The sequence below is a fragment of the Candidatus Palauibacter sp. genome, assembly GCF_965222475.1.
Taxonomy (GTDB): domain Bacteria; phylum Gemmatimonadota; class Gemmatimonadetes; order Palauibacterales; family Palauibacteraceae; genus Palauibacter.
Genome location: NZ_CBDCUB010000001.1, coordinates 173015 through 288357 on the forward strand (window position 1 = coordinate 173015; position 115343 = coordinate 288357).

The 115343-nt window shown below is 66.9% G+C and carries 95 protein-coding genes and 5 pseudogenes (2 of these 100 running past the window's edge); 57 read left to right on the forward strand and 43 right to left on the reverse strand.

Going from position 1 to position 115343, the window contains the following annotated elements:
* A protein-coding gene (locus ACOQPP_RS00745) for an NFACT RNA binding domain-containing protein (protein ID WP_420635643.1) crosses the window boundary here: on the reverse strand, window positions 1-921 show its 5' portion. 771 nt of this gene lie to the left of the window's left edge; only the first 921 of its 1692 coding nucleotides appear in the window; the start codon lies at window positions 919-921; its stop codon lies off the left edge, out of view.
* A 60-nt stretch (window positions 922-981) separates the two neighbouring features.
* On the opposite strand from ACOQPP_RS00745, the gene ACOQPP_RS00750 reads away from it, so the two are divergent.
* Together ACOQPP_RS00750 and ACOQPP_RS00755 are read left to right on the forward strand one after the other, a co-directional pair.
* Window positions 982-1575 (forward strand): HD domain-containing protein, encoded by a 594-nt coding sequence (locus ACOQPP_RS00750; RefSeq protein ID WP_420635644.1) that lies wholly within the window; start codon window positions 982-984, stop codon window positions 1573-1575.
* Window positions 1576-1807: 232 nt separating this feature from the next.
* On the forward strand, window positions 1808-2287 hold the full coding sequence (locus ACOQPP_RS00755) for a LytR C-terminal domain-containing protein (RefSeq protein WP_419164325.1): 480 nt from the start codon (window positions 1808-1810) through the stop codon (window positions 2285-2287).
* 25 nt (window positions 2288-2312) lie between these two features.
* On the opposite strand, the gene rlmN is transcribed toward ACOQPP_RS00755, so the two are convergent.
* Window positions 2313-3323 carry a 23S rRNA (adenine(2503)-C(2))-methyltransferase RlmN gene (gene rlmN / locus ACOQPP_RS00760; RefSeq protein ID WP_420635645.1) on the reverse strand — a complete coding sequence of 337 codons (1011 nt, stop codon included), beginning with the start codon at window positions 3321-3323 and terminating at the stop codon, window positions 2313-2315.
* An 82-nt stretch (window positions 3324-3405) separates the two neighbouring features.
* Between rlmN and aspS the strand changes: the two genes are divergently transcribed.
* Genes aspS through meaB form a run of 6 tightly spaced genes read left to right on the forward strand, consistent with a single transcriptional unit; the run spans window position 3406 to window position 11579 of the window.
* Entirely contained in the window at window positions 3406-5280 is a 1875-nt protein-coding gene (aspS, locus tag ACOQPP_RS00765) for an aspartate--tRNA ligase (RefSeq protein ID WP_420635646.1), read from the forward strand.
* Window positions 5277-6317, forward strand: coding sequence for a PhoH family protein (locus tag ACOQPP_RS00770; RefSeq protein WP_419164328.1), 1041 nt, complete (start codon window positions 5277-5279; stop codon window positions 6315-6317). The genes aspS and ACOQPP_RS00770 overlap by 4 nt, the downstream gene beginning before the upstream one ends.
* A complete protein-coding gene (locus ACOQPP_RS00775; RefSeq protein WP_420635647.1) occupies window positions 6314-8755 on the forward strand; it encodes an HD family phosphohydrolase in 2442 nt (813 codons plus the stop codon). Before ACOQPP_RS00770 ends, ACOQPP_RS00775 begins: the two co-directional genes overlap by 4 nt.
* A complete protein-coding gene (gene ybeY, locus ACOQPP_RS00780; protein WP_419164330.1) occupies window positions 8752-9201 on the forward strand; it encodes an rRNA maturation RNase YbeY in 450 nt (149 codons plus the stop codon). The genes ACOQPP_RS00775 and ybeY overlap by 4 nt, the downstream gene beginning before the upstream one ends.
* A gap of 45 nt (window positions 9202-9246) precedes the next feature.
* A complete protein-coding gene (gene mgtE, locus ACOQPP_RS00785; protein ID WP_419164331.1) occupies window positions 9247-10608 on the forward strand; it encodes a magnesium transporter in 1362 nt (453 codons plus the stop codon).
* The gene (gene meaB, locus ACOQPP_RS00790; protein ID WP_419164332.1) at window positions 10605-11579 is read left to right on the forward strand and encodes a methylmalonyl Co-A mutase-associated GTPase MeaB; all 975 of its coding nucleotides are present in this window, start codon (window positions 10605-10607) and stop codon (window positions 11577-11579) included. The genes mgtE and meaB overlap by 4 nt, the downstream gene beginning before the upstream one ends.
* Here meaB and ACOQPP_RS00795 read toward each other — a convergent pair.
* Window positions 11566-12396 carry a transporter gene (locus tag ACOQPP_RS00795; protein ID WP_420635648.1) on the reverse strand — a complete coding sequence of 277 codons (831 nt, stop codon included), beginning with the start codon at window positions 12394-12396 and terminating at the stop codon, window positions 11566-11568. The genes meaB and ACOQPP_RS00795 overlap by 14 nt on opposite strands.
* A gap of 233 nt (window positions 12397-12629) precedes the next feature.
* On the opposite strand from ACOQPP_RS00795, the gene ACOQPP_RS00800 reads away from it, so the two are divergent.
* From ACOQPP_RS00800 to ACOQPP_RS00815, 4 genes are all read left to right on the forward strand, one after another.
* On the forward strand, window positions 12630-14321 hold the full coding sequence (locus ACOQPP_RS00800) for an acyl-CoA mutase large subunit family protein (protein WP_420635649.1): 1692 nt from the start codon (window positions 12630-12632) through the stop codon (window positions 14319-14321).
* A gap of 1 nt (window position 14322) precedes the next feature.
* Window positions 14323-15270: a TM2 domain-containing protein gene (locus ACOQPP_RS00805; protein ID WP_420635650.1), complete on the forward strand. Its 948-nt coding sequence runs from the start codon at window positions 14323-14325 to the stop codon at window positions 15268-15270.
* Window positions 15271-15361: 91 nt separating this feature from the next.
* Complete coding sequence (locus ACOQPP_RS00810; RefSeq protein ID WP_420635651.1) at window positions 15362-15997, forward strand: porin family protein; 636 nt, start codon at window positions 15362-15364, stop codon at window positions 15995-15997.
* Between the two features lie 920 nt (window positions 15998-16917).
* A protein-coding gene (locus ACOQPP_RS00815) for an IS630 family transposase (protein WP_419165592.1) occupies window positions 16918-18053 on the forward strand; the annotation gives its coding sequence in 2 pieces (ribosomal slippage) (window positions 16918-17350 and window positions 17350-18053; 1137 coding nt in all).
* Between the two features lie 520 nt (window positions 18054-18573).
* Here the strand turns inward: ACOQPP_RS00815 and ACOQPP_RS00820 are convergent.
* Entirely contained in the window at window positions 18574-19845 is a 1272-nt protein-coding gene (locus ACOQPP_RS00820) for a hypothetical protein (RefSeq protein ID WP_420635652.1), read from the reverse strand.
* A gap of 203 nt (window positions 19846-20048) precedes the next feature.
* Here ACOQPP_RS00820 and ACOQPP_RS00825 point away from each other — a divergent pair, with 203 nt between their 5' ends.
* Window positions 20049-21776 carry an IS1634 family transposase gene (locus ACOQPP_RS00825; protein ID WP_419164016.1) on the forward strand — a complete coding sequence of 576 codons (1728 nt, stop codon included), beginning with the start codon at window positions 20049-20051 and terminating at the stop codon, window positions 21774-21776.
* Between the two features lie 34 nt (window positions 21777-21810).
* Here ACOQPP_RS00825 and ACOQPP_RS00830 read toward each other — a convergent pair whose 3' ends face one another.
* The 4 genes from ACOQPP_RS00830 to ACOQPP_RS00845 all read right to left on the reverse strand — a co-directional run bounded on the left by ACOQPP_RS00830 (window position 21811) and on the right by ACOQPP_RS00845 (window position 27289).
* Complete coding sequence (locus ACOQPP_RS00830; RefSeq protein WP_420635653.1) at window positions 21811-22953, reverse strand: hypothetical protein; 1143 nt, start codon at window positions 22951-22953, stop codon at window positions 21811-21813.
* Window positions 22954-23102: 149 nt separating this feature from the next.
* A complete protein-coding gene (locus ACOQPP_RS00835; RefSeq protein WP_420635654.1) occupies window positions 23103-26156 on the reverse strand; it encodes an amidohydrolase family protein in 3054 nt (1017 codons plus the stop codon).
* Window positions 26157-26552: 396 nt separating this feature from the next.
* Window positions 26553-26915 (reverse strand): hypothetical protein, encoded by a 363-nt coding sequence (locus ACOQPP_RS00840; RefSeq protein WP_419164341.1) that lies wholly within the window; start codon window positions 26913-26915, stop codon window positions 26553-26555.
* Window positions 26916-26935: 20 nt separating this feature from the next.
* Window positions 26936-27289, reverse strand: a complete 354-nt coding sequence (locus ACOQPP_RS00845) for a DUF5674 family protein (RefSeq protein ID WP_419164342.1) — start codon at window positions 27287-27289, stop codon at window positions 26936-26938.
* 156 nt (window positions 27290-27445) lie between these two features.
* Between ACOQPP_RS00845 and ACOQPP_RS00850 the strand changes: the two genes are divergently transcribed.
* Complete coding sequence (locus ACOQPP_RS00850; RefSeq protein ID WP_420635655.1) at window positions 27446-27694, forward strand: carbonic anhydrase family protein; 249 nt, start codon at window positions 27446-27448, stop codon at window positions 27692-27694.
* The gene (locus ACOQPP_RS00855) at window positions 27630-27818 is read left to right on the forward strand and encodes a carbonic anhydrase family protein (RefSeq protein WP_420635656.1); all 189 of its coding nucleotides are present in this window, start codon (window positions 27630-27632) and stop codon (window positions 27816-27818) included. The genes ACOQPP_RS00850 and ACOQPP_RS00855 overlap by 65 nt, the downstream gene beginning before the upstream one ends.
* A 427-nt stretch (window positions 27819-28245) precedes the next feature.
* Here ACOQPP_RS00855 and ggt read toward each other — a convergent pair whose 3' ends face one another.
* From ggt to ACOQPP_RS00870, 3 genes are all read right to left on the reverse strand, one after another.
* Window positions 28246-30123 carry a gamma-glutamyltransferase gene (gene ggt, locus ACOQPP_RS00860; RefSeq protein ID WP_420635657.1) on the reverse strand — a complete coding sequence of 626 codons (1878 nt, stop codon included), beginning with the start codon at window positions 30121-30123 and terminating at the stop codon, window positions 28246-28248.
* Between the two features lie 49 nt (window positions 30124-30172).
* A complete protein-coding gene (locus ACOQPP_RS00865; RefSeq protein WP_419164345.1) occupies window positions 30173-30328 on the reverse strand; it encodes a type II toxin-antitoxin system HicA family toxin in 156 nt (51 codons plus the stop codon).
* Window positions 30329-30404: 76 nt separating this feature from the next.
* Complete coding sequence (locus ACOQPP_RS00870) at window positions 30405-30614, reverse strand: type II toxin-antitoxin system HicB family antitoxin (RefSeq protein ID WP_419164346.1); 210 nt, start codon at window positions 30612-30614, stop codon at window positions 30405-30407.
* A 194-nt stretch (window positions 30615-30808) separates the two neighbouring features.
* Here ACOQPP_RS00870 and ACOQPP_RS00875 point away from each other — a divergent pair, with 194 nt between their 5' ends.
* Window positions 30809-31036 carry a hypothetical protein gene (locus ACOQPP_RS00875; RefSeq protein ID WP_419164347.1) on the forward strand — a complete coding sequence of 76 codons (228 nt, stop codon included), beginning with the start codon at window positions 30809-30811 and terminating at the stop codon, window positions 31034-31036.
* A 453-nt stretch (window positions 31037-31489) separates the two neighbouring features.
* Here the strand turns inward: ACOQPP_RS00875 and ACOQPP_RS00880 are convergent, their stop codons facing one another.
* A complete protein-coding gene (locus ACOQPP_RS00880) occupies window positions 31490-32311 on the reverse strand; it encodes a hypothetical protein (RefSeq protein ID WP_419164348.1) in 822 nt (273 codons plus the stop codon).
* Between the two features lie 177 nt (window positions 32312-32488).
* Between ACOQPP_RS00880 and ACOQPP_RS00885 the strand changes: the two genes are divergently transcribed.
* The 9 genes from ACOQPP_RS00885 (at window position 32489) to ACOQPP_RS00925 (ending at window position 43502) form a co-directional block, all read left to right on the forward strand.
* The gene (locus ACOQPP_RS00885; RefSeq protein ID WP_420635658.1) at window positions 32489-33622 is read left to right on the forward strand and encodes an ATP-binding protein; all 1134 of its coding nucleotides are present in this window, start codon (window positions 32489-32491) and stop codon (window positions 33620-33622) included.
* Between the two features lie 161 nt (window positions 33623-33783).
* Window positions 33784-33981 carry a hypothetical protein gene (locus ACOQPP_RS00890; protein ID WP_420635659.1) on the forward strand — a complete coding sequence of 66 codons (198 nt, stop codon included), beginning with the start codon at window positions 33784-33786 and terminating at the stop codon, window positions 33979-33981.
* 288 nt (window positions 33982-34269) lie between these two features.
* Window positions 34270-34443, forward strand: a complete 174-nt coding sequence (locus ACOQPP_RS00895) for a hypothetical protein (protein ID WP_419164350.1) — start codon at window positions 34270-34272, stop codon at window positions 34441-34443.
* Window positions 34444-34726: 283 nt separating this feature from the next.
* Window positions 34727-37801 carry a leucine-rich repeat protein gene (locus ACOQPP_RS00900; RefSeq protein ID WP_420635660.1) on the forward strand — a complete coding sequence of 1025 codons (3075 nt, stop codon included), beginning with the start codon at window positions 34727-34729 and terminating at the stop codon, window positions 37799-37801.
* Window positions 37801-38985 carry an InlB B-repeat-containing protein gene (locus ACOQPP_RS00905; protein ID WP_419164352.1) on the forward strand — a complete coding sequence of 395 codons (1185 nt, stop codon included), beginning with the start codon at window positions 37801-37803 and terminating at the stop codon, window positions 38983-38985. Before ACOQPP_RS00900 ends, ACOQPP_RS00905 begins: the two co-directional genes overlap by 1 nt.
* 163 nt (window positions 38986-39148) lie before the next feature.
* Entirely contained in the window at window positions 39149-39442 is a 294-nt protein-coding gene (locus ACOQPP_RS00910) for a hypothetical protein (protein ID WP_419164353.1), read from the forward strand.
* Between the two features lie 352 nt (window positions 39443-39794).
* Entirely contained in the window at window positions 39795-41465 is a 1671-nt protein-coding gene (locus tag ACOQPP_RS00915; protein WP_420635661.1) for an AMP-binding protein, read from the forward strand.
* A 53-nt stretch (window positions 41466-41518) separates the two neighbouring features.
* On the forward strand, window positions 41519-42829 hold the full coding sequence (locus ACOQPP_RS00920; protein ID WP_420635662.1) for a toxin-antitoxin system YwqK family antitoxin: 1311 nt from the start codon (window positions 41519-41521) through the stop codon (window positions 42827-42829).
* 253 nt (window positions 42830-43082) lie between these two features.
* On the forward strand, window positions 43083-43502 hold the full coding sequence (locus tag ACOQPP_RS00925) for a hypothetical protein (protein ID WP_419164356.1): 420 nt from the start codon (window positions 43083-43085) through the stop codon (window positions 43500-43502).
* Window positions 43503-43541: 39 nt separating this feature from the next.
* Here the strand turns inward: ACOQPP_RS00925 and ACOQPP_RS00930 are convergent, their stop codons facing one another.
* Complete coding sequence (locus ACOQPP_RS00930; protein ID WP_420635663.1) at window positions 43542-45986, reverse strand: Ig-like domain-containing protein; 2445 nt, start codon at window positions 45984-45986, stop codon at window positions 43542-43544.
* Between the two features lie 306 nt (window positions 45987-46292).
* Between ACOQPP_RS00930 and ACOQPP_RS00935 the strand changes: the two genes are divergently transcribed.
* Entirely contained in the window at window positions 46293-47048 is a 756-nt protein-coding gene (locus tag ACOQPP_RS00935; RefSeq protein ID WP_420635664.1) for a porin family protein, read from the forward strand.
* Window positions 47049-47421: 373 nt separating this feature from the next.
* Here the strand turns inward: ACOQPP_RS00935 and ACOQPP_RS00940 are convergent, their stop codons facing one another.
* The 4 genes from ACOQPP_RS00940 to ACOQPP_RS00955 form a co-directional block, all read right to left on the reverse strand.
* Window positions 47422-48111, reverse strand: coding sequence for an FAD-dependent monooxygenase (locus tag ACOQPP_RS00940; RefSeq protein ID WP_420635665.1), 690 nt, complete (start codon window positions 48109-48111; stop codon window positions 47422-47424).
* 260 nt (window positions 48112-48371) lie between these two features.
* Window positions 48372-48518, reverse strand: coding sequence for a hypothetical protein (locus tag ACOQPP_RS00945; RefSeq protein WP_419164360.1), 147 nt, complete (start codon window positions 48516-48518; stop codon window positions 48372-48374).
* Entirely contained in the window at window positions 48515-48802 is a 288-nt protein-coding gene (locus ACOQPP_RS00950; protein ID WP_420635666.1) for a HigA family addiction module antitoxin, read from the reverse strand. Before ACOQPP_RS00950 ends, ACOQPP_RS00945 begins: the two co-directional genes overlap by 4 nt.
* Before the next feature lie 14 nt (window positions 48803-48816).
* Window positions 48817-49098 (reverse strand): type II toxin-antitoxin system RelE/ParE family toxin, encoded by a 282-nt coding sequence (locus ACOQPP_RS00955; protein WP_420635667.1) that lies wholly within the window; start codon window positions 49096-49098, stop codon window positions 48817-48819.
* An 83-nt stretch (window positions 49099-49181) separates the two neighbouring features.
* On the opposite strand from ACOQPP_RS00955, the gene ACOQPP_RS00960 reads away from it, so the two are divergent.
* Both ACOQPP_RS00960 and ACOQPP_RS00965 read left to right on the forward strand, forming a co-directional pair.
* On the forward strand, window positions 49182-49925 hold the full coding sequence (locus ACOQPP_RS00960; RefSeq protein ID WP_420635668.1) for an ImmA/IrrE family metallo-endopeptidase: 744 nt from the start codon (window positions 49182-49184) through the stop codon (window positions 49923-49925).
* A gap of 319 nt (window positions 49926-50244) precedes the next feature.
* Entirely contained in the window at window positions 50245-51465 is a 1221-nt protein-coding gene (locus tag ACOQPP_RS00965; RefSeq protein WP_420635669.1) for a hypothetical protein, read from the forward strand.
* On the opposite strand, the gene ACOQPP_RS00970 is transcribed toward ACOQPP_RS00965, so the two are convergent.
* Window positions 51404-51856: a hypothetical protein gene (locus ACOQPP_RS00970; protein WP_420635670.1), complete on the reverse strand. Its 453-nt coding sequence runs from the start codon at window positions 51854-51856 to the stop codon at window positions 51404-51406. The two genes, ACOQPP_RS00965 and ACOQPP_RS00970, sit on opposite strands and share 62 nt — an antisense overlap.
* A gap of 543 nt (window positions 51857-52399) precedes the next feature.
* Here ACOQPP_RS00970 and ACOQPP_RS00975 point away from each other — a divergent pair.
* Entirely contained in the window at window positions 52400-52870 is a 471-nt protein-coding gene (locus ACOQPP_RS00975) for a hypothetical protein (protein WP_419164363.1), read from the forward strand.
* Between the two features lie 62 nt (window positions 52871-52932).
* A complete protein-coding gene (locus tag ACOQPP_RS00980) occupies window positions 52933-53157 on the forward strand; it encodes a hypothetical protein (protein WP_419164364.1) in 225 nt (74 codons plus the stop codon).
* Here the strand turns inward: ACOQPP_RS00980 and ACOQPP_RS00985 are convergent.
* A complete protein-coding gene (locus ACOQPP_RS00985) occupies window positions 53154-54233 on the reverse strand; it encodes an IS630 family transposase (RefSeq protein ID WP_420635671.1) in 1080 nt (359 codons plus the stop codon). The two genes, ACOQPP_RS00980 and ACOQPP_RS00985, sit on opposite strands and share 4 nt — an antisense overlap.
* A 116-nt stretch (window positions 54234-54349) precedes the next feature.
* Between ACOQPP_RS00985 and ACOQPP_RS00990 the strand changes: the two are divergent.
* Together ACOQPP_RS00990 and ACOQPP_RS00995 are read left to right on the forward strand one after the other, a co-directional pair.
* A pseudogene (locus ACOQPP_RS00990) lies at window positions 54350-54499 on the forward strand (type II toxin-antitoxin system HicA family toxin); the annotation flags it as partial.
* Window positions 54496-54839, forward strand: a pseudogene (locus ACOQPP_RS00995) (type II toxin-antitoxin system HicB family antitoxin). The pseudogenes ACOQPP_RS00990 and ACOQPP_RS00995, both read left to right, overlap by 4 nt.
* A 668-nt stretch (window positions 54840-55507) precedes the next feature.
* Here the strand turns inward: ACOQPP_RS00995 and ACOQPP_RS01000 are convergent.
* Window positions 55508-56056, reverse strand: a complete 549-nt coding sequence (locus ACOQPP_RS01000) for a hypothetical protein (protein ID WP_420635672.1) — start codon at window positions 56054-56056, stop codon at window positions 55508-55510.
* 784 nt (window positions 56057-56840) lie between these two features.
* On the opposite strand from ACOQPP_RS01000, the gene ACOQPP_RS01005 reads away from it, so the two are divergent.
* Window positions 56841-59048, forward strand: a complete 2208-nt coding sequence (locus tag ACOQPP_RS01005) for a hypothetical protein (protein ID WP_420635673.1) — start codon at window positions 56841-56843, stop codon at window positions 59046-59048.
* A 15-nt stretch (window positions 59049-59063) separates the two neighbouring features.
* Here the strand turns inward: ACOQPP_RS01005 and ACOQPP_RS01010 are convergent, their stop codons facing one another.
* Window positions 59064-60062: an ATP-binding protein gene (locus ACOQPP_RS01010; RefSeq protein WP_420635674.1), complete on the reverse strand. Its 999-nt coding sequence runs from the start codon at window positions 60060-60062 to the stop codon at window positions 59064-59066.
* Window positions 60063-60499: 437 nt separating this feature from the next.
* Between ACOQPP_RS01010 and ACOQPP_RS01015 the strand changes: the two genes are divergently transcribed.
* Together ACOQPP_RS01015 and ACOQPP_RS01020 are read left to right on the forward strand one after the other, a co-directional pair.
* Complete coding sequence (locus ACOQPP_RS01015) at window positions 60500-61291, forward strand: DUF488 family protein (RefSeq protein WP_420635675.1); 792 nt, start codon at window positions 60500-60502, stop codon at window positions 61289-61291.
* 223 nt (window positions 61292-61514) lie between these two features.
* A complete protein-coding gene (locus ACOQPP_RS01020) occupies window positions 61515-65723 on the forward strand; it encodes a DEAD/DEAH box helicase (protein ID WP_420635676.1) in 4209 nt (1402 codons plus the stop codon).
* 90 nt (window positions 65724-65813) lie between these two features.
* Here the strand turns inward: ACOQPP_RS01020 and ACOQPP_RS01025 are convergent, their stop codons facing one another.
* The 4 genes and pseudogenes from ACOQPP_RS01025 to ACOQPP_RS01040 all read right to left on the reverse strand — a co-directional run bounded on the left by ACOQPP_RS01025 (window position 65814) and on the right by ACOQPP_RS01040 (window position 67625).
* Window positions 65814-66194, reverse strand: coding sequence for a nucleotidyltransferase domain-containing protein (locus tag ACOQPP_RS01025; protein WP_420635677.1), 381 nt, complete (start codon window positions 66192-66194; stop codon window positions 65814-65816).
* Window positions 66187-66612, reverse strand: a complete 426-nt coding sequence (locus ACOQPP_RS01030) for a nucleotidyltransferase substrate binding protein (RefSeq protein ID WP_420635678.1) — start codon at window positions 66610-66612, stop codon at window positions 66187-66189. Before ACOQPP_RS01030 ends, ACOQPP_RS01025 begins: the two co-directional genes overlap by 8 nt.
* 518 nt (window positions 66613-67130) lie before the next feature.
* Window positions 67131-67388, reverse strand: a complete 258-nt coding sequence (locus ACOQPP_RS01035) for a BrnA antitoxin family protein (protein ID WP_419164373.1) — start codon at window positions 67386-67388, stop codon at window positions 67131-67133.
* Window positions 67351-67625, reverse strand: a pseudogene (locus ACOQPP_RS01040) (BrnT family toxin). The gene ACOQPP_RS01035 and the pseudogene ACOQPP_RS01040 overlap by 38 nt, the downstream one beginning before the upstream one ends.
* Window positions 67626-67762: 137 nt before the next feature.
* Between ACOQPP_RS01040 and ACOQPP_RS01045 the strand changes: the two are divergent.
* Window positions 67763-68008 carry a hypothetical protein gene (locus ACOQPP_RS01045; RefSeq protein WP_420635679.1) on the forward strand — a complete coding sequence of 82 codons (246 nt, stop codon included), beginning with the start codon at window positions 67763-67765 and terminating at the stop codon, window positions 68006-68008.
* Window positions 68009-68045: 37 nt separating this feature from the next.
* On the opposite strand, the gene ACOQPP_RS01050 is transcribed toward ACOQPP_RS01045, so the two are convergent.
* Window positions 68046-68789: an FG-GAP repeat domain-containing protein gene (locus ACOQPP_RS01050; protein ID WP_420635680.1), complete on the reverse strand. Its 744-nt coding sequence runs from the start codon at window positions 68787-68789 to the stop codon at window positions 68046-68048.
* A 763-nt stretch (window positions 68790-69552) separates the two neighbouring features.
* Here ACOQPP_RS01050 and ACOQPP_RS01055 point away from each other — a divergent pair.
* Complete coding sequence (locus tag ACOQPP_RS01055) at window positions 69553-69969, forward strand: hypothetical protein (protein ID WP_419164377.1); 417 nt, start codon at window positions 69553-69555, stop codon at window positions 69967-69969.
* A gap of 272 nt (window positions 69970-70241) precedes the next feature.
* Window positions 70242-70571 carry a hypothetical protein gene (locus ACOQPP_RS01060; RefSeq protein ID WP_420634294.1) on the forward strand — a complete coding sequence of 110 codons (330 nt, stop codon included), beginning with the start codon at window positions 70242-70244 and terminating at the stop codon, window positions 70569-70571.
* Between the two features lie 7 nt (window positions 70572-70578).
* Here the strand turns inward: ACOQPP_RS01060 and ACOQPP_RS01065 are convergent, their stop codons facing one another.
* Window positions 70579-71184 (reverse strand): ATP-binding protein, encoded by a 606-nt coding sequence (locus ACOQPP_RS01065; RefSeq protein WP_419164378.1) that lies wholly within the window; start codon window positions 71182-71184, stop codon window positions 70579-70581.
* 5 nt (window positions 71185-71189) lie between these two features.
* Window positions 71190-71393 (reverse strand): hypothetical protein, encoded by a 204-nt coding sequence (locus ACOQPP_RS01070; protein WP_420635681.1) that lies wholly within the window; start codon window positions 71391-71393, stop codon window positions 71190-71192.
* A 4-nt stretch (window positions 71394-71397) separates the two neighbouring features.
* Here ACOQPP_RS01070 and ACOQPP_RS01075 point away from each other — a divergent pair, with 4 nt between their 5' ends.
* From ACOQPP_RS01075 to ACOQPP_RS01100, 6 genes are all read left to right on the forward strand, one after another.
* Entirely contained in the window at window positions 71398-71778 is a 381-nt protein-coding gene (locus tag ACOQPP_RS01075) for a DUF4143 domain-containing protein (protein WP_419164380.1), read from the forward strand.
* Between the two features lie 360 nt (window positions 71779-72138).
* The gene (locus ACOQPP_RS01080) at window positions 72139-72576 is read left to right on the forward strand and encodes a hypothetical protein (RefSeq protein WP_420635682.1); all 438 of its coding nucleotides are present in this window, start codon (window positions 72139-72141) and stop codon (window positions 72574-72576) included.
* Between the two features lie 583 nt (window positions 72577-73159).
* Window positions 73160-73447 (forward strand): transposase, encoded by a 288-nt coding sequence (locus tag ACOQPP_RS01085; protein ID WP_420635683.1) that lies wholly within the window; start codon window positions 73160-73162, stop codon window positions 73445-73447.
* 20 nt (window positions 73448-73467) lie between these two features.
* A complete protein-coding gene (locus tag ACOQPP_RS01090) occupies window positions 73468-74037 on the forward strand; it encodes an IS3 family transposase (protein WP_420635684.1) in 570 nt (189 codons plus the stop codon).
* 262 nt (window positions 74038-74299) lie between these two features.
* Window positions 74300-75355, forward strand: coding sequence for an IS110 family transposase (locus ACOQPP_RS01095; protein WP_420635685.1), 1056 nt, complete (start codon window positions 74300-74302; stop codon window positions 75353-75355).
* Window positions 75356-75410: 55 nt separating this feature from the next.
* Window positions 75411-75656, forward strand: coding sequence for an integrase core domain-containing protein (locus ACOQPP_RS01100; protein ID WP_420635686.1), 246 nt, complete (start codon window positions 75411-75413; stop codon window positions 75654-75656).
* Between the two features lie 450 nt (window positions 75657-76106).
* Here the strand turns inward: ACOQPP_RS01100 and ACOQPP_RS01105 are convergent, their stop codons facing one another.
* Window positions 76107-76949: an HTH domain-containing protein gene (locus ACOQPP_RS01105; protein ID WP_420635687.1), complete on the reverse strand. Its 843-nt coding sequence runs from the start codon at window positions 76947-76949 to the stop codon at window positions 76107-76109.
* A 298-nt stretch (window positions 76950-77247) separates the two neighbouring features.
* On the opposite strand from ACOQPP_RS01105, the pseudogene ACOQPP_RS01110 reads away from it, so the two are divergent.
* From ACOQPP_RS01110 to ACOQPP_RS01155, 10 genes and pseudogenes are all read left to right on the forward strand, one after another.
* Window positions 77248-79377 (forward strand): annotated as a pseudogene (locus ACOQPP_RS01110) (type I restriction-modification system subunit M); the annotation flags it as partial.
* Between the two features lie 472 nt (window positions 79378-79849).
* Complete coding sequence (locus tag ACOQPP_RS01115) at window positions 79850-80107, forward strand: hypothetical protein (protein ID WP_420635688.1); 258 nt, start codon at window positions 79850-79852, stop codon at window positions 80105-80107.
* Window positions 80076-80348, forward strand: a complete 273-nt coding sequence (locus ACOQPP_RS01120) for a hypothetical protein (protein WP_420635689.1) — start codon at window positions 80076-80078, stop codon at window positions 80346-80348. Before ACOQPP_RS01115 ends, ACOQPP_RS01120 begins: the two co-directional genes overlap by 32 nt.
* 41 nt (window positions 80349-80389) lie before the next feature.
* Complete coding sequence (locus ACOQPP_RS01125; protein ID WP_420635690.1) at window positions 80390-81760, forward strand: restriction endonuclease subunit S; 1371 nt, start codon at window positions 80390-80392, stop codon at window positions 81758-81760.
* A complete protein-coding gene (locus ACOQPP_RS01130; protein WP_420635691.1) occupies window positions 81757-81984 on the forward strand; it encodes a DUF433 domain-containing protein in 228 nt (75 codons plus the stop codon). The genes ACOQPP_RS01125 and ACOQPP_RS01130 overlap by 4 nt, the downstream gene beginning before the upstream one ends.
* Before the next feature lie 146 nt (window positions 81985-82130).
* Window positions 82131-82835 (forward strand): hypothetical protein, encoded by a 705-nt coding sequence (locus tag ACOQPP_RS01135; RefSeq protein WP_420635692.1) that lies wholly within the window; start codon window positions 82131-82133, stop codon window positions 82833-82835.
* Between the two features lie 669 nt (window positions 82836-83504).
* Complete coding sequence (locus ACOQPP_RS01140) at window positions 83505-83939, forward strand: hypothetical protein (protein ID WP_420635693.1); 435 nt, start codon at window positions 83505-83507, stop codon at window positions 83937-83939.
* Between the two features lie 118 nt (window positions 83940-84057).
* The gene (locus ACOQPP_RS01145) at window positions 84058-85590 is read left to right on the forward strand and encodes an AAA family ATPase (protein ID WP_420635694.1); all 1533 of its coding nucleotides are present in this window, start codon (window positions 84058-84060) and stop codon (window positions 85588-85590) included.
* Window positions 85587-88601 carry a type I restriction endonuclease subunit R gene (locus tag ACOQPP_RS01150; protein ID WP_420635695.1) on the forward strand — a complete coding sequence of 1005 codons (3015 nt, stop codon included), beginning with the start codon at window positions 85587-85589 and terminating at the stop codon, window positions 88599-88601. Before ACOQPP_RS01145 ends, ACOQPP_RS01150 begins: the two co-directional genes overlap by 4 nt.
* An 88-nt stretch (window positions 88602-88689) precedes the next feature.
* Window positions 88690-90126, forward strand: coding sequence for an ATP-binding protein (locus ACOQPP_RS01155; RefSeq protein WP_420635696.1), 1437 nt, complete (start codon window positions 88690-88692; stop codon window positions 90124-90126).
* 32 nt (window positions 90127-90158) lie between these two features.
* Here ACOQPP_RS01155 and ACOQPP_RS01160 read toward each other — a convergent pair whose 3' ends face one another.
* The 9 genes and pseudogenes from ACOQPP_RS01160 to ACOQPP_RS01200 all read right to left on the reverse strand — a co-directional run bounded on the left by ACOQPP_RS01160 (window position 90159) and on the right by ACOQPP_RS01200 (window position 103987).
* On the reverse strand, window positions 90159-90356 hold the full coding sequence (locus ACOQPP_RS01160) for a hypothetical protein (protein ID WP_420635697.1): 198 nt from the start codon (window positions 90354-90356) through the stop codon (window positions 90159-90161).
* A gap of 100 nt (window positions 90357-90456) precedes the next feature.
* Window positions 90457-91626: a hypothetical protein gene (locus ACOQPP_RS01165; RefSeq protein WP_420635698.1), complete on the reverse strand. Its 1170-nt coding sequence runs from the start codon at window positions 91624-91626 to the stop codon at window positions 90457-90459.
* 190 nt (window positions 91627-91816) lie between these two features.
* A complete protein-coding gene (locus ACOQPP_RS01170) occupies window positions 91817-95071 on the reverse strand; it encodes a helicase-related protein (RefSeq protein WP_420635699.1) in 3255 nt (1084 codons plus the stop codon).
* Window positions 95068-96978 (reverse strand): phospholipase D family protein, encoded by a 1911-nt coding sequence (locus ACOQPP_RS01175; RefSeq protein WP_420635700.1) that lies wholly within the window; start codon window positions 96976-96978, stop codon window positions 95068-95070. Before ACOQPP_RS01175 ends, ACOQPP_RS01170 begins: the two co-directional genes overlap by 4 nt.
* Window positions 96962-98215, reverse strand: a complete 1254-nt coding sequence (locus ACOQPP_RS01180; RefSeq protein ID WP_420635701.1) for a DUF6361 family protein — start codon at window positions 98213-98215, stop codon at window positions 96962-96964. Before ACOQPP_RS01180 ends, ACOQPP_RS01175 begins: the two co-directional genes overlap by 17 nt.
* Before the next feature lie 91 nt (window positions 98216-98306).
* The gene (locus ACOQPP_RS01185) at window positions 98307-99182 is read right to left on the reverse strand and encodes a hypothetical protein (RefSeq protein WP_420635702.1); all 876 of its coding nucleotides are present in this window, start codon (window positions 99180-99182) and stop codon (window positions 98307-98309) included.
* 74 nt (window positions 99183-99256) lie between these two features.
* The gene (locus ACOQPP_RS01190) at window positions 99257-100990 is read right to left on the reverse strand and encodes a restriction endonuclease (protein WP_420635703.1); all 1734 of its coding nucleotides are present in this window, start codon (window positions 100988-100990) and stop codon (window positions 99257-99259) included.
* Window positions 100991-101295: 305 nt separating this feature from the next.
* A complete protein-coding gene (locus tag ACOQPP_RS01195) occupies window positions 101296-103365 on the reverse strand; it encodes a molybdopterin cofactor-binding domain-containing protein (protein WP_420635704.1) in 2070 nt (689 codons plus the stop codon).
* Window positions 103366-103506: 141 nt separating this feature from the next.
* Window positions 103507-103987: pseudogene (locus tag ACOQPP_RS01200) on the reverse strand ((2Fe-2S)-binding protein).
* A gap of 185 nt (window positions 103988-104172) precedes the next feature.
* Between ACOQPP_RS01200 and ACOQPP_RS01205 the strand changes: the two are divergent.
* Complete coding sequence (locus tag ACOQPP_RS01205) at window positions 104173-105207, forward strand: carboxypeptidase regulatory-like domain-containing protein (RefSeq protein WP_420635705.1); 1035 nt, start codon at window positions 104173-104175, stop codon at window positions 105205-105207.
* Between the two features lie 51 nt (window positions 105208-105258).
* On the opposite strand, the gene ACOQPP_RS01210 is transcribed toward ACOQPP_RS01205, so the two are convergent.
* Together ACOQPP_RS01210 and ACOQPP_RS01215 are read right to left on the reverse strand one after the other, a co-directional pair.
* A complete protein-coding gene (locus tag ACOQPP_RS01210; RefSeq protein WP_420635706.1) occupies window positions 105259-108300 on the reverse strand; it encodes a restriction endonuclease in 3042 nt (1013 codons plus the stop codon).
* Window positions 108301-108313: 13 nt separating this feature from the next.
* The gene (locus ACOQPP_RS01215) at window positions 108314-109612 is read right to left on the reverse strand and encodes an AAA family ATPase (RefSeq protein ID WP_420635707.1); all 1299 of its coding nucleotides are present in this window, start codon (window positions 109610-109612) and stop codon (window positions 108314-108316) included.
* Window positions 109613-109860: 248 nt separating this feature from the next.
* Between ACOQPP_RS01215 and ACOQPP_RS01220 the strand changes: the two genes are divergently transcribed.
* Window positions 109861-110688: an FG-GAP repeat domain-containing protein gene (locus ACOQPP_RS01220; protein WP_420635708.1), complete on the forward strand. Its 828-nt coding sequence runs from the start codon at window positions 109861-109863 to the stop codon at window positions 110686-110688.
* 214 nt (window positions 110689-110902) lie between these two features.
* Here the strand turns inward: ACOQPP_RS01220 and ACOQPP_RS01225 are convergent, their stop codons facing one another.
* Window positions 110903-111229, reverse strand: a complete 327-nt coding sequence (locus ACOQPP_RS01225; RefSeq protein WP_420635709.1) for a hypothetical protein — start codon at window positions 111227-111229, stop codon at window positions 110903-110905.
* A 373-nt stretch (window positions 111230-111602) separates the two neighbouring features.
* Between ACOQPP_RS01225 and ACOQPP_RS01230 the strand changes: the two genes are divergently transcribed.
* On the forward strand, window positions 111603-112181 hold the full coding sequence (locus ACOQPP_RS01230; RefSeq protein WP_420635710.1) for a plasmid pRiA4b ORF-3 family protein: 579 nt from the start codon (window positions 111603-111605) through the stop codon (window positions 112179-112181).
* 206 nt (window positions 112182-112387) lie between these two features.
* Here ACOQPP_RS01230 and ACOQPP_RS01235 read toward each other — a convergent pair whose 3' ends face one another.
* Both ACOQPP_RS01235 and ACOQPP_RS01240 read right to left on the reverse strand, forming a co-directional pair.
* Window positions 112388-113224: a tetratricopeptide repeat protein gene (locus ACOQPP_RS01235; RefSeq protein ID WP_420635711.1), complete on the reverse strand. Its 837-nt coding sequence runs from the start codon at window positions 113222-113224 to the stop codon at window positions 112388-112390.
* Between the two features lie 20 nt (window positions 113225-113244).
* Window positions 113245-115343, reverse strand: partial view of a TonB-dependent receptor gene (locus ACOQPP_RS01240; RefSeq protein WP_420635712.1) — the 3' portion only. 16 nt of this gene lie beyond the right edge of the window; 2099 of the gene's 2115 nt are visible here — the last part of the coding sequence; its start codon lies beyond the right edge, outside the window — the gene reads right to left on this strand; its stop codon occupies window positions 113245-113247.

Consider the following 115343-nt stretch of genomic DNA (forward strand, 5'->3'; position numbering starts at 1 on the left):
TTGCCGTTCGAGCGCGGCCACGCGGCGCTGGAGCCGCTTTCGCCGGGCGCCGAGGCGCTTCCGCAGCTGCGCGGCTTCGTCTTCGCCGCCGTCATCGGCGTCGCTCCCGGGGAGGGCGTCGAGGAGCGAGGCCGGCCCGCCGGCCTGGGCGACGAGGCGCGCGGTCTCCTCGAGCCGCCCGGACTCGAGCCGCCCGGACTCGGCGGAGCCGCCGGCCGCGAGCGGGTGGAGGTCGAGGTATCGCGCGTACGTCTCCGCCGGATCCTCGCCGGACAGGATCGAGTCGACGTTGAGCGCGCTCGTCCAGGCCCAGGTTTGCAGCACGGCCCGGCGGCGGGCGGCATCGTCGCCGGTCAGGACGGCGGTCCATTCCGCCTGGGAGGGCGGAGCCGCGACGCCCCGGCGCGCGGATGTCGGGGGCACATAGCGCGCCCCCCGGCGCAGGAGCCGTCCGCCGGCATCGCGCGACAGCAACGCCGTCTCGATCCGCCACGGCGAGGTGTACCCGCCATCGGACTCCGACTCGGACTCGCCGTTCTCGACTCGGCGGCAGTGCACGGCGTTCCAGCGGCGGGTCCGGAGTTCGATCGCGAGGAGTTCCCACGCGCGCCCGGTCCGGTCCCCGAACGTCAGAAGCAGCGCCCGCTCGTCGGCCGGCGCACGCGCGTCGATGAGCGACAGGCGTCCCACGCGGAGCGTCTTGCCGCCCACCCCGGAGTCCGGCGCGTCATCGTCGAGTCCCAGCACGTACCCGTGTAGTGGATGAAGCATGGCGACGAGCCTCGACCCGTCCTCGAACGCCAGTTCCACGGCGCGGCGCGCCGGCGCCATGCGGAGACCGGCGATGCGGGAGCCCTCCCAGCGATCGAGGATCGCGCGGGCCAGGGCTCGGGCGAGGAGTGAGTCGTAAAGGACGGGCATTGCGTCTATATTCGGGGTCCCGCGCGATCCCGACAAACTTCACCCCGTGACGAGACGCCGTTGCCCAGGCTCCATCCGATCATCCACGCGGCCGGCGCCGAAGGACGCCACCCCGACTGGGCCGTCATGAGTCCGGCGCGCCGCCGTCACACCGAGCGCGTGGGCCAACTCCTGTGGGAGTGGAGCGGAACCCTCGGCCACGACAGGATGAGACGGATCCGCTGGCGCGCGGCGGGACTCCTCCACGACGCTCTCAAGGACGAATCCCCGGAGACCCTGGGCCCCGAGGTTGAGGACGCGGGGGCGTGGTCCGGATCGCTCCTCCACGGTCCGGCGTGCGCGAACCGCCTGCGGGCGGCGGGAGTGGAAGACGCGTCGCTGCTGAGGGCGATCGCCTTTCACACGACGGGGCACGCCGATTTCCGGGCGCTGGGACGGGCGTTGTACATGGCCGACTACCTGGAGCCCGGCCGCACGGGCCTCGCCCGGGAGCGCGCGGACTGGCGCCGACGCATGCCGTCCGACGGGTGCGCCGTGCTCGGCGAGGTCGCGACCGCGAAGATCGGGAACCTCCTCCGCCGCGGGATCCCGATCTCCCCCGTGACCGCCGGTTTCTGGCGGGCCGTCACGGCGCCTCCGGCCACGATCCGCTGACCGGGGGGCTGGGCCCACCGCCCCTCCGGGCTTGCGTCGGCGCCCCGATTTGCACAAATCATCCGATGGAGGATGCAGGAGTACGGGGAGGGGCGGTCGAGCGCTGTCGGCGGTGGTGGGGCGGACGACGGGAGGCGACAAGGTGCGTTCGAGGAGGCGGTCCAGGCAGCAGGTTCGCAGGGTACCCCGGGGGCGTGAGCCCTACCGAAGGAGACGAGGCCCCTTCCAGCGGGTGGTCTCCGCGGTCCGGGGACTGATCACGACGGCCGCGCTGGTCGGCGCCGGCGCGCTCATCGGTCTCTTCTGGGAGGAGTGGCAGGTCGTGCGCCTCGCGGAGCCCGCGGCGGCCGGTCCCGCGCCGAGCGCTTCGAGCCCGCAGAGCGACGCGCCCGAGAGTCCGTCACCCCAACTCAGCGTCGCGAACCGGATCAAGGTCGAGGTCCTGAACGGGGTGGGTGAGCCGGGTCTCGCGCGCCGCTTCGCCGACGAGTTGCGGGCACTCGGCTTCGACGTCGTCGCGACGGACAACGCGGACCACTTCGAACACCAGGTCACCTACGTTCTGGACCGATCGGGCCGACTGGGCGCCGCGCGGGAGGTGGCGAACGGCGTCCATTCGGACTCCGTCGCCGTGGTGCTCGACCCCGACCTCTTCCTGGACGCGACCGTCGTGGTGGGACACGACTGGCAGGAGGTCCTCCGCCGCAACTGAACGCGGGGGCGCCGACCCTCGGCGCTCAGCCCTCCGTGGACAGCCGCAGCTGCCCGCAGGCGGCCGCGATGTCGCGTCCCCGCGGCCGCCGCACCGCGTTCCCCACCCCCCGAGCCGTGAGCCCGGCCGAGAAACGTTCGATCGCCGCCGGTGGACTCGGACCCCACTCCGGACGCGCGGGGATCGGGTTGAACGGGATGAGGTTCACGAAGCAGATGAGGCCGTGCGCGAGGTCCGCGAGCGCGTCCGCCAGCGCCGGCGCGTCGTTGACCCCGCGGATGAGCGTGTACTCCAGGCTGATGCGCCGGTTCTTGTAGCCCTGATACGTGCGCAGCGCCTCGAACAGCTCCGGAAGCGGGTATCGCTTCTCGATCGGCATCAGCTCAAGCCGCAGTTCGCGCGCCGGCGCGTGCAGCGACACCGCGAGTTCGAACGGCTCCGGACGCCGCGCGAGTTCGAGGATCCCCGGGACGAGCCCCACCGTGGACACCGTGATCCGCCGGGCGCCGAGCCCGAAGCCCCCGTGCAGCGCCGCCAGCGAGCCGATCACCCCGTCGAGGTTCGCCAGCGGTTCTCCCATCCCCATGTACACGACGTTGGAGATGGGCCGCCCCAGTTCCTCCCGCGCCACGCGCAGCGAATCCCGGTACTGGGCCACGATCTCCGCCGCGCGCAACTGGCGACGGAAGCCGAAGTACCCGGTGGCGCAGAACCGGCAGGCGAGCGCACACCCGGCCTGTGAGGAGAGACAGAGCGTGAGCCGCTCCCGGGTGGGGATGAGCACGGACTCGACCCGCTCCCCGTCCCCGAGCCGCCACAGGTGTTTGATCGTCCCGTCCTTCGAGCGCGCCACGTAGTCCGGTTCGAGCGGCGTGAGGGAGAACGCCTCCGCCAGCGCCGGGCGCAGGGGCGCCGGGAGGTTCGTCATCTCCTCGAACGAACGCGCGGCCCGCTTCCACACCCATTCCTCGACCTGCCGGGCGCGGTAGGCGGGCTCTCCCCGCTCCGCGAAGAAACCGACGAGCCGCTGCCGCACTCCCTCTCCCCGCTCGGCGAGCAGTTCGGGACGTGGGCCGCCGCTGCTTGCTGGCGTGTTCGAAAACCGGCTATCTTCCAGTGTGTTCCGCACTTCTTCCGACCGTTCCCCGTTCCCGCGAGTTCCCCTGTCCAAACTAACGCAACCGACCGAGAGGCGTGAGCCGGCCTCGCTGAACACAGCCTGGCGCGACGCCGGCTGCGGGCAGGTCGAGGCCTCGTGGGTCGAGCGGGAAGTCCGGGTCATCGGCTGGGTGCACCGCCGGCGCGACCTGGGCGGGCTCTTCTTCGTAGACCTTCGCGACCGCACCGGCCTCCTCCAGCTCTCCTTCGGCCCGGAGTGGACGGCCGCGGACGCCCTCGAACTCGTCACCGCGCTGAACCCCGAGGACGTCGTCCAGGCGACGGGTGTCGTGGCACCGCGTCCCGAGGCGAACCCCGCCATGCTCACGGGCGAGATCGAGCTTCGGGTCACGAGCCTCAAGCGGATCTCCGTCGCCGACCCGCTCCCGATCCTCGTCTACCAGCCGCCGGACGAGGAACTCCCGTCGGAGGAACTCCGCCTCCGCCACCGGGTGCTCGACCTGCGGCGCCCGGAGATGCAGCGCAACCTCCGGCTCCGGCACGCGGTGACGAACGCGGTCCGCGCCTCGCTCGACGAGCAGGGGTTCGTCGAGATCGAGACCCCGCTCCTCACGCGGCAGACGCCGGAGGGGGCGCGCGACTATCTCGTCCCCAGCCGGGTGCACCGGGGCCGGTTCTTCGCCCTCCCGCAGTCGCCGCAGCTGTACAAGCAGCTCCTCGTGTGCGGCGGCTTCGACCGCTACTTCCAGATCGCCAGGTGCCTGCGCGACGAGGACCTGCGCGCGGACCGGCAGCCCGAGTTCACGCAGATCGACATCGAGATGGCGTTCGTCGAACAGGACGACGTGTTCCGCGCGGCCGAACGCATGTTCCAGCGCGTGTGGCGCGACGGGCTCGAGGAGGACCTCCCGGCGCCCTTCCCGCGCCTCCCGCACGCGGAAGCGATGGAACGGTTCGGCACCGACAAGCCGGACCTCCGCATCCCGTGGGAGGTCCGGGACTTCACCGGCACGCTCACGGGCATCGGGTTCGGCATCTTCGACGGCGCCGTCCGCGCCGGAGGCCGCGTGCGAGGGCTCGTCCTCCCGGGCGGTGCCGCGCTCTCCCGCTCGCGCATCGCCCACTACGACAAGCTCGCCCGCGAGGCCGGCGCCAGGGGAGCGCTGTGGCTCAAGCGCTCCGCGGACGGCTGGTCGGGCCCGCCCGCGAAGGTCGTGGGAGAGGAGGTCGGGGCCAGGCTCGAAGCTGAATTCGGGGTGGGGGAGGGCGATCTCGTCTTCCTCGTCGCGGGTCCGGACGCGGAGAGTTCGCCCGCCCTCGACCGGCTGCGGCGCGCCGCGGCGCGCGAACTCGACGCTGTCGACGAGAGCCGCGAAGCGTGGCTCTGGATCACGGAGTTCCCGCTCTATGAGGAGGACGCCGAGACCGGTCTTCCGGTGCCGGCCCAGCATGCCTTCACGATGCCGGCGGACCCCGATATCGAGCGTCTGAGGGAGGATCCACTCTCCGTCGTCGCGCGCGCGTACGATCTCGTCTACAGCGGGATCGAGCTCGGGAGCGGCAGCATCCGCTGCCACCTCCCCGAGGTTCAGCGCGTCATCCTGGAGGCGACGGGGCTCACGCCGGAGGAGGTCGAGGCGCGCTTCGGTTTCCTCCTCGAGGCCTTCCGGTTCGGCGTCCCGCCGCATGGCGGGGTCGCGGTCGGCATGGACCGCCTGGTGGCCGAGATGGTCGGGTGCGCGTCGATCCGGGACGTGATCGCGTTCCCGAAGACCGCGGCGGCGCGCGGGCTCCTCGAGCGCTCGCCGTCGACCGTGACCCCGGCGGAACTGGAGGAACTCGGCATCTCCGTGAGCGGGAGGAGCGAGGCGTGACGGTAGCAACGGAACGACGCCTTTCCATCGAGGGGGCCGACCAGCAACTCCTGGCCGGCGTGAACGACTCGAACCTCACCACGCTCGCGCGGCACTGCGACATCCGCGTCGTCCTCCGCCACGACCACATGATCCTTTCCGGACCCCGGGCGGACGTCGACCGCGCGTCGCCCACGGCGCAGCGCATGATCCGCTACGCCCGGCTGCGGCGCCCCTTTGACGCCGTTGACGTGGAGCGCTTCCTCGAACAGCCGGACGGGGGCGGCCCCGCCGCCGGGGGGGCCGGCGGATCCGGGCGCTCCCGGGAGGGAGGGCGCGGCGACGGACGCAAGGGAGGGCGCAACGAGCGCAGGGGCGGACGCGGCGAAGGGCGGCAGGCGGAGGTGGCGCTGGCCGGGGCGCGGCGGGCGATCCGGCCCAAGTCGCCCGGGCAGGAACGGTATCTGGCCGCGATCCGCGAGCGCGACATCGTCGTCGGCATCGGTCCCGCGGGCACGGGCAAGACGTACCTCGCCGTGGCCGCGGGGGTCGAGGCGCTGAACCGGAAGCGGGTGCGCCGGATCATCCTCACCCGCCCCGCGGTCGAGGCCGGCGAGGCGCTGGGTTTCCTGCCGGGCGACATCCGCGAGAAGGTCGACCCCTACCTGCGCCCGCTGTACGACGCGCTCGAGGACATGATGCCGCCGGACCGCGTGCGCCGCTCGATCGAGGACGGCGTGATCGAGGTGGCGCCGCTCGCCTACATGCGCGGCCGGACGCTCTCCGACGCCTTCCTCATCCTCGACGAGGCGCAGAACGCGACCACCGCCCAGATGAAGATGTTCCTCACCCGGCTCGGGCTGAACTCGAAGACGGTGATCACGGGGGACAAGACGCAGATCGACCTCCCGCGGCCCGAGGACTCCGGCCTGCTCGAGATCGAGGAAGTCTTGCGCGACGTGGAGGGAATCGACTTCGTTTACTTTGACGATGCGGACGTCGTACGGCACCGCCTCGTGAAGGAGATCATCCGCGCGTACCGGGAGTCCGAGCGTTGAGTCTGTACCGCCGGGTCCGCGACTATCTGCGTCCCGCCAACCGGCCCCCGGCCGGCGGGCCGAAGGACGCGTGGGTCCACCACGGGTTCCGGGCGGGCGTCGTCCTCCTCATCGCGCTCGCCGTCCCCTGGCTCTTCCCGCGCACCTCCCTGCCCGAATACGACGGCATCGTCCCGGGGAGCGTCGCCCGGCAGACGCTGAACGCGGCGTTCGACTTCAACATCCCGAAGGATGCGGACCGGCTCCGCGAGCAACAGGACGAGGCCGAAGCCGTCATCACGCCCACCCTCCGCTTCGAACCGGCGCGCGCCGACAGCAGCATCGAACGCGTGAGCGGATTCTTCGCGCGGCTCGACACGGTAATCGCCGCGGCCGAAGCGCAGGCCGCCGAGGAGGATCGGGGGCCCGCGAGCACGGCGTCGCTCGTCCGGGCCGGCGTCGAGGCGCCGGTGCGGGAGATGGGCATCAACGTCTCGGTCGAGCAGGCCGTCGACTCCCTCATCATCGATCACCTCCTCGATGGGGAAGCCCGCGGGCAACTGCGCGCGGAACTGGAGGCTGCTTTCGAGGGACTGCGGGTCGGCGCGATCCGGGAGAGTGACCTCGCGGACATCAGTTCGGTCAACGTCGTCGTGCGCGAGGCGACGGAAGGCGAGGACCGGGTGCGGGCGGTCAACGAACTCGTCCGGCTCGGCGATTTCTCGCGGGAGGCCCGGGAAGAGATCGGTGATCGCCTGCCGCCTGCGGGCGCGATGCTCTTCCAGCAGCTGATCCTCCAGGCGCAGCCGACGCTGCGGATCGATCGGGACGCGACGCGCCAGACGCGCGAACTGGCCCGGGCGGCGATCCCCCAGTTCGAGGGCTTCGTGCTCGAGGGGGAACGCATCATCACCGAGAACACGAGGGTCTCCGAGGAGGAGCACCGCCGCCTGCTCGCCTACGAGCGGGAACTCATCGAGCGCGGCCAGGCCGGGACGGGGACGGGGTTCCTCCATGCGCTCGGCATGGTCCTCCTCGTCATGAGCATGCTCGGGATCCTCGTCTTCGCCACATATCGCTTCCGCCGCGACATCTACGAGAACATGCGCAGCTTCTCGGTGCTGCTCGGGCTCATCGTGGTCGTGATGTCGGCGGCCGGCGTCGTCGCCGCCACGGAGAGTTCACCGGCGCTCGTGCCGGTGGCGCTGGCCGGACTCCTCGCGGCGGCGCTGTTCGACAGCCTGCTGGGTCTGATCGTCGTCTCCACGATCACCGGGATCCTCATGGGCCAGCCGCATTTCGCGGGACTCGCCGCGCCCATGGTGACGGTGGCCGGGGGGGTGACGGCGGCCTTCGCGGTGACCGGCATCCGCACTCGCTCGCAGAGTTGGGTGCTGATCGCCCTCATCGCGGTGGCGTACCTCGGAGCGGGGATCCTCCTCAACTTCACCGGCCACTATTCGCTCAACGACCTCTGGACGACGGCGGCGTTCGGGGCGCTCAACGCGACCCTGTGCACCGGGCTCGGCATCGGCGTGGGCCTGCCGCTGCTCGAGGTCTTCACGGGACGCACGACGGAGCAGTCGCTGCTGGAGCTGTCCGACATGAACCGGCCGCTCCTCAGGCGGCTCGCGCGCGAGGCTCCCGGTACCTATTCCCATTCGATCAACCTCGCCAACCTCGTCGAGGCGGCGTGCGAGGCGATCGGCGCGGACTCGCTCCTGGGCCGGGTCGGGGTCTACTACCACGACATCGGGAAGCTGGAGCGGCCGCAGTACTTCATCGAGAACCAGCCGAGGGGACTGAACCCGCACGACCGGCTCAGCCCGTGGCAGAGCGCCGAGATCCTGCGCGACCATGTGCGCTCCGGGCTCCGGATGGCGGACGAGGCCCGGCTGCCCGAGGTCGTCAAGAACTTCATCCGCGAACACCACGGCACGCAGACGATCCGCTATTTCCTGGAGAAGGCGCGCGCACAGGCGCGCTCGCAGGAGGGCTCGGCGGACATCGACCCGAACGATTTCGCCTACCCCGGACCGAAGCCACGGACGAGAGAGACCGGCGTCGCGATGCTGGGGGACGCGGTGGAAGCGGCGTCCCGCGTCCTCGCGAACCCGAGTCCCGAGCGGATTCGAACCCTCATCGATAACCTCTTCGAGGAGCGCATCGATCACGGCGAACTCGACGATTGCCAGCTGACCTACCGGGATCTGCGCATCGTGAAGCGGGAGTTCGCCCACGTCCTGACGGGGCTCTACCACCACCGTATCGACTACCCCAAGCCGACGGTTCCCGAAGCCGCCGCGCCTGAGCCGCCCGAGCCGCCGCCCGAGCCGCCGCCCGAGCCTGTGGTTGCCGAGGGGGACGAAGGACAGCCGTCGCTCGACCTCGAGCAGGCGGCCCAGGGCGACACGGGCCCCGTCCCGTCCCTCGATCCGCCCCTCGATCCGGTCGATTGACGGAGCCCTCGCGGCCCACGATCCACATCAATCCCCTCGACGGTTGGGCGGGGAGCGCCCCCTCGGACGCCGCCGTTGAAGCCGCCGCGCGGGCGGCGCTCGCGACGGGCCCCGCGGAGGGCGCCGAACTCTCGATCGCCTTCGTGTCGGCGGAGTCGATCCGGGCGCTGAACCGCGACTACCACGGCGCGGACGGCGTCACCGATGTGCTCGCGTTCGGGCTCGGCGCGGATCCGTGGCTCGGCGACGTCTACGTCTGTCCCGAGGTCGCGGACGCCTCGGCCCGGGAAATGGGTCTCGACCCCGCCGAGGAGATCCTGCGACTCGTCATCCACGGCGTCCTCCATCTGCTCGGGCACGACCACCCGGACGGCGAGGCCCGCTACGGGTCACCGATGTTCCGGCTTCAGGAACGGCTGCTGGCCGAGGTTCGCGGCCGCGCGTAGCATTCTCACGGTTTTTCGCCCCTCACCGCCGTCGCGCGAGCGAGCATGTCCGAGAACCCGGAAGAGCAGCGTCACCTCCTGATCGAGGAGGTCCGGAGTCGCCTGGAATCGGGCGAGGGGGACGCGCTCATCGCGTTCGTGGAGCCGCTCCACCCCAGCGATCTGGCGGACGTGCTCGAGCACCTGGAGGAGGACGAGCGCATCGCCCTCCTCCAACTCATCCCGGCTTCGCTCGCCTCGGACGCCCTGGCCGAGATGGAGGAAGAGGAACGCCCCGGCGAACTCCTCGCGAGCATGGAGCCGGAGCGGATCGCCGAACTCGTCGAGGAACTCGCGGACGACGACGCGGCCGACCTCATCGGCGAACTCGATCCGGAGGAGCGGGACCGCGTCCTCGAGTCGGTTCCGGACGAGGAAGAGCAGGAGATCCGCGAACTTCTCGAGTATCCCGAGGAGTCCGCCGGCGGGATCATGACGCGCGATCTGTGCGCGGTGCACTCCGAGGCGACGGCGGCGGAGGCGATCGAGGAGCTGAGGGCACAGGCGGAGGAGAGCGAGGACCTCTACACCGTCTTCGTCGTGGACCGGCGCCGGCGGCTGCACGGCGTCGTCAACCTCCGGGACCTCGTGCTCGCCGCTCCGCGGACGCCACTCGCCGACCTGCTCGAGGAGCCCGCGGTCGTCGTCTCCGTGGACGTCGACCAGGAGGAGGTGGGGAGGCTCCTCTCCCGCTACAACCTGACCGCGATCGGAGTTGTCGACGCGGACGGACGGCTGGTCGGGCAGATCACCTTCGATGACGTTATCGACGTCGTGGAGGCGGAGGTCACCGAGGACATCCTGCGCTTCGCCGCCGTGTCGGACGAGGAGCAGTTGCGCGGCACGACGGCAGGCGCGATCCGGAGCCGGCTGCCCTGGCTGGCGGTGAACGCCGTGACGCTCTCGTTCGCCGCCCTCGTGGTGTGGCTCTACGAGGACACGATCGCACAACTCGCCATCCTGGCGGCGGTCATGCCGGTGATCGCGGGTCTGGGCGGGAACGCGGGGACGCAGGCGCTGGCGGTCACGATCCGCCGCATCGCCCTCGCCGACGAGTTGCCCGGCGAGCGCTGGTCCGCGGTCTCCAAGGAACTGATCGTGGGGCTGGTGAACGGCCTCGCGATCGGGCTGCTGGTTGCCGCTGCCTCCTTCCTGCTTCCGAACACGGAGCCGCTGTTCGGGCTCGTGGTGATGATCGCGATGTGGGGGAATCTCGCCGTGGCGTCGGCGCTGGGTGCCTTCTTCCCGATCGTGCTGGAGCGGCTGGGCGCGGACCCGGCCGTGGCTTCGTCGATCTTCGTCACCACCTTTACGGATCTGTTCGGCTTCGTGCTGCTCCTCGGGCTGGCGACAAAGTTCCTGATATGAGTTCCGGGTTCGATCCGGGGGCGCTCGCCGACCGCATCGCGGGCGGCGAGCCGTTCGCGCTGGCCCGGGGGATCTCGCACGTCGAGAACGAGAGTGTCGGATTCGAGGCGCTGCTCGAGCGGCTGGACGGGCGCACCGGCCGCGCGCGGCGCATCGGCATCACGGGGCCGCCCGGCGCCGGCAAGTCGACGCTCACCGCCGCGCTCACCCGGCGCTACCTCGACCGGTCGCTGACGGTGGGGATCGTCGCCGTCGACCCGACGAGTCCGTTCACCGGCGGCGCCCTCCTCGGCGACCGCATCCGCATGGGCGAGCTGTCGACGGAACCCGGCGTGTTCATCCGCTCGATGGCGAGCCGCGGATCGCTCGGCGGCCTTGCCACGGCGACGCGCGAAGCCGCGGATCTCATGGATGCCGCCGGCTACGACCGCGTGATTCTGGAGACGCTCGGCGTGGGCCAGGCCGAACTGGACATCGCCGTCTCCGCCGATACGACCGCCGTCGTCCTCGTCCCGGAGTCGGGGGATGGGGTGCAGGCGATGAAGGCCGGGCTCATGGAGGTGGCGGACCTCTTCGTCATCAACAAATCCGACCGCCCCGGCGCCGACCGCCTCGAGAAGGAAATCGCCATCATCATGTCCATCCGCTTCGCGAACCGCGCACCGGAATCCGGGGCAGGGGCCGGGGCCGACTGGCGGATGCCCATCATCCAGACGGTCGCCTCGGAAGCCCGGGGCGTCGAGGAACTCGCCGATCGCCTGGATCGGCATTTCGACTGGCTGACCTCGACCGGGAAGCTCGAGTCACGCCGCCGGGCCGCGCGCCTCCGCCGCGCCCGCGACGCCCTCCTCCGCCGCTCCCGGCGCGACGCCGAGCGGATCTGGCGCGCAGCCCCCGCCGAGACGATGGATTCCGGGGCGTCCCCCTACGCCCTTGCCCGCCGCCTGTACGAAGACTTCAGGGAATCCTGAGCGCGAACCCGGTCCCCGCGAAGAAGTCAGTGGCGGCTTCGTTCAATCCCGCGCCCAGCCGGATGTCCCACTGGATGTCGTCCGCCAAGCTCCAGGTGAAGCCGCCGTTGGCGTAGTGTTCGGTCCGGGTCCCCTGCGGCGCGACATGAAAGAACGCGTACCACTCGGCGTAGACCCCCGTGCGCGCGCCCACGACCAGCCCCATCACCAGCGACTGGGCCCATTCCGCGTAGCCCTCGCCCCGCGCGGTTACGGCCCGGTTCACCTGCGTGCTGCCCGCGAGCGAGACCTCCCCGGTGAGGTCCCACGCGTAGATGAGGTTCACCCCCGGCGACAGCCGGTTACGGGAGAACGCCTCGCTCCCCGTGGGAAGGGTCATCTGCGGGATGACCGCGATCGCCGGACGGCGACCCACCTGTCTGGCCAGGACCAGTTTAATCCCCAGATCGAGATCTTCCGTCCCGCTGTCGTCGACACGCAGGTCATCGGTGCGGGTGCGCTGCGACACGGGGCTCGCCGCGAACCGGAGTTCCAGTCCGTGGGCGACCCCCACACGGAGCAGGGGCTCCCCGAAAAAATGCGTCCACACGGTGCCGTCGCCGCCGTCCCGGTCGCCGCGCAACTCGTCATACGCGAGGGTGTACCCGAACTCGACCTGGATGACGCCAGGCCCCACCGTCTCTGCCGCCTCCGTGAAGTCGGGGCGGTCGGCGACCAGCGGACCCCGCTGCGCGTACCCCGCGTCCGCGGCGAGAAAGAGTCCGCCAAACCCGCCAACCAGTACGATCCCCAGCCTCTCTCGCATGTCGCGCCTCATGTCGCTCGCATCGTCTCTCCCCGAGGGCTTTGGTTACTGTCCCCAGCGCCGGGACGTTCCTGCGGGAACGTCGGCGGAGGCCGGGCCCCACGCGAGGGACTCCCGGTCCGCAGCGGTCTGCAAAGCCGAGGCCGAGGCGTACCTACTCGGCATGCCCGTTTCCCCCTAACTTGCGAACTGACGACATGGGGAAGGCCGAGGAGGCTGAAGGTCATAAGGATACAGGACGGGGGATGAGCAAGCACGGCGCGCTGAGCGATCAGCTCGAACTTTGGGAGGCGGTCTACCGGCAGAGTCCGCTGCGGGACGACACCATCTTCCGCAGCATCTCCGGGCGGGAGATCAAGCCCCTCTACACGCCGCTGGACGTGCTGGACGGCGGCGGGGGCGCCGACGGCGCCGACGGGGCGCGGGGCTACCTGGAGCGGCTGGGGGCGCCGGGCGAGTTCCCGTTCACGCGGGGTCCGTATCATTCGATGTATCGGACGAAGCTGTGGACGATGCGGCTGTTCTCGGGTTTCGCCACCGCGCACGAGACGAACGAGCGCTACAAGTACCTCCTCGAGCGCGGGCAGACCGGGCTCTCCGTGGCGTTCGACTTTCCCACCCTCATGGGATACGACTCCGATGATCGCCGGTCCGAGGGAGAGGTGGGGAAGTGCGGCGTCGCGATCTCGAGCCTCGCCGACATGGAGACGCTGTTCGACGGCATCCCGCTCGACAAGGTGTCCGTGTCGATGACGATCAACGGCCCGGCCCTCATGCTGTACGCGTTCCTGCTCGTGACGGCGGAGAAGCAGGGGGTGCCGCTGGACCGGGTCCGCGGCACGATCCAGAACGACATCCTCAAGGAGTACCAGGCGCAGCACGCGTGGATCTTCCCTCCGGAGCCGGCGCTCAAGATCATCGCCGACATCTTCGAGTGGTCGGCGGACGAGGCGCCGCGCTTCAACACGATCTCCATCTCCGGCTATCACATCCGGGAGGCGGGGGCCACCGCCTCCCAGGAACTCGCCTACACGCTCAAGAACGGCTTCACGTACGTGGAGCGGGGGATCGAGCGCGGGCTGGACGTGGACAGCTTCGCGCCGCGGCTCTCCTTCTTCTGGGACGTGCACAACGACTTCTTCGAGGAGATCGCGAAGTTCAGGGCCGGCCGGCGGATCTGGGCGCGGCACATGCGGGACGTGTACGGAGCCCGGAACCCCCGGAGTCTCCGGCTGCGGACTCACGCGCAGACCGCCGGCGTGTCGCTCACCGCGCAGCAGCCGCAGAACAACATCGTGCGCGTCGCGTACCAGGCGATGGCGGCCGTGCTCGGCGGCACCCAGTCGCTGCACACGAACGCGATGGACGAGACGCTCGCGCTCCCCACGGAGGAAGCGGCGAAGATCGCCCTCCGCACGCAGCAGATCCTCGCCTACGAGACCGGCGTCCCCCATACGATCGATCCGCTCGCGGGCTCCTACTACCTGGAGTCGCTCACCGACGAACTCGAAGCGGAGGCGGAGGAGATCTTCCGCGAGATCGACGACATCGGCGGCGTCGTGTACGGGATCGAGTCCGGCTATTTCCAGGCACAGATCGCGGCGTCGGCGCGCCGGTTCCAGGATGAGGTGGAGCAGGGGACCCAGACGATCGTCGGGGTGAACCGGTTCCAGGACGCGGAGGAGCCTCCGCTTGAGATTCTGAGGATCGGGGAGGAGGCGGCGGCCATCCAGGAGGCGCGGCTGGCGGAGCTTCGGGGGCGTCGGGATTCGGAGGATGTCCACCGCCGCCTCGAAGCACTGGGAATGGCCGCGCGCGCGGACGACAACCTGCTGCCGCCGCTGCTGGACGCGGTGCGGGCCTACGCCACGCTGGGCGAGATCCGGATCGTACTCGAGAAGGTGTACGGCCGCTTCAAGGAGCCGGTGGCCTTCTAGAATGCACTGGCTGCACGCCGGTCCCCCGCGGGTCGAGGGCCGCGGGGATCTCGATTTCTCGCGCGCCGTGCTCGAGAAGCTGTACAGCTATCCCCTCAAGCGGCGGTCCATCGCGTACCTGCTCTGGCTCGTGGCGGGGTTCTTCGGGGGACACCGCCTCTACCTCGACCGCACGGGGACGGGCCTCCTCATGTTCTTCACGGGCGGAGGCGCGGTCGTGTGGTGGCTGGTGGACATCTTCCTCATCCACCGCATGGTGCGGAAGTTCAACGAGGACCAGGCGCGACGGAAGGCGGAGGGACTGGCCCCGCGCCAGCTCGCCTTCATGCCGGCCAAGGGAGAGACGCTTCCGCCCGAGCCGTTCTGGGCCGCCAAACGCGGGACCCGAGTCCGCCTGTTCGCCGACTCCTTCGTGATGATGCTGGCCGGGGGGTCGATGGGCGCGTTTGCGAGCGGGACGGGGGTCTACGAACCGATCATCGCGGCCCTCGCGCTCATCGCGATCACGCTGCTGGGGACCCGGTGGGACGTGCTCTCCGATCTGCCGGTCCTGCGGGGGTTCGATCGCTGGGCCCACCGGCTGCGACTCTTCTACTACACGAACGATCCCGGCGGGGCGCTGTCGCTCGCCTTCCGCCAGGTGCTCGCGGTCTTCGCGATCTTCCGCCAGCGACGGCGGACCGAGGCCAAGCTCTACCTGCAGCTGGGCGCGTGGTTCACGATCATCTTCACGACCTTCGACATCATCGAGGCGCTGGGGATCGGCGGCGGCGGCTTCAACCCGGGCTCCCTGATGCTGGACTTCGTCCAGACGTTCTTCGCCACCTACGCCTTCGCCGCCCCGATCGGGGCGATCCTCAACAAGCACATCCTCCTGCAGCGCAGCGACCGGGTGATCTGGGTGCTGAGCGGGATCGCCGTGGTGTTCATCCTCATCGGCGTCTTCTGACCAGCGGTGACGATTCTTCGGTCGGGAGCGTCATGAGGCTGAAGATGCAGAGCTGCTCACGGATCATTCACGCCTGGACGAGAGGACTCCGATGATGCGCAGAATCGTCGTGTCGCTCCTGCCGCTGCTTGTCGCCGCTCCACTGATGGGACAAACCATGGTGGGGATCAGAGCGGGGTTGAGCCGGTCTACGGTTTCGCACGAGGCTTTCCCGGACCTGGGCCTGGACACCCACCGCACGGGGTTCACCGCAGGGGTCGATGTGGGTCTTCCCGTCTCGAATGCGCTTGAGGTTCGTGTCGGAGGGGCGTACGTGCAAAAGGGTCTCAGCGTGGAGGAAAGCATCGGGCGGGTCGGTCTCGAGATGGACTATCTTCAATTGTCGGCCCTGGCGAGAGTGGGGACGTCGCGAGAGGGACCGCTATCGCTCGGCGTGCTGCTGGGCCCGTGGACGGCCTTTCACCTTTCCTGCGATGCGAGCGTCAGTCTCGACATCCCGGAATTCGGCTCGATAAATGAATCGGGATCGTGCGGGGACGGAGCGAAGTCGATGGATTTCGGGATCGCGGCCGGCGGCGGCGCGGAACTGGCGGTTTCGGAAAGCCTCAGGCTGGCCCTCGATGTGGTGTACTCGATTGCCCTCTCGGACTTCGCCGAGGGCGGGGGCGCGGGCAAGCACCGGAACCTGGCGGTTCAGGCCGGGGTCGTGATTCCGTTCGGAGGCTGAGGACGCCGGGCAGCCGGCAGCCCCGGGGTGACGGCACGAGAACCCTCGGGGGCGTCAGCGGATCCTGGCGCCCGATGGGACGACCCGGGTGCGGCATCGGGATGTCGTGGCGGTACGGTGGCTCGTCTTTGACCGGTCGGGCGCGATGATCGCGGAAGTGAAGTGAAGGCGCCCGACGATGTGCTCGTGCACCATGTGGGTCCCGAACACGTCTGGGGCGTTCGGGAAGATCCCCTCCGTATCCCTTGGGTCTACCGCTACCGGCTCCGGCGGGGGCGTGAACGGCAGGCCGTGAGGCTCGTGTGCGACCAGGACTACGATTCCAGGCTTCGATCCAACTCGGCGGCTTGGGCCCATCCATGGACCGATCAAGAGAGGTACGAAGGTCGAGCGACAAGGAGCGCGCCAACTGCACTGGATACTCGGCGTATTCGTCCGCGTGGGCTGCCGCAGTAATGAGCTGGCATGCGGCCCGCACGCTCACGACGAAGTTGAAGCCCCATCGAACGTTTGCGTCCTCTATGGGCTGACTGGGCCTCTCGAGTACCATAGTCATGGTCTCATAGAAGCCCTCCGCTTCCGGAGCGGCGATTCCGACAGCAGCGGCCAGGCTCTTCGCCAACGCGGGCAGCTTATCTGGCGCCGTTGCATTTGTAACGCGCCAAATGTGCCCCACAAGGGTTGGGTGTCGGCTCACACTCGGTCTGTAATCCCGGGGATTCCTAATCCGATTGAGCGTCGATTCGGTACCTGACAGCAAGTCCTCGAACGACTCCAGCCCATCGCTGCCCGATCGCAGACGATCGTAGAGGGCGTTCACTCTCCGATGATCCTGCGCATGACTAGTGTCATGTCACACGTGATATGTCGTAAGGATCGTGATAGACTTCTTGCCGGTTCACGATGGCTGGGAGGCTGGCATGAAACGGTATTCGGTGGAGTTGGAAGCGGGGGAGCGCGAGGCGTTGGCGGCGATGACACGCAAGGGTTCGCATCGTTCGCGGAAGGTGATCAACGCGCTGGTTCTGCTCAATTGCGACGAGGGCGAGTTCAACGAGCGGCGCACGACCGGCGGGGCGATCGCCGGGGTGTTGCGGATCAGCGCGCGCAGGGTGGACCGGGTCAAGAAGCGGTTTGTGGAGGACGGTCTGGATGCGGCGCTTGGGGGCCGGCAGGGTCGTCGCGCGAAATACCTTCGCAAGGCGGACGGCGAATTCGAGGCGCGGCTGGTCGCGCTCAGTTGCGGCGATCCGCCCGAGGGGCGCGCGCAGTGGTCGCTGCGCCTGTTGGCGGACCGCGCGGTGGAACTTGGCTATATCGACAGCGTCTCGCACGAGACGGTGCGGCGGGTGCTAAAAAAAACGCCCTCAAACCGTGGCGGCGCGTCGGCTGGGTGATCCCGCCGCGGCGCAATGCCGACTTCGCGGCGGGCATGGAGCGGGTGCTCGACGTCTACCGGCGTCCGTACGATGCGAACTTCCCGGTGGTGTGCATGGACGAGACGCCGCGCCAGCTGATCGGCGAGACGCGCACGCCCGTCCCGCCGGCACCGGGGCGGGCGGCCCGCGAAGACTACGAGTACCGGCGCCTCGGCACCTGCAACGTGTTCATGGCCACCGAACCACTGGCCGGCCGACGCCAGACCAAGGTGACCGAGCGCAGGACCAAAACCGACTGGGCCCGCTTCCTGCGCGACATCGCCGCGCAGTACCCCGACGCCACCCGAATCACGCTGGTGATGGACAACCTCAACACGCACCGCCCCGGCGCGCTCTACGAAACCTTCGAACCCGCCGAGGCCAAGGCGCTTTGGGATCGCTTCGAGTTCGTCCATACTCCCAAGCACGGCAGTTGGCTGAATGTCGCCGAGGTCGAACTCAACGTCATGATCCGCCAATGCCTCAATCGCCGCATCGACTCCATCGACACCCTACGCGCCGAAGTCGCCGCCTGGCAGGCGGCCAGAGACCGAATCCAAGCCAAGGTCAACTGGCAATTCACCACGGACGACGCACGTGTCAAGCTCAAGCGCCTCTATCCGACGTTTGATGTGTGACGTGACACTAGTCCGCAGGACCCTAACCAGCGTGCGATCCAGTTCGAAGACCAATCGTCTCAAGTCTGCCACCTGGACTTCGCCCGCGCTGAGCGCCACCCGCGTCGACCACGTAAGATCATCGATCGTGGCCGTAACGGATGTTGATGCCCGAACAGGGAACCAATCCGGCAGCACGACTGGCGACGACGTGCTATCCAACTCCAGTTCCCGGCGCGCGATCAATACCACGTCCAGCCAGCCCTCCGCCCGAATCCGTTCCGCAAAATCCGGACGAACTAACTGGGTTTTTGCGCTCTCAAGCACTCGTAGGAGGTCATGCGCGACTGCGTTCGGGTCGACGACCCCCCCGATTCGAACGACGACAGGGCAGAGCGGCAGGTCGGCGCTTAGCTCGAGCAGTCCTTGTGCGAACTCGTCGCGGTCCCCTCCGGAGGCGACCCAGTAGAAGCAGAGCTCACCGCGCCGCGTGTCAGAGCGCTTGGCCACCTCCGCCAGGACATGCCGGGGGCGCATCCCCCTACGCCAGTGCCGGGCGAACCGATGCCGCGAGTCGGCCCAGGGTCCGCACCTTCACAGAGACTTCCGCGTCCGTATACGACAGGAAATTCGCCTGAGTCGCGGTACGCAACATCTCGTTGGTCTCCGGCAGCATGCCGGGAGCGGGAATCTTCTCCATGAGATCGGGCAAGTCGTCGCGCCGAATGGCGAATCTCCCCGAGTCAGCCTGAGCGATCTGTCGGACAAGCCAGTAAGCCGTGTACAGCCAGCGGTTGTGGCGGTAGCTGTTCTCGCCCATCGCCGCCTTCGCAGTTTCACGGAAGAAGTCGTAGTGGCGGCCGAGGCTCACCTGCTCAGGGCCCAGCTTCTCGGCCTGGAATTGTGCGAAGTCTCCATCGTCGAGGGTGATCCCTCTGGCCGGACGCTTCTGCTCGATCAGCCAATCCACCAATGCGCAGAGGACATTCACGGTCAAAAAGGGATGGCCGGCCGTCTCCGTGTGGAGGGCGTCGACGAAGCCGGTGTCGACGCTGATCTGATCCCTCAGCACCTTATCCACGAGTTGGGAAAACTCCCCGGTCTTCAGATGGTGCTCGAACAAGGGGAATGGATCCTGCTTCACGTAGGGCGCGAGTTGATTCTGGTCCATTAAGATAAAATGTGCGCCCGGCTGCTGACCCAGCAGCACCAGCAGGTTGTCGCGCGCGAACTCGACCATCTGATTGAGGAGCGGCTGGGCCACCGTATAGCGAATCGCGGGCTCCGACTCCGCGACCGAGCGAAGATGGCCGAACAGAGTCTCATATTCATCGATGACCAACACCGTACGATCCGCCCGATCCACGGATAGCGGCGCGCAGTCGCGGACGACCGATTCAACGAAAGTCGCTTTCGGCTGAGTTCTGGTTTCTATTGCCTCACGCACCCCATCGTAGAAGACCCGTCCATTGGTCGTCTGCTCCGTTCCGCACGTCTGCGGAACGATCACCGATCCTCCTGGCGTGGTGTCCAGGTCGAAGCAGGCCGTCGTTTTGCCGCTACGCCGCACGCTGCACCACAGCCGAACGCCATTCTTGCGGTCGAATCGAGCTAGGACGTTGCGGACGCTGGTGCGCCGGACGTGGTAGAACGGCGATTTCCCCGGTGTATGGAGCGGAAACTCGCTCGCAACATTGTAGGTGATCGATCTCGCCCCCTCGATCTTGCTGCGAAGCTTGTAGATGCGTCTAGCAAGCAGTTCCGTGGCGCGCTCGGCCAATTCGGAGCGATCCGAATCACCGAGGTCAATCACGATGCCATCGAACCGATCGCTGGTTCGGACGCGGTGGGCAACATCCGGCTTTAGACCGAACTTCCGCGTGAATCGGGGCCGCTGCAGGCCGTAACTCGTTAACGGGGAACCGCATACGCGGCTTCATGCGCGGTTCTCGGTACCCATGTAGCGTAAGATGCATAGCGTTGCCACGATGTGTTGTATGCGTTATGTTTATGTCCATGTACGTCGAGCGCGTCCCCAACCGGAACTCCCCGCCCGCCGTCCTTCTGCGCGAGTCCTACCGCGAGGGCGGCAAGGTCAGGAAGCGCACGCTGGCCAACCTCTCGAAGTGGCCCGACGAACTCGTCGAGGGGCTCCGCATCCTCCTGAAGGGGGGCGTCGCGCTTCCCTCGATGGACGACGCGTTCGAGATCCTTCGCTCCCGGCCCCACGGCCACGTCGCCGCCGTCCTGGGCACCCTTCGCGCCCTGGGGCTCGAGAAGCTGCTGGACCGCCGTCCGTCCCGGGAGCGGGCGCTCGCCGTCGCCATGATCGTCGCCCGCGTCCTCGACCCCCGCTCGAAGCTGGCCACCGCGCGCTCGCTTGGCGGGGAGACCATGAGCCACACGCTGGGCGGGGAGCTCGGCGTCGGGGACGCGGACGCGGACGAGCTGTACCGGGCCATGGACTGGCTGCTGAGGCGCCGGGACCGCATCGAGCGGCATCTGGCGGGGAGACGCCTGGCGGACGGCTCGCTGGTGCTGTGCGACGTGACCTCGACCTACTTCGAGGGCCGCAAGTGTCCGCTCGCCAGGCGGGGCTACTCCCGCGACGGCAAACGCGGCAAGCTCCAGATCGTGTTCGCGCTGCTGTGCGACGGAGAGGGGTGTCCGGTGGCCGTCGAGGTGTTCGAGGGCAACACCGCCGATCCGGGTGTCGTCGGCGCGCAGGTGGCGAAGCTGCGCGAGCGCTTCTCCCTGTCCCGGATCGTCTTGGTCGGCGACCGGGGGCTCATCACCGGCGCCCGCATCCGGGAGGAGCTGCGGCCCGCGGGGCTGGGGTGGATCACCGCCCTGCGCGCCGACGCGATCCGCAAGCTCGCCGGCGGCGGCGACCTCCAGCTGTCGCTCTTCGACGAGCGGAACCTCGCCGAGATCGAGTCGCCCGACTATCCCGGGGAGCGGCTGGTCGCGTGCCGCAACCCGCTCCTGGCCGCCGAGCGCGCCCGCAAGCGCGAGGAACTCCTCGAGGCCACCGAACGCGAGCTGGAGAAGGTCGCCGCGGCCACGCGGCGCGAGCGGAGCCCGCTCACCGACCCCGAGAAGATCGCCGTGCGCGCCGACCGCGCCCTGCGATCCCGCAAGGTCGGCAAGCACTTCGACACCGAGGTCGCCGGGGACGGCCGCTTCGCGTACGCGCGCAACGAGGAGCGCATCGCCGCCGAGGCGGCCCTGGACGGCATCTACGTCATCCGCACCAACGTGCCCGCCGACGAACTGCCGGCCGGGGACGTGGTCCGCTCCTACAAGAGCCTCAGCCGCGTGGAGCGCGCCTTCCGAAGCTTCAAGAGCGTCGACCTCAAGGTCCGTCCCGTCCACCACCGCCTCGAGGGGCGCGTGCGGGCCCACGTCTTCCTCTGCATGCTCGCCTATTACGTCGAGTGGCACATGAGACGCGCCCTCGCCCCGCTGCTCTTCGACGACGACGACCCCGACGCCGCCGAGGCCCAACGCGCCTCGCCCGTCGCGCCCGCGAGACCCTCGCCCGCCGCGCGCGCCAAGGCCGCCCGCAAGCGCACTCCCGAGGGGCTGCCCGTCCACAGCTTCCGGACACTCCTGGCCGACCTCGCCACCCTCACCAAAAACCGCGTCCGACCCGTCGCGCCCGGAGCCCCGGCCGCCGACATCCTCGCCCGTCCCACCCCCCTTCAGGCCGAGGCCTTCCGGCTCCTCGGCGTCAAACCGTGACCCGTACCCAGTAGCACCCACCCCCGAAATCGAGTCATGTGACCACGTCGCAACAACTTGCCGCGTTCCGGGCTGCGGAAGTTCGGTTTAGAGGCGCCATCACGACGGCGAAGCGGCGAGCGGCGGCATCGTCTAGGTCGCGTTCTGAGACGAAGGCTTCAGCGAGGTGAGCACGGGCGTAGATCACCCGGTCAGATCCCCACGCAGAGGGTGAACGCACACCGACGTCCAAGCGTCTGTGCTCCCATGAGAACTGACCAAAGAGTGGGAGTGGAAAATAGGTTTCGCGCGGCCGGGACATCAGGGAATCAAGACAATCAAAGAGCGGCAACGCCGCCGTTCCGAGGCCGACCTTCAAGGAACCTTCGGGTAGCTGAGTGACGATGTCTTCGATCGCGTCGGTAGAAAGAAAGGCGAGTTGGTACGCCCAGCGGTTGGGAAATCTCGCCAGGAGGGTTGCACCGTCGATATCTCCGAGGCGGAGGGAAGCGTATCCTCGCAGAATACCCCTGATGCTGGCCGACAGGAGGGAGCGAAGCGACGATGTCTCCTCGCGAGTGTGGCTGTAGCTCGCTCGTTGTAGGTAGTAGTCGAGAGGCAGGTCGAGCAGGCTGGCCAACCCCCCGATGGACTTTTGCGTCAAGATGTCTTGGGTCAGGCCCCGTTGCTGGCCGTACTTGTACCCTTGGGTGAAGATGGCTCGCGTGTGTTCCTCCAGTTGCCGCTGGATGGAATGAGCGGCTTCGCCGGCCAACTCCGACTGAAGTAGTGGAAGGTAGCAGTTGAAGTGGTGGCTTAGGGATTGGGTGTATGAGGTTGCCCACTGAAAGATGTGTTTCTCGCCGAGCGTTCTCAGTGCGCCCTTGAAGTTGCTATCCGTAGCGTCGATTTGGAAATAGAGGTCTTCCGCCACGGCGGGCCGTTCTCTCACCATGGCATCGGTGAGCCCGGCGTCGTTGGCGGGCTGAACGCCCGTTCTCTCGTCAAAGAGTTGCTGGAGTTCGAGGTGACGCTTCGGCTGAAATCTATCGATCCGTGCCTGGAGATCGACCCGCCATTCTTCCAACACCGGTCGGCTCATATTGCGGATGAGGTCGGTGAGGGCGCGTTGCGGCTCCGCGCCGTGCCCAAGGGCCAGCTCGGCGTCGATTCGGCCAAGGGTTTCGTAGATGCTCACTTATCTTCGGCTATTTCATGGAGTGCGGTTAGGTACGGGAAGAAACGTGCGACCTGACGCGACTCCGCGCGCGGCCTCGGCCCAGCTGTGTCTGGCACCGATATCACGGGCCGGTCTCAATCCGGTCTCAACGGAGCGCGTGCGCAGGCTCAGGGCACCAGAACCCTCGGCGGCGTCAGCAGATCCTCGAGCCGGAAGACCTCGCCGTCCTTGATCACGATTCTCGCGCGGCGGAGGTCCTCGATGTTCTCCAGCGGGTTGCCTTCGACGATGAGGATGTCGGCGAGCGCCCCGCCGGTGAGAGTTCCGATTTCTCCTTCCATAGCGAGGGCTTCGGCGGCGACGGAGGTCGCGGTCCGCAGGGCTTCGACCTCGGTGAGGCCGCCCCAGACGTAGTTCTCGACCTCGGCGATGAGGGCGGCGCCGAAGGGGATGATGGGGGAGTCGGTGCCGGCCACGACGCGGCCTCCGCCCCGGACGACGCGGGTCACGGTTCGGCCGGCGTCGGCGAGCATGTCGTCGATGCCGCTGGCTCGGCCTCGCGCGGCGGCGCGGGTGGCCATGGCCTCGGCCATTCCCTCGGGGAAGACGGCCTCGAAGCGCGGGTCGGTCGTCCAGGATGGATCCTCTCCGACGGACTTCCACCAGCCGCCCATGAGAGCCATGGTCGGGGTGATCGTCATGCCCGAGGCGGTGAGGAGCTGGATCACGTCGTCGTAGGTGCGGTACATCGCCGTCACCTTGGGCGAGTAGCCGCGGCGGCTCGTGCCGGAGATGTGTTCGACGTGGTCCGCCCCGTGCGCGACGGCGGGGTAGATCTCGTGGCTCGAAACGGGGATGCCGATGGAATGGGCGAAGTCGATGATCCGGCGCTGGATGAGGTCCGGCAGGCGGACGTAGGTCTTGATGAGGGAATAGCGCAGGTGCTCGGCGCGGTCGAGTTCCAGCTCGAGATTCCCGTTGGGGCCCAGCGATCCGGCGCCCGAGTAGTAGATCCGGTTGCCGTCCATCGTCCGGCCCGTGGCGAACTCGCGGGGTCCGATGCGGCGGCCGGAGTCGATGGACTCGCGGCGCTCCGCGATCTCGTAGGGGTCGGAGGTCGGGTCGCGGATCGTCGTGACGCCGTAGGCGAGGAAGGTGCGGCCGAGCGCCTCGCCCATCCCGTAGCCCATGTGCGAGTGCATGTCGACGAGGCCGGGGAGGACGGTGTGCTCGCCGGCGTCCACGACCTCGCCACCATTGGCCGCCCCCGCCTCGTGGGTGGCGTCGCTGTGGGGGACGACGGAGGAGATGCGGTTGCCCTCGACGATGAGGTCGACGTCCTCGGCCACGTCGTCGGAGACCCCGTCCCAGGCGCGGGCCGCGTGGACGACGACCGAGCCCTCCCGCGCGGGGCGCCGCCACTCGATCTGCACCGAAATCTCCTCGGAGCGTCCGTCGTCGAGGTGGTAGCGGCGGAGGCCGCGGGTCGTCTGATAGATGATCGAGCGGGAGTCGCCCGTCCAGGAGATCGCGTCCGTGTGGTGGTTGTTGAGCCGCAGCGGCGGGCCGCTCGGGGCCCCGTCCGCGTCTACTTCGACCAGCCACAGCACGCCTTCGCTGGCGTACGCCATGCGCCGTCCGTCCGGCGACCACACCGGGCCGTCCAGCACCCGCACGCCCATGTTCCTGTGCTCGGTGGCCGTGACCCGGCGCGTCTCGCCCCCGTCGAGCGGCTGGAGGAGGATCTCGTTTCGCCCCTCCCGGAAGCGCGTCGAGTACTGGGAGAGGACGGACATGGCGACCGTCGTCCCGTCCGGGGAGAACGAAGGGCGGCTGGGGGCGAAGAGGTCGTCGCGGATCGTCGTGACGTCGCCCGTGGCGAGATCCACCATCTGCACGGCGCTCGACAGACCCATGACGGAGGTGAAGACGAGCCGGTCGCCGGCGGGGGAGAACACCGGCGCGATCTCGCCGCCCGGGGCGGTGGTGGCCCGGCGCTCGGCGCCCGTGTCCATGTCGCGTATCCAGATGTCGAGCGAGCCCGCCCGGTCGGAGGCGTAGGCGAGCCTCGAGCCGTCGCGCGACCACGAGGGCAGCACGTCGACGAAGGGATCGTCCGTCAGTCGGCGCGGCGTCGCGTCACCGGCGCTGCCGGACGCGCCGGATTCCAGGTCGAGCAGCCACAGGTCGCCCAGCGCGGTGAAGGCGACGTGTCGACCGTCGGGGGAGACGGCCGGAGCGACGATCCCGAGCACGGGTTCCGGCCCGGCCTCGTCGAACGAACGCGGCGTCCGCTCGTAGTCCGGTCGCGTGAACTCGAAGGTGGCCTCGAAGGGGATGTCGGAACTCCCGCTCCCGTCCACCGCCGCCATCCGGATCACGCCGTCCGAGGTGTAGACTACCTCATCTCCCGACACCCAGTGGGGACGGAAGGGGAAGACATCGGCGTTGTCCGCGCTGAGGCGCCGCGGCGGGGAGTTCGGGCCCGACTCGAGCGCCGCCACGTACAGTCCCGTCTCCCCGCGGCCCACGGCGGCGTAGGCGATGTGCCCTCCATCGGGGCTCCAGGCAGGGGAGACCGCGCCCGGGATCGCGGCAACGACCTGCCCCGAGCCATCGGTTCCCCTGACGACGATGGCTCCACCGTCCCGGCTCGAGGCGTAGGCGAGCGCGTCGCCATCGTGCGACCACTGCGGAGTGAACTCGTGGCTCGGGGCGTCCGTCACCTGGCTCGTGACGCCGCGGCCGAGATCCAGCGTCCAGATGTCGTAGTTCCCCGACCGGTCCGAGGCGAAGACGATCGATCCGCCATCGGGGGAGTAGGCCGGTTCCCGTTCGTCGTACGGACCGAAGGTGTGCTGCACCGGGTCCGAGCCGTCGGGCCGGATCGACCAGATGTGCCAGCGCCCGTCCCGGAAGGACTGGAAGACGATGCGGCTCCCGTCCGGGGCCCACTGCGGCTGCCGAGCGTCGTAGTACATGTCCGTGATCGCGCGTGCCTCGCCGCCCCCGGCGTCCATCACCCACAGCGTGCCCTGGAGGTCGAGCACCATCCGGCTTCCGTCGGGGGAGACGGTCGCGGCCATGTTCGTGCCCTCGGACACGGTGACGCGAACGTCACGATCCTGGGCATGCGCCGCTGCGGGCAGGAGTAACAGCGCCGCCAGCGGGGTGAGCGCGCTGAACGAACGACGGCGGCGGGGCACCGGTACGTGCGACATGGGGGTCATCTCCGTTCTCTGGGCGTGGAGGGTAATGCGCCACGTCCGTTACCCCTCGGCAAGACCAACGCGAGCGTGAAGCGGAGGGTGCGGTGGTGGGCTGAGTCCGTGCGAACTTACTGGAGCACCGAAAAGATGAATTCCAGAACAAAGACGAAGAGCAGGAACTCCTGGAGGCCCCGTAACAACCTGGCAGCATCCACACGGGGCCAGGCTTCGCTCAACGTCGGCCCGCTCGACGAGAACCTGTCGATTTGCCTCATGTCACCTTGTCGCCGGGCGCTTCCGCAACCTTGGCATCCACGACGCCGATGCCCGTTCGGTCAGCGCAGTTCAAGCGGAATGTCCGCAGAGCCAGGTCCCGAGGCAAGGACATCCCCCTTGGGGGATGGGTTGCTATGTGGCGTCCGAGAGACGCCGATAGTGGCGCATGCGCGCGGCGTAGGCGAAGCCGAAGAAGTATCTGCGCAGGCCGTCCGCCGAGCCGGGCGGGACGTCGGGATCGAAGAAAAGGCGGCAGAACTCCTCGCGGGCCCGCAGGACCTCTTGGCAGCGGTGGCCGTGCCAGCGGTGATCCGCGGCCGTCAGGTCGAACAGTTCCAGCGCCCGCGCGAGGGCGCCCTCGAAGCGGCCCGTTCGCCCGCTCTCGTGGGCCCGAATGGCGCGCTCCACCTCGCTGCCCACGTTTCCGAGTTGTTCGACCAGATCGAGCTTGGCCCAGCCGCCCTCTGCGGCCCGCCTGTGCAGGGGGCTTCCCATTACGCGCGCTTCCCCGGCGGCTATTCGGCGATGACGAGGGACTCGACCAGGGCGCGAATGCGCTCGCGCGTCCGCTCGTCGTCGACGCCGCGGGAGCGGTTCCCCAGCCCGGGCCGAATGTTGATCAGCGAATCGAACTCGATCCAGCCCGGTCCCTCTTCATCCAGATACAGGTTGATTCCCCAGAGGTCCTGCTGACGGGAGCCGTGCTCGAGGAGGAGCGCCTCATCGTCCGCGTGCAGGTCTCCCCCAACCGCCATGATGCCCCGTGATACGTCGACCACCCCCTTGATCCAGTCGCCGAACTGGGCCTCGGCCATGGCCGTGAGGTCGGCGCGGGAGATGGATTGCGAGATGATTCGTCCCGCCGTCAAGGCGTCGCCTCCTGGAAAAGTGGTAAGCGGAGCAGGTGTGAGCGGTGGAGAAGGCAACGTAATCGCCGTCCCCTCGACCCGCACCGCGGGCTCTTGACGGGCTGACCGGGGCGGGCTCGACCCGTCCTTCGCGGTCTGCGACACCGGCCGGCGCGGATGCCGGCGGCCTCGACATCGAGTGGCAGGCCACGGAAGCAGAGGTCGTGGACACCGGCCTCGCTCGTGCAGTTCCACTTCCACCTGCCGAGCGAACACACGGTCGACGGGGCCGCCTCCCCGATGGAGGTGCACTTCGTGCATGCGGCCGAGGAGGGAGACCTCGCCGTGAATCGGCGTCTTCATGCAGGCAGGCGATGCCGACCCGACGATCCAGAGCCTCTGGGAGGCGATTCCCGGCCCGGATGAGTCGCCCGCCGCGGTCGGCGCGCTCGATCCGGGCACGCTGCTTCCCGGGGGACGCGGCTACTTCCGGTACCAGGGCTCGCTCACCACGCCGCCCTGTTCGTCTTCGCGGCACTGTATCCGATGAACGCGCGCCCCGTGCAGCCCCTAACGGGCGAGACCTCGCGCTGCACCCGTGAGGTGACCCGCGAGAGTGGCGTCGTCTAGCTGCGCGTAACAAGGACATTGGTGACCGGTGGCCTCCACGAGGCGCGGGAAGGGGGTACGCCGCTCCGTTGTCGGCCATGAGCTGGCCGATCTTCGCCCCATGGCCGGATCGTCCTCATGACGAGCGCGACCCGAGGTCTGCCTGTGGGTGGTTGCTGGAAGTCCCTGTGAAGCCTTATGCCAATTGAAAATCAGACTTTCAATTGGCATAGGACGACACAGAGGCACCGACACCCCCATGATTGATCGAGATCTCGCGCCGTTGCTCAGGCGGGCCGTGGCGACCAGACCCGTTGTGACGCGCACGGGGCCGAGGCAGCGTGAGGCAACCATCCTGAAATCCAGAGCTAGCGACCGAGTGTTCTCCCGCCGCGGCGGGGGTCGGACCAGCCCGTCCAGGATCCGTCGGGCAGCGCCATGATCAGCTGCACGTCGCCGGACATGCCGCCGGTGAAGTAGGCGTCGGGCGGGCCCGGGTCGCGCTCGCGGACGGTGTGGCCCAGCGCCTCCAGCGCGCCCGCGGTGGCTGGCCCGAGTCCCCCGTATTCGTGGAAGACGAGGTCGGGGAGGTGCTGGTGGTGCACCCGCGGGGCGTGGACCGCCTGCACGACGTTCATTCCGTGGTCGACGACGTTGAAGATGGACTGCAGCACGGTGGTGATGATCGTGGCGCCGCCGGGGGTTCCGGTGACGAGGAAGAGGCCGCCGTCCGGGTCCTCGACGATCGTGGGGCTCATGGCCGACAGCATGCGCTTGCCGGGGCCGATCGCGTTCCGCTCGCCCTGAACGAGGCCGAACTGGTTCGGGGTGCCCGGCTTGGCGGCGAAGTCGTCCATCGTGTTGTTGAGGAAGAAGCCCGCGCCCTCCACGACGACCTTGCCGCCGTACCACGAGTTGATGCTGGTCGTGACCGCGACCGCGTTCCCCTCGCCGTCGACGACCGAGTAGTGGGTCGTGTGACTCTCGTCGAGGAAGGCGTCGATCCCGGGCGCGACCTCGGCGGAGGGTGTCGCCCGCTCCGTGGAGATCGTGGCCGCGCGGCTGTCCGCGTACGCCTCCGAGAGGAACTCCTCGACGGGAAGCTCCACGAAGTCCGGATCGGCGAGGTACTCATTGCGGTCGGCGTAGGCGCGCCGGAAGGACTCGGCCATCACATGGATCGTCTCGGGACTGTTCCACCCCATCGCGCCGAGGTCCCACCGCTCCAGGATGTTGGCGATGGCGGCCATCGCGAGGCCGCCCGAAGACGGCGGCGGCATCGAATGCACCGTGTGGCCGCGGTAGTCGAAGGCCACCGGTTCGCGCCACACCGTTTGGTAGCCGTCGAGATCTTCCAGCGTGATGATACCGCCGCCGCGCTCCATCTCCGCCGCGATCAAGGCGGCGGTCTCCCCACGGTAGAAGTCGTCGGGTCCCTGGTCGCGGAGGCGCGTGAGGACGCCGGCAAGCTCCGGCTGGGAGAAGGTGTCGCCGATGGCGGGGACGGCGTCCGCGGGGAGGAAGATGCGCGCGCTCCGGGGGAAGGCGCGGATCCCCTCCTGAGCCGCGTCGAGCGTCGAGACCAGGCGCGTGGTGACCTGGAAGCCGTTCGCGAGATCGACGGCGGGCTGCACGACGTCGGTCCACTCGAGCGTGCCGAAGCGCTGGTGCGCCTCCCACAGCCCCGACACCGTCCCGGGCACGCCCGCCGCCAGGTGGCCCCGCACTGAGAGGTCGGTCACGTTCCCGTCCTCGTCGAGATACATGTTGCGGGTGGCCGCCAAGGGCGCCTTCTCACGGTGGTCCTGCGCGAAGACGGTGCCGTCGGCGAGGCGGATCATCATGAACCCGCCGCCTCCCAGGTTGCCGGCCTCCGGGTTCACGACGGCGAGCGCCAAGCCGGTGGCGACGGCCGCGTCGACCGCGTTGCCACCGGCCGCGAGGATCTCCACGCCGACGCGCGACGCGTATGCGTCGGTCGAGGCGACCATGCCCTCGGTGGCCGAGACGGGGGCGTCTTCGGCGGCGAAGGGCCACCCTTCGGGGAAGGCACCACCCGCCTCGACGAAGGCGCTGGCCGTGGTGCTCGCGCCGCCGCCCGCCGCTCCGCCTTCGGTGCTGTCGGACTGGCAGCCGCCGACCCCGAGGACCAGGAGCGCGAGGGCTGCACCGAACGAGAGCAGGGCCCCGCCACGGAAAGCCGGCCAGCCTGGCCGTCCGGTATCGACTCTGCGTGCATCTTGCATCTTGAAGTGACCCCCCAGGAGTTGGACGCCCGCCCTCCGGCTCTCCCGATCAGCGGTATTCGACGAACTCGTCAACCGGCATGCCGACATCGCGGGCGATGCGACGAAGCAGGATAGGTGACACGTCGCGGCCTCCGTGGACCGGTACGGTGGTCGCGCGGCCATCGGGATGCCGAAACCGCTTGTGAGACCCGCGTTGCCGCACTTCCTTTGAAGCCGAGCGTGGTGAGGATCGCGATGACTTGACGCGGTTTGAGGACGGGGACCGGCGGCACCCGACGCTAGGTCACGACTACGGTCTGAGTACCGACATACTCGCCCGCGAACGCAGGCGGTCCCTCATCCAGAAGCAGAGCGATCACTTCCTTGAGGTTGCCGTTCAACTCCTCAAGCGTCTCGCCCTGGCTATGCGCCCCCGGGAAGCCGGGAACGTAGCCGACGTAAAGGCCCGTATCCGGGCAGCGCTCCACGACGGCAGTATAGGTTTTCATCGACCGAAACCCCTGTCCTTAATGGTACATGCCATTCTAGCCGCCCCCGCGCGCGGCGGCCAACGCACGGGGCGAGTGATGCCTTCCCCGATCAGGTTTCCGATCTGAGCCGGTCGCCCATTTCGAGAGTGTGAATCATGACGCCAAGAACACTTCGCACCGTCGCTGGGACGGCTCGGAAGGACGTCGGGCAATTGAGTCGAGGCGGCCACGCCGGGCGCCGAGTCGAGTCGGAGGCGGCGTTTGTCGAACTGGACGCGCTCAACTGGCTGCCCGAATGGGTCGGCCTGAACCAGGCGGATCCCGAAGAGTTCGAGCGCCGGATTCGAGAGGCGACCCGGGGACGGCGCTGGGTCGTCGCGGGCTCGTATGAGAAGTTCTCCCGGCGGATCCTTTGGCCGCGCCTCGATACCGTCGTGTGACTCGATCTGCCGCTGCGGCTCCTCGTCTGGCGCCTGCTTCGCCGCTCGTGGCACCGCTGGCGATCCCGGGAACTGGTCTGGGGAACGAACCAGGAGCGGTTCTGGTCCGAGCTCAGGATCTGGCGGAAGAATGATTCGCTGCTCGGCTGGACGATCACGCAGCATGCTCGGAAGCGACGCAATATGATCGCGTCCCTTCCCGATCCACGCTGGGCTCACATTCGGTTCGTGCGCCTCACCTCCCCCCGCGGGGTCGCGGCCTTCGCCGCGTCCGTGGAGCGCATACCCCGGGCCCTGGATCACGGCAACCAGAAGGAACACCATGACGGCGGGCTGAAGCTCGGGGCAACGCGCTCCCCGAAGTGTTCGTGTATTTTTCGTCGCACTGGACCGGGATCGCGGAGAAGCATGGGAACTCGGCCAGGCAGGGGCCGCTGACCCTGGCCGGTCGGCTCAGCGTCGCCAGCCCCCGGGGTCCGGAAGGCCACGGCTGAAGAGCGCCTCGAGGCCCGGCTCCGGCGATATGGCATCTGTCGCTACCCTGCCCCCGGCCAGGGCGGCGGGCGGCAGCTCGCGCAGGAAGCCCCGCACCTGCCCGGTCCGCGGGTTGCGCAGAATAACCATGGGCCGGTCCGTGTCTCCGTCCAGAGTGGCGCTGCCGCCCGGCCCGGAGAGCATAACGGACGCAAGCCGGCGCTCCCAGCCCGCCTGCACGGGCAGCGCGAAGGCGAAGGATCGCCCGTCCCCGTCGGAGACCTCCGGCATGTCGAAGCTCAGTGCGAACAGCACCTCACCGTCGCTGGTCCGACCGGATATCTCGAACTCGCCGCCGCCGGGCTCCGGCAGCGCCGGTGGAGCCTCAACCACGAACGCGGGTTCGAGGAAGAGCCGCCCGGCCGCGTCGGTGCCCCCCCACAAGAGGAGCGAGCGGGAAACGCCGCCATCCACAGAGGAGGAGGCCTCCGCCTCGGAAAAACGGTGCCCGCTGATCCAGCGGGGATTGCAGTAGGACATCAGGTCGCGATACGTCGGCGGAACGAGGCTGCCGCCGTCCCGGAAATCGTACCCCCAGCTCCCGATCGATCCATCCACCTTAGCCTCGGCGTCGTCGGGGGAGGCGGTGCGAGCCGAGTCGTAGCGGGCCATGGCGCGCTCGAAGCGAATCGCGTCGACATCCGCAGCCGCGTCCGAGATCAGTTCGGCATGCGACCGCGCGTCGGCGCAGCCAGCAAGGAGCGTCAGACTTACCCAGGGTACAACCAGGTGATGTCGCATCAACTTCACTCCCGGCAATGTGCCCATGTTGTCACGTTGCCGTGACCTACGAGTCCCCAGAGCGGGGGGGGTTCGCCCAGCGCAGCTCCGGGAAGGGCGAACAGTCCAGTCGAGCTTGCTTCCGCATTTGCCGGATGGTACGACTAAATGTAAAATAGGCTTATGGTTCAGCGTCCCATGTGGCTGGAGAGAATCCGGCGAGCGTGGGCCGAAAGGCCCTTGGTGTGGCTGTCCGGGGTGCGACGGGTCGGGAAGACGACCCTCGCCCGGATGGTGCCGGATGCCGTCTACCTGAACTGCGATCTTCCTTCCACCGTCCGGAGACTCGACGACCCCGAACTCTTCCTCGGCGGGCTCACACCGGGAACTGTCCTCGTCGTGGACGAGGCACACCGTCTGCCGGATCCCAGCCTTCTCCTCAAGATCGCGGCCGACGAGGACCCAACGCTCAAGATCCTGGCCACGGGATCGTCCACGCTCGCGGCCACCGGGAAGTTCCGGGATTCGCTGGCCGGCCGGAAGCTGGCGGTCCACCTGTGCCCGGTGCTGTGGGAGGAGTGCGCCGAACCGTTCGCGCGCGCGGATTTCGATCACCGGCTGCTCCACGGCGGGCTGCCGGAACCGCTGCTGGCGGAGACGAAGTCGGCGCGGTTGTGCGCGGAGTGGATCGACAGCTTCTACGCCCGGGACATCCTGGAACTGTTCCGCGTTCGCAACCGCCAGGGGTTCCTGGCGCTGTTTCGACTTCTGCTGAGGTGGAGCGGGGGACAGGTCGACTACAGTCGTCTCTCCCGCCTCACGGAGCTGAGCCGACCGACCGTCAAGACGTACGTCGAAGCGCTGCGGATTGCGCACGCCGTCCATCTCCTCCGTCCCTTCCGCGGCGGAGGCGGCGGCGAGATCGTGAGCCGCCCCAAGTGCTACGCCTTCGACACCGGCTTCGTCACGTTCGAGCGTGGCTGGAGCAGGATCAGGGAGGAGGACCGGGGCGTGCTGTGGGAGCACCTCGTCCTGGACTCTCTCCGGTTCCGCTATCTGGACGACGACATCTTCTACTGGCGCGACAAGTCGGGCAGGGAAGTCGACTTCGTGGTGCGCCGCGAGGACGGTCGCCTGGATGCGTTCGAATGCAAGATCAACGCGGACCACGTCACGCGAACCGCCATCGCGGCCCTGAGACGGCGTTATCCCCTGGGCCGCAACTACGTGGTCGTCCCGGTGGCCAGGGAACCCTACCTCATCCGCCGCGGCGGCTCGGAGTTCACCGTGTGCGGAACCCGTGACCTTCCCGCGAGCCGGACGACAGCCTGAGGAGATGTATTTCCTGGCCGGACTGTCATGGGCTCCCGGGGCCTGGGAGTACAGGATTTCTGCGGCCGCACTCGTCCTCCAATCGGATTCTTCACTCAGAATAGGCGGGGAAGTGTCGGCAGCGCGCAGGTTCTTTCAGGGGCCGCAGGCTGGAAGGGTTGTTGGGTTTGGGGGCCACGGTATACCGAACCGACACGATGCCCAACGAGGAGACGGGCATCGGCCTGGCGCCGCTGTTGATCGCCGCCGGCGACCTGTCGATCACGCGCAGTCTCCGCCTCAGGTTGGAGTACCGAGGCGTGTACGGGATCTTCCCGTCGATGCTTGCGGGGATATCGCTCGGTTCGAGGTCTCGCTAAGCCGCCTCCGCGTTGACGATCTTCCCGGCCTGGCAGGAGCCGCCGAAGGCGATCGCGTCGACGCAGGCGGCGCGAGTCGTCGATCCTCTGCTGCCCTCATCGTCTCACGCTCATCGACGCGGTAACCGGCCAACAGGGATCCCGGCCGGTCCGCCCTGCGGGCCCTCTCCGCCCGTACCGCTTCCATAGTGTCGCAGCCGTACCACACAATACGACTCGTTATCATATATTATACGTCACTATCCATACACTCTTGCTTCTTTCGCTCCATCAATCGGCGCTGCACATTTGAAGTGCATCGATGGGGAGTGCGAGCTGATCTGGCGGCGCTCGTTCCGCACCGCGGCCGAGGCGCGGCGGGAGGTGTTCGGCTTCATCGAAGGCTTCTACATCACGCGCGAGCTTCACCCGGCCCTCGGCTACGAGTCGCCGGCCAACTACGAGAGGAACCATGCAGCCTGAGGCGCACCGGAGGTGTCCGCCCGGAACCTCTCCCGAGCGCCTGAGAGGGACTGAAGGGAACAGCACCGGAGATGATCATCCACAGAAATCAACCGTCCGTGAAAGCGGGACAGCTCCAATGAGCCAGAGAGACTTTACCGGAAGCAAGAGGCAGGAAATCATACCCGGCTCCTGCACTCGGTCACGGGGGTTCGCACGCCTCTCGGCCTCCACGGCGGTGGGACTGGTCGTAACGGCCTTGTTCACATCCGCATGTCGAGACGGGACAACCGACCCCGAGAGGGTGAACAACTCGCCAGTCGCAACCGGGACGATCCCCGCCCAGACCGTGGACGTGGGAGAAACCGCCACGGTGGACCTGTCCGACTACCTGAATGACCCGGATGGAGATGCGCTGACCTATTCGGCTCAGACCTCCGACGCCGGCGTGGCCACCGCCTCGGTGTCGGGGAGCAACGCGGTCGTGACCGGGGTAGCGAAGGGCGAGGCGGCCATCGCGGTGACGGCGACGGATCCGACTGGCCTCTCGGCACGGCAGAGCTTCAGGGTCGAGGTGCCGAACCGCGCGCCGGAAGCCGTGGGGAACATTGCGGACCTGGAACTGCTTGGTGGAGACACGGTCACGATCGATGTCTCCGGACACTTCGCCGATCCCGATGGCGACGCCCTGACCTTCGAGGCAATCACTTCGGACGAAGACGTGGCGACCGCTTCCGTTCAAGGCGCAACCGTCACCGTCGTCGCCGTTTCCGACGGCACCGCGTCGCTGACCGTCACGGCGAGCGACCCCGGGGGCCTCTCCGTGGAACAGGGCTTTTCCGCCACCGTGGATCGTCCGGGTGACCCGATGGTAGAGTTCCTGACGGGTCCGGTGACCGTCCTCGAGGGCGAGAGGGTCGTCGTGGAACTGGAAGCGCGCCCGGCACCCGAATCGGCACTCGAAGTGGGCTACACGATCGGCGGAGACGACGACCCGCGGACCGACGACGCGGACGAAACGGACCACGACGCCGGGACCGGCGGTACGATTCGATTCGAGGCCGGATCAGGGCGTGCAACGCTCGAGATCACGGTCCGGGATGACGGCGAAGTCGACCCGACGCGCGAGGTCCTCGGAGTTTCGCTCGATACGCCGGCAGAAGGGGCGGGCTACCGGTTGGGTTCCTCCACTGTCGCGTTGGCGACCATCGAAGAGGGCGTGTGCGACCGAACGCCGCGGGTCCGGGATGAGCTGATGGCCATCACGGCGGTAGACCGGTGCCACGCGATGGCAGGCTCTCATCTGGCGGCGATAGCTGCGCTCGACCTGCGGGGGCCCGCGCCGCAGGGCTCGAACGTGGCGTCGGATCTCCGCGGGGCGGAAGGAGCGCGGAGCCGCGGCTGCAGCCCTCGGGAGAGGTCCGCCCTACGTGGACAGAGCAGCGGGCTCCCGGTGCCGGAGCTTACGGAATGTTCGCCGGTAGCCCAAACGCGCATGGCGCCAGCGCCTCCGCCCTCGAGCGCGAGCACGGGCACCGGAGAGGCCCTCACCGAACTGCGCGCCGGGGACTTCCTGGAGCTGACCGAACTGAAAGAGCTGTGGCTGCCCGACAACCATCTGACCGAACTCCCGGCGGGCATCTTCTCCGGGCTGACCGAGTTGCGAGTCCTCATCATGGACCGCAACCGGCTGAAGAAACTCCCCGGCGGGCTCTTGTCGGGACTACCGCGGCTGGAAGTCTTCGCGGTCGCCGACAACGAACTGACCCGGCTCCCGCCCGATCTGTTCTCCGGGCTTTCCCGGCTGGAGCGTGTGTGGCTGTACCGGAACGAGCTGCACGAACTGCCAGCGGGGCTGTTCGCGGATCTCGACAACCTGGAAGAACTTCACCTTGGGGATAACCGCCTGGACGCGTTGCCGGCAGGGATCTTCGCCGGGCCGGGCCGACTCAGGATTCTCACTCTGTACAGAAACCGGCTGGCGGAATTGGACGCAGCGGTGTTTTCCGAACTCGGCGACCTGGAGCAACTGTATCTCTCGGACAACCGACTGACCGAGCTGCCCTCCGGCGTGTTCTCGAACCTCGGCGGCCTGGAGATATTGCCGCTCCACGAGAACCGGTTGACCGGGCTGCCGCCCGACGTGTTCGCGAACCTCGGCAGTCTCGAAGTCTTGTACCTGGACGACAACCGGCTTCAAGGACTGCCGAACGGCCTGTTCGACGGCCTTCCGGGTCTTGTGACACTGCGCCTCGGCGGCAACCGGATCGCCGAGATCGAGAGCGGCACTTTCGCCGGCCTTTCCGGACTCCAATGGTTGCACCTGCATCAAAACCGCCTTGTCCTCCTCGAGCCCGGCGTGTTCTCGGGGCTCTCCGGATTGCAGGGTCTGGCGCTGGAAGAGAACCGGATCCGGGATCTCGGGCCGGGAGTGTTCGACGGGCTATCGCGTCTCCAAATACTCATCCTGAGAGACAACCAGTTGGGCGCGCTGGAAAGCGGTGTCTTCACCGGCCTTCCCGCGCTGGTTGAGCTGTGGATCTACAGAAACCAGATCACGGAGCTGTCGGAAGACGTGCTCGTGGACCTTCCGCTCCTGAGGAAACTGATCATGTGGGACAACCGACTGACCGAATTACCGCCGGGAGTGTTCTCGGGGCTCACGAGGCTGGAGGAGTTGTCCCTTGCCGAAAACCAGCTCGCCAAGCTGCCGGAGGGGATTTTTTCCGGCCTCGCGGCGTTGAAATCCCTGTCTGTGGCGCACAACCATCTTGCCGAGCTGTCCGACGGAGTATTCGCGGGACTTTCGGAGCTGGGCTACCTCAATCTGGGCTTTAATCCGGGCACGCCCTTCCCCCTCGATGTCCGGTTGGAAAGGACGGATACGCCGGATCTCGCGGCCCCCGGGCCGGCCAGGGTGGTACTGTCCCTGGCGGAGGCGGCGCCCTTCCCCATGACGATCCCGCTGGCCGTGGAGGGAGGAACGCTGTCCACCGACAAGGCGACGATCGAACGAGGGCGAGCCACGAGCGAGGAGTTCACGGTGACCATGAACTCGGGCAGCCAGACCGGCACCGCAGTCGTCATGGGGCCGGCACCCCTGATTCTGGAGCCGATGATCGGAGTGCATCTGGTTGCGGCCGACACGCTGGTCCTCTTCACGACCTCGGGCGATGCCTCGGACGGGGAGCCCGACATGGCGGCGCGATTGGAAGAACCGGCGCCGGGGACGGGAGGATTGGCGCCGGTGAATGCTGGTCGCGGTCTTGCTGGGGGCCAAGCCGCGCTCGAAGGCCAATCGTTGTGGGATGGCCGATGGCATCCGAACCGGGCTTGGGATTCGCCGAACGTGACCCACATGAAACAGCGAACGGAGTGATGGGGATCCCAATCGAGTCGCTTGACATCAACCGGCGGGTCCGCGCTGGAGCCGCCCTGTTTGTGGTCAGCGCCATCGCGTGCGTTGATGGCCCGTCCGAACCGGCCCCGATCGAATTCGGCGTCCGCTCGGTAAGCATCAAATCAGTGCCGACGAACGGAGGGACGATTTCCGGCGGTGGGTTGTGGCAGTTGGCGGCGGGACAGATGGTCACCACCACGCTGATTGCGATCCCCAACCCCGGCTACGACTTCGACCGTTGGGCCGAAAACGGAACGACGCTCTCCACCGATTCGGTGTACCAGATGGAGATCACCGGAGAACACGAAGTCTCGGCCCATTTCTCGGTCAACCGGGAATACGGCAAGTGGGGCCCGGGGAACACCTACACAAACTATGGCTTTCCGGGCTACGGGTACGAAAGCCTGGCGTGGACCTTCGTGCCAGTGGCCGATCCGCCCGAGAGCCTCCGTCAAAAGAGCCTCCTGCACTACTACGCGTACACCTTCGCGCTCCATAACTCCTCGCCGGAGGTCGGATTCGGGTACGCGGGATTCCAGTCGGACGGTCACCTCCGGATCCGCGGCCGAAGGCGTTGGGGGAAGGTCGTCAACTTCTCGATCTGGGGTTCGGACGCGGCCCGGACAGACGGGCTCGTGAATCCGCGCAACGCGGAGTGCGAATGCCATCAGATCATGATCCGGTACGAGTGGGTGGAGGGGCGAGCCTACAGGTTCGAACTACGGGCGGGGCCGAGCGGGACGGGCGTCCGGGGGAAGTGGTGGGGACTGTGGGTGACGGACACGGCCACCGACTCCGTCACATTCATCGGCGAACAGCGCCTGCCCACCGCGATAGGGGGCCGGGAATCCACGATGTGGTCCCCGCGTACTTCCGCATTCGGCGAGGACCTGCACTTTTGGCGGTCCCGTAACGGTGCCGAGAGCTTCGTGTGCAGCGACTTCGAGTCATCGTCGCTGGCAGTCGTGGACGTCACGGCGGGCCCGGAGCGGACCCGGCCCATTCAGGTGTCAAGCTCGACCAGCAGCGGCGAGAGCGACATGGGCGAGAACGGTCACCGGACGACCCTCTGCCATGTGACCATCCACACTGCGGACAACGGAGACGTGCAGCACAACATCGGGTTCTGGCCGGAACCTCCGGAGCGGGTGATCGGACGTTGACCAATCCCGCCCCCCTGCCGGGGAGGTCGATCACGCGCAGTCTCCCCTTCAGGTTGGAGTACCGACGCGTTTACGGGATCCTCCCGTCGTTGTTCATCGATGGGGCCTTCCCCGTCCCACTGAGGCGCCAAACTTCCTGGGAGAAGCAATCGAGGTCCCGCTCTTGGAGGTCGACAAGAAGTTCTGGTTAGACGAGCACTTCGAGGGCGAGACACTCCTAAACGAGACGATCACCCTGCACCTGCTCCAGAGTGGCGGCAAGGCAGCGGTCTGGTACGGCCTCCGGACCGAAGTGGGAAGCGGCAACGCCACCAAGCGGGTCGCGCTCTCCGATCCAGACAATGACGGCCGGATGCACGTCGAGATCCCGCTCGGTTACAAGAATGGTCTGGAGGACCCGCCCCGGCCGGGCTTCCGCGGCCGCCTGCTGCTGACGGCGACACCGTGGAATACGTGACCCCGCGACCCGAGTCATCAGCGCCTTAAAGACTAACAAGGCGGATCCATGGTCGCGGCTGCGGCGGGGACGCCTGGGGAAGCATCCACCCCCGAGGAAGAGACAGACATGACCATGGACGCCACTCGAGGAACGCCAAGTCGTTGACGGAGATGCCACGCGGGACGTCAGGCGCGTGCGGACGACGCAAGCGGACGATGGCAGGCCGCGTTCGCGGATGTCCCGTCCCACGAATTCCGCCTCTTCCTGCGGAGACGGAAAATCGTCGTACCTGACCTCTCGGGTGTAGGCCTGCTGCGCATCGTGAACCGCGAGGACGCTCGTCTCCGCAATCGACCGTAGACTGGCAGGCATGAATTCGGCCCGGCTAACCATCGATCGTTCGTCGTCTCCCGCGCAGCTCACGTACGGGGAGCGGTTCAACGCGGCGGCGTGGTACGTGGACCGGCACCTGGCCGAGGGGCGGGGCGACAACGTCGCGATTGAGCAGGCCGGCGCGCGCGTCACCTACGGCGAACTCGCGCGGCGGGTGGGGCAGGCGGGGAACGCGCTGCTCGGGCTCGGGCTGGGGCCGGGCGACCGCGTGCTGATGGTCGTGAAGGACTGTCCGGAGTTCTTCCACTTCTTCTGGGGGGCGGTGAAGGCGGGGATCGTGCCCGTGCCCGTGAGCTACCTCATGCGGGCGCGAGACCTCGCGTTCATCATCGGCGACTCCGGGTGCCGGGCCGTCGTCTACTCGCCGGAGTTCGCGGCGGAGGTCGTGCCGGGTCTGGCGACGGCGCGCACCGGCGCCTGCGGGCTCGCGCTTGAGGCGGAGAGCGGCGTACTCGACGACGTGGCCGCAGCCTCTCCGGAGTTGGAGGCGGCGCCGGCCCGGCCGGAGGACATCGCGTTCTGGCTCTACTCCTCGGGCACGACGGGGCGTCCCAAGGGGGTGCCGCACCGCCACCGGGACATGCCGGCCACCTGCGAACACTACGCGGTCGGAATCCTCGGGCTGGGCGAGGGCGACCGCTGCTACTCCGCGGCGAAGCTCTTCTTCGCGTACGGGCTCGGGAACGCGATGACGTTCCCGCTGTGGGTGGGAGGCACCGCGATCCTCGACGCGCGGCGGCCGACGCCCGAGACCACGTTCGAGACGATCGAGACGCTGCGTCCGACCGCGTACTTCGGCGTGCCGACGCTGTACGCGGCCCAGCTCCAGGCGCTGGACCTGGCGCGGGCGGCGGGTGGCGGCGCCGTGGACGACGGCGCCGCCGGGGGAGGGTCGGCCCGCAGCGGCATGGCGGGGCGGGGCGCTCCAGATCTGAGTTCGCTGCGGCTGTGCGTCTCGGCGGGCGAGGCGCTGCCACCCGACCTGTTCCGCCGCTGGAAGGCGGCGACGGGGCTCGAGATCCTGGACGGGATCGGCTCCACCGAGGCGCTCCACATCTTCATCTCGAACGCACCGGGAGAGGTGAAGCCCGGGAGCACGGGCCGGGTCGTCCCCGGCTACGAGGCGCGGATCCTGAACGAGGACGGGGTAGAGGCGGGCCCGGGCGAGGCGGGACAACTCAAGATCCGCGGAGACTCGACGACGCCCGGCTACTGGAACCGTCCCGAATTGGAGGGACGCTCGATCGTGGACGGCTGGCTCCGGACGGGCGATCAGTATGTGTGCGACGCGGAGGGCTGGTTCCACTACCAGGGCCGCGCCGACGACATGATCAAGGTGGGGGGGATCTGGTGCTCCCCGTTCGACATCGAGGCCCGCCTCATGCAGCACCGCGCGGTGCTGGAAGCGGCCGTCGTGGGCCGCGAGGATGACCACGGTCTGGTGAAGCCGGAGGCGCACGTGGTGCTCACCGAGCCACTGAAGGAGACGGTGGGCGCCGAACCGGCCGCGGACGCGCTCACGGCGGAACTTGTTGCGCATTGCCAGGAGGGTCTCCCGCGTTACATGTACCCGCGCTGGATCCGGTTCGTGGCGGAACTGCCGAAGACGGCGACGGGGAAGATCCAGCGGTTCAGACTCCGGAGGTGAGGATCCGAATCCAGGCGGTGCCCAGGCTGGTTCCAACGAACGTTGTGCGGCTGGTGACAGTGGCGCTGCTGGCGCTCGCGGCGCCGGGTGTCCACGCGCAGGTCCTGCATGACACGGTCGGGATCCAGTTGCGGGGCATGGCTCGGCTCGTCGAGTCCGGCGCCGGTACGTGCAACGTTTCGGAGGAGCGCGAGACGGCGGTTTCGTACGCGGAGAAACGGCCGAACCACGGCCAGCCCGTCGACGTGTGGCAGTTGGACTTCTTGTTGTACAACGGGTCGGAGGGATGGCTCGATCACCTGGTGGCGGACTACCGGATCGCGTCAGAGGATCCGCCCTGTACCGACTGGAGTTGGCCCGAGGCCGGACGTCATCCGGGCCTGAACGCGTGGGGGAATGTCGCCGGACTCATCCAGCGAACGGGAAAGGGCGAGTTGGTCGCCCCGGGTGAGACGTTGACCGACACGAAGTACATCTTCGTCTTCCACGAGCACCAGCCGCGGTTCGAGACCGGAAGCGTGGACTTCAACTTCGTGGACGACGACGCCCCACCCGCGCCCTCTTCCGTCGACCGCAGGGAGGTTTGCCCGCGGGGATCCAGCGCATACCCGTGCTGGATGGAATTGGCCAATCCGCCGGGATGCTACATGTGGGTCCAGAGGCACACCAATCCGACCGTGACCTGGAGCGGGGAGTGTTCCAACGGGTACGCTCAGGGGAGGGGATCGGCCCGCTACACCTATCGACCCGGAGCCCAACCCTACCGGCCGGACCACACGGCTCAGGGGCTCCTGATCGACGGGAAACGGTACGGACGCTGGGTCACCCGGTTTGATTCGGGGCTTTCGATGGAAGGCCCGTATTTCGATGGCCGGGAGCACGGCTACTGGACACGTCGTCGCAGCAGAGGAGGAGAGCACGAAGGGCTCATGCAGCACGGGAAGGAGCGCGGCGACTGGATGGAATGGGCGGAAAACGGGACCATCGCGAGAGGACCCTGGTACAACGACGACGAGGGCCCGCTTCGCCTCACGATGCCGCATGGCTACTGGATATACTGGCTCCCGGACGGGACCACCCACGAAGGGTCTATCGTGCGGCGTATTGCGGAAGGAAACTGGCTTCGCTGGGAGTCGAACGGACGCGTCAGCCAGTCCTCCTACGTTGCCAACGAACTCCATGGCCTGACGATCTACTGCCGGCCGCGGGGAACGACGATCAACGGCGTACAGATCTATCGGCGCGGCGAGCTCAAATCAGACTATGGTTCCCTCGCCGCCATCCCCGATCCGGAACTGGCGAGAAGAGTCGTGTTCGAGTGTGCCCACCTGTTGGGGCTGACGCGCCCCGCACTGCACGGTTGAGGTCCCGGAGGATCATGGCGGGCGTCAGGGCTACGCCGTATTCGGGCGGCGGGCCTCCCACGAATTCGCCCCATTCTCCAGCCAGCCCTCCGCCGTCGGCCGCTTGACGCAAATGGATTGTACGGTGCCGGCCCAACCCCGGCGGAGGTGGTGACTTGCCTCGGGGATCGGTCGTCTGCATGGAGAGGCTATTCGGCGCACGAAACTCGGTGACCGGCAACACCCGGATCACATGCTCGAAGAGGGAGACCCCATGTCCGGAGGTCGTCGTGCCACGCTCACCGTCATCCTCGTCATCGCCCCGCTCGTCAGCGCATGCTCCATGCTCTTCATGCGACGACCGCCCGGGGCCGAGGGGCCGGTGGCGCGTGGCGACTGCACCCGCAGCGTTGCCGCTCCCGTCATCGATGGCCTCGTCGGATTCGGCCACCTCGGACAGGCTGCGGGAATCTGGGGGGATTCGCGTGATGCGTTCGACACGGAGGAGGCCTACGACGAGCACCGCATCGGTTCCGCCATTATCGCGGGCGCGTTCGCCGTCTCCGGGATCCACGGTTTCGAGTGGAGTGGAGAGTGTCGGCGACGCACCACTCTGAGCGAGCAGGCGGTTCGCGACCATCTCCGTGTTCTGGCGGCACGGCAGCTGGGCGACCAGCAGAAACAACCTTGGTGAACCCCTGCGGAGCCATCTCCTCCGGCGGGGATGCTGCACTCAGCGACGCCATTCCGACGTGGCGGGGAGGCCCCGGCTGATGAGCACTTCGAGTCCCGGCTCTCCAGACAGGGTGGCCGCGAGATCCGGCCGGCCAAGTGCTGCGGCCGACACGTCCAGGATGCCCCGAATGCGCCCGGTGCGTTGATCGCGCAGGATGGCCATCGGCCGATTCGTGCCTCGGTCCAGTGTGGCGATGCCGCCAGGACCCGTCAGCGTCACGCTGGCGAGGTTCCCCGCCCAGTTGGCCTGCGCCGGTATCGCGAAGGCGAATGACGAACTCCCGTCGCCATCGGCCACGTCGGGCATGGCGAAGCTGAACGAGAAGAGCACGTCGCCGTCTGCCGTACGGGCGGTAACCCGGTGTTCGCCGGGAGACTCGGGGAGTGAAGGCGGCGCCTCGACCACGAACGCCGGATCGAGATACGGCTCGCCGTCGGCGTTCACTCCGCCCCAGACGAACAGGGCGTCCCCGGACGCCCCGGTCCGGCGCTCTTCGTCGTAGATCCGGAAGCGCAGCGCGTTGGTGAAGTGGTAGTCGCTGGCCCAGTCGAATTCGCAGTAGGACATGAAGTCGAGGGCCAGTCGTGATACCACCGCGTTGATGCGGAAATCGTATCCCCACGCTCCGATGATACCGTCCGGGTGGGGATACGACGGGTCAGTGCCGCCTGCACCCCCGCACGGCGCGTGATAGAGGCTGAAGTTGTGGCCGAATTCGTGTGCGATCGTCGAAGCGATCGGTTCCGCAATGCTCGATCGACCGGAGATGTACCCCCGCCCGGCCCCGCCGTCGATGTCGTCGATCATGCCCAGGTAGTAGCCGGCTCCACCCTCGATCGTGCGGATCGCTTCCGTCTTCTGGAGCAACTCGCGACTTTTTGTGTTGCTGGTCCTGACGGGTGCGTGTGCGGTGACCGCAAGCTCGGATATCGGCAGCATCATGCGCGTATCCCCCAGCAGCTCATGGCCCTCCGGGTCGGCCGCCATGGCATGCACGATGTCCACGATTGTCGTGTCGGTACTGCCGGTCCAGAGGAACGGGATCAAGGTGATGTCCATCGGCGGCACCTCCCGCACGTCGATCGTCATGCGGCCGGCGGCCGGGATCCGATTCGTCCGCAGGATGCCGGACGCCAGCGTGCGGTCCGGATCGACCTCGATCACGACTTCCAGACCGGGCTGCACCGCGGATCCAGGCACCTCGAGGTTGCCCGACAACGACAGGTTCCGTTGCTGCAACTCGGTGGGAATCGGCCTGGATCCCGCCGGAATGTCCCCGACATACACTTCCCGGCCGTCGATGAAGAAGCGGGCTCGAATCGGCGGGATGACCGCGGTCGTCCGGCTTGTGGCGAGCACGAAGACGCGCAGCAGCGCTCTCCTGCCCGCGACCAGCGGAACCGGGTACGCATGCGATTGCACGGCCTGCGTCAGAGACGCCATCGGTTCAACCGCGTCCGCACACGATGCGATCCGACGCTTGGGGACCGTCTCGAGCCAGGCCTGGAAGCCGGGATCGGCGGGCGCGCACACCCCGGTGCCGCCGGCCAGCAGCGCCCGCACCTGGCGAAGGTTCTCGAAGGTGGATGGAAGCGGACCGGACATCCCGGCGTTGTGCGTCACGGCCAGGTGCGTGAGGTTCGCCAGCTCACCGATCTCCGGCGGCACCGGACCGGACAGCTCGTTGGATTCGAGGGAGAGTCCCCGAAGATGCGTGAGACGGCCCAGTTCGGGCGGTATAGAACCGGTCAGATTGTTTCCCGAGAGCGTGAGAAAACGCAGTTCGGGCAGGTTCGCGAGTTCCCTCGGGATGGTTCCGGTCAGTTCATTGTTCCACAGCACCAGGTTGCGAAGGTTTGCGAGACGGCCGAGTTCCGGCGGGAGGGGACCCGAGAGACGGTTGCCGGTCAGAGAGATTGATTCCAGAGCCGCGAGGTTGCCGAGTTCCGGAGGAATGAAGCCGGTCAGCCCGTTCCCTCGAAGTGCCAACTGTACGACCCGGCCATGCTCGTCGGTGGTAACTCCGCGCCAACTGTCCAGCGGGGCCTCGGTCAGCCAGAGGTAGCCTAGCGTCCAATTCGGGCCGTCCGTCGCGTGGTAGAACGTCGCGAGAGTCACCCAATCGGCGGTCGCCACCCTGATCTCCGCGGATCCCTGGACGGTTCCGCTCGAGGCGGTGATCGTGGCGGTTCCGTCGGCGACTCCCGTCACGAGCCCCGAAGCATCGACCGCCGCGACCGAAGCGTCGCTCGATGTCCAGGTCACCCGCGCGCCAGCCCCTGTGACCGTCGCCCTCAGCCGGAGCGCATGACCGATCACCAGCGTGTCGGCCGCCGGCGTCACGGTGACTGCAGGCTCCGGTGGCGGGGCGGCCGGATCCGCCGCGTCGGCGCACGACAGCGCGGACAGGACGGCTGGACCGAGAAGCAAGCGACAGCGCATGAAGCTCCTCCCGAGGCTGCGTTCCGGATCGCTCATGCAACCTGGCCTCATCAAGGATGACGGGCGCCCCGTCCCCGACGTCACATCGAACGGGCGCCCGCCACAGGCCGTGGCAGCCGATCCGCGGGGCGCCGGACCTCCTGCTTGCGTACGTTGGCACGGAGTACGAGGAAACTCGGGAGTCCGCACGGCGAGACCCGAATCGCGTCCAGGTGCTTTACCGTGGGACGACGAGCTTCGAGAATGGGGAGTGGAAGGGCCGCCGCTTGGCCGCAAACGAATCGCATCCGCAGGGAGGGAGACGCCATGTCCGCAGGTCGTTGTTCCATGCTCGCCGCCACCCGCGTCGTGGCTCTGGTCCTCACGCTGGCGGCCGCGCCGCTCGGCGCGCAGACGACCATCGGCCTCAGGGGCGGAATCGGCGCCGCAACCCTGTCCGGCGATGAATCGGTAGCCCGAAGGGCATCCGCGTTCAAGGAAACCAGGTACGGGGTCGTGTCGGGGATCGACGCGGGGATCCCGCTGAGCGGCGGCCTGGGCGTACGCATCGGCTTGGGGCTGGCCCAGAAGGGCGGCGGCGCGGACGTGCCGCCGTCGATCACCGTGGGCAGGACGCTCGCCGAGGCAATGGCCGAGCTGGACTACCTGCAATTCTCCACGCTTATTCGGCTGAGCGCCGACGCCCAGGAGGGGAGTCTCAACTTCGGCCTCCTCGCCGGGCCCTACCTGGCCCTCAACCTCTCGTGCAACGTGGCTGTGACGACACACGAGGCTCAGAACACCCGCCCTCCCGTCCCTCCGGGGATTCCCAACCGCGTTCCTTCGGGGCGGACCGGGATGGCGGAGGACACGGGAGTGGCATGCGGGGAGGACGGGGTCAGCGAGGTCACGTCAAGCGACTTCGGACTCGCCTTTGGCGCGGGGTTCGAGCTGAAGCTGTCGGATTCGCTCGGCTTGGGGCTCGACCTGATCTACGCCATGGGTCTCTCCGAAATCGACGATGACGGGAACAAGACCCGGCAAGTGGTCTTCCAGAGCGGGCTCGTGCTCGCGATCGGGTAAGGCTGCTTCGTCGGTCGCGACCCCGCCGTGCGGCCGACCTCTGTCGTGAGAAGCCGCCCAACGCACCGCCGACGCGTCGCGCCCCGCATCAGTGGTATTGCCGCCTTGACGAGGGATCATGGCAGGGGGGCAGGGGCCGCCCGGTTGCGTTCGTACGGGCGGTGGAGGATGCTTGGCGCAAGCACGAACACGCGCCGAACCCGTGAGCCGGGTCACGTTCGTTCTTAAGGGTGGGAAGGTCAGGACCCAGGGCCCTGGAGGAACGAATGTACGGTTGTCGTCCGTAAGGACTACACCGCTCCGGGCCCGGAAGCAGGCTGTCATGTTCCCCACGGGTGAGGGCGTCGGCTTCCCAAATGGACAGCCGGGTTCTTTATTGTGCGTCGACGATGCGGGGCGCAGGAACCGGCACGTGACCTTTCATGGCGATCGAAGTTCTCCACCGGAGCGGCGTCAGCGCACGCTGGCCGCGTCGGTTGAGCCTTGCGTACGTCCTGATGAGGGGTCTGGCCGGCGCGAGCCGGATCGCCGCCTCGCGGAGGGCGCAGGCGATGGGGTTCGTCATGCGCATCACCCTCGCGGTCCAGCGGCCCTGAGCCAGGAGGACAGCCGTCTTCGGGCGCCGCTCGCGTTCGTACGACCGCAGCGTGTCCTCCACGTTCGGGCCCTCGTCGAGAGCCTGGCCGAGGGCGACGGCATCGACAATCGCCTGCGCCGCGCCCTGGCCCGTGTGCGGCAGCAACGGGTGCGCGGCGTCCCCGAGCAGCGTCACGACGCCTTCACTCCAGCGCGGCAGCGGGTCGCGGTCGGCCAGTTCGTCGCAGCGCAACTCTTCGGTCCTGGACGTGACGGCCCGGAAGGTCGCGTCCATGCGCGGCGAATAGTGGGCCACGATGGCCTCGGGATCGCGCGTATCGGATGGAACGAGCTCGCGGGCGAATGACGGAAACCAGTAGACCCCGGTGTCGCTCGAGCGAATGAGCGCCGATTCGAGTCCCGGGCCCAGGTACATGACCCCGGAGAGGTCTCCCAGCTGCTCCGCGGCGCGGGACGCGCCCCGCACCCCGACGATGCCGCACGAGCGCGGCGGCGGCTCCGACGGATGGAGCGCGCGACGAATGACGGACCCCGGCGCGCTTCAGCACCGTGCCATCCATGCGGCGAAATTCGCCCTGCGTCGGGGCACGGCCGCGTGCCGGCACGATATCCGCCACGCCCAGCCGCCGGAGCCCTGCGATGGCGTTCGGCGCCACGAGGAGCCCGAAGCCAAGCTCCCGCGCCCACGATCAGGGCTGTGCGTTTCATCCTCAGCGTCGGTTGGACTCAGGGAGCGTCGGGCCGGATCGTGGTGGATACCTTCGGCCGCGCCTTCGGAGGACGGCCCCGGCGTACGGGCGCCTCGGCGAACTTCTCCGGCCAGCCGTCCTTCGAGAGGTCGGGCGCGGCGTCGGGATCGATTGGATCCGTCATACCGCTACAAAGCGCTCCACCGCGATCTCCCTGCCGCGGTCGCGGGCCTGCCACAGATCGTAGGCCATCTGCATCCCCAGCCAGGTCTCGGGCGTCGAGCCGAAGGCCTTCGACAGCCGCATCGCCATCTCGACCGAGATCCCCGTTCGCCCGTTCACGAGTTCGGAGAGCGCCTGCCGGGTCACGCCCAGACCCTGGGCGGCCCGGGTCACGGTCAAACCGAGGGGTTCGAGGCACTGCCGCTTCACGATGCCGCCCGGATGCGGCGGGTTGTGCATGGCCATGATCGGTATTCTCCTCAGTGACAATCCACGTAGTCTACATCGACCGCCGCGCCGTCCTCGAACCGGAAGGTCACGCGCCAGTTGCCGGATACCGAAACCGCGTAATGCCCCTTCAGCGGTCCCTTGAGCGCGTGCAACCGGAACCCCGGCAGATTCATGCCCTCCGGCCCCCGGCTGTGATCGAGCGCCGCAAGGATGTCCCGCAATTTGCCAACGTGCTCGGGCGCGACTCGCCGCACCGTTCTGCCCTCATAGAGCGCCTGCAGCCCTCGATGGCGGAACGATGCGATCATCATCACACTTTAGGGTGTCGCCTGTCAGGTGACAAGTTGCAATCCAACGCTGGAACTCCCACGACCCGCACACCTTCTGTCGCGAGATGCGACGGACGCTCGGCCTCGATGGTGGCTGGGCCGCGGGAGTAGGCACCTGGCAGGACGCCGTCAGAGAATTGCGCCGAGCGATCGAGCAACTCGGCGTGATGGCGGTGATCAACGGCGTGGTGGAGAACAACACGCATCGCCCGCTGAGCGTGGAGGAGTTTCGCGGATTCGCGCTCACCGACCCCTACGCGCCGCTGATCTTCGTGAACGGTGCGGATGCGAAGTCGGCGCAGATGTTCACGCTCGCTCACGAGCTGGCGCACATCTGGTTGGGGAAGGAGTGGCTGTCCGGCTTCGAAGCTCTGTTCCCCGGCGGTACGGACGTGGAGGACTGGTGCAACCGAGCGGCGGCGGAGCTGCTCGCACCGGAACGGGAGGTCAGGGCACGCTGGCAGGGAGTCAGGCGCCAGGCGCGTCCCTTCGAGACCCTCGCCCGGAGCTTCAAGGTGAGCCCCATAGTCGCCGCCCGGCGCGCCCTCGACCTGAATCTCGTCGACCGCCGCACCTTCTTCGACTTCTACGAGGAGTACGTGAATCGAGAACGCAGGAGTGGCACGAAGTCGACGGGCGGGAACTTCTACAACAACCAGAACACGCGCGTCGGCGAGCTGTTCGCGACCCAGGTGCTGCGTGCGGCGATGGAGGGCCGCATCGGATTCAAGCAGGCCTATGATCTTACAGGACTGCGTGGAGGAACCTTCCAGAGGTACGCGAGACGGCTGGGCGTGGATCTTCCATGATGGCGGGCCGGACCTACGTGGTGGATTCGGATGTCTTCATCACGGCGAAGAATCCGAGTCTTCAGCGTCGATAGGGTGCGCGACGGGAGCAGACGGGTGGCTCGTCGCCTACGCAAGGGTTTACGATGCCGGGTTCACGATGCCATCGTCGTGACGAACGAACAGAGTGCGCCGGAATCCCGGAGGGAGATCAAACTTCCCTTGAGCGCGTGCAACCGGGGCAACCGTTTTGGCCGGCTGGAATGGTCCACCGGGGGCAGTCTCCTGTTGGGCCGATTCCGGCTCCAGGGCCTCTTGCCTTCGATCGGAGTTGCGATCAATGAGACGAGGTCTGCTCTTCTCCTCGGCCGTGCTCACCCTCGTATCGGCCTGCTCGAACGACCGCTCCCACGCCGAGTCGATAGCGGATGCCGCGACCGCCACCGTCTTCGACAGCGCCGGCGTGCGGGTCATCGAGCTCGGCCCGTCGCCCCACGTGCTCGCGGAGCGACACAGGCTGGCTTGCGAGTCCGACCTCGTCATTCGGAGTCGCGAAGACGACGATGCGTACGTCCTCTCCGACCTCAGGGATGTGGAGGTGTTGTCGCACGGTCGTGTCGCCGTCGTGAACGGAAGCGGGAATGAGATCGTCGTATTCGACTCCGCGGGGCGACACGTCTCCACGTGGGGCGGGACAGGTAACGGCCCCGGGGAATTCGGGCGTCTCGAGTGGCTGGCCCCCAGACCACCGGATTCCCTCGCGGCGGCGGACATCGGCCTGCGGCGCGTCACCATTCTCGATGCGGACGGCCGGTTCGCCCGGGGCTTTGCGACCGCGAGCGCCGTTGACCCGGCGTCGAATCCCGTTCCGCCGAGACCCATGGGCATGCTCGAGGACGGCTCGGTGATCGCGGTGTTCTTCGCATCGCTCGCCCCGGTGGAGGGTACGGTGCGCCCGGCGGTCGAGATCGTGGCGATTCCTCCGGCCGGAGACACCGTACACCCCATAGGAACGTGGCCCGGGGAGGAGCTTGCCCTGTTCGAGCAGGACGGAAGCCTGCAGGTGACCCAGCCTCCGTTCGGGAGACGCCTCCACATCGCTTCCGCATACGATGGGGTCTGGATCGCGGATGACGCTCAGTGGGAGATGCGCAAGTACTCGGCTCGAGGCGATCTGCGGGCGGTCGTCAGATCCTCCGCCACGCCTTCACCGGTCTCCGACCCGCTCCTCGAGGAATTGCTCAGCGAGAGGTACCGGCATGCAAGCCAGGTTCCCGCCCTGGAAGACCTGAAGCGAGATCAACGACGGATCGCTCGCCACACGACCACGCCGAGCTTCGGCATGGTTGTCGCCGCGGCGGATGGCGGTGTGGCCATCGGCGAGTTCCGGGTGAACACGGAGTCCTCGCGAGCGTGGATCAAGGCGGACCCGAGCGGAACCGTCACCGCAGCCGATCTCCCGGCCGGCCTCGACGTCAAGCGATGGGGAGCGGACTGGGTCATTGGCGTTGAACGTGACGCGCTGGACCGTGAGGAGATCCATCGCTACACCTGTAGGTGAACGCCGTCCCCGAGGAATCCCGAGGGGCGGGTGGCGTTTCAGCCAGCCTCTCCCTCAATCCCTCGAGATTGATCGCGATACGCTCCGCCTGCTCCTCGGTCGCGATGGTAGCCGCCGTGACCGCGTGTTGATGGTAAAGCTCCCTCACCTTCTGACGACGTTCTTCTCCTGGCTTGTATGCCCACTCGGCATTCATCGATCTCATCTCTTCATGGAGCGCCGTCGTCATGTTTTCGAGCAAGCGGCACTGCTCCTCACTGAGATCGATGTCAACAAACAGGGCTTCGCGAACCTCTGCGCCGGGATAGTCCGCAAAGTACCCGGGTTGGCATGGCCCAAAGGCTGCTCCCAGCATCACCGACACCGTCATCGAAACCGTTGCGATCAGCACTGAATTCCTCCTTTTTGGTTTTCATCGTTAGGATGCCCTCGCACCGTCAATGGTTCGCTTGGCACGGAGAGACCGGAGAGACGGCAGAGCAACGGGACCCGAGGAGCTGGGAGTTGCGGCTGTGAGTCGGCGGCGGAATGAAGTCGGAGGAACAGCGTGGACTACCGTGAGTACAAGCGGCGGTAGCGCGGAAGGGTCCGACGATTTCCAGAGCCGTTCGCCGGACTACAGGGCGGAGAATCAGGAGCACCGATGTGGCCAGGCCAGACACAGACACGTTCGGAGGCTGCGGCATGACATCTACGGGCTCCAGGCTCCTCGCAGCTCTGCTCGTCTTTCCCCTGGTTTCGTGCGGATCGAGTGACGCCCCTGGGATTCGCCAGCCCAAAGGTGGGGCTTTGGCGCATCGTGAAGGAGGACGGCGGCTCCTGTTCCCCGAATCAGAGGAAGTGCGCGGCCCAACTCTGGGACCAGACGATCACCTCTACGTCCAGACGACGGTGCCATTCCCACGAATGATCAAATACGAATGAAGCTCCTGCCGTGACGAACCCTCGGCTGAAGGCCTATCGGCGTCGCATGCTGGCGATCTGTCTGATGCTGAGCATCCCGGCGATCGAGGCTTGCGGAGTTCTCTTCGATCCTTCCCATGGGTCGATCACGGGCACATGGGTGCGTCGTTTTCCGAATGAGGAGCCCGTCACGTGGTGGCCGTTTCCGCCGAGGTGGACGCTGCGAGTCACGGAGACTTCGGACGGGGCGGTGACCGGAACGATCATGAAGGAGACGTTCAGCGACCCCACTCCGCCGCCGGAGCTTCGCCGGCCCCCACAGGTGTGGACCGTGGAGGGATCCCGCCGCGGAGCGAAGGTAAGACTGGATTTCAAGGACAACGGCGCGGTGCGACAGTACTTCGAGGGGAAACAGGTGGACCAGAACCTCATCGAGGGCTCCGTCTCCCCTCGAGAGGGCTCCGAACATCGGGTCATGGTGGAGTTTGAGCGTCGCCACTGACAGCCTCCGGGGGGGGGGGCATGACAACCGGCCGTGACAGATGAACGTCGCGGATGACCACGGTGCGCTGGGCAGCGCTGACGATCGCACTCACCACGGTGGCGTGCAGCACCATCCAAGTCGCCGTGCGGCTCCGACGGGACGGTTGGGTCGTGGCCGAGGGCCGTGCGACCTGGGATCTCGAGGCGGATGTTGAGTGGTGGGCGGAGGTCATGCGCGCCCCGTATCCGGTCGGCGCGGTCGCCGAGTCCACCCCAACGAGTGCGTGGATCTCTGCTAGGGGCTAGTGTAGTGCCGCTAAAGTGGCGTTCGCACGGCTCACTTTCGCCAGGATGTCCTCCACGGCGGCGGTCCACTTGAACGGCGCCGGGTCCCGGTTCCGGTCGTCGATGTAGGCCGTGATCGTGTCGGTCAGCTGCTTCACGCCGGTCACGGCGAGCCGCTTGAGCCGGCGCTGCGCCAGCTCCGAGAAGAAGCGCTCGACGAGGTTGAGCCACGAGGACGACGTGGGGATGAAGTGGAACTTCACCCGGGGGTGCTTCTCCAGCCACGCCTCCACCTTCCCGTGCTTGTGCGTCGAGTAGTTGTCGAGGATGACGTGAAGGTCCAGCTCCGGATCGACCCGCTTCTCCACCTCGGCCATGAAGCGGAGGAACTCCCGGTGCCGGTGGCGGGGCACGCACTTGTGGATCACCTCCCCGGTCGCCACGTCCAGCGCCGCGAACAGGGCCCTCGTCCCGTGGCGCTTGTAGTCGTGCGTCATCGTGCCGCACCGGCCCTTCTTCCACGGAAGCCCCGGCTGCGTGCGGTCCAGCGCCTGGATTTGGCTCTTCTCGTCGAAGGCGAACACGACCGCCCGCTCCGGCGGGTCCACGTACAGCCCCACCACGTCGCGGAGCTTCTCCACGAACTCCGGGTCGGTCGAGAGCTTGAAGGTGCGCGTGAGGTGGGGCTTCAGCCCGTGCGCGCGCCACACCCGCCCCACCTGGCTGTGGTGCACCCCGGCCGCCTCCGCCATCAGGCGCGTGCTCCAGTGCGTCCCCCGCGGCGGCTTCTCCTCCAGCGTCCGGCGCACGACCTCCGCCTCCACCTCCGGCGTGATGCTCGTTCGCGGACGGCCCCGGCGGGGCCGGTCCTCCAGTCCGGCGAGACCCTCGGCCTCATACCGGTCCAGCCACCGCTGCACGGTCGGCAGCGAGAGGCCGAACTTCCGGGCCATGGCCCGGCCCGACAGGCCGCTGGCCGAACCGAGGACGATCCTGGCGCGCTCGGCGCGCCGCTGCGGGGTCTTCCGGGCTCGAACCCGCCGTTCGAGCTCCTCGCGGTCCCCGGGCCGCAACCGGATCCTTCGTATCTTGGGCATGCGCCGAAGATAGCACGTGTTTCCCCCATTGACCATCTCATCTCTGCGACACTACACTAGGTTCGCCCATTGACATGCGGTACCATTTTTCGGTACCATGCGTTGTGAGGCGCAAGCAAATCAGCCAACGGGAAGGGTCCCGCGTTGGCGTGAGGCTGTTTGGTGAGCGGCGGGTGTTCCACCGTCGGCATCCTTCGCCCGATACGGACAAGGGTGCCCTGGCGAGTATTCGAAATTGGCTGAGGGAGAACGGAGTGGAGCCGTGAGAAACACGATGGAGATCGACGGCTACCGGGCCATCGTCCAGTTCGACCCCGACATCGAGATGTTCCGGGGCGAGTTCGTCGGCCTGAACGGCGGCGCGGACTTCTACGCCCGCGATGTCGCCGGTCTCAAGAGGGAGGCGCGGCATCGCTCAGGGTGTTTCTCGAGATGTGCGAGGAGGACGGCGTCGAGCCCGGACGCCGGTACTCGGGGAGGTTCAACGTGCGCATCCCGTCCGAGCTGCACGCGAACGTCGTCGCCGCCGCCGCCGCCGAAGGGAAGAGTCTGAATCAATGGATCACCGACACGCTCGGAGACCGCGTCGCACCCGGGATGGCTTGACGGCGAACAAGCGCATCGACTTCGACATCAGTTCCAACGCGTCGTCTCGCTCGTCTTCTCCCTAACGACGGGTCCTCTCCAGATGTCGTCTCCGTACGGAATCCGCCCGCCTTCCTCGGCCGCGCGAGCTGCGTCCGCGCGGGCGAAGCCGCCGTGCCGACGCTGTTTCGGCGCTTATGCTGGTACCCTCCGGGAAGCCGCGCGCCAGCAAACCGCCCAGCTACAAGCCGAGCTCGAGACCCTCGACGCTTCGATTCGGACCCGGGCCTCCACTGCCGGCATCGACGCGGCGCACCTCGACGCCGACGCCGCTACCTCCGCGCTTGAAGCGGTTGGAATGGTACCCCTCGTACAGGGGAGTTCTTCTCTCGGAAGTCATGTTTTCGGGCATTACCATGTATGTTTTTGTGTTTCCGCGCGCTCTTCTGTAGCTCTTCACCGAGCTCGCGAGCCTGCTTTGCTCGTTCGATCTTCTCGTACCAATCCGGGTCGTACGACGGGCGGCGCGCGCCAACGTCGGGCGGTGGCCCCAAAACCGAACCAGTCTCTCCTTGCATCGTAACCTCCCTTTCCCGAGCAGCCCCGAACCCGCTCGAATCCGTTAGCGGTTCCGCCGGTCGGGTTCCTGCTGGATCAAGGCCGCCATGCGGCGAGGGTCGCCGGGTTCACTACTGCTTCGCGCGTCTTCGGCTGGCCTTCAGGAAATCATCGATGAGCGCCATCAACTCGTGGATGGTCGCCGATCCGCCGGCGATCAGCCCGGCCGTCAAGATGATGTCCGTGAACTGGAACACCGCTTGCTGGAACGCCGCCGCCGCGTCGCCGAACTCGAAGATCGGGCCAAGGAGCCGGACGCCGGACAGCGATACCAGGATTCCCAGCGTCAAACCGACGAGAAGCGCCCGCTTCTGGGTGCCCGCCCTGTATTCCCGCAACTCGCTCTCGGCCGCCGCGCTGCCACTCTCTTCCGCCGCCCGCGCCTTGTCCTCGAGGCGAGTCTTCCCGCCCTGGCGCCACGCCTTGATGAGAACCTCGAGCGAGCGTTCGACGAACAGGGCGACGACGTAGAGGATGCCCAGCTGGACGAGGGCGGTCAGAAACGGCCCTTCTTCTGTCCCTACGTCGACCGGCGTCAGGGAATCACCCTGGACAACGACGACGACAGCCAGCGCCACGACCAGCAGGGCCACCCAGATCCGTCCGATGTTGCGTTCCACGCGCGTGCCTCCCGATGTCCCGGCGGTCGCTCCGACCGCCACGCCGGATCATAAGGTCCGCTCGGCGGCGCACCAACCATAGCGGCCCGGGTCAGCAGTTCCTCGGGCCCTACGGGGAGGTCTCTTGGGGAATCCACGCACCGAGGCTTCCGCGGATTCGCCGAGACGAGCAGGCCGGGCAGTCGCAGTTCCGTCCGCGACTCGGACCAACGTGGACCAAGCCATGAATGACGCCGTTCTCCCAATCGAAGTGTCGCACAAGCCTTGGGTTGTTTTCGTTTCCCGACTCGTCGAGGTACAGCAGGTACATGGTGAAAACTCCGTGGTTGCGTAACCCGGCGACAGGTATTACAAGTGAATTATGCGACCGGCGCGGTTGCCTTTAGCGACCCGACTGAACGGTTGCCTTCTTGGGGCGGCGGCTCTCTCATCGATGAGGGGTCGCCGCCCTTCTTGCGTCCCGGCCATGGGCACCCCCACGGCGTCGTCCGTACAAGGGCTCTCCCAAGAGGTTCGACAGGCCACCGAGAGGTTCCGCTCAGGTCCGGAAGAATAACCATGTCCAACGTAACTCGGGAGGTCAACAGCGACGATCACCGATCGATCCGTGTCCAGCGCCCTTCCGGATTGCCGGCCCCACGGTCGGCTTCGCTCGGTATCACCGAACGCGTTCCTCTGGAACCGCTGGACGGCTCGGCAAGCTTCCATTGAGACGTTGCATGTGGCCGGCAGCGGTTCAAGATTCTTCATCCCTTTCACGCCCACCCGGACACCAGCCCGGCCTATGAACGCAGTCAGGCGAAGACCGCTTGAAGTCGCGTCGCGTCGCGTCGTACAGGACGCCAAGCTGGCCATACGGGACGTCTACGACGCGATCGTCGAACTGGTCACCAACTCCGACGACCGGTACCAGATTCTTGGCGCAAAGGGGTGCGTCGAGATCGAGCTCGGTAGACGCGGCAAGGGGCAGCCCTCGATTCTGCGGGTGCGCGACTTCGCCGACGGGATGACCACCGAACAGATGAACCGGAAGCTCGGCAGAATCGGTGGGCGGGTGAGCGGGATGGAGGTGGGCAAACCCGTCCGCGGTACGAATTCACGCGGGGCCAAGGACATCGCGGCGCTCGGGACGGTGACCTTCGAGTCGATCGCGGGCGATGGCCGGATGCACACCTGCCGCATCTTTTCGAATCTGGAGTACGAGGCGGAAGACTCCCGCGAGGTCCTGCCCGAGGTGCGCAAGCGGTTGGGCATCGGCCAGGGCACCGGCACCGTGGTCACCATCGAGATCGAACGGAACCACCGGATTCCGAAGATCGACACGCTGGTGCCGAACGTGGCGCGGCTGGTGCGTCTCCGTGACATCGTGTGGCAGGAACAAACGACTCTTGTGGTGCGGGGGCTCAAGGCGGACGGGGACCGCGCGGTCGGCCTCCCCAGGCCCGCGGGCAGGAAGCGTGTCTCGAAGACGTTCGCCGTACCCGGATATCCCGGGGCAAAGGCGAAGCTCCTCGTCTTCAGAGCGCGAAAGCGGTTCCGTTCGGAGCGGAACCGGTTCCGGCACGGCGGCATTCTGGTCAAGTCGCGGCATGCGATCCACGAGGCGACGCTCTTCGACCGCGGGCTGGAATGGGACTCGCACGCGCAGTGGTTCTTCGGCCGCTTGACCTGCGAAGCGATCGACGACCTCTGGAACGAATACGACGAGCGCCAGGCGCGCGGCGACCCGCATCCGCCGGAGAACCCGGTCCCGATTCTCGATCCGTCGCGCAAGACCGGGCTTACCCCGGATCATCCGTTCGTGGAGGCGCTCTACGCCAGGGCGCTTGCCATGCTCAGGCCCCTGGTCGAGGAGGAACGGACACGGGAGGAGCGAGAGAGAGCGCGCAGCGTCGAGAGCCGGAAGACGCGCAAGCGGCTCGACGCGCTCGAGAAAGCCGCAAACCAGTTCATGGAGGACTTCTCGGACGAAGAGATGTCCCGCGACCCGAAGAGTAGAGAGAAGGGTAGCCAGTTCCAGATTCGCGGCTATTCGCTGACTCCGCAGTACGCGCAGGTCGTGCGAGGGCATTCCTTCAAGTGCTGGCTGACGGTGAGGTCGGAGGCGTTCCCCGAGATCGGCGAAGGCCAGCCGGTGCGGGTGCGGTGCCTGACGGACGAGATCCGGGCGGACGCGGCCGGAGTGCCTCTGGCGAGGCTCGAGGCGCAGGAGGGCGTGTTGCGGGCGACCTGGTCGGTCAGGGCGCTGGAGGAGACGGTCGCGACCGGGCTCGAGGCGAGCGTCGGCCCCATCAAGGCGGAGTCGACGGTTGCGGTGCTCGCTTCGGAGGCGGACAGGTATTCGCAGGTCGCCGGACTACAGTTCGAACGGAAGAGCTATCGCATCCGCGGCGGCTCGCGCAGGAGCATCCGGCTACTCGCCCCCGCCGGGCTCGCGCGGGCGGCGGGCCATGAGTTCGATCTTGAGCTGTCATCGGACGACTTCCGCATCTCGGGGCCGAGAAGGCTGGTCCTGAGCGCCAGTCTCGGGATCGCCCTGTGCAAGCTCAAGGTGGCGTTACTGGATGACGAGGCCGCGCCAACCCAGGTGATTGCCCGCCTGGGAGAACACGAGGCCGAGACGGAACTCCGCGCCGCGCCCGCCGCGGGCTCGGGCATCGTGATCAAGCTGGAGGATGTCGATCATGGCGCGCTGCGCTACCGGTGGAACAGGAACGTGCTGGAAATCGGAGCACGCCACCCCTCGCTGAAGCGCTACCTCGGTCCGAAGTCGGAGCAGTATCCGGAGCAGGACGCCCTTCACTTCCGGGTGCTGCTGGCGGAGGTGGTGGCCGAGGCGCTGTGCGCGCGCCGGCTGCAGGGGAACATTGACGCGAACCCGAGGGACTTCGAGGGAATCTCGTGGGATGAGTACTATCGCCACTACGCGAGGATGATGTCGGAGTTCCTCCCCAGGGCGCACGGTTTGATGGCTCCCGGCGCCGGTTCCTGACGCGGTCCCGCCTCGTCAGTCTTCCGCGCCTCTATCGAACGGCCTGTACTCCACCAGGGCCGCCCGCCCGAAGATGTCGACTATGGTTGCCGACATCTCGACGCCGAACGCGTCCGTGAGCCGCATCGGCTTGCCCAGCCGGAAGGACACGGGCTGCGGCCGTCCCTCCTCGATCGCGACGTTGTCCGCGTACAGATAGGTGCGGTCCGACGCATCGCGTTTCGGATTCAGTCGTCCGCGCAGTCCCGGGATATGCCCGGTGGCCTTCGGGAATATCGCCGCGCCTCCGGCTGGGCGCGGAGCCAATTCCAGCACCAGACCGCCCTGGCGCGGCGTCCACTCCCGTGCCAGCCCGGCGGCATACCCGCGCACCGCGGCGTAAACGGTCATCGGCAGGTGCGTCGTGTACAGGTCGAACTCCGCTTCACCGGCTTCATCGGTTGTTGCCCGCTGCCATGTCTTGTTCGGGAACAGGGCCAGGACGTCGGCGCCGGCTAGCGGTTCGCCCTCCGAGTGCACCGTGACCGTGGCGTCCGACGGCGTGAGTTCGAGTCTGGCGGCCGGGATGACCAGGACCATGCCGGCGGTCTCGCGAGTCTCCGTGAGGATGATCGAGACGCCGTCCCCTCGCCGTTCCATCATGTATCGGCGATGCCGCGACCCGGGAACGTCGCCAACGGGGATTCGTCCGAATATGGAAGCGAGCACCTCGTTGCGTGTCGCCTGGCTCGAATTCATGCCGTCTATCGTCATCCCGTTGGGAAGCTGGCCGGGCGAGTCGATCTCCAGCCGATCCTTGAACATCGACAGCCTGATGCGCCGCGAGGACACTGAGTAGTCGCGATGCACGATCGCGTTCACGACTGCCTCGAACACGGCAGCCTTGCCGTACTGCGGCGCATCTTCCCGCGCAGGCGCCCTGCGTGCCGCAACCCGCATGTTGCGGACCACGAACTTCACCGCGTCGAGCCCGGGCAAGCTCCCGGACCCGGATGGCCGCCAAAGATACAGCATGCGTCCTGCCCCAGTATACAGCGGGACGCCAGCTGGCCTGGTATCGGGAACAACTGGGGAGACGGGGCTCGTAGGCAGCAAGAGCGATTCCTTGAAGGGCGCTGGCCAGCCGAGGTCCCGATCCGGAGTAGGGGCGACAGGTTCATCGGCTTGACCACATCTTGTTTGCGGCGATGACCTGCATCGGCGTGACTCCGCTCTGTAGTGGAACCGCAACTGTCGGTTGGCTAGGTTGCTCGCCATGCTCACAACTCGTGGCCGCTTTCCGTTCCTCCTCCGGTATGCACCGCCGTCCCCTCGTCGCGGCGCTCGAGCTCGGAGTGCATCCGGGTCCGGAGGCCACCTGCGGCATGGGTGAGGAAGTCGGTGCGGCAATCCCCCGGCTATTTCATCGGCAACGCGTCCTTCTCTCTGTCCTGCGCGCCGTCGGAGGAAAGATGGGTGAGAGCGATGTCCAGGGGCTCCTCTTCGACTACGGCCGCCGGTGTCGGGAACGCGGCATCGATCCGCCATATGATTTCATCGCCGACGAACACGGGCCGCGTTCCTTCACCGCCGTAGCCGACCGGGACAAACTCGCGTCCCGCGGTATCCTCGTCTCCGGTGCCTGGAATCTCACACCGGAAGGCCATCGGCTCGCCGGTAAGCTCAAGAACCGCGACGTATCCGTTTTCGTGGCTCGTCTCCGGAGCCGAGGCGGCGATCTTAAAGCTGGCGGGAATCGCCGACCGCCGGTTGCCCATCGCGACCGCAACGAAGCTGCGCGAGACAACGCCCACCCGAAGGGCGGCCTTCTCGCGACGATCGGTTACGAGGGACGAAGCTACGAAGCCTACTTCAACGAACTTCTTCGGTCTGGAATCTCTCGCCTCTGCGACGTGCGCCGGAACCCGCTCAGTCGCAAGTGGGGATTCTCGAAGCGACTCCTCATGCAAGGCTGCGACGAACTCGGCATCCGGTATGAGCCGTTCCGGGAACTCGGCATCGAATCCGGGGCACGCGCCAACCTCGGCGACCGGGCGGCGTGCGACCGGCTCTTTGCTCGGTACGAAACCACGACCCTGCCTCAATGCCGGGACGCCGTGTCCAGAATCACCGGATGGATCGACGCCGGAGAAAGCGTGGCGATCACCTGCTACGAACGCGATTCCGGGGACTGTCACCGTTCCCGTCTCGCCGGGGCCATCGTCGCGACCGCCGCCCGGCCTCTGCGGCCGAAGCACCTGTAGGCCGGAACTGCCTGTGCTTGGCGGAAGGTGACGAGACCACGGCTCTCGCGAAGGTGAGGCAGAAGTAGGTCGGGAGCGCACCCGGCGCGGGAGGCGCAGCGCCCCAATAGGCGCAGCGAACAGAGTCGCGGTGCCGGGTTTGCCCGGGGGCGGCGACCGTGCGAGTCTGTCCCCCCGGCAGCTCGGTATGACCGGTTCCGGCGAAGGCGAACGGCACGCCCCCATGACGTCCCCACATTCCGACGAAACGCAAGGCTCTCTGGGCATCGCCGATTCCGAGGCGGACGGCCCCGCCGACGCCTACGAGGGGCTGTCGCCGGCCGGGCGGCTGGCGGCCCAGGCGTACGGCGTGGTGAGTCCGCACGACCTCGGCCGTAAGAACATGACCCTCCTCCTGTATGATGCGCGCTTCGCCCTGCGCGGCCGCACGTTCACGCAGACGGAGTTCATGGCGGCGACGAAGGAGGTGCATGAGGCGGGGATCGTGTACCGGCCCGGACCCAATACGGGGCTGTCGGCGGTGCCGGCCTGGGCGCCCCGCCTGACGATCGCCGCGTTCGAGGACGGCAACCTGGAGCGGATCGAGCGGCAGTTCACGCCGGCGGTCGCCGGACGGTTTCCGCGCGTATCCGAGGCCGGGGACATCATGCGGCTCCGCTGCCACGTCGTCGCGGGCCGCTTCGACGCGCTCGCCCACGATCTGGACGAACCGGAGTACCGGGATTGGCGCTGGCTCGTCCACCCCGGGGCGGGGCAGCTGCTGTGGCGGATCCCGCCGCCATATGTGGAGGAGGCGCTCGCCGGCTGGCTCGGCCTGGCCATCGATGTGGCGGCTCCTTCCGAGCTGGCCGTCAAGGCCTGGCGCGAGTGCTCGCGCGATCCGGCGCGGCACGCGGCGGACATCGCGTTTATCCGCGTGTTGGAGGGACGGCCCGAGGATGCGCTCGCGGTGTTCGACGCGCTTCCGGCCGAGGCCCGCGACGCGAAGCCGGCGAGGACGGGCCGGGCGGCGACGCGCGCCCTCCTCGCGATGCTGCGGGGCGACGATGAGGAGGCGGCCCGCTTCATCGCGGAGGCCATCGCCGCCGAGAGGGCGGGCACGCGCAAGCGCAACGTCTTCCCGCCCCTGCGCGCCTTCACGCTCTCGCTCCTCGCCCTGGTGCGCGCCGACACCCCCGCCAACACGGCGTCGCTCGAGCGGTTCCTGCGCATCGGCCAGCAGCAGGATGCGCAGCCGCTATTCCTCGAGTTCGTGATGGATGCGGCTGCGGTGCGGAGCGGCGAGGGCGTGTGGGCGACGCCGGACGGCGCGCCCCCCTTCATCCTGCGCCTGTTCGAGGGTCTGCTGAGTTGCTGGCTGGACAGCTTCGAGGTGTTCGAGGAGGAAGAGCGGGCGGAGGCCCTCCTCGAGTTCGCGACGCGGGCCACTTCGAACGGATACAGATGGCTGGCGGCCGAGTGTTGCTCGGCCCTCGGCCGGATCCAACGTCTGCACGCACGGGGCGGGGAAGCCTGGCGGGAGGTCCCGGGGCTGGAGGCCGGACTGCGCGCGGGTCTCGGCCCGGAGACCCTCGTCTCGCTGATCGAACCCGCCGAGGACTGGGAGTACCCGCTGAGAGAAATCGAGAAGGTGGCCCACGGCGTGCGGAAAAAGCGCGGAAAGGCCGGGAAGCGGTCGAGTCCCCGCGCGCAGCGCCTGGTCTGGGTTCTCGGGTCGGGTCACTTCGGCGAAACCACCTTCCAGCCCCGCCAGCAGGTGGCCGGCAGGAACCGCAAGTGGAGCAAGGGCCGGGCGGTGGCGCTGAAGCGTCTCGCCGAGCAGGCGGGAGACATGGACTCCCTCACCGACCAGGATCGTGCGGTGGCGGCCGGGATTCTCCACTCTCGCGATGTGTGGCGCGGAGGACCCCAGTATTCCCTGGGCATGGCCGGCGTCTACGCTCTGGCCGGACACCCGCACCTGTTCAACGAGGATGGCGTTCGGGTCGACCTCGCCCGCCGCGACCCGGAGCTTCTCATCGAGGAAGAGGACGGACGGCTGCGCGTGCGGATCGACCCGCACCGGGAGCACGACCGCGGCGACTATCGTTTCGCGCGGGTGGGGGACGCACGCTACGAAGTGACCCGCTTCGGCGCGGCCCACAAGGAGATGATGGACGTCATCCCGGCCGAGGGCATCGAACTGCCGGTCGAGGCGAGGGAGCGGCTCGTGGGCGCGGTCTCCGGTCTCGCCGGCGAGTTCCGCGTCCAGGGCACGATGGACGACGAGGCGGAGGACGAGGCGGGCGGAAGGCGCGTCCCGGCCGATCCCCATCCGTGGGTTCGGTTGGCGCCGCGGGGGGCGGGTCTGGCGGTGGAGATCGTGGTGGAGCCCGTGCCGGGATCGGCGGCGCACTTCACGCCCGGGACCGGTGGCACGAGCGTGTTCGCGCACCGCGAGGGCGAGGCGGTGCGGGCCGAGCGCGACCTGGCGGCGGAAGCCGCGGCGGTCCGGGATCTCGCGGCCGCGTGTCCGGCGTTGGCGGGACTGGGCCCCGACTACGCGATGACGGTGTGCGGCGTGGCGGAGAGTCTGGATCTGGTGGAACAGCTCGCGGCGGCGGAGGCCCGTTCACTGTGGCCCGAGGGCGAGTCGTTGAGGATCGTGGCCCGCGCCGACACGCCGTCGCTGCGTCTCTCCGTCAAGTCCGCGGGCGACTGGTTCCGGGCTTCGGGCGGCATCGAGTTCGACGAAGAAACGAGCTACGACCTGCGGCGGCTGTTCGAGTTCATGGACCGCAGCCCCGGGTCGCGCTTTCTGGAAGTGGGGGACGGCGCCTACGTGGCGCTCACCAGGGCCCTGCGGGGGGCGCTGGACGACCTCCGCACGTTCACGGCTCCGTTCCGCGGCGGGCTGCGTCTCCATCCGCTGGCGGCGCCCGCGCTCTCGGATCTCGCGGAGCGCGCGACGCTGACGGCCGACGCGGCCTGGCGAGACCGGCTCGGGAAGTGGCGGGAGGCACAGGCCGGCGAGCCGGAGACGCCGGGCACGCTGCGCGGCGAGCTGCGCCCCTACCAGGTGGACGGATTCCGGTGGCTCGCCCGCCTCGCGGACCTCGCGGCGGGGGCCTGTCTGGCCGACGACATGGGACTGGGGAAGACCGTGCAGGCGCTCGCGCTCCTCCTGCGCCGCGCTCCGGATGGGCCGGCGCTCGTCGTGGCTCCGACATCCGTCGTGGCCAACTGGTTCGCCGAAGCGCGCCGCTTCGCCCCGACATTGAACGTCGCCACGTACGATGGACCGGCCGCCGACAGGAAGCGGCGCCTGGAAGGCCTGGGCGCCTTCGACCTCGTCCTTGCGACGTACGGCGTCCTGCAGGTCGATGCCGAGAAGCTGGCGGCGGTCGAATGGAGCACGGTCGTGCTCGACGAGGCGCAGGCGATCAAGAACCCGGCCACGAAGCGCGCCCGCGCCGCCCGCGGGCTGAAGGCGGCGTTCCGGCTCGTGACCACGGGGACGCCGATTCAGAACAACGTGTTGGATCTGTACTCCCTGTTCGCCTTTCTGAGTCCGGGGATGCTGGGGTCGCTGAACCGGTTCCGCCGCCGCTTCGCCCTTCCCATCGAACGCGATGGCGACGCCGACGCGCGGGCGCGGCTGCGCCGCCTGACCGCTCCCTTCATCCTGCGGCGCCTGAAGTCCGACGTGCTCGACGACCTCCCGCCGCGCACGGAAATCACGCATCACGTAGAGCTGTCGGCCGAAGAGGGGGCGCTGTACGAGGCGCTGCGGCAGCGGGCGCTGGAGGATCTCGCCGCCCAGTCCGAAGACGGCACGGCGCCGGCACAGGCGCGGATGCAGGTGCTCGCCCACCTGACCCGGCTGCGGCTCGCCTGCTGCAACCCGGCGCTCGTGGCGCCCGGGGAGGCGCCGCCAAGCTCGAAGATGAAGGCGTTCGCCGAGATCCTCGACGAACTGAGGCGCAGCGGCCACAAGGTGCTCGTCTTCTCGCAGTTCGTTCGGCACCTGCGTCTGATCGAGGACCACCTCGAGCAGACCGGCGTCCCCTACCAGTACCTCGACGGAAGCACGCCGGCGAAGTCGCGGGCCAAGCGAATCGCCGCCTTCCAGGCAGGCTTGGGCGACGCGTTCCTGATCTCGACCCGGGCCGGCGGCGTGGGACTGAACCTGACCGCGGCCGACTACGTGATTCACATGGATCCGTGGTGGAACCCCGCCGTCGAGGACCAGGCGTCCGACCGCGCGCACAGGATCGGCCAGACGCGGCCCGTCACCATCTACAGGCTGGTCGCCAAGGGGACGATCGAGGAACAGATCGTCGACCTCCACCGCCGCAAGCGCGACCTCGCCGACCGCCTGCTCGAGGGGGCCGACGCCCCCGGCCGCCTCGACGCCGGCGAACTCATCGAACTGCTGAAACGCGCCGTCTAGATCGAGGCCATAAGCCGAACCCCGATCACGTAGCCGTCCCTGTCGCCGACGAAGGCGCGGCAGCGGATCTGACGGGGGTTCCGGGCCCTCTCATGACTCGCGTTTTCTCGCACCCCGGTCGCCCTGCTGCTCGACATCGTCCCCGGAAACCGCCGGGTCACCCCCTACCACCACCACATACTCTCTTTCGATCGCCCGGTGGAACCGCCGCGGCAGCCGCGCCCAGTCCCTCGCCTCGACGAGGAACGGAATCGTGGATTCCCGCACCGCTTCTTCGAAATCCAACAGTTGGTCGGCGGGGATATCCTCAAGCCCCGGCCCCCGCAGCACCAAATCGAGGTCGCTTCCCTCGTGGCCGAGGCCGTTCACGCGGCTGCCGTAGGCCCACACCTCGACATCCGGCAGGTGTTCGCGGAGCAGTGCTTCGAGAGCGCGCCGGTGCCTTGCCGACAGGTGCACGCGGTCAGGCAACGTCCACTCGTTCGATCATGTCGGCGAGCGCCTTGGCGTCGCCGATGAAGACCGGCAGCAGCTTCAGGGTGCCTTCCGCGAAGTCCTCGCCGTAGTCGCGCGCCGTGTCCGTGCGGTTGTCCCGGTAGAGCAGCCATCGCTCGGCCGTCTCGCAGTCGATGAGGTCGTGGCGGGCCGCGTGGCGGAACAGATCCTTGAAGTGCAGGCGGTCCGCCTGTCGGTTGCTGGCGAACCAGGCGGCGAGCCGCTTCCGCAGCAACTTTCCGCTCTGCTCGAGTACGAGTTCGAACTCCTTGACGCAGGCGGCGCGGTAGATGTCGTACATGAGATCTTCGCGGTCCTCCTGCGCTTCGATTCCCTCGACCGACCGCTCCAGTGAAGCGATGCAGCGGCGCAGGAAGGTGGTGTCGATGCTCACGGCCCCCGGCCTCCGAAGCCCAGCGCCTGCAACTGGGCCTCGTAGCCCGTCGTCGCGCCGCTATCCGTCTTGGTGCTTGCCATCGTCGTCTTCGGTTCCGTCGCGCGTCGGTCGGGGCAGCTCCCCGGTCTCGGGTTGCCGCCAAGATACGATATGCGTCGTACCCCGGTATACCTTGTCCGGCAAGACCAGCGAAGGGCAGCTTCCGCGCCAGGAATAAGGGGGCTGGACAAAATGCAGCGCTCGGTCGGGCCCCGGGCGGGGGGATCAGGCGAACAGGAGTTCCAGGTCCTCCAGGCATCCGGCCCAGCCGCGGCTTCCCGCATCGGTCGGGCGTCGAGCGCACAGCGGCTCGGTCATACCGGCACAAAGCGCTCCACCGCGATCTCGCTGGCGCGGTCGCGGGCCGTGCCACAGATCGTAGGCCATCTGCATCCCCAGCCCCTGTCCGGTGACAGGTTACGATTCCACCACGGGCTGGGATGCAGTCCACATGGGCACAGCGACTTCCTGACGCGTCATGCCATGTCGTGCTGCTTGATCCAGTCGAGCAGTGCGTCGTCGATCCGGGTCTGCCAACCGCGGCCTCCAGCCCGGAAGTGGTCGATGACCTCCGGGGACAGCCGGATGGTGGTGGATATCTTCGGCCGCGCCTTGGGAGGACGGCCCCGGCGCACGGGCGCCTTCGCGAACTTCTCCGGCCAGCCGTCCTTCGAGAGGTCGGGTGCCGTCTCCGGATCAAAACCTCGGACCGTAGAGTCGTCGTTCTCGTTCATTGGCCTTCCTCATGCTGATGACCCTGCATGCAGCGTCGCGCGGCGTCCAGACGAGACGAGCACCACCATCGCCTCGTCCAGAACGCCGATCGTGATGAAGCGAGTCTCGCCATAGTCTTGCCGATCATCCTCGACGGTCAGCGTCGCGCCCGCGAACACGTCTGCCGCCCGCGCCATGTCCAAGCCTCGGGCCCTGATCGTCTCCGCGCGCTTTTCTTCGTCGAATTCGATTCGCATGAATTATTGTTACTACAGTTATTCCGTGTCAACGTTTTCCCTTGCCGTCCTGGCACACGCCCCAGTCTACTTTTCGCTTGCAAGCCGGTCTCAACGCCGGAGAGGGCAGCCCTGGCCCCATCAGGGGGAGTTGATCGATGAAGGATGCACGGGATGCACCCGAGGCACGCGATGCATGGCGTTTTCTTATCAAATGGGGCTTGTTCTGGTTGCTGATGCTCTACATCCCCTTTGCGATTTTCGGGATCGTCGCGACGGACGATGCCGGTCAGACGTTGATGCAACTCATCTTCGTCTGGCCGATTTTCCTCATTCTCGTGCTCAAGATTCCCGCACGAAAAGCGGAAGACTTCATCGGGGGAGACGACGGGGAAGCCCCCTAGAGAGAATCAGGTGCCTCTCCAAGGGCACACCCCCAGCCTACCGTTTCTGATCATGAGCTGGCACGGTGAGCCACCGCCCCTGGTAGTCCGCCGGCAGGACGCCCTCCCGCACCACCGTCGACCGTCGCCCGTCCGCCACGAGGGTCACGCGCACGTCCACGCGCTCGACGCCCGGCGGAAGACCGAAGTGGGCCGGCGCGGCGCCCTGGGAGCAGTAGCCTCCCCCCGTGTCGATCAGGCGCGTGCCCAGCAGCTCCCCGCTCGCGGAGTCGAGGAGTTGGACTTCCGTGCCGGGAACCACCGACCGTCCCGTGGCGTCGACGGCCACGACCTGCAGCGAGCGGTCGGCCGCGCCGGCGTCGAGAAGGTTGCGGTAGAGGTGGTGGGTGCCGCCGGTCTCGTGGTTGTTGGCGATCGACAGGTCCAGGTCGCCGTCGCCGTCGAAGTCCGCCCAGGCCACGCCGTGGCTCGGTCCGTTCTCGAGGAGGCTGGCCGGAAGCGCGTTGTGGAAGCGGCCGCCCCCGGCGCTCATGAACAGGTGGTCCTCGACTGCGGCGATGCCGGACAGGTAGGACGTCACCACCAGGTCGGGTAGGCCGTTGTGGTCCACGTCGCCCCACACGGCCGAGGTGGAATGGTAGTCGACTCCCAGCGTGACCGGATCGGTCAGGTCCGTGAAGGTGCCGTCGCCGTTGTTGCGCCACAGGACATCCGGCCCGTAGGTGGCAACGAAGATGTCCAGGTCGCCGTCCCGGTCGTAGTCGAACCACGCGACGCCCACGGTGCGGCGGGGATCGCCGATCCCGACTCCGCGGTCACGTCAGTGAAGGTCCACGCCGGACCGCCATCCCCCCGAGCCCCGTCGTTCCGAAACATCCGGTTGGGCTGGTCGCGCAGCGCGACGAACAGGTCGAGGTCGCCGTCGCCGTCGTAGTCGATCCAGGAGTTGGACTGGGCTCCGGGTGTCTCGAAGAGCTCCGGCTGAACCCGGTCGACGGCCGCGGGGGAGAAGCCGGCGTCCGGCGCGGCGCAGGCCGCGACACAGGCAAGGAGGAGGATGGCGCGCAATTTAGACCTGCGTCTTCAGCTTGGGTGTGTACCGCCGCCGCGCCATGTCGACCTCCCTCCGGTCTGCCAGGTTCTACCCTGAGCAGCACCGCTCCCGGATGTCAAACGTCACAAGGACCTCGGGAACTTCTCCGCCACCTCCGGGTTCCGGCGTGTCCACGATAACGATTGGACGACAAGCCAATCGGGCAAGCGGTTCCGGATGGGGGTGCTCCTCTACGACGGAGATCACACCACGTCGTTCGGCGACGGACTCTTCGCCGTGCCGATCGGAGCCCTGTGGAATTGAGACCAGCACCCGTACGGGTACGAGCAGACCGTTCAGCGACCGATTACGGGAGGAACTCGACGCCGGCCCTGTGGTGAGGCGGAGGGGTGACTCCGCTTGGGGATCGGTCGTCTACGTGGCGAGAACGCTCCGGTGGCGAGACATTGTCGTTGCCGACAGACAAATCACATCCGCAGGGAGAGACACCGTGTCCCGAACCCGTCGTTCGACGCTCGCCGCCGTCCTCGTCATCGCCCCGCTCTCGAGCGCGTGCTCCATGTTCTTCATGACCAGACCGCCCAAGGCCGAGGGACCGGTGGAGCGTGGACACTGCACGCGCAGCGCGGCGGCGCCGATTATCGATGGCGTCTTGGCTCTGAACGCTCTCGCCCTCGCCGCCGGGGTCTACGGGCCATCGCGCGACGACTTCGACTCGGACGAAACCTTCGACAACTACCGATGGGGTAGCGGGATCCACGCAGGCGGGCTCGCCGTCTCCGCGGTCCACGGGTTCAAGTGGAGCGGAGAGTGCAGGCGCCGCACCACGCAGAGCGAGCAGGCGATCCGCGATCACCTCCGCGTTCTGGCGGCACAGCAGTTAGGCGACGGTCGGGAACACCCCTGATCGGCACGGAAGGCTCCGCCAGCCCGACCGAGGTCTGCCCGGAGGTCGCCGTTCCAGCGTCGCCGCCGCCTTCGTGCCCCTGATCCCTCACGCTGGCGGCCGCGCCGCTGGCCGCGCCGACGACCATCGGCCTCAGGGGAGGCGTCGTTAGCGCCACCCTCTCCGGGTACGAGGCCGCGACAGGGGCCGGCGACCACTGCAGGTCCGGGGTCTCCGCGGAAATCGACCTGGGGTTTCCGTATGCGCTGACGCTGGTGTGCGAGGCTTGGCGGGTGCCTCGTTCGAGCGTGTACGCGCTGTGCTCGGCGGGTGCCGGCGGCCGCAAGCCGGGCAAGCGCGGCCCGAAGACGGAGCTGAGCGACGAGGAGTTGGTCGTCGAGATCCGCACCGTGCTGTCGGAGAGCCCGTTCGTGAGCGAGGGGCACCGGAAGGTGCGCGCGCGCCTGTGCGCATTCCGACGAAGCCGACCACCGATTCCGACAAGCCGACCGGCGATTCCGAGCCATGCCGATCACGTTGGAGAACGGGGGTCCATAGCGGAGCCGGGGTGTGGGTTGAGGGTTGGAGTCTACCGGCTATCACCGGTCTTCGTCGAGTCGTAGAGCCTCCTCATGGAAGCGCCCTTGAGGGCGTGCCGCGCCGGGCGTAGCGGTCGTCGAGGATCTCGAGCAGGTCGTGGCGCCCCTGTCCGGAGAGTGAAGCGAGGCCCCAGTCGTCGAGGATGCGGAGCCAGGTTTTGGCGAGCCGTTGGACGACCTTGGGATAGGTGCCGTCCCCGCGGGCGAGGGTGAGTTCGCCGAGGAGCCGGGAGAGGCGGTAGTAGCGGGTGGAGATGCCGTTGCGGCAGGCCTGGTGGCCGAGGGCGCAGGCGAGGTAGGACTTGCCGGATCCGGTGGCGCCGGTGACGAGGACGGTCTGGCCGTCCCTGATCCACTGCCCGGAGGCGAGGCGGAGGACGAGGGAGCGGTCGAGGCCCCGGGGCGCCTTGAAGTTGAGATCTTCGATGGCGGCGTCGAGGTGGAGCCTGGCGTGGTCCTTCAGTCGCTGGTAGCGGCGCCGCTCGCGGTCGGTCTTCTCTCGTTCGAGGAGGAGCGAGAGGCGGTCCTCGAAGGACAGCTCGGCGATGTCGGGCATGGCGGCATGCTCCTGGAAGGCCTGTGCCATGCCGGAGAGCCGGAGTTCGTGGAGCAGGTCGAGGGTGGGTTGTCGAAGCATGATGGTCAGGACTCCTTTCGGTTCGGGGACGTTCCGTTGCGGGCGGCGGCGTAGTAGTCCGGTCCGCCGATGTGGGCGTGGTCGGCGGGCAGCGACGCGGTGCGCGCCTCGTCATCGCCGGCGCGGTCGAGGCCGGAGGCGAGGATGGACTTCACCGAGCCGTAGCCGAGGGCGCCGATGTCGAGCGCGCGGCGGCCGGCGGCCGACACCGGAATGATATGCGCCCTTCGAGGGATCAACCGCCGCCGGCTGCTCCGCAATCCGGCAGAATTCGGATCGCTCCTGGAATCGTTCGTCTACAACGAGCTGCGGAAACAGGCACTGTGGACGGAGGAGCCCCTGACCTTCCATCACTACCGCGACAAGGACAGGGTCGAGGTCGATGTGGTGATCGAAGACGCCGCGGGCGACTGCTACGGAATCGAGGTCAAGGCGGCGGCATCGCTTCGCTCCCGGGACTTCACCGGCCTGAAGCGCCTCCGGCGCATTGCGGGCAAGCGGTTCCGGATGGGCGTGCTCCTCTACGACGGAGATCACACCACGTCGTTCGGCGACGGACTCTTCGCCGTCCCGATCGGGGCCCTGTGGAATTGAGACCGGCACCCGTACGGATATGAGCAGACCGTCCAGCGACCGATTGCGCGAGACGCGAGCGCATCGACACGGCCGGGATCCAGGAGTTCTTCGCCCGGCACCCGGAGCTGCATCCGCCGAGGGTGCTGGTCGCGGCTTCCGCCCACTACTCCCGGGAGAAGGGGATGAAGGTGATGGGTCTGGGGACCGCGCAGTTGGTCAAGGTGGCGGTGGACGACCACATGCGCCTGGACCCGGGCCACCTGGACGCGTGCCTGGCGGACGCCTTCCGAGAGCCGCACGACCCATCGCATCTCAGCGTCAGGGAGAGGAGTTTGCGGATCGGGCTTCATGACGTAACTTCTGAAAAGTTCCGGTGTGGTGAGAGGGAAGAAGCTTATAGCGGAAACAGGTCAGAAGGATGGTCACGCAATCTTGACAAGTCCAACGTTGAACGAAGTCGATTTCACAGAACACGTCATTGCATCCTGCAGATCTCTTCTTGATCTTGACCTAAGCTCAGCACCACTTCGCCATCAGGTCTTCAAGGAAAATCTGCAATATGCGTTGGGTCGGTATGTGATCGTGGATGGGGAGTGGTGCGTGTGGCGGGAAGATGACGTGTTAGGCATCGTCGTGAAGCGGGAGCCTTGGAGTCTTCTAGGAACGGGAGAGACACTTGATGCTGCGGTTGGAGATTTCCGAAGAGAGGCTGCGGCGTTGGCAACCGTTATGAGACATGATGACCTTGAAGATCTAACCGAGGAGGCGCGTCGGATGCAGGATTTTGTTCTGCGATATCTTCGCAAAGATGAGTAGCAGAGTCTACTCTCGTCGGGAGGTGGTGCGGGGATTGATTCGTAAGGGTTTCGTCAAAGAAGACAACGACCATACGTATCTCCGCTTCATCCGTGATGGACAGAAAACGCATATCAAGACGATGATCTCTCATGGATCCGGCGGAACTGATATACCAAATAGGTTGTTGAGTCGAATGGCAACCCAATGTGCTTTAACTACAGGGGATTTCCGCGATCTGTTGAACTGCCTTCTTGATGAAGAGGAGTATGGCAAGCGTATCGAGGACTTGGTAGCTGAACATCCCCCACCATGGTCACCGGGACAGGTGCGCATTTCTCGCTAAACGGATGCAACCACGGGACCCCGCATCAGGTGTTCAAGGTGTACAAGTACGGTATTCGCCTAACACCTGAACCCGGTAGCCGGTTACTTGTCCATGGCTCGCCGCAGTCTTCCTTGGACAAGTTCGTGCCGTAACCGGCGAACGACATGCTCGCTGGTCTCTCCGGCTTGTGCCGCGATCCAGAGGTCATGGTGAGGTGGTCCCAGTTTTTTGGACAGGTCGTTAAGGTGGATTCCAGGCGGAACGGGAGGCACCGAGATGGCCGGGAAGAGACGACGGTTCACGCCGGAGTTCAAGGCGCGGGTGGCGCTGGAGGCGCTGCGGGAACGCGACAGCGTACAGGCGATCGCCAGGCGGCACGAGCTTCATCCGAACCAGGTGAGCACGTGGAAGCGGCAGTTGCTCGAGGGGCTGCCGGAGGTGTTCGCCGGGGGCGCGGGCCGCAAGCTCGCCAAGGAGCACGAGGCGAAGGTCCGGGAGCTGCACGCCAAGATCGGGGAGCTCACGGTGGAGCGGGATTTTTTTCGGCGCGGGCTCAAGCGCTGAGCCGGGCGGAGCGGGGGCGGATGATCGAGCGGGATGGACCGCTGAGTCTTTCGAGGCAGTGCGGGCTGATCGGGGTGAGCCGGTCGTCGGTGTACTACCGGCCGCAGGGCGAGAGCGCGGAGAACCTGGCGCTGATGCGGCGCATCGACGAGCTGCACATGGCGTATCCGTTCTACGGGAGCCGGCAGTTGATGCGGCATCTCCGCCGCGAGGGCGTCGTCGCGGGCCGGCACCGGATCCGGCGGCTCATGCGGCTGATGGGGATGGAGGCGACCTACCGGCGGCCGCGCACGAGCGTGGCGAGTCCGGAGCACCGGGTCTTCCCCTACCTGCTGCGCGGCCTCGAGATCTCGCGGGCGGACCACGTGTGGTGCGCGGACATCACCTATGTTCCCGTGACGCAGGGCTTTTTCTACCTCGTGGCCGTGATGGACCGGGCGACCCGGCACGTGCTCGCGTGGCGGCTGTCGAACACGATGGACGCGTCGTTCCGCGTCGAGGCCCTGGACCACGCACTGGGCTGGAGGGCTCCGGAGATCCTGAATACCGACAGTGAGTGTTTGAGAGCCGGTTCCCTTCGGGTGGTCTGACTCAAATACTGACAGACGCTCTTAGAGGTCTATGCAGGGGCGGCCGCGGCCGCCCCCGGGTGGCTTGACCCGCACTCCGACCGACCGAGCTGTCATGCCCTGGACTCGTCGGCCACCCGGGGGCAACCGGTTTGAGGCTCCGGCCTCGACCGGCATCGTGACCTTATGAGAGCCTGGCCCAAGGCGTCCCTTCACTGTCGTGTCCGACATCGGCCGAGTTCGGTGCCAACCCGTTCACCCATCATGGACAGAGGGGGCCGACATGGCGAGTACGCCAGCTGAGGACACCGGGATCATCGGGGGCGTCGACACCCACCAGGATCTGCATACCGCCGCGATCGTGAATCGAGAAGGTTCGGTGCTCGGCACCGAATCGTTCTCCACGACACGAGCCGGCTACCGGGCGATGCTTGCCTGGTTCCGGTCTCACGGCGAGCTGCTGCGCGTGGGGGTCGAATCCACCGGCAGCTACGGCGCCGGCATCGCCCGGCACTTGGCGCTGTCCGGAGTGCCCGTGCTCGAGGTGACCGGTCCCGACCGGGCCGCGCGAAGAGCCAGGGGAAAGGACGACGCACTCGATGCGGTCGCGGCGGCCGAGGCGGCTCGCACGGGATGCCGGGTCCAAGTGGCCAAGGACCGCGGCGGCGCGGTGGAGGCCCCGCGGGTGCTGCGCACGACTCGCAAGACCGCGGTCAAGTGCCGCCGGGCGGCCCTGCGGCAGCTCCACAACACGATCGTCGCCGCGCCGGACGAGGTGCGTGACCGGGTCCGCAACCTCACCCGCATGCGGCGCTTGCGCATCTGCGCGGCCTGGAGGCCGGACGCCGCCGGATACCGGGATCCGGCGGTCGCGACCAAGCTCTCGCTGAAGTCCCTCGCCCGCCGGATCCTGGACCTCAACGACGAGATCGCCGAACTCGACCGCTTCATCGCTCCGCTCGTCGAGGAACTCGCACCCGATCCGCTCAAGCTCGAAGGTGTGGGAACCGCCAGTGCGGGCGAGCTCCTGGTCGCCGCGGGCGAGAATCCCGGCCGGCTGCGCTCCGAAGCGAGCTTCGCCATGCTGTGCGGTGCCTGTCCGCTGCCCGCATCGAGCGGTAAGACGCGACGCCACCGTCTCAATCGCGGCGGGAACCGCCAGGCCAACTCCGCCCTCCACATGATCGTCGTGTGCCGGATGCGCACCGACCAACGAACCCGAACCTACGTCGAGCGGCGCACCGGGGAGGGCCTCTCCAAGCGCGAGGTGATGCGCTGCCTGAAGCGCTACGTGGCCCGCGAGATCTACCGCGTCCTCACCGCCCCATCGTCCGCTTGACAAACATGAGAGCGTCCAGGGCGCCCAGTTCACCAGCGAGGCGTTCGCGGACCGGGTGCTGGCGGCGGGCGCGGCGTTCTCGATGGACGGCCGGGGCCGCTTCCTCGACAACATCTTCATCGAGCGGCCGTGGCGGTCGCTGAAGTACGAGGCGGTGTACCTTCACGAGCTCCGCGACGGTCTGGACGCCGAACGCATCATCGGCTCGTGGTTCGACTTCTACAACGAGGTGCGCCCGCATTCGTCCCTCGGCGGGCGGACGCCGGGCGAGGCCTACCGCAACGGCACGGGGGCGGTGTGAACGGCGGATCTTCGTGCCTGCCGGAGCGCGCCCCCGTGAGCCCGCACAGACGGGGAGCCACGCGGGATCTCCCCATGCCGGGCGCCTCGCGCCGACGGCGGCCAAGCCCCGCTCGCCGGCCGGGTTCCCCTCCCGGCCACCGGGGCCCATGTTGGAAGCTGTCCTTCCCCCGCCGGGGGAGGACCTACGGGTGGAGCACTCACCCCGGGACAACTCACGGAGAAGGCTCCCGAGGGCTCTCACAATCACTCGGAATCCACCTTAACTTTGCCCTTGGACTGTCCAACGAAGTAAGACCACCTCAGATCTCGCCGACGCTGCCGTCCGGGACAAGCTCAAGTGGGCCATGTCCGACCCGGAGCGGCTGCGGCCGGGCGAGACTCGGCAGACGCTCACGGAACGCGCCGCGCAGACCTTCGCGCAACTCGCGCAGTAATGCACCTACCCACCTTAGCTTCGCCGCATGAGGTGCTTGAATTCGCTGAGGAGCCGCTCCTTCGCCTTTTCCGGATCTTCGGCTTGAATGTACTCGATACCTTGGAATCCATCGCCTCCCTTGCGGTTCTGCGGCGGCTCAAGAGCCTCGATCAACAGGGCTTCCATAGCGATCACGACATCTCGCAGGTCGTACGTCTTGGGGATCGGACCAAGTGTCCCGTTCTCCTCGACTGGCCGAAAACCAAACCACGAAAACCGGCTCCACCGAGTCTTGCGGCGATCACGAGTATGTGCAGACAGGCGAGCCCCGAGTGTTGATTCGGTAGCTCGACCGACGTAGACGATATCACGGAAATCGTGGAGGAGGTAAATCCCTGTTTGCTCGGTCATGTTGACGGGATCGGTACCCGGCTGCTGGGAACCAAGAATCGCCGGCTTGCTGGTCCAGCTTACGAGATCCCGTTCCCAAAACATTCCCAGCGCCATGATCGGGCTTAGTGGGCCGGTCCGGGGGGGTTCGGGAGCGGGGCCGGCTCGTCCACCGCTCGAGTCGCCAACCCCGCGGAGCCTAAAGGTGGCGGGAGCTACCTTCTCGAACATCGCCTTCTTCTCGACCAGGACTGCATAGACGGTGTTGGACGGTGTGTGCCCAAACGTCTGGCGCAACCCCCGGGACACGACGCGCTCAGCAATCTCCGTAAAGTGAAGCGCGGTCCCGGCATCCTTGAGGACCCTCTTGATTGCGGCATGCCAAGTCATCTCTCGCGGGCTCATCCGGGCAGATCTCCTTCTCGGCTCGCCATGGTAGTGGTGCCGGTTCAGGGTGCCATCGCGTTCGTGGTTGCGGCGGGCCATTGTAACCGCCGGTCTTCAGGTCGAGCAAACTCGCTCATCCCAGTGCAATCGACGGCGATGAAGGGGGGGAACCCCGGTGCCGGGTGGACTTCGCCGACCTTGCGCTCACTCCTGGGGTCGGCGCTACCCGCTACCGCGGGCCCAGCGCCTGCCCCCCGGCCCTATTGTCAGGCAGGCCTTCTGCGATGCATGTATCACCGCCGCTTCTTCGTCCCTGGATCCGCCCACGCGTTCATGGGCTTGCCCTGGGGCGTCAAGTACTGGGTTGTGCATTTCGAAGGGAGATCTGGATCGGAAGATGACGACCGGCGATCTGGGCTGGATCACGAACTACATCTGGGGGATCGCGGACGACGTGCTGCGCGATGTCTACGTGCGCGGCAAGTACCGCGACGTGATCCTTCCCATGACCGTGCTGCGTCGGCTCGACGCCGTGCTGGAACCCACCAAGCAGGCCGTCCTGGACATGAAGGACAAGCTGGATGAGCTGGGGATCGCCGACCAGAAGGTGGCCCTGCGGCAGGCGGCGGAGCAGCCATTCTACAACACCTCGAAGTTCACCCTGCACGACCTGCGGGCGCGGGCCAGCCGGCAGCAGCTCAGGGCCGACTTCGAGGACTACCTCGACGGGTTCTCGCCCTCGGTGCAGGACATCCTCGAGAACTTCGAGTTCCGGAATCAGATCCCGAGGCTCGACAGGGCCGACGCCCTGGGCGCGTTGATCGAGAAGCTCACCTCGCCGGACATCAACCTGAGTCCGGAGCCGGTCATGAACACCGACGGCACGGTCCGGCACCCGGGGCTCGACAACCACGGCATGGGCACCGTCTTCGAAGAGCTGATCCGGCGCTTCAACGAGGAGAACAACGAGGAGGCGGGCGAGCACTTCACGCCGCGCGACGCGGTGGAGCTCATGGCGAAGCTCGTCTTCCTCCCGGTCGACGACGAGATCGATGACGGCACCTATCTGCTCTACGACGGTGCGTGCGGGACCGGCGGCATGCTGACCGTGGGAGAGGACGTGCTGCAGCAACTCGCGGAGGAGCGGGGCAAGCAGGTGTCCACCCACCTCTTCGGCCAGGAGATCAACGCCGAGACCTACGCCATCTGCAAGGCCGATCTCCTGCTAAAGGGGGAAGGCGAGGCCGCCGACAACATCGTGGGCGGTCCGGAGCATTCCACGCTGTCCAACGACGCCTTCCCGACGCGCGAGTTCGACTTCATGCTCTCCAACCCGCCGTACGGGAAGAGCTGGAAGACGGACCTCGAGCGCATGGGCGGCAAGAAGGAGATGCGGGATCCGCGGTTCGTGATCGAGCACGCGGACGATCCCGAGTACTCCCTGGTCACGCGCTCCAGCGACGGCCAGATGCTCTTCCTGGCCAACAAGCTCTCCAAGATGAAGCAGGGAACCCGACTCGGGAGCCGCATCGCCGAGATCCACAACGGCAGCTCGCTCTTCACCGGATCGGCGGGGCAGGGCGAGAGCAACATCCGCCGCTGGATCGTCGAGAACGACTGGCTGGAGGCGATCGTCGCCCTGCCGCTCAACATGTTCTACAACACCGGCATCGCCACCTACGTCTGGGTGCTCACGAACCGGAAGCCCGGGCACCGGCAGGGCAAGGTGCAATTGATCGACGCCACCAAGTGGTTCCGGCCGCTCCGGAAGAACCTGGGGAAGAAGAACTGCGAACTCGGGCCGGACGACATCGAGAGAATCTGCCAGACGTTCCTCGATTTCGAGGAGACCGAGGAGAGCAAGATCTTCGACAACGAAGCGTTCGGCTACTGGAAGGTGACGGTGGAGCGGCCGCTGCGGCTGGCCGTGGACCTGTCCGAGCAAAGGAGGGACACGTTCTTCGATGCCTGCCTTGAAGTGGACGAGGAACAACTTGGAAACGCGGTCGAGTCGCTGGCGCCGCGCCTCGGGCAGGGTCCCCACCTCGACTTCAACCGCTTCCTGGAAGCGCTGAAAAACGAAATGCCGCTCCATCGGGTCAAGATGACCGCGAAGCGGAAGCGGCTGCTGCAAGCCTCGCTGGCAGAGCGGGATGAGACGGCCGAGCCGGTGGTCAAGAAGATGCATCGACGCGGTACGGTCGCCGATCCGATCCAGGGTCTTTGTCTTTACGATGTTGGCGGCGGAGGCGGCTCGCGAGTCGTCGAGTACGAGCCGGACACTCAACTGCGTGACACCGAGCAGATTCCGCTCAAGGAGGAAGGCGGCATCGAGGGGTTCCTGCGTCGCGAGGTGCTTCCGTACGCCGAGGACGCCTGGTACGTCCCGAAGAGCGTCAAGACCGGCTACGAGATCAGCTTCAACCGGTACTTCTACAAGCCCGAGCCGATGCGGACGCTGGAGGAGATTCGCGCCGAGATCGCGGTCGTCGAGCGGGAAGCGGAGGGATTGCTGACGGGGTTGCTGGTGCGCGAGCCGGTGCCCGCGTACGGGAAGCTCCGCGTCTACGCCGACACGTCGGTGATCGGCGGCTGCCTGGACGAGGAATTCCGAGGGCCGTCGCGGCGGTTGATCGAGCGGTGTGCGCGGGGCGAGATCACCCTGGTGATTTCGGAAGCTACCTCCCGGGAACTCGATGACGCCCCCCAGGCGGTGCGCGATATTCTGACGTCAATCGACCCGGGCCATTTGGAAGAGATCGAGATCACGCGCGAGGTCCAGAATCTGGCGAACCGGTACATTGAAGCGGGCGCACTCGCCGAGACGTCGCTCCGAGACGCGGAACACATCGCCGCTGCGACGGTGGCTGGCGTCAGCGTGCTGGCGAGTTGGAACTTCCGGCACATGGTGAACTTGTGGCGGATCCAACGATATAATGAGGTGAACCTGGAACGGGGACACGTCCCCCTCGACATCCGCAGCCCGAAGGAGCTCGAGAATGACGGGTGAGGCCGAGAAAAAGTCGTTCGATGTCATGAAATGGCTCCGCGAGACCCGCGACCGCCACTACGAGGAGACCAAGGACATGACTCCGGAGGAGCGGCTGCGATGGCTCAAGAAGCGTCCATCAGATCCCGTTCTGGCGGAATTCTTCGACCGCATCAAGGCGCCGGAAACCGTGCGGACTGCCGTGCGTGGGTCCGGCACTTCCGAGACACAAAGGGATGACGAGCACGACCCCGGTTCGGTCGGATGACCTTGGCGTGCCCCGTAGGAGTTCGAGCATAAAGAGTGATGCCGACGAGAAGTCTTTCGACGTCATGAAGTGGCTCCGCGAGACCCGCGACCGGATCAACGAGGAAATTGTGGACACGTCCGGCGAGGAACTCCGGGAGCGGTTCTCCCGGCGGCCAAGGGATCCCGTACTGGCCGGGCTGTTCGATCGCAGGAAGGTGCCGGAGGGCAGGAAAGCCCCGGCTTTGGCCACCGAGGGATGAGGCACACCATTCCAAGCGTGAAGCAGGGAAGCCGGTCGAGCATGACGGCACTGCAACCCTATCCGGTCTACAAGGACTCCGGAATCGACTGGCTGGGGGAGGTGCCGGAGCATTGGGAGGTAAGAAGGCTGAAGACGCTTGCCCACATGCAGAGCGGTGACACCATCACTGCGATGTCCATCGACGAGACTGGACAACACCCGGTGTATGGTGGCAACGGGCTGCGAGGGTACACGTCGAGCTACACTCACGATGGGGACTTCGTACTCATCGGCCGACAGGGGGCTCTGTGCGGCAACGTACATTTGGTGCGCGGACGCTTCTGGGCCTCAGAGCACGCAGTGGTGGCAACTCTACATGTCGGCCACGTTCCCTATTGGTTCGGTGCTCTCCTGCGGGGCATGAACTTGAACCAGTATTCGATTGCGGCCGCTCAGCCGGGTTTGTCCGTTGATCGAATCTTGAACCTCTGGGCACCCGTGCCTCCCAAGCTGGAACAGACGGCCATCGCCCGCTTCCTCGACCGCGCCGACCGGCGCATACGGCGCTACATCCGGGCGAAGGAACGGCTGATCAAACTCCTGGAGGAGCAGAAGCAGGCCATCATCCACGAGGCGGTCACGGGCCAGATCGATGTCCAGACGGGCCAGCCGTATCCGGCCTACAAGGACTCCGGCGCGGCGTGGCTGGGGGACATACCAGAACACTGGGAGAGGCGACGGCTCAAGACACTTCTGCGAGCCGTCGATCACCGCTCCGCGACCGGTGAAGAAACGCTGCTTTCGTTGCGGCGAGACCACGGAATAGTGGTCTATTCGGAGCACTTTGCTCGGCCTTCCCAGGGGCAGACTCTCGTCGGATACAAGCTTGTCGCTGCGGGTCAACTGGTGGTGAATCGTCTTCAGGCAAACAACGGTCTGATCTTCTGTTCGGATATCGATGGACTTGTGAGTCCGGACTACTCGGTGTTCGAAGCGAGAATCCCGTTCCGGATGGACTACTTGGAGGAGCTCCTTCGGACATCGACGTATCGTGCCTATTTCCGACGTGTCGCACGAGGTCTGGGTACCGGTACCGCTGGCTTCCTGAGGCTGTACGACGGCACGTTGCTTGCCACAACGGTGCATCTGCCACCTGAGCGAGAACAGAAACTCATATGCGACTGGATTGTCCAGCACGTAGCGAGGCTTGAAGACGCGACGGGTCGGCTACTACGCGAGTTGCAACTCATTGACGAATACCGAACCCGGCTGATCGCCGATGCAGTGACGGGCAAGCTCGACGTGCGCGAGGCGGCGGCCAGACTGCCAGAGGCAGACCCGTCCGGAGTCGAAAGCCGCAGCGCCGCCGTCCACACCGAATCGAACCTACATGCGTCCGAACGCGACATCGCGAAGGAGGCAGGCGCATGACGGACTGGAACACATGCCCGGCAGTGGAACGCAGCCCCCGCAAGATCAGCGGGGCCTGGGCCTTCACCGGCACGAGGGTGCCGGTATACGCCCGCTTCGAGAACCTCGCCGCAGGCGCGACGATCAACGAGTTCGTCGAGTGGTTCCCGGGCGTCGAGGAGCGGCAGGTCCGCGCGGTGCTCGAACACGAGGCGAAGGCGCTGAGAACGGCGGTGGCGCGTTGAGGCAGCTGTTCGACGAAGGCACTCCCGCCCGCCCCGCTTGATCGCCGATGGCGTCACCGGCAAGCTTGCTGCGCGGGAGCCGGCGGCGCGCCGCCGGATGGAGACGACGATATGGGGGATCAACGATCAACCGAAGGGCTGTTCGAATGACCGAATCGACCTGCCACGATCAGCTCGGTCGACCTTCCCACGCGGTGGCGGAAGCCGGCCGGCTGGTGGGCCTCACCGCGGGGAGGGTACGCCGCTGGCTAAGGGGGTACGAGTACAGCTACGGTGACGCCGTGCGTGGTCTGCCGCCGGTGCTGCGGGGCAGTGGGACCGAGAGTTCCTACGCGTCCTTCCTGGACCTTGTGGACTTGCTCTTCGTGAAGCGGTTTCTCGATCACGGCGTGTCACTTCAGAAGGTCCGCCGCGCACTCGACGAGGCTCGCCGGGTCCTGGGCACGGAACACTTCGCGAGGCAGACATTCTTCACGGATGGCGGATCGATCCTTCTCCGACTCCGGGAAGGAGTCAATAAGGGCCGGGGGGAAGCGATCCTCGAACTCATGTCGGGCGGGCAGTGGGTGATCGCGCCCGTTATTCGGGAACTTGCGCGGCAGATTGAATTCGAGTCTCCCGAGGGGCTGGCTAGCCGGTGGTATCCGCTCGGGCGGAATAGGCCGGTGGTGCTGGATCCCATGGTGTCGTTCGGTGCGCCCTCGATAGCGGGCCGAGGTGTCAAGACGATCAACATCCACGATCTCTTCGTGGCCGAGGACGAGAACCTGGAGTCTGTCCGCACTTGGTGGGAGTTGACGGACGCCGAGATCCACGCGGCAGTGGATTTCGAGCGTCAGCTGGCGGCATGAGGTTCTTCGTCGACAACAACCTCAGCCCGCAGCTCGCGTCGGATCGCCCGTGCCCGCTCCGGCTCGCCGCGCCCGCCTCCGCGGGCACGATGTTCAAACCGGACAACTTCATTTGCTCCCCACACGGGACATGCCAGATTGTCGCCAACGGCTCTGGAGCGCATATATTACGGGCCGATGTCCGATGACGGGCGGATGCCACGCCCGCCGAAGAACTCTTCGGACAGTGCGGCTGAGCGATGCCGCCGAAGAAGGAAGAGGGCATTGGAGCAGCAACGGGCTTGGGATGAAGCGCGAGTTGGCCGCCGTATTCCCGTTAGATTCGGGGAACCGGAAGCCGGACCGCTGTCGAGTGACTGCGGTATCGGATGGCATACTTGGAGCCGACGGGACGCTGACAAGTGAGAAAGAGCATGAGCGAAGCGACTGAGCTAGCATTACCGCGCGCTGTCCCAGACACGCATTTCGATTCGCACGCGGCAGCCTTAGCGGAAGCGAGGCGCCGAGGAACCGAGGTGACAACCGGTGCCGTGACCCGGATCCGGAAGTCTCCTTACGGGGGGTATGTCGTCGTTAGTGTTCCGGCGAAAGCCCTGGCGAGGGCCATCCGAACAGCGGGCGGAAGAGTCTTGGTCCGCGGTACTCACGGATACGGCGAGGTGTACTCGGATGAGTGACGAGGGCAACCTCCCCGCAAAAAGAGACGAGCAGCCACCCGACCTTCGGGTTCTCGTGGAGTTGGTGTCCAAGGCTCTGGAACTGGAGACAACGCGGGTTGCAGTATCCACCAAGGAAGCCGAAATAGCGGCCGAAGCCCTCAGGGTCGCGGACGCGGACAACGAGCGCCAGTACCAATTCCACTCCAACCGCTTTGTAAAGCAACATGGCCATCGGACAGAGCGCTGGCGTTCGAAGAACAAGAAGCAGTGGGTTCTCATAGGGGCTGCAATCGGGTTGCCTGTCGCGATCTTGGCGTTCCTCTTCCTTGGCAACTCCGACCAGCAGCAACAAGCCCTTCAGGTGATCGGGCACGCGATGTCCTTCGGTGCCGGGGTGGGGTTTGGGTACTTCCTCGGTGCCCGAGGGGGCAAGGGCACCGACTAGCGCCAGTGCGAGCCCCGCGGGCCCGTTTCTTGCCCGCCCCGCTCCACCCGGCCAACTTTAGACCATGCACCGCTCCTTCAACACCGCCGGCCCGGTCAGGCCCGGGCGAGACTACTGCGTGCCCCCGCTGGAGCGGTTCGATCTGGACGAGGTGCTGGGTCTCATCCGCACCGAGCGCTACTTCGTGCTGCACGCGCCCCGGCAGACGGGGAAGACATCCTCCCTCCTGGCGCTGCGCGACCTGCTGAACGGCGGTGCGGAAGGCGACTACCGGTGCGCCTACATCAACGTCGAGACCGCGCAGACCGCCCGCGAAGACGTGGGGCGCGCGATGGGCGCCATCGCCGTCCAGATCGCCGCCGAGGCCGAGGACACGCTGGGCGAACCCGCGTTCGCGGAGGAGGTTCTCCGGTACGACGCGGAACGGCGGCCGCACAGCGCATTGTGGGCCCTGCTGCGGAAGTGGGCCAAGGCCGGCGCCCCGCTGGTGCTGATGATTGACGAGATCGACGCGATGGTGGGGGACTCGCTGGTGTCGGCCCTGCGGCAGCTGCGCACCGGGTACGCCCACCGTCCGGAGGCGTTTCCGCAGAGCGTCATCCTGTGCGGGGTGCGCTACGTGCGCGACTACCGGATCCGGGCGAGTTCCGAGCGGGAGGTGATCGCGGGGGGGAGCGCCTTCAACATCAAGGCCGAGTCGCTGCGCTTGGGGGATTTCACCCGGGCCGAGGTCGAGACCCTGCTGGGCCAGCACACGGACGAGACGGGCCAGGAGTTCGCGCCGCCGGCGGTGGAGGCGGTGTGGGCCCAGACGCGCGGGCAGCCGTGGCTGGTGAATGCGCTCGCCAGACAGCTCTGCTTCAAGCGCGAGCGTCCGCTCCCGCGCGGCCGCCCCATCTCGGAGCGGGGCGTGTTCGACGCGCGCGAGACGCTGATTCTGCGCCGGGACACGCACATCGACCAGCTCGCCGACAAGCTGCGCGAGCCGAGGGTGCGGCGCGTCGTCGAGCCGTTGCTGGGCGGGGACGACGGAGCGCACTCCGAAGCCGACGCCGACTATGCGCGGGACCTCGGCCTGGTGGCGGCGGATCCCCCGCTGCGCATCGCGAACCCGATCTACGCGGAGGTGCTGCCCCGGGTGCTGACCTCGGTCCTTCAGGACGAGATGCCGAAGCGGACGGCGTGGTACGTCGGTGCGGATGGAGCCCTCGACATGGACGGGCCGCTCTCGGCGTTTCAGGAGTTCTTCCGCGGGAACTCGGAGCACTGGATCGAGCGGGCGCGGTACCGGGAGGCCGGCCCGCAGCTGGTCCTGCAGGCGTTCCTGCACCGGGTCGTGAACGGCAGAGGCCGGATCGAGCGCGAGTACGCGCTTGGGAGCCGGCGGGTGGACCTGCTCGTGGTCTGGCCGGCGGGCGACGGCCGCGAGAGCCGGTTCGTGGTGGAATGCAAGGTGGTGAGGGAGGGGCGCTCCCACTCGCGCACGGTCGAGAACGGGCTGGAGCAGACGGCGGCCTACATGGACCTGAGCGGAACGGACGCGGGCCACCTGATCGTCTTCGACATGCGGGCGGGACGAACGTGGGCCGACAAGGTGTTCCGCGAAGAGCGCACGTTCGGGGACGCGCGCATCACGGTCTGGGGGGCATGACCACCGACCTCACCGAACGCGGCCTCGAACGCCTGATCTGCGAGGCCCTCGCCGGCGACCCCTGCGATCCCCCATCCGGCCGCACCGTCGGGGAACGTGTTGCCCCCTACGGCGGCGTCGGCTGGTCCCCCGGCAACCGTCACGACTACAACCGCGAGTACTGCGTCGACCTGATCCAGCTCCGCGCCTTCCTCCACGCCACGCAGCCGGACGCCGCCCCCGCTTTCCGCCTCGACGAGGACGGCCCCACACGCCGCAAGTTCCTCGCCCGCCTCCAGGGCGAGATCGGCAAGCGCGGCACGATCGACGTCCTGCGCAACGGGATCAAGCACGGCCCCCACGACCTCGACCTCTTCTACGGCACACCGTCCGCCCGGAACGAGACGGCCCGGCGGCGCTTCCTCCAGAACCGGTTCAGCGTCACGCGCCAGCTTCGGTACAGCCGGGACGACACTCAGCGCTCGCTCGACATCGGGCTCTTCATCAACGGGCTCCCCGTCTTCACGTTCGAGCTGAAGAACAGCCTCACGAAGCAGACCTTCAACGACGCCATCCTGCAGTACAGGCGGGACCGCAACCCGCGCGAGCCCCTCTTCCGGTTCGGGCGCTGCGTGGCGCACTTCGCGCTCGACGAGAACGAGGTCCACTTCTGCACCCACCTCCGCGGGAAGGCGTCGTGGTTTCTGCCCTTCAACCGGGGCTGGCGGCGCGGGGCCGGCAATCCGCCCAACCCGAACGGCCTCAAGTCGGAATATCTGTGGCGAGAGGTCCTCACCCGGGCGAGCGTGGCCAACATCCTCGAGAACTACGCGCAGGTGGCGGCGCCGAGGAACGCGAAGACCGGCAGGAAGAAGAAGGTCCAGATCTGGCCGAGGTACCAGCAGCTCGACGTGGTGCGCCGGCTCCTGGAGGACGCCCGCGCGCACGGGGCGGGGAAGCGGTACCTGATCCAGCATTCGGCCGGCAGCGGCAAGAGCTATTCGATCGCCTGGCTGGCCCATCAGCTCATCCCGCTCGAAAGGGACGGCAAGCCCGTCTTCGATTCGATCATCGTCGTCACCGACCGCCGCATCCTGGACAAGCAGATCCGGGACACGATCCGGCAGTACGCCCAGGTGGGGTCCACGGTGGGGCACGCCGAGAAGTCGGGCGATCTGCGCCGGTTCATCACGCAGGGCAAGAAGATCATCATCTCGACGATCCAGAAGTTCCCCTTCGTCCGCGAGGAGATCGGCAACGAGCATCGCGGGCGCACCTTCGCGATGATCATAGACGAGGCACATTCGAGCCAGGGCGGAAAGACCGGTTCGGCGGTCTCGGCCGTGCTGGGCGAGTCGGACGAGGCGGGCGAGGACGAGCCCTACGACGAGCGGCTGAGACGCCTGATGGAGTCGCGCAAGCTGCTCCCCAACGCGAGCTACTACGCCTTCACGGCCACGCCGAAGAACAAGACGCTGGAGATCTTCGGCGCTCCGGACCGTCAGAGCGACGACACGGTCCGGCACCTGCCGTTCCACAACTACAGCATGAAGCAGGCGATCCAGGAAGGGTTCATCCTGGACGTGCTCAAGCACTACACGCCGGTCCAGAGCTACTACAAGCTCGCCAAGACGGTGGAGGGCGACCCGGAGTTCGACGTCGGGAAAGCCCGCAAGAAGCTCCGGCGCTACGTGGAGGGGCACGAGCACGCGATCCGGCTCAAGGCCGAGATCATGGTCGACCACTTCCACGAGCAGGTGATCGCCCAGCGGAAGATCGGCGGCCAGGCGCGGGCGATGGTGGTCACCAACGGGGTCGAGCGCGCGATCCAGTACTACCGTGCCATCCGCGACTACCTGAAGGAGCGCAAGAGCCCGTACGAGGCGATCGTCGCGTTCTCGGGGGAGAGGGACTACGGCGGAGAGAAGGTTAGCGAGAGCACGCTGAACGGGTTCCCGTCGTCCAGGATCGCCGAAAGGTTCCGGGAGGATCCGTACCGCTTCCTCATCTGCGCCGACAAGTTCCAGACCGGCTACGACGAACCCCTCCTCCACACCATGTACGTCGACAAGACCCTCTCGGGGATCAAGGCGGTGCAGACGCTGTCGCGGCTCAACCGGGCGCACCGGAAGAAGCACGATGTCTTCGTGCTCGACTTCCTGAACGACGCGGAGACCATCACCGAGGCCTTCTCGACCTACTACCGCACCACGGTCCTGGCCGACGAGACCGACCCCAACAAGCTTCACGACCTGCAGGCCGACCTCGACGGCGCCCAGGTGTACTCGCCCGACCGGGTCCGGGAGTTCGTGCAGCGGTACCTGGACGACGTGGAGCGCGAGCAACTCGACCCCATCCTGGACCGCTGCGTGGCGGTGTACGTGAACGAACTGGGCGAGGACGAGCAGGTCGCGTTCAAGAGCAAGGCCAAGGGCTTCGTCCGCACCTACGCCTTCCTCTCCTCGATCCTCCCCTACAACAACCCGGACTGGGAGGAGCGCTCGATCTTCCTCAACTTCCTGATCCCGAAGCTGCCGTCGCCCGTGGAGGAGGACCTGTCGAAGGGCATCCTCGACACGATCGACATGGACAGCTACCGGGTCGAGAAGCGCGCGATGCGGAAGATCATGCTGGAGGACGAAGACGCGGAGATCGAGCCGGTGCCGGGCGTCGGGGGCACGGGCAGGGGCGAGGCCGAGATCGACCGCCTGTCGGCGATCATCGAGCAGTTCAACGATCTGTTCGGCGGCATCGACTGGCAGCACGCCGACCGGGTCAGCCGGATGATCACCGAGACGATCCCGGCCAAGGTGGCGCAGGACACGGCCTTCAGGAACGCCCGGGAGAACTCGGACCGCGAGAACGCCCGAATCGAGCACGACAGGGCGCTCGCGCGGGTGATGACGAGCATCATGAAGGACGACACCGAGCTGTTCAAGCAGTTCGTCGACAACACCGACTTCAAGCGCTGGCTGGGCGACACCGTGTTCCGGCTGGCCTACGAAGGAGGGCACACTCCTCAAGTGCGATGAAAGCCTTTGTGGAGATCTTTGTCATGTTGGGGGAACTTCTCTCCGCGGCTGAGGACCGCACCGAAGCGGACGGCGGCGAGGAGACTCAATGAGCGAAGGACAGCGCCTCGAATGGAAGACCGCGTGGCGGGACGACCACCTCAAGTCCGTATGCGCCTTCGCCAACGCGGCTGGCGGCACGCTGGAGATCGGCCGCGACGACGAGGGCACGGTCGTGGGAGTCGGTGCCCGCGAACGCAGACGGTTGCTGGAGGAACTGCCGAACAAGCTCCGTGACCTGCTCGGCGTCGTTGCCGCGATGCATGTGCGGGAGGATGGCGGTGTCCCCTACCTGCGCATCATCGTCGAGCCGTACCCGGTGGCGATCAGCTACCGAGGGGTCTACTACCAGCGTAGCGGAAGCACGAACCAGATACTCCGAGGTCCTGCTCTGGACCGCTTTCTGCTTGGAAAGACCGGCAGGTGTTGGGACGGGATGCCGGATCCACGGGTATCGCTGGAAGATCTCGATCCAGCCGCGCTGGCCGGGTTTCGCAAGCGGGCAAGGAAGGAGGGGAGGCTTTCGGGGAACGCGCTCGACGACGACGATGCCGGTCTCATTGAGAAGCTGCGTCTCACGGACGGCGACTACCTGACGAAGGCGTCCGTTCTCCTGTTCCATCGCGATCCGGAGCGGTTCGTGGCGGGTGCGCATGTGAAGGTCGGCTATTTCCGAAACGAATGGGACGTGCGCTTTCACGATGTGATATCCGGCGATCTCTTCACACAGGTCGACAAGACCATGGAAGTGCTGCTCTTCAAGTACCTGAAGGCAGGCATCGGCTACGACGGGATCCACAGGGTGGAAAGCTATCCGATGCCCGAGTCGGCGCTTCGGGAGGCGCTGCTGAATGCGGTGGTGCACCGGGACTACGCGATCCCCGCGCCGATCCAGATTCGAGTACACGATGACCGCCTCCGCATCTACAATCCGGGCTCTCTACCCGAGGGTTGGACGCTCGAGAAGCTGCTGGGCCCGCACCCGTCCCGGCCCTACAACCCGGACATCGCGAACGCCTTCTTCTGGACCGGCGAAATCGAGTCGTGGGGACGCGGGATCGACCGCGTTCTTCGTGCTTGCAGAAGGGCCGGGACACCGGAACCGGAGATCCACCTGGAGCCTGGAGGCCTTTGGTTCGAGTTTGGGTTTTCGGATGACTACCTGGAGAGCGTCGGCGTGGCGGGAAAGCGCAGCGAGGGTTCGGACGCGACCGCCGAGGGATCGGGCGGAGACCGGGTCGGCACCAAGTCGGCACCAAGTCGGCACCAAGTGGCGATTCTACGGAAGTCGTTGTCGGCGCGGCCCATCACGGAACTCATGGCGGTGGTGGGGAGAAAGGACCGCACCAAGTTCAGGAACCAGATTCTCAGACCGATGATGGATGCTGGGTGGATTGAGATGACGATCCCTGACACGCCTACGAGCAGGAAGCAGCGGTATCGGATCACTGCGGCCGGGAGGGCCGTGCTGGCGGCGGTGGAATGAAGACTGAAGCAGGAGAGAAGGCATTCGACCGCTCAACACCCCGGTTCCGGCGGTGGTTCGGCCCTCTGGAAGAGACCGCAGCCGAACATCCCCGGAATCTCGAACGGAAGCGGGCCCAGTTCGCGCGCGTAGCGCTCGCCGAGATCCATCATCATCACGCCGTCGACGGTGTCGAAGCCCGCCCCCGCCATGCGCGCGCTCATGGCGGCCAGGCTGAAGTCGGAGACCATCGGCTCGCCTCGCTTCGCACGTGCGTCGTGGCATCGCTGGGCCTGTCTTTCTGTAGCTGGAGGATCTTTCCGAGGGTGCGCGGTTGCACGGTCGGGTTCATCAGATAGGATCGCCCGACGATGCCTGCTCCAACCGAACGTCTTCCGTGTGGTACGCGCGCAATGCGCGCTCGCCATCGGGTTCGCGGTAGAAGACGATGGACTGTCGCCGCGATTCATCCGTGGCAGCCTCGGACGCCTCGATCCAGCGCTCAATGTGCATCAGGACCGCGTCAAAATCGCTGCGAATGAGCCGGGTCTTCTCCACGCGCTCCGCCAGTTGGCCTCCGAGTAGACGACGCATGCCGCGCGGGAGGCGCCGATCACCGGGGAGGCGGAGGTCACCCAGGAGTCGGGACAACCCCGACTTGGCCGCCTCTCCCTTGAGCTTCCTGTGGTAGGCCCCGACGCGGTCGTCATCGAGGATTTGCCGGAATTCCCCGCCGTACCGTTCGATCTTCTCGCGCAGCCGGGGTTGCCGGAACTCCACGACGTCCGGATCGTTCTGGAGCGCCAGGTACAGCTGCAGCACGTCGATCTGGATGTCGTAGAGACTTGCCAGGAAGAACCGATTGAGGTCCGACACGGCGGACTTGGCGTCCTCCTCCGAATGAACGTCTCCGGTTGCCAGCAGTCCGTATTTGGAGCGCAGCAGGCTTACGTCGTGCTCGACCCTAGCCAGCCTGTCCGGCACGTCGCTGGCGAATCGTCGGCAGCGCTCGAATTCGGATCGGATCTCGTCAATCCGCTCCGCCGCGGTCTCGAACCGGGCGTAGTCTTCGGCGTCCAGGAGGCGGCGTACGCGCTCCACCACTTCGGCGAGCTGTCCGAGCGTCCTCTGCGCCCGGTCGAGGCGTGCGCAGATCATCAAGGACGAGACGGTCGTGAAGAGCATCACCGGCGCCACAACCGGCATAAGGGCGCTGCTCGCGGCAACGAACGGCGCTTGTCCCACGATCCCGGCAGGGCCCATGACGGCTGAACCGACCCCCGTCCCGATGGTCATCAGGCTCGCCGGGTTGGCTGTCGCCAGGAACACATTGCCGGCGAGCAGCGACGACGCGGCCGTGCTTCCGGCGCCGAGCGTCGGGAGCAGCCAGCCGCTCTCGATTACTCCGCCGGACTCGAACGGACGATCCTCGGACCACGACGCTCGCAACGCCTCACTGGCATCCCGGCCGAGGTCGACTAACGCAATCGAGCGACCCTCGTGCGTCAGAACCTGTCCCACGGGGTTGCGTGGTATGTCCTCTTGGGATCCGACAATCTCCACGTGCGCTGTCCTGCCTGTCCGAGACCTCCGCAAATTGCGGCTCGGCTCAACATCGCGCGGTGGCCGGAGCCTCGGCAAGCGAAGAACCCAGCGCCATGGGGCGCCTTCCTTGAGCCGCAGCTAGGCCGGGCAGGTTTGAGACACCGTCTCAGAGGTTCGGTCGCCGTCCACGAGTTGGAGATAGATCGATCCGCAGAGACGGTTCAATCTCCCGCAGCGTCTCGGGGCTGCAGCGCTCCAGGAGAAAGGTCATCAGGTCGTCCTGCCGGGGCTGCCCGAACACCATCCGGTAGACGGCGAGGGACCGCTTGAGCGCCTCGAGTTGAGACGCGTCCCGGCTCAGCGGAAGCGCCGGCACATGCCGCTCGATGTACGCGCCGTCCTCGAGCGGGAACAGCCAGTACGGCACGAGTCCGCCCCCGTTCGCTGACTGAGCCCGGGCGGCTTCGAACAGGGCGCGCCACACGTCCTTCGAGTCGCCGCCGAGAACCTCCGCCCCGAGCTCCTGCGCGACGTTCTTGCGAACGGCGTGGCCCTTGTAGCGGTCCACCCGGCCTTCGCGCTGCTCGAGATCGACGGGGTTCGACGGCAGGTTCCAGTGCATGACCGAATGGCAATAGGCGTGGAAGTCCAGTCCCTCCTGGCCGACGGAGGTGGACGCGAGCACGAAGGGCCAGAAGGGGGAGTTGAACGCCTGCCGCACCTGCCCCTCGCGCGCCCCCGCCTTGCCGTCGTCGCTTTCCTGGGCGCCGAAACGCATGGCAAAGTGGTTGCGCAGCCGGCGGTGCTCGATGCGCACGGTGTCGTCGGCGGATCGGAGCTCATCCACGCGCGGCGCACCTGTACGAAGCGACAGCGCGCCTGCCACCGCCACGGCCAGTCTTTCCCAGGCCTCCTCGTCTTCGGCTGCGAAGAGCCCCTCGAGATCCCGTAGCGTGTGGACGTACTCGTCCAGCACGGCCTGTAGGTTGCCCGCCGCGCAGTAGTCCACGACCTGTCGCCAGTAGGGAGTCTCATCCCCGGGCCTCTCCCCTCGGAGGAGCGCCATCGCCTCCGGGAGGTTGAACAGCGTCCGGAAGCTCCACGCAATGCGGGCGGCCGCATCGCGGGCCCCGGTGGCCGCCCAGGTATCCGAGCCTGAGGCACGTGTGAGGGCCCTGAGCGCGCTCGTCGCGGGGCCGGCTACGGCTCTCGTGGCAAGAGCCTCCGCGAGATCCCTGGGGGGTCGTCCGATGTTCAGCGATCCCCGCACCACTGCGTCGACCCCCGCGTCGACGAGCTTCTTCGTTTCCTTGACGTGATCCACCCACCGGGAGCCCTCGTCTTCATCCTCTTGCGCTCCGTTCCAGACCCTCGGAAGGTCCCAGCGACCGAACCAATCCTTCGTCGACTCGCCGTATCTCTCGAGATCGAGAAGGATCGGGGCCGCCCAGTACCAACTCTCGTCTTCGCGCTCGGCGTCGAGATACGGCTCCGTGAGTCTGTCCAGCAGCGGTTCGAGTCGCGCTCGGGCGCGGCCAACCGCGTCAGCCAGGGTCGCCTCGCCCTCCGGTACCGGGACGGGATCGCCCAACTCCACCAGGCTCGGACTCGGGTAGAGGATTCCGAGCACGGGCATGCCCGTAAGCCTCTTGTTCGAGTACGCGAAGCGAAGCAGGGGACGGCGTTTCCTGCGCTCGTCGGGCGTGTTGCGGATCGAGTCATCGAAGCGCTCGAAGATCCGGCGTTCCACGTCATAGCTCACCACGCTCGCGACCGCCTTGGGAACCACCGTCCAGGTCGAGAAGATCAGGCGCTTGGAGAGCTGCTGCTCGCGCGCCGCCTTCCACGGACCGGACTCGGCGTAGTAGGGAAGTGCAGGGGGCAGCCAGAGCAGCTTCCACGCCTCGCCGCGCTCCATCCACTCGAGGAGACTGCGCAGACGGGCGTTGGCCGGGTCGAGCCTCGCGTAGGCCTCGACATCTCCCCAGGAAAGGAATGCGCGCCCGCTATCGGTCAGGAGCTTCGCGAGCCCGTTCTCCGATGGCGTGTCCAGCCTCGCGACGACCGCGGTCTTCAGCTTGTAGTCATCCATGAAGCTCAGCAGGTACGGAGCCGATTTCCAGTACTCGAGGACCTGAGGCTGTCTCACTTCACGGCCGATCTTCTCGAGCGCCAGGAAGTCCCCTACGTCTTCCGCGGTGAGTTGCAGTCCCGCGCTCGGTACCTGGCGCATCATCCCCTGGGCGTCCGTGGAGGCCCGAAGTCGCTCAGTCCGTGACATGACCCGCCGGAGTTGGGCCTCGATCTCTCGCTTGATCCGCTCGAGCGCCTCCGTCCCGGACTCGATCCCGTACATCGCCTGCCGGTAGTCATCCAGGAGCCGCCGGAGGTCTCCCCTCTCCCTGAGGCTGGGGTCGAGGAACTCGACGGTCCGCAGGAAGTCACGGTAGTGATCGTCCTCGGCGCTCTCGTGGTGCAGCGTGTACATCTTGTACGGCGTCGCGGAGAGCAGGAGGAGACGAACCTCCGAGTTCTCCTCGGGATTGGCATATGTGAACAGCCGTCTCGCCAACTGCGCAGTCGCATCCTCTCCGTCCAGGAGGTCCTTGAAGCGCTGGAATTCATCGAGGATCACGAGGTCGGGTTCAAGCGCCGTAACGCAGACCTCGGCCAGCAGCGAACGAAGCCGGCCGATGAATTTCGCCTGCCTCCAGCGATCGTTCCCCGGGATCCGCTTCCTGGACCGCCGGAATCGCTTGCAGAGGTCCAGGTAACGCTCCCGCAGACCCTCGCCCTCCTCGTGGACGCGGAGCTTGAACGCCTCCGCGAGTTCCACGTCGATATGCTGCCAGCGCTTGAACTCCCTCAGCTCCCAGCGGAAGTGTTTCGTGTTCCTCACGTACCCCTGGAATAGGTTCATGGGCCCCGCCCGTGGATCCGGCCAGCCCCGCTGCAGGAGATGATAGAGGAGGACCCGCTCGTCCCGGCGCCCCATGCTGCTCCTCAGGTCGAACGAGGTTCCGGGCGTGAGCGCGAGGTAGTTCACCCGGTTCCCGCGCAGGCCCCGGATCTCTCGCGGCAGCAGCGTCAACCGGTCGGCCCGGACGAACCGGCTGTCCCCGATCTGAAGCCGGCGGACATTCTGTCGGGCGATCTGGGCGTTGGAGCAGATGTAGACGACGTCGATCTGTTCGACCCTGTGAGGCCCGTCCCACAGGTGATCGAGTGCCTTCGCGATCACGCCGCGGGCCACGAGCGTCTTCCCGAGACCCACCTCATCGGCGACCAGGAAGCGGCGGGTCGAGTCGGGGGCCGTGTAGAGTCGCTCGAAGGCATACTCCACGGTGTCGCGCTGGAAGCCCTTGAGGCCTTTGAGGACGGCGTTGGTGTCCGGGCGCTCGCCCCCCTCCCGGCGGCTCATGACTCGACAGCCTTCCGCGCCTGCCACACCGGTTCCCAAATCTCGCTCAGGCCGTCCGGCAGGAGATCCCTCCCCTCCGGTGTCTTCGCGAGGTCCGTGATCAGCCGGGCGGCCTCGTCAATGCGGTCGGGGCTGCGACTCAGGCTCTGAAGGAGCGCCTCCAGCAGGGCCGCCTCGGGCCATCCCCCGAAGGATCCCTGGGATCCGGTGTCGTCGGGGTCGGCCGCCTGCAGGAAGGCCGACACATCGGCCCCCTCATCCATTAGGATCAGAAGGAGAAGTCTGAGCACGCGACGCCGATCCTTCAGGAGAGAGCGAAGCAGGCGCTCCTTCCGGTTTTCGGGCGCCCCGATCAACTCGGCCGTGACCGCGAACCGCTGCCGGACGGCGTGCGATCCTTCCCGCAGGGAGATCTCGAAGGCGAAGAACCCGGTCAGCGCCTCGAAAGACATCCCTCTGAAGGTGGCGATCCCGTCGGTCGGACCGCCCGACTCACCTTGGTCCGTGGCGGGGCCCATGAGCGGCTGGGCAGCCTCCGGGGAGAGCGTGGCCGGCCATACCGATACCGCCGCTTCGTCAGTTATCTGGGGGAGTTCTCCCGACAACGCGATGTCCCAGCGCTGCTCCGCGTCCACGTCGCGGACCGTCGCCGTCAGGCGCGCGGCCCCAAGGATGCGAGCCAACCGCTCGACCCTCCTCTCGAGGTCCTTCTTGGGGTCCTCCTCGGGTACCGGGTCGCCGGGAGGCGTGTACTCCTGGAGGAGCGATCGAAGGGTTTCGAGCCGCGGGTGGTCTTCGGAGCCGAGCAGCGAGGCGATGCCGCAGTCCTTCTTCTTCCCGAAGAGTTCGACCAGCACCTCCACGTTAAGCCCGAAGGCCGCGGCGGTCGCGTTCGCCGAGCCGGTGAACAGCCGTGCCTCCCGGCCGTTCTCGAACAGGAACAGCTTGGCATGCAGGCCCGCGAGTTCGACCTGGTCGTTAACGGGCGGCGATCCATTCGGCTCCTGCTCCGCCTCCTCTTCCTGTGCCTCGCGAGAGTCGAGGTCGGCTCCCGGCGATAGCACGTAACACGTCTTCGGGAGAGCCTCGCGCCCCGAACTGCGCATGACCTCCTCGAACGCCTCCGGGCGGGAGATCAGCACGTCGAGCCCATGCTCTCGCACGAGTTTCTGAACGACGGAGCCGACGAGATACGGCGATATCACGAGGCTCCGCGAGGCAGCGGGCAACGGCCATCCGCGCTTGCGCCCTAGCCCGAAGTGGTGGATGTGGAAGTCGGTGAAGGGCTGGGGCGGCCGGAAGTCCACTCTTCGGACCTCGTAAGCCATCCGCTCGATGTCCTCCCGCAACTCGGCTCGAATCGGACGGGTGGCGAGCCCCGGAAGGGCCAGAAGCAGATCTGCCAGCGGCTTGTTCCTCGAGTAGCCGCGTTGCCGGTCCATCAGCCGTCCCTCGAGGGAAAGGCAGGTATCCCAGGACCGGGCGAAGGTCAGGTTGCGGGAGAGACACAGCACGCGGTAGATCGCCGGCGCCCCGTCCGCCTCGAAAGCGAGCACCCACAGCTTGGGGTGGAAGATCCCTTCCGCGCGGGGCGGTTGCACCTCGATGACCGAGCCTTCCAGATAGGCCAGCAGCGTCTGCTCCGGCTTCGGCACCGCGATCGCACCGGCCTGGCAGAAAAGCGTGACGTTCTCGGCGTGCCGCCGCAGCGCTTCGAGGAGCGCCACCGGATCGGTCACCGGCGCGCCGTCCTCGTCGTGCGCGTCGAAGAAGGTGAAAGCGAGAGGGGCCGTCAGCAGGGCGATCAGGTCCAGCGTGTAGCTGGTCCCCACGGCGCGACGCAAGCGGTAACCGGCCGGCGGGCGCAGGCTCTCCAGAAGGAGCGTCCGCTCACGCGTTCCCAGCATCGCCCTCGCTCCGCGCCAGCCCATCGAAGATGTCCTTGAGGAGCAGTCTCGTACCGGTCCGCACGCTTCCGCCCCACCGGTAGCTCATCCGCCTGGTGCCGGATCGTCCTCCCCAGAGCTCGAGGTGCCGCGGGCTCGTCAGCCGCGCGCGACCGCGTTTGAGTTGCGTTTCGCGCTCCCGGACGAGAGTTCGGGCCGCGGAGTCTTGAGGGACGACAGCTTCAGGCCCACCGAGCTTCAGGTTGTCGATCCAGCGCGTCACGAAGGCCTGCGTCGGATAGCCGACCGAGCGGCCCTGCGCCCGCACGACGCTCCACACCCCGTTCAGTCGCCAATCCGCCAGATCCGATCCGAGGGCCTCAACGTCGACGGTCCAGTCCCCCAGTTCGCTCCGGTAGGTTTCCACGCGCCGCTCGTGCTGCTGCAGTTCGGAGAGCATGAGGTTGTAGAGCAGGGCCGCTCCCTGCATACAGACGGCGAATAACTCGGCGTCTTGAAGCTGCTCACGTAACACCGGAGATATCTCGCTGAGCCGGGAGAGTTGCCACGGTCGATCGGCGTCGAGGTCCTCCGGATTGGCGCGGCCTGCGAGCACGGCCAACAGGCTCTCGGGGTGCCGAGCCTGGATCCTCTCTCGGAGGTACTCGGCGTCCTGAGGCCGCAGTGCAACCGAGACGTTCTCGTACGGGAAGCCCGACGGAGGGGCGGGGAGGTGAGGGTGCCAGTTCGCCGGCGGCGCGCTTCTCCCCTCCGGATCTCGAGGCGTACCCCGGAACTGGGCTCCGCGCCGGTAGAATCCGTCAAGCGATCGGAAGTAGGCCCACTTGTGGCCCGAGAACGTGCGGATCCCCCAGCTTCGAAGCCCGCCCCAATAGACCTCGCTCGGAAGCCGCTTCAACGCGCTCCCCGCCTGGGACCCGAACACGCCCCGCGTGTCGTCGCCCGCCAGCATCCGGCCGTTGAGGTTGAGCTCGGCCCGCCGAGCCCTCGCCGCGGCCTTGCTCGACGGCTTCCTCAGGCGCTCAAGCCGCAGGAGCGTCCAGGGCACGAGCAGGAAGTAGCACGCCCGAGTCTGGATCGTGCTGGTGCCGGGGAAAAAGAGATCCGAGAAGCTGTTGCGAATCCCCGCTAGCCCGAGTTCGTCAACCGTACCCGTCTCACGGAACAGGTCGATGACATCCAGCGCGCGACGCCGGTCGCGCTCGGAGTAGTCCAGCCAAGTAAGTGTAGAAGCCATGGGCGTTCCGTTGTGTTAGGACGGCATCCCCTGCCAATCGGTCGTCGCCGGCGACCGTGCCCGGGCTACCTCCTCCCGGAGTCTCCGTTCTTCACTCCGCCAGCAGCCCAGCTATGACCTCGAGTGTGATCGTCGCCAGACGGATGGCGAAGAGGGCTTCGACGCGGGTGTACTCACGAGCCTCGGCACGGTGCGTGGTGATGTTGCCCATGTCCTTCGCGCGCTTGACAATCCCTCCGTACAGGTCCGCATGCCGTTTGTCGATCCTGTCCGTCAGAGCGGCCTTGAGACCATCTCCAGTCGCCACCTTGACCGATTCCTCCATGAGGGTGACGGCCTTTCGCGCCTGCACGACTCCGTGGTTGAAATCGCCTCGGTCCACCGCGTCTCGCGCGCGGCGAAGCTCCGCGAGGCTTGTCCCGTAACCATCCGCGTACATGAGGTGGTAACGGATCTCCAAGAGATCGATCTGCTCCCCAGTGAGTGCGCCTAGAGCCGCGACCCAATCGTCCCGTGGGATCCGGATCCGGATTTCCTCGACTCGAGCATCGGTTGTCGCTCCGCCCATCTCGATGCGAGGCCACAGCTGCATCTTCATTGTGAGAACGCCGCCAGCCCGGCACTCTTCAAGCTGTTCCAGCCGATGTCTGCCTAGATCGAGAGCGACGGAGCCTCCCTGGGTATCCACATAGCCGAGCGAGCGGAGAGGTTGTTGCGATCCGTCCCGCACGAGCTGGCCGACGAAGAGGTCATCTGCCCCCACCCGTAACTCGCCGCCGAAGTCAATGAGGTGATATTCGTCCTGCCGATTCCCCTCTCGCGAACGAATGAGATGTCCGAGAGTCCAGGAAAGCCCGAAGCGAATTCGCGGGCCTAGCGCAGGGACGGCCGTGACGTTGGTTACAGCCACGCGGCCTACCATGGTATGACCAATCGTCACGCGCCCATCGCCGTAACCGGCCGCCATCCTAGCCGCTCGGATCGCGGAGGAATTGGCTATGCATCAGGCAGGTGTGGGCGACAGCTTCAAGCTCTTCGGGTTCAGCTTCCATCATTCAGGAGCTTGGCCTCGGCCAGATCGATCTTGGCCTTGTGGCCGTGGCGGTCCAGAATATGCAGCAGGTGGCCTCCGTCGAGCAGGGTGAGCGGTTTGTCCGCCGCGAACTTGTGGGCGTCCGGCCCGTAGTTTGATGTCGTCACGAGAATGCCCTTCATGGCCCCCTCGTTCATGACCGTGCCGTAAAGGTCGCGGACGGCTGAGACGCCTACGACGTTCGTATATCGCTTGGCCTGAATTACAATTTTGCCACCACGGATTGGGTCCGGGTCGAATGCGATCGCGTCAACACCGCCGTCGCGGCTGGCCTGCGTGACTCTGACCTCACCTCCATCGCCGGAAAACTCCTTCGCGAAGACTTCGCGAATCAAATGCTCGAAGTCCTCCCAATCCATCGCTGCCAGGTTGTCACCTTCATCCAGCCCCTCCACGACGGCCTGATCCGCAACGAACCGTGCGTCATCTCGGCTCAACGTCTGAAGTGGTGCCACCGGCGTGATGCTGTGCAGCTTCGCGCTGCCCACGCCGCTGAGCGCTCGAAAGCACGCCTTCGGATCAACGTGCTTGAGATCCATCTCCCCCAAGGCCTCACGATCCGCCTGAACGGATAGCACGCATGCCGTCGCCTTCTTACCAGTACGCTTATCGATCGACGTGACGTACCCGTTGAACACGACGGCAGCTAAAGACCTTGCGGTGTCGGCTTCAAACAATTCGTGGACCGTGCGCAGAGAGATTTGATAGAGCAGGTCGTCGTAGAGCTTGCGTTGTTTCGTCTGTGGCAGGTGCTTCTCAACAAACTCCTTGCGAGAAATCACGTACTTGACTTCCATGAGCGTAGGAAGTGCGTCCGGCGCAGGCAATTGATAATCTACGATCAAGATGCCGTTATCGTCACTGTACTCCAACTCAAACTCCTGAGGGCAGCATTCGTCGTACTGCGAGCCGGAAAGCACCATATCGCAGTAGGTCTCAACCGCCGCCCGTTTGCCAGCCTGCCAGTCAGCGCGTCGCTGATTGATCTTCTTGTTCTGCTCCCCCTGCTTCGACCGAAATTGCGCCCGCCTTTCCTCCCATTCGCGCACTCGACGACGATGATCCTTTTCGGTGCGTATAACCGCCGCTTTGTAGTCGGTCTGCAACTGCTCATTGAAACGCTGGATCTTGCTGCACTTGTCCTGCCATGCCCTCTGATCAACCGTATAGAGATTCTGAGCTTCTTGCTTGCGAAGAGCCGAGCGCTTGGAACTGAATGCGTCCCAAAACGATATCTTGGCCTGGTACTTCATCGAGCCCATATCAGGCTCCGGCGGCAGTTCTCGTGGTAGGGGCTCTTGGGGTGGCTTTAAGGATGGCCCGGGTTCAGGGAATGCGCTGTGATCCTTGAGACTGTCCCAGTCCACCGTATCGTCATGGCTCAATGTATGCTTTAGAGTGTTTTCGATCCCCGTCAACCGCTTCGCAGCGATCTGCGTTCGGAGCGCAGCTTGCTTTTGAGCCCTCTCTTTCTTCTGTGTAGCCTTCTCGCGAGCTTGTTGCTTGGCCCATTGCGCAGCCCATTGTTCTAGCTGCGTCTGCGCTCGCATCACGACAACGGATTGGTCGCGATCCTTGATTCTACGATGCTTGCCGAGGCCGCGATGCATGATCTCAGTCGAGTACGTGATGATGCCCGTAGGGGACACCGATTGCTCAATCCGAATCTGTTTTGTGGACATTAGTTGCACCGTTTTGAGCTTGTTTCCTAATCGTACGCCCCGGAACTGACCTAACTGTCGGGTGGATGGCGCCCCACGCCCCGACCGTCGTCGGATGTATCGAAGGGACATGATATGGCAACGGCAACGCATGACGGCAAGAGGGGCGAGACGGCGTTGAGGGAGAACACCAACACGCTGGGGACGATCGGGCCCAGGGTGCAGCTATTCTTTCTGCTTCTCGCATGCCGACGACGATCGTGCGCTAACGGCCGGCCCACGACTACGGCGGAGAACAACGTCTTCGGAGCTGTGGCACGCGGCGTTCACCCCTCCAGCGCCTCCAGCACCCGCTCCGGCGAAAACGGCATATGCCGCAGCGGTCGTCCCGTCAGGGCCGCGAAGGCGTTCGCCACCGCGCCGCCCGCGAGCGGCGTGCCCGATTCGCCGAGTCCCATGGGGGGTTCGCGGGAGGGGATGAAGCGCACGTCGATTTCGGGCATGTCGGACATGCGCAGGATCGAGTAGTCGTGGTAGTTGGACTGTTCGACCCGGCCGTCCCGGACGGTGACCCGCTCGAACAGCGCGCTGCTGAGTCCGGTGACGATGCCGCCTTCGATCTGGGCGCGGGCGTTGTCCGGCTGCACGATGATGCCGCCGTCGACGGCGCACCAGAAACGGTGCACGCGGGTGCGGCCGCTGGTCTCGTCCACCGAGATCTCGGCCACGCCGGCCGCGAGCGATCCGCTTCGTTCCGCGAAGGCGATCCCCCGCGCGCGTCCACTCGGCGGACGCTCGCCCCAGCCGGCCATCCCGGCGGCCTCGTCGAGTACGGCCACGGCGCGCGGCGCGTCCCGCAGGAGCGTGCGCCGGAACTGGTAGGGGTCGATGGATTCGCCGCGGGCGATGTCGTCGATGAAGGCCTCGATGGCGAACTTGTTGGGGCCGTGCCCGACGGCCCGCCAGTGCTTGGTGCGCACGCCGTGGCTGACCCCGCGGCTCTCGATCCGCTGATTCGGGATGTCGTAGTACGGAATCCGGATCCCCGATGACAGCAGGCCGCCGCCGTCGCCCACCACGCAGTGCGTCCACGCGGTGAGGTCGCCGCCGGCATCCACGCCGCCGGTCATGCGCTGGAGGCTCTGCGGCCGGAACGCCCCGTACTGCACGTCGTCTTCGCGGGTCCAGATCAGCTTGACCGGGCGCCGGACGGCCCGGGACAGGTGCACGGCCTCGACGACGTAGTCCGACATCGAGCGCCGCCCGAACCCCCCGCCCAGGTAGCAGGGGTGGAACGTCACCCGCTCCACGGGCACGCCGAGGGTGCTCGCAACCGCGGACCGGGCCCCGTCCGCCGCCTGCGTCCCGGCCCACACCTCCGCGCCGTCCCCGGCTTCGTTGACGGCGGCGACCGCGTTCAGCGGCTCCATCTGGGCGTGGTAGGCGTAGTCGTTGTAGAAGTCGGCTTCGTAGCGGCGGGCCGCGCCCTCGAGGGCCGCGGCGGCGTCTCCGCTCTCGGAGATCGTGCGTCCCGGGGCGCCGTCCGGGCCGGCGATGTCCGCGTAGCTCTCCAGCGCGGGCACGCTGTCGAACCCTTCGGCGGCCGCGCCTCCGGCCCACTCGATGTTCATCGCGTCGCGCGCGGCGAACACCGCTTCGACGGTCTCGCCGATCACGCCGACGCCGTAGTCCAGCGTCACGGTGGAGATAACGCCCGGCAGCGCGCGGAGCTCGGCTTCGTTGAACGACGCCGGACGCGCCTCGTGGACGGGGGAGCGGACGATCATCCCGTACAGCATCCCCGGCACCCGCACGTCCATCCCGTAGCGGGCGCTGCCATCGGTCTTGGCCGGGATGTCGTGCCGCGGCACCGAGTGGCCGATGAGCCGGAAGTCGTCGGGAGACTTGAGTTCCGCTTCGCCGACTTCGGGCAGTTCGGACGGCACCCGGGCGAAGGCCGCGATCTCGCCGTACGAGATGCGCCGGCCGCTGGAGGCGTGCACCACCACGCCGGGCTCCGTCGTCAGCTCACCGGCGGGCACGTTCCACTCGCGGGCGACGTTGTCCAGCAGCACGCGCCGTATCTGCGCTCCGGCCAGCCGCAGGTTCGTGAAGTACCCGCGCACCGCCATGCTGCCGACCGTCATCATCGTCCCGCCGGACCCGCGCCCGCCCCAGCTGCGTCCGTAGACGGTGGGCTCGACCGGCGAATGCTCGATGCGGACGCGGTCCCAGTCCGCGTCCATCTCTTCGGCGAGGATCACGGGCAGGGCCGTCATGGAGCCCTGACCCATCTCCGCCGCCGGGTTGTAGATGAGGACCTGGCCGTCGGTCGCGATCCTGACCCAGGCCCCGAAGGCGTGTTCCGCCGCGGGCCGCCCGTCCGCCCCAGGCAAGCCGTCCGCCCTGCGGCCGTCCACGGGGCCCCGGAGGGTGACGCCGGCCGGACCGAACACGAGCACGGAAGGAGAGGCCCCCGCCGGTGTGCTTGAGGAACGTCCTCCTGGACTGGGTCGGCGAGAAGTCGGCGCGCGCGTTCATCCGGACCTCCCTGCGGCTGCGGCGGTTTCACCCGCAGCGCGCTGGATGGCGCGGATGATCCGCCCATAGGTACCGCAGCGACAGAGGATGTCGTCCATGTGGCTCACGATCTCCTCGCGGGGTCGGCGACGGGTTCTCGGCCAGCAGGGTCGCGGCCTGCATGAGCTGGCCGGACTGGCAGTAGCCGCACTGCGGCACCTGTTCCTCGACCCAGGCCTGCTGCAGCGCGTGGGACCGGTCCGGAGAGAGCCCTTCGATGGTGGTGACGTCCCTCCCCGCGACCCGCGACAGCTGGAGGCGGCACGAACGCATGGCCCGGCCGTCCACATGGACCGTGCACGCCCCGCAGGCCCCGCGCCCGCAGCCGAACCTGGTCCCCGTCATTTCGAGCCGTTCCCGCAGGACCCACAGCAGCATCGCATCCTCGGGCGCGTCGCTGGAGACGGCCTCCCCGTTGAGGTTGAAGGTCGTTGCCATGGGCCGCTCCGGGTTGGGCATGGGAGGTCGGTCGAACTGCCTCAAACGTACGGCGGATGGGGGGCCCCGACCACGCCGATGGGTGACGCGGGACGACGTGGGGTCGTCAAGAGGGAGGGGGAGGCTCGGCGTCGCCGAGTTTCACCGGAGGGGGCCGGCGGAAAGCGCAATAACCCGGAGGACACATGTCCATCTTGTCCATCTTGCGCGGGGCATTTCAAAGAGGTCGAACCGCCGCGCTCCTGGCGGCGCTTCCGCTGGGCGTCGGCGCCTCCGCAGCCAGGGGGCAGGAGCAGGAGAGGGAGTGCGGCGAGCGTCCGGAGCTGCGGGTCACGGTGATGGACGAATCCGGCGCAGTTCCGCTGCCCGGCGCCGTGGTCGCGGTCCAATGGACGGATGCGGGCCGGCGGCCGGCGCGGGGGACGACCGGCGAGGGCGGGCGCTACGGCGTATGCGCGCCGCGGGACGCGGAGGGCGCCGTCCTCTGGGCGGAGGTCGGGTCGGATGGAAGCAGGGAGGTGACCGTCGCGCTGGAACGCGGGGGCACCCACGAAGTTGAACTCCGCGTCGTCTTCGCGCTGTCGTCGCCCGGCCGCCTGTTGGGCCGGATATACGACGCGCAGACGGACGATCCGGTGGCCACGGCGGCGGTCTCGGTTGTCGGCCGCCCCGGCCTCGCCGAGAGCAACCGGCAAGGCCAGTTCGTGCTGAACGCGATTCCCCGGGGGGAGCACCAGCTCGAGGTTCGGCGGCTCGGCTACGCGCTTCTCCGCCACCGCATCGTCATGAGCCCCGGAATCACAACGGAGGTGGAGGTGGGGCTCGTGCCGGAACCCGTGGAGATGGAACCTCTCGTGGCGGTCGCGGAGAGATCGCGCCGTCTGGAGATCAAGGGCTTCTACGAACGAAGGCACTGGGGTGAGCTACTCGGGCTGGGGCAGTTTTTCTCCGAGGACTACATGGAACGTTGGCGGCCGATTCGCATGACCCAGTTCATCGCGGACCACACGATGCTCGGCTCCGGGTTGATAAACAGGAGGTCGGGGTGCGCGGCAAAGGTGCTCGTCGACGGGATGAGGGTCGAAATAAGACACCTCAACCACGTGGTGCTGCCGATCGAGGTGGGCGGAGTGGAGGTGTACCGGGGACCCGCCTCGCTCCCGGCCCGTTTCTCCGGACCCGACGCCAGGTGCGGTGTGGTCGCGATCTGGACCAAGTAGCTTCCCGGGGCGCGTGATCGCAACGAAAAAACGACCGTTTCGGTCAGTGATTCAAGGATCCGACAAGAGCCACTCGCGGAGGTCGTCTGGGCGTGCCTCGTTGGCCAGAGACCATACGATCCCCCCCTGATCCGACACGGAATGGACGAAGATCTCCCATCTTGGCCACCCTGTGCCTGGACGAGCGGTCGGAGACGAACCAAGACCGAACGTCTCATAGTTCAGCCTGCCATCCGTGATCGTCGCGGTGGCAATGCCGCGGCTCTGCGCAAATTCGATGGCACCGCTCTGAAAGCCGCTGGAGGCGATGAGGATGCCCTTGTGCGCGCCGCAATCACGAATCTTCGCCTCGAAAGCCATCACATGGTCCCGACCGAGTCTCCTCCCGTGTCGTTTGCACTCCACGAACACGACAATCTCCGCCCCGCCGAAGCGGCGAATGCGGAGTACGCCGTCGATCTCATACTGTCCGCCGGCTCCCTTGACGCGTTCGCGCCTGTCAAGAGTGATCTCCTCGGAATCCTCTCCCCACGCGGCCCGCAGCACCCTGAGCGCTGCCCGCTCGAATTCCTCCGGCGAGATTTCTGCGGAACTTCTGAGCATCTCCTTATGTCCCCCATCTTCCAGTTCGGATCGCCGCAGGGCGATCTGTTGGATCACGTCTTCGGCGACCTTGGACACTTCTTCGGAGACTCGCATGGGATCTCCCGCGATCTTACGGAGGGCGGCCAGGAGAGGGAGGAGCGAATCGGATGGCCTCCTGGCCTCGGCCAGCACTTCGGCCAAATCGTCGGGCGCGAGACCGATGGCAACCAGCCCAATCGTATCCCAGACGACCTTATGGACCATCGCATCGTTGGCGGGATCCAGCCCGCGGCAGATCTCCCTGAACCCGCGCAGCGCGCCCGGCTCGTCACCCTCGAGGACCATCGCCTGGGTTCTGATTCCCATCACGCGCCACCTCATGGGAATCCCCTGACGGTCAGCGATATCGCCGAAGCGCTCGATGAGAAGGTCACACGTTTGGAGAGCCTCTCGTGCACGACCCAGCCGGTTTTGGGCTACCCCCTTGAACTCCAGAGCGAGCGCGATCTCGCGCCGAATCTCGACGTGACTTTCGGTTCCGTAGCGCCGCACCGCCTCGTCGCACGTCGAGATTGCGTCCTCTTCTACACCGGTCCACACCGCCGCGCCCGCCTTCTTCGCAAAAGCGCCCGCAACTTGCAGCCGAACATCCGGGATCTCATCGTCGGCGAAGGCCTCGATGAGGTGATCCCAAGTGGCAAGTGCGGCGTCCATCGCGTCCCGAGCCAAGGTGGACCCCTTGTTCAGGAGTGACACTGCCACCGACACTCGCAGTCCGGGCTCAGCGGCCTTCCCGAAGCGGCGAACGCACTCCTCGTAGGAGGCGATGGCCGCCTCCGGCTCGTTCAGGCGACCATGCAAGAAGCCTTTGTTCAGCAGCGCCATGCCGATGCCCACGTCGAAATCCGGCACAGCCGAGTGTCCGTAACGACCCAGCATTTCGCCGAAGCTGGCCAGCGCCTCGTGGGTCTCCCCCATGTTCTGTTTCGCCAACGCCCTCCCGAAAAACGCTACGGCGACCGAGAACTGACATTCCGGGACGGACTCGAAGTGGCGGATCACCGCTTCGTTGTACTCCAGCGAAAGCTCATGCTCACCTGCCAACCCCAGTCTGGAGCCGACCTCGATCAAGTTTGCGGCCACCCGAGCCGTACTCTCAGGATCAGCGCTGCTTCCGTCACGCTTGAGAAGCCGACGGTAGGTCGCGTCAGCCATGCCGGGGGCGATCTCGCTGATGTCGACGTCTTCGCGCGCCACCGGGAGGAACGCATCCCATAGCGCGGGCAGCCTGTCCACATCTGCCATCAGCGTGCCAAACAGCGAGGCCAGCTCCTTCCGGGCATAGAAGGCCACCATGAAGCGAATCAGTCCCCGTACGACGGCCGTCTCGTCGCGCTGCCGCCGCAGCTTGTAGTAGATGCAGTAGAGCGGCTCGCTAACGGCATACCGCCGACTCCTGCCGCTCCCATCGGCCGTGACTGCGCCGCGCCCGACGAGGCGGCCCAGCAAGGCCGAAGTCTTGCGCACGTCCAGCCGAGCCCTGTCGGAGACCTCGCGCGTACTCGATGCCTGCCAGAGGTCCGCCACCGCCAGGTAGACGCGACGTTCGGTCTTCGGGAGTGCTTCGATGTGCCCGCGGAAGTACTCGGTATGATCGTCGATCAAAGTCACCAACTCTTCCATCATCTGCGGCAGTGACCGATGCCGGGCAAACTCGGCGACGATCACCAGAAGACGAGGGCTCCCGCCGGTCAGGATCTCGAGGGCCCGAATCTCCCGCTCATCCCTGGAGTCCCCGCTGACGACTTCCCACAGCCGCTGACATTCCTCGGTATTCAGCGGGTCCAGATTGAGGATCCGGAAGAGTTCGAAGAACGGCTCCCTGGCGTCGTCCAGCCCCTCGAATCGACTGGTCGCCGTGCCGAGCAACATGATCTCGGGATCCGTTTGCAGGGATTGGCGAAGCTGCCACCCGAAGTCTCGGTCCACATCTTCGGTCAGTCCCTGCAGGTTCTCGACCATGAGCACCAGCTTCGCGCCCAACCTGTCGGACGCATCCAGCAAAGCGACGCGGGCACGGTCGGCGATCCCGCTGTCTCGCCACTCCCGTACCAGAGCGGCGTGCGTTTCCTCAAGCTCCCGCGCCAGTTCGGGATGGCGTACGACGCACTCTTTCGCCAGGTAGGAGAGGGCTTCCAGCCAGAAATCTCCGATGGTGAAGACTTCCAGACTCTCCTCCATGAAGCGGACGGGTACGAGAGCCTGCCGCAACGTCGAGTCGGTACGCAGTTCAGCCGCGACACGGGCCAGCAGCATCGTCTTGCCGCGACCGCGAGGAGCGACGACAAGGGTGTGCTGGCACGATGGGGCGTCGATATTGCCGCGGAGTACCTCCAGCACGGCTTCCAGCTCCCGACTCCGGACGACGAACTGATCCAGCACTTCCTGGTCGGACTGGAAGACACCTGGGTTGAACTTGCGGATCGTGGGCCGTGGGGCTTCGCTCATCGAGGTCATCCCCTCAGCTGTTCACTACATCCATGGTGAGGGGCCGGTGGTGGTTGCGGAAGCGTGTCGCCCACCAGTCTCTCACCAGGTTCGATTCGAATCGGTGGCCGTCGTCCCTCAGTTCCAGGTATCCGTCATGGACCAGGATATCGAGCGTCTCCGTCACTTGGCGCTGCACGTCCGACTTCACCCTGGAGTGCCGTTTCTCCAGAGCCCGGCGCGCGTCGGCCGAAAACACTTCCTGGGTAGCCGCTTCGGCGAGGATCTCCATTGCGAGGCCGAAGCGGCCCTCATCTCCCAGCCCTTCGCGCAGCCGCGTCTCGTAGTGAGCGAGGTCATTCTGTCCGGACGGTCCGAGAAGTTCCGTGCGGTACACCTCGGCGACATCCCTGACCCTGATCCGATCGAGGTTCCTCATTATCGCGTATTCGCGCAGCCGCGCGAAAAAGGACTGCACGTGCTGCGGAATCCCGATACCGAGGTGCTCGTATACCGAACTCGCGACGCCGTCGTCAACGGACAAGCCGTAACTCTTCGCGAGGACTTCGAAGCATTCAATGCTGTCTTCACGGCTCCACGGGAGCAGGCGAATGGGATCCAGGTAGTTGATTCGATCCGAGAGACCCAGCCGCTGGACCAGGGGGGCGAGCCCGATGCTGCCGGACACGATCAGCACCGGGTAGCGTCCGTCAACAGTCTGGAAGACGGCCCGCAGCCAGCTCAGGAACTCGTCTGTGCGACGAACGCCATCCTCATAGCTGAGCAACCTGACGAGGAATATCGGCATCTCGTCAATCACAATCAGAACCGGCTTGTCGTGCTTGGCGCAGAGGCTGATGAGGCGTTCCCCGTGGCGCCGCCAGGTTCCTGGATTCAACTTGGAACGGAAATGAAGTGCGAACTCTTTGGCGCTGATCCTGTCGATGCTCCGGAATCGGTCGCGGAACCAGCGCCTCATGCCAATGGGACTGACGAGACGCGCGATTGGGCGGATCGCATGAACGGCCTCGGCAAGGCTGGCAATCACATCTTCTTCGGTCGTGGCGCCCTCGACGTCAGCGAAGAGAAAGACCCATCCCTCCTCATTCAGCCTGTCCCCGAGCTCGCGCAGGACGCTGGTCTTGCCCATGCGGCGCTGGCCGGTAAGGACCATGTGATTGCCGTCGCGGACTCGGGATTCAAGCAGAGCCAGCTCTTCTTTCCGGTCATGGAAGTCGTCACCGCTGACCCAGCGGCCGGTAGATGATTTCATTACTTCTCCTTGGATCTGGAGCCCGCAGATTCCGTCAGAGAGCTCATCGGGACAGCGCACAAATTACACGTCAACGAGTTTGTTGTCAACGGAAACGTTGACGCGCATCCGATCTGCGTCCGGAGTCGACTATGGCCGGTCCTCCGGCTCCGCGATCGCGCCGCTGGACGTTCCCGCGGGAACGTGTTCCCCCCTGCTTGTGTCCCCTCCGCAGCCCGTTGCGCCCGTCCATCGGCCGCTGTCCGATGTACCCGGAGCCGGGGCCCGGGCCAGGGGCACTCGCGGTGACCGGGGGGGGTGACGGAAGCGTGAGAAAAAACGCGAACACGCGAAGACCGGTGGAGGGGGTGGCGCCCACGTTCTTCATCCCTCTTCTCTTCATGGCCTGCGCGGGACCTGCGAGCCAGGAAGAAGTGCCCGCTTCGGGAGACGCCGCGGCCGCTCCCATCCCCACCGCTCTCTGGCAGGACGCCACCGCCGACCTCTTCCCACCCACCGAGGAGTGGACGAACAAGGTCGAACTCGCCGATCTCGACGGGGACGGCCGCATCGACCTCCTGTTCGCCAACGGGGGCAACTACTCCGAGCCCGGGAAGCCCGAGCCCAATCGCGCCTTCCTGAACCGCGGCCCCGGCCGGCGCTTCGAGGAGCGGACCGCCCAGGTCTTCGGCCCCTCGCCCGACCTCGCCCGCGTCATCAAAGCCCGCGACTTCGACGGCGACGGGGACACGGACATCTTCTTCGGCGCCACCTACCAGACCCAGAGCCGACTCTATCTGGGCGCCGACGGCGCCGGCTTCGAGGAACGCACGGGCACCCACCTTCCGCGGCTTCCGCTCAGCCTCGGAGACGCGGAGCCCGGCGACGTGGACGGGGACGGCGACCTCGATCTCGTCCTCGCCGACTGGGGGCCGGGGAACAACATGACGAACGCGGGCGGGCGCACGCGGCTCGAGCCGGCGCGAGCACGTCTTCCGCAGCGACGGCGAGGGGAGCTTCCGAGACGCGACCGACACCTGGTGGCCCGCCTCCGAGAACATCGGCGAGGACGACAACGTCGCCGCCTTCCTCGACTTCGACTCGGACGGGGACGCGGACTTTCTCATCGGCTCCCTGAGCGGCCCCGACCACGGTGATGCGTGGCGAAGGGGCTGGCGACCCACGGCTGGAGTCGAGCCACGGCCGGTCCTCCGGGTCCGCGATCTGGCCGATGGACGTTCCCGCGGGAACGTGTTCCCCCCGCTTGTGTCCGCTCCTCAGCCCGTTGCGCCCGTCCGTCGGCCGCTGGACCGTAAAGAGAGGTCAGCGGACGAGTTCGAGTTGATCAACCGAGGCCGAAGGCCGACAAGGTCACCGTCGAGCGCGATCCGCACGTCGAGCCACCGTGCGGTTCCGGTACCGGAGTGGCCTGCTATACACGACGACACCTTGGCGCCCCATCGCCGCGAGCTTGTGAGTCCAGAAGAAATGCCATCTGGCGTTGTCGCCGACATCGGGAATCCCGGTGTGGAAGCGTACCTGGGCCAGCTCCCATGCCTGTCCCGCGCAAACTTGCTCGGCGAGGGCTGAGACGTCGTAGTTCGGATAGGTATGGCCGAACGCTTCGCGAGCAGCGTGGAACAGGTTCTGGCCATCCACGAAGGCGACGGCACGCTTGGCTGGAGGCTGGCGGTTCATAGGCCAATCGGCAAAAATAACCCCGCCCGAGGCCTTTCGGCGTGTCGGGCGGGGAGCAAGTATACGGCATGATACTACACCGAGGGGGGTAGACGTCAATCCCTACTTGGTCTCCGTCATTCCGAGCCGTTCCCGCAGGACCCACAGCAGCATCGAATCCTCGGGCGCGTCGCTGGAGACGGCCTCCCCGTTGAGGTTGAAGGTCGTTGCCATGGGCCGGTCCTCCGGGTCCGCGATCTCGCCGATGGACGTTCCCGCGGGAACGCCTCCACAGCTGCAACCCACTCGTTCCGGGCAGCCGGAGGCGTGAGGTTGACTCGGACTCCGCCGCGCGCAAGTACTTGTCCGGCCGCCGGGCCGAGAGGAGATAGCCATGCCGCCGCCAGCCGTCACATACCAACTCCGCGTCGTCCTGCGGGAGACGAGCCCTCCCATCTGGCGCCGCATCCTCGTGTCGCCGTCGATGACTCTCGACCGCCTGCACCATGTGCTTCAGGCCGCCATGGGCTGGGAGGACTGCCATCTCCACATGTTCGTCAGGGGCGAGCAGCGCTTCACCCGGCCCGGCCCGTGGGTGGACGACTGGACACCGCCCGGCATGCCCAAAGACCTCGACGAGAGGAAATACCGGGTCAGGCATCTGCTCGAGCGGGAGAAGGACTGGATCGAGTACGAGTACGACTTCGGCGACAGCTGGAGCCACCGGATCACGCTCCAGAAGATCTTGCCCCGCGACCCGAAGATCCGCCTGCCGGCGTGCCTTTCCGGCAAGCGCGCGTGTCCGCCGGAGGACTCCGGAGGGAGCTGGGGCTTCGAGGAGAAGCTGGAAATCCGGGACGATCCGGATCACGAGGAACACGAGTGGATCAGCGAGTGGATGGGCGAGGACTTCAACGCGGAGGCGTTCAGCGTGAGGGACGTGAATGAGCGGCTTCGGCACATGTTTCGCTGAGCGGGGGCGGCCGCGTCGCCCAGCTTCGGCGGCGAGCGCCTTCGGAGGCCACGACGGTCCGGCTGGCGAAGGACCTGGCGCGTGGGTGACGCGAGAGTGGCCCAAGTCGGCTTGCTGGCAGCGACTGATCGTCCTGGCGAGCGGGGTGCGTGTGCGTGGCTACCGCGACCCATTGAGACGCGAGGCAGTTTGGGCCTCGGTACGCGTTACCCCCCCAGCGCCCGCAGCAGCACCTCTCGTACCCACACATACCCGGGCTCAAGCTCCAGCGCCCGCTCATACGCCGTCCGCGCCGCTTCGACCTGCCCCAGCGCGACATGCGTCTGTCCGAGCCACGCATACGTCTCGGCGTGACCCCAGGCGGGGAGCGGCGGCTGCGGCGCATCCTCCGCGAACAGTTCAATCGCGGCGAGGAAGTGCTCCAGCGCAACTTCGTGACCGCCGCCGAACGTCTTCGGTGTGTGGACGGCCGAGATCCCCTCCAGCAGCCTGACGCGAGGATTGCCGGGCCCCATCGCCTTTGCACGGTCCATCGCCGCACCCGATGCCCCCCCCAGTCTCATCGCCGAAACGGGTCCATCGATCCGCATGCCAAGCGAAGATGAAAGCAGCGCATGCGATTCCGCGATCGGCTCGATCTCGATGGATCTCTCCAGGTACGACCCCGCCTCTTCGAGCAGCGCGTGCGCCGCGCCCGTGTCGGTCTCCATCGTTCGTCCGGCGCGAAGGTAGAGCGCGTACCCCATGTAGTGATTGAGCAATGCGTCGTCGGGAAAGGCCGTGACCGCGCGCCGGGCAAGGATCGCCATCCTCCCCAGGGTGTCGTCATCGCCCGAGATGTCCGCTTCCTCCATGCCCGTGCGCAAGCGCTCGGCGAGCTCGCCGGGATCCGGAGTCTGGGCGGCCAGGCAATGGGGCGTGCCGAGTTGTAGAACGAAGGCAAGCAGCAGAGCGAAGGCGGGCAGCAGGAAGGAGGCCGACGGGACGGAAGGGGCCACCGAGAACCGCGTCGCCAGGCGCGATGGTTCGTACGAACGGGACACGCTCTTCTCCTTGTTCACGTTCAGAATGGCAGGGTAGTCGTGACCCCGAAATAGATGCTGCGAGGGAACGGAGTCTTGAGGGGAACCCGCTCCGAGTAGTCGCGGCTGTAGCGATACTCACGGACGTTTGACCGGTCGAGCGAATTCATCATGGAGACAAAGAAGACGGTGATGTTGTCGCGCCAGAAGCTCCGCAGCACGCTTGCCGACAGATCGACCCTCGCGTAGCTGGGGAGCCGCTCGGACATGGGTGCGCCGTAGACGGGCTGCCACAACCCGCGATCCCGATCGAACGCCGCGCCCGCCACGGGAGTGAACGGGACTCCGGTCGCGGCGCGGTAGGCGACGCCCACGTCCAGCCAGCCCCCGAAGCCGCGGTTGAGGACGAGGTTGAGAGTGTGAGTCGCATCGAACGGCGAGGGGGCGAGGCGCCCGCTGTCGGGGTCGGTTCGCTCGGAGCGGATGAAGCTGTAGGCGATCCGCCCGTCGAGGCCCAGGAACGCCAGGTCCTCCTTCACGAAGACGTCGAGTCCGGTGGCATTTCCGGTTCCCCCGCCGCGCGTGAAGCCGTCCCTCGTCCGTGCGGCGAGCGAGTTGTAGCGCTTGCGATATGCCTCAACGCGCACCAGTCGGGTACCGTCGTCCCACGTCGCGCCGCCGATCCAGTGACGGGCGGACATAGCCGGTAGGGAGGGGTCCCCGAGGGTCGGCTCGAAGAGCAGGGGATCGGGGATCTGGTGGAAGACGCCCCACGCAGCGGTCAGGGTGAGTTGGTCGGTTGGCCGCCAGGTGGCCGACAAGCGGGGGTCGAGAGTCGTGCGCCCGGTGAAAGTCGACCGATCGGCGCGCATGCCGATTAGCAGTCGAAGCACGTTCGAGGGTTGCAGCTCGATTTCGCCGAACCCGCCGAGCCGCGCGCCCGACTCGCGGCTGGAAAAGACGGTGGTCGCGGCGTCCGGCGCGTTGTCGTGTGACGCCACCGGAACCGAGCCGGCGAGGTCCGCGTCCCGGTGCTCCAGTTCGGCCCCGGCTGCCAGTGAGAGGCCCTGCCGCACCGGGACCTCGATCTTGGCGCGGGCCTGGGTCAGCCGGTCGTCGCGTTCAAGGCGGAAGGCGCCGAAATCCTCGTCCTTGCGGGATCCGCTGGTCGCCACCCCCCACGTCAGGTCTCCCGCGCCGAAGCCGTCGAGACCCGACACCGCGAACAGATCCGCGCGCGCGTCGGAGCGGTAGATGCCGGAATACGAGGGATCCTGAATCCGGACGCCAACGTGATCGGTCTGTACGAGCGCGAAGGCCTTGAGGCTCCCTCCGGCCCGGTACACCCACTCGCCGCCTCCACTGAGATCGTTGGACTTGGGGACCTCGTCGAACTCGTCTCTCCTCCCATTGAGCCGCATCAGCAGGTCGGTGTCGCTGTGTGTGGCGGTCACGCGAAAACCCACAGACTCGGAGACATCGACATCGAGGCCCCCCGAGACGCCACCGATGGCCGCGGTGATGCCGAGTTGGCTCGCGCTTGGCTTGTCCACGCTCTGGAGATCGGCGATGGCGGAGAGGGCATCGCCGTATTCGGCCCCGAAGCCGCCCGCCGAGAAGTGGATGCCGCGCAGCTGAAAGGGGTCGAAGCGCCCGAACGAGATGGTACGGTCGGTGTCGAGGCGGAAGGGGGAGATGACCGTCGCTCCGTCGAGCAGCACCCGCGTCTCCGAGATGTCGCCGCCGCGCACGAAGAGCCCCGCCCCCTCTCCCACGTTCTGAAGTCCCGGGAACGTCTGGATCGCGCGGAAGAGGTCGGCCGCAGCGCCCGGGGTGCTCACGACTTCGAGGTTGCTGAGGGTCACATCCGGCAGGTTGCCCAGACGAAAGGCGCCGGCTTCGACGGTGATGGGCTCCAAGGAGACAGGGGCGAGCTGCATCACGATGGCGACAGGGCCATCGAGGGGGAGATCGACCGCCCGTCGGACTTCGAGGTGACCTGCCAGTTGAACCACCAGCGTAGCGGGGCCGGTGCCGCCGGTGGTGAAGGTGAATGCGCCAGCCAGGTCGGTGAGCCCGCCTTCGAGGGTTTCGAGCAGAAAGGCATCTGCGCCGGCGAGCGGGCGCCCGGCGAAGTCGA

Coding starts and splice junctions, on each gene's coding strand:
- mgtE (WP_419164331.1), top strand. CDS start 9,247: ATGTCCGAGAACCCGGAAGAGCAGCGTCACCTCCTGATCGAGGAGGTC.
- meaB (WP_419164332.1), top strand. CDS start 10,605: ATGAGTTCCGGGTTCGATCCGGGGGCGCTCGCCGACCGCATCGCGGGC.
- ACOQPP_RS00795 (WP_420635648.1), bottom strand. CDS start 12,396: ATGAGGCGCGACATGCGAGAGAGGCTGGGGATCGTACTGGTTGGCGGG.
- ACOQPP_RS00800 (WP_420635649.1), top strand. CDS start 12,630: ATGAGCAAGCACGGCGCGCTGAGCGATCAGCTCGAACTTTGGGAGGCG.
- ACOQPP_RS00805 (WP_420635650.1), top strand. CDS start 14,323: ATGCACTGGCTGCACGCCGGTCCCCCGCGGGTCGAGGGCCGCGGGGAT.
- ACOQPP_RS00810 (WP_420635651.1), top strand. CDS start 15,362: ATGATGCGCAGAATCGTCGTGTCGCTCCTGCCGCTGCTTGTCGCCGCT.
- ACOQPP_RS00825 (WP_419164016.1), top strand. CDS start 20,049: ATGTACGTCGAGCGCGTCCCCAACCGGAACTCCCCGCCCGCCGTCCTT.
- ACOQPP_RS00835 (WP_420635654.1), bottom strand. CDS start 26,156: ATGTCGCACGTACCGGTGCCCCGCCGCCGTCGTTCGTTCAGCGCGCTC.
- ACOQPP_RS00840 (WP_419164341.1), bottom strand. CDS start 26,915: ATGGGAAGCCCCCTGCACAGGCGGGCCGCAGAGGGCGGCTGGGCCAAG.
- ACOQPP_RS00850 (WP_420635655.1), top strand. CDS start 27,446: ATGCCGGCGGCCTCGACATCGAGTGGCAGGCCACGGAAGCAGAGGTCG.
- ACOQPP_RS00855 (WP_420635656.1), top strand. CDS start 27,630: ATGCAGGCAGGCGATGCCGACCCGACGATCCAGAGCCTCTGGGAGGCG.
- ggt (WP_420635657.1), bottom strand. CDS start 30,123: ATGCAAGATGCACGCAGAGTCGATACCGGACGGCCAGGCTGGCCGGCT.
- ACOQPP_RS00870 (WP_419164346.1), bottom strand. CDS start 30,614: ATGAAAACCTATACTGCCGTCGTGGAGCGCTGCCCGGATACGGGCCTT.
- ACOQPP_RS00880 (WP_419164348.1), bottom strand. CDS start 32,311: ATGCGACATCACCTGGTTGTACCCTGGGTAAGTCTGACGCTCCTTGCT.
- ACOQPP_RS00885 (WP_420635658.1), top strand. CDS start 32,489: ATGTGGCTGGAGAGAATCCGGCGAGCGTGGGCCGAAAGGCCCTTGGTG.
- ACOQPP_RS00905 (WP_419164352.1), top strand. CDS start 37,801: ATGGGGATCCCAATCGAGTCGCTTGACATCAACCGGCGGGTCCGCGCT.
- ACOQPP_RS00915 (WP_420635661.1), top strand. CDS start 39,795: ATGAATTCGGCCCGGCTAACCATCGATCGTTCGTCGTCTCCCGCGCAG.
- ACOQPP_RS00925 (WP_419164356.1), top strand. CDS start 43,083: ATGTCCGGAGGTCGTCGTGCCACGCTCACCGTCATCCTCGTCATCGCC.
- ACOQPP_RS00930 (WP_420635663.1), bottom strand. CDS start 45,986: ATGCGCTGTCGCTTGCTTCTCGGTCCAGCCGTCCTGTCCGCGCTGTCG.
- ACOQPP_RS00935 (WP_420635664.1), top strand. CDS start 46,293: ATGTCCGCAGGTCGTTGTTCCATGCTCGCCGCCACCCGCGTCGTGGCT.
- ACOQPP_RS00945 (WP_419164360.1), bottom strand. CDS start 48,518: ATGACGGATCCAATCGATCCCGACGCCGCGCCCGACCTCTCGAAGGAC.
- ACOQPP_RS00950 (WP_420635666.1), bottom strand. CDS start 48,802: ATGGCCATGCACAACCCGCCGCATCCGGGCGGCATCGTGAAGCGGCAG.
- ACOQPP_RS00955 (WP_420635667.1), bottom strand. CDS start 49,098: ATGATGATCGCATCGTTCCGCCATCGAGGGCTGCAGGCGCTCTATGAG.
- ACOQPP_RS00960 (WP_420635668.1), top strand. CDS start 49,182: ATGCGACGGACGCTCGGCCTCGATGGTGGCTGGGCCGCGGGAGTAGGC.
- ACOQPP_RS00965 (WP_420635669.1), top strand. CDS start 50,245: ATGAGACGAGGTCTGCTCTTCTCCTCGGCCGTGCTCACCCTCGTATCG.
- ACOQPP_RS00985 (WP_420635671.1), bottom strand. CDS start 54,233: ATGCCCAAGATACGAAGGATCCGGTTGCGGCCCGGGGACCGCGAGGAG.
- ACOQPP_RS01005 (WP_420635673.1), top strand. CDS start 56,841: ATGAACGCAGTCAGGCGAAGACCGCTTGAAGTCGCGTCGCGTCGCGTC.
- ACOQPP_RS01010 (WP_420635674.1), bottom strand. CDS start 60,062: ATGCTGTATCTTTGGCGGCCATCCGGGTCCGGGAGCTTGCCCGGGCTC.
- ACOQPP_RS01015 (WP_420635675.1), top strand. CDS start 60,500: ATGGGTGAGAGCGATGTCCAGGGGCTCCTCTTCGACTACGGCCGCCGG.
- ACOQPP_RS01020 (WP_420635676.1), top strand. CDS start 61,515: ATGACGTCCCCACATTCCGACGAAACGCAAGGCTCTCTGGGCATCGCC.
- ACOQPP_RS01035 (WP_419164373.1), bottom strand. CDS start 67,388: ATGAACGAGAACGACGACTCTACGGTCCGAGGTTTTGATCCGGAGACG.
- ACOQPP_RS01045 (WP_420635679.1), top strand. CDS start 67,763: ATGAAGGATGCACGGGATGCACCCGAGGCACGCGATGCATGGCGTTTT.
- ACOQPP_RS01065 (WP_419164378.1), bottom strand. CDS start 71,184: ATGCTTCGACAACCCACCCTCGACCTGCTCCACGAACTCCGGCTCTCC.
- ACOQPP_RS01075 (WP_419164380.1), top strand. CDS start 71,398: ATGATATGCGCCCTTCGAGGGATCAACCGCCGCCGGCTGCTCCGCAAT.
- ACOQPP_RS01085 (WP_420635683.1), top strand. CDS start 73,160: ATGGCCGGGAAGAGACGACGGTTCACGCCGGAGTTCAAGGCGCGGGTG.
- ACOQPP_RS01090 (WP_420635684.1), top strand. CDS start 73,468: ATGATCGAGCGGGATGGACCGCTGAGTCTTTCGAGGCAGTGCGGGCTG.
- ACOQPP_RS01095 (WP_420635685.1), top strand. CDS start 74,300: ATGGCGAGTACGCCAGCTGAGGACACCGGGATCATCGGGGGCGTCGAC.
- ACOQPP_RS01105 (WP_420635687.1), bottom strand. CDS start 76,949: ATGGCCCGCCGCAACCACGAACGCGATGGCACCCTGAACCGGCACCAC.
- ACOQPP_RS01115 (WP_420635688.1), top strand. CDS start 79,850: ATGACGGGTGAGGCCGAGAAAAAGTCGTTCGATGTCATGAAATGGCTC.
- ACOQPP_RS01120 (WP_420635689.1), top strand. CDS start 80,076: ATGACGAGCACGACCCCGGTTCGGTCGGATGACCTTGGCGTGCCCCGT.
- ACOQPP_RS01125 (WP_420635690.1), top strand. CDS start 80,390: ATGACGGCACTGCAACCCTATCCGGTCTACAAGGACTCCGGAATCGAC.
- ACOQPP_RS01130 (WP_420635691.1), top strand. CDS start 81,757: ATGACGGACTGGAACACATGCCCGGCAGTGGAACGCAGCCCCCGCAAG.
- ACOQPP_RS01135 (WP_420635692.1), top strand. CDS start 82,131: ATGACCGAATCGACCTGCCACGATCAGCTCGGTCGACCTTCCCACGCG.
- ACOQPP_RS01140 (WP_420635693.1), top strand. CDS start 83,505: ATGAGTGACGAGGGCAACCTCCCCGCAAAAAGAGACGAGCAGCCACCC.
- ACOQPP_RS01150 (WP_420635695.1), top strand. CDS start 85,587: ATGACCACCGACCTCACCGAACGCGGCCTCGAACGCCTGATCTGCGAG.
- ACOQPP_RS01155 (WP_420635696.1), top strand. CDS start 88,690: ATGAGCGAAGGACAGCGCCTCGAATGGAAGACCGCGTGGCGGGACGAC.
- ACOQPP_RS01160 (WP_420635697.1), bottom strand. CDS start 90,356: ATGGTCTCCGACTTCAGCCTGGCCGCCATGAGCGCGCGCATGGCGGGG.
- ACOQPP_RS01170 (WP_420635699.1), bottom strand. CDS start 95,071: ATGAGCCGCCGGGAGGGGGGCGAGCGCCCGGACACCAACGCCGTCCTC.
- ACOQPP_RS01175 (WP_420635700.1), bottom strand. CDS start 96,978: ATGCTGGGAACGCGTGAGCGGACGCTCCTTCTGGAGAGCCTGCGCCCG.
- ACOQPP_RS01180 (WP_420635701.1), bottom strand. CDS start 98,215: ATGGCTTCTACACTTACTTGGCTGGACTACTCCGAGCGCGACCGGCGT.
- ACOQPP_RS01185 (WP_420635702.1), bottom strand. CDS start 99,182: ATGGCGGCCGGTTACGGCGATGGGCGCGTGACGATTGGTCATACCATG.
- ACOQPP_RS01190 (WP_420635703.1), bottom strand. CDS start 100,990: ATGTCCACAAAACAGATTCGGATTGAGCAATCGGTGTCCCCTACGGGC.
- ACOQPP_RS01205 (WP_420635705.1), top strand. CDS start 104,173: ATGTCCATCTTGTCCATCTTGCGCGGGGCATTTCAAAGAGGTCGAACC.
- ACOQPP_RS01210 (WP_420635706.1), bottom strand. CDS start 108,300: ATGAGCGAAGCCCCACGGCCCACGATCCGCAAGTTCAACCCAGGTGTC.
- ACOQPP_RS01225 (WP_420635709.1), bottom strand. CDS start 111,229: ATGAACCGCCAGCCTCCAGCCAAGCGTGCCGTCGCCTTCGTGGATGGC.
- ACOQPP_RS01230 (WP_420635710.1), top strand. CDS start 111,603: ATGCCGCCGCCAGCCGTCACATACCAACTCCGCGTCGTCCTGCGGGAG.